We start from the raw sequence: 101821 nt of genomic DNA, 5'->3' as shown, positions 1-101821 counted from the left end.
AGAAGAAACCAAAAATTATATTTTTTAGTACATCGAATTCTCAGGAAAGTAGTCAAAAACAAGCTGAACTAGGTTTAAACCTCGTCAAGCCTTGAAAAACAAAGAAAAAATAACGTTCCGATTATTTTTATCGGACAACAATGATTACCAATATTAATTTTTTTAAAACTAACACCTTGTGACTTTTATTACAAACCAGATTTATTCCAAACCGTACTTTACGCCTTAAAAACTAGCAATAAACCTAACAAAATGCGAGCATATGAATTAGTGATGCTAATGAGACTGCTGTCACTATCTTTTTTTTGTACGGCTTCTTTTAAAAATTCTAACACTTGCAAAGTCCCAAATAATCTAGAGGAATTATCAATTGAAAAAAGCAACAGTGTAAAAAGAGTAATTTGATTTTCTCTGTACTGAAAAATAAAGATATACCTAAACCCTAAAGGCTTGGAAGTCCAAAGCAAATAGTTTATATAGTAAAAAAACACCATCCACTAATCGCTTCAAATCCTCACGACAAGTTAACAATTGTGTGCCAAAAGGTACAGGAAAATTAAATTGTTGTATACGCACTTTTCCGTTCCAGTTGAAATCCCTACTAATTCTTTAATAGAATATTAAAAGTAGTAATGAATGAAAGGCTATTGTTTTAAATCAAGCAAGAGGCTACTTTTAAAGCTTAATTTTCTTCAGGGATTAAGCCTTCTTGATTTTTTTTAATTTTTGTAGTATTGGTTTTCTTTGATTTTGCAAAATTAATGTAGTCTGGTGATAAGTTGGAATCTTGATCTTCGGAAGCAGGAGTTGTTACTTTATCAAATTTTAGATTCTTAAAAATCTTATTTACAAGTTCTTTGAAAGTATTAAAATCTACCTCATAAGAAACCCCTAAACCTTGCGTATAGCCAATCCCTTGACCAACATAATTAATATCATTTTCTTTATTAAAAAGTCTTAGATTTAACGTTCCATCTTGGTTAACTCGAAATAGAACTTCCACATCACCTACAATTGCAGACTCATTTATTCCTCCAAAAGGAACTCCCAGTTTACCATTAATAGTCACTCTTTCATTAATTTTAGATGAAATTGTGGCAACGAATCTTCCATCAGTTTCTTTTCCAATTCTTCGATCTGCACCAATAAAATTTAACCCAACCTTAAACTTTTCGTCATCGGATTGTATGATTCCGCCTAAAATACTTGAGGCAGTCTCAAATAAACTACCGGAAAAATCAGATTGGTTAACTCCCTCGGGGCTTAAGAAACCACCCGAGGATAGCAAATACAAAGCTTGTGTTTGTCTGACATCTTTATCGTTTAGTTTGTATTGAATCTCTGATTTCAATACATTACTCACTGTTGGAAATTCGATGTTAAAATCGGGTTCCGGACTGGTTAAATCTCCACGAACTCCTATGACAACTTGCACTGGAACTTTGGTATTGAAGGATGCATTATCCAATAAAACTGCTGGATTTGCTGATGTTTTATAAATGGCCTCCAGGTTTAACTGTGCTTTCATGGGATTACCTTCCCAAGTAATTGACCCTCCCTTTTTTACTTCGAATTTCTTATCAATAAGTCCTCCGTATTTAAAGTTATAGGTTCCCTCATAAGCCTGAAAATCTCCCCACATGTTAAATTTTCCTAATGTATTGATTTTAAATAATAACGACCCAAATCCTTTCCCTTTCATTCCGTGACCGGTATTGCGATCCAGAATCACTTCTACTTCTGCATCTGGGGTAATATCAAAGTCAAATTCAAGTTCGAGTCCGTTGTAGTTCCTGGTGTTATCAACAATGCCATTCTCTAAATTGTATTTTTCTTTAGCTGTTACAAAATGGATAAAGATATTATCACTTACACTCTCCGCATTATTAATAGGAATTTTTATAGCTGTGCCTTTCTCTGATTTAGCCTCAACTTTTATAAATAAAGAATTCGTAGGTCCTTTAATCGTAGCAGTACCGTCTATAAAGGCGGTTCCATAATAGGCAGCATCTTCACTATCTTTAGTATCCAAGGCTAATAATCGTTTGGAATTAATTGCCAAATCTAATTTCCAATCTGTAAAATTATTGTGCTCAATATTTCCATTTAAGCTACCTTTAGTTCCATATTTAGTATCGGTTAAGGTATTATTTCTAAATAAGAATCGCTCATCTGTTAAGTCTATAATTGTATTATTACCTAATCCATAATCTACATTCAAATAGGGAATGGTTATACCCGCATTATCTAAATAAAGGCGACCATTGATATTCGGTTTTTTGAGATTGCCTTCTATGCTAGAATTACCTGAAATGGACCCTCTAATATTAGACAATACTTCTCCACCAAGCGAATTTAATGTGGCAATATTAAATTTTTCGAATTTTAATTTTAAATCAAGGATTGTCTCTTTATTCACGATTTCAAAACTCCCATTGGCATTAAATGCTTCAATATTTTCATTTTCTAAATTCGAATTGATAGTAAACTTTTTCAGATTCTCATCTCCTTCTATATCAAAATTTAAAGTTCCTAGAGGGGTTTTATTAACATCTAAATTATCAATGACTATCGAAGCCGTAGGTTGATAAACATCGTTATTCTGTTTGAAATCAACTTCTCCATTAATATTTCCTTGCAAAACAAACTTATTATTCGTAGGTGTAATCTGATTTAAGTTAACATCTTTAAAACTCAATTTCAAGTCCTTTATGGTTGTATCCTTAAAAACCCCCGCTAAAGAAATCGACTGATCTTCATGGGATAGAATTATATTATCGATATTAAAATTTTTAAATGACTTATCAAAAACAATTTGATTATTTGGAGTTTCATTTTCATTTAAAAACCACAAATAGTCCTTGAATTTAATTTCTGATTTGCTAATGCCCACAACATTATTATTATCCTTATTTATCGTATGGTATAAATTCAGATTGTAATAGTCTTCTGCATTTGGACCTCCTTTAAATTCAGAACGAAAGAATAATGTATCTTTCATGGTAACATTTATTAAACTAAAATCACGTATTTTATAATATTTTGTTTTGATACTATCGAGCTCAATAAAGGCATTATAAAGAGGATTTTTGTTATCAACAGAAACTCTAATATTGTCAAACGTTGTATTTGATGCTTTAATTTGAGGAGAATCAAAGTTGAGTTTAAATTCCTGATTATCTGAATTAATATTTCCTTTGACAATGGTATTAGCTCCTATTGAAATGTCAGGATAAAATATTTCGATTATTTTATTATAGATGGAAAAATTAAATTTAAGGAACTGTCCTTTTTTAACCTTGCTTGGCTTAAAATTGGTATAAAGACTCCCTAATGAATTTCTTACTAAATTTTCCAGTTGATTAAATTCATATTTACCCACAATTTCTCCTTGCACAATATCTGGAGAATTTACAGTTATCGTCCTGATTCTATTTTGATCAAAAATAGAATTTATCGCAAAATCATCAAAATTATAGGTGTCTTTCGCATTTTGATAAGAGGTTTTGTTGATATAAACATTTCCTTGAAAATTCTCTATGTTATTTCCTGAAGCCTGAACCACAACGTCACCTTTGAATACAGAAACCGAGTCTTTTACTAATTTTAGTTTGTTCAAATCTGCATTTTCAACGATAATATGAAAATCATAACGACTGTCTTTTTTGCTTAAATCCAATAAACCATCAAATATCATTTTCAGATTTGGGTCATTAATTTCTATTTGACCTTTATAATTGGGACTTTCTAGCGTTCCATTAACAACGATATTAGTATAATTATACGTTTTATACTCTATTTGACTTATGTCTCCCTTTATGGCCGTATTCAAATATTCTTGTTTAAATCCTTTACCATCCACATCAATATTTAAGCTTACCCGACCAACTTCTTTTTGATCCAATAAAGTTCCAATGTCAAAATTTTCTAAAATTACATTTCCTAAATAGGAAGCCTTATCTATTACGTTGATATTTTGAATGGCTAATTTTGAAGTTATTTTCCCTAGTGCAGTGCTCATAGAAAAATCTGCTTGTACTGCGGTAGTGGAAACATTGGAGGATCCTGAAGCGGAAAATCTTCCTAGTTTTTTTAAGGAAGTCGGTAATTTATTCCCCAAAATATTAGGCAGAATTACAATCAAATCTTCGTAACTGGAGGTCAATTTATCAAATTTGGCATACATGGAGAATTTTTGTCCCTTTTTAGCAAAAAGATTATTAAAATTAATAGCTCCAATTATTTGGGTCTTTCGATCATCTACTAATTCCAGATCTTTAAATTTCAAATTGTTAAGTGTTCCTTTAATACTTGCTTTAACGTAAAAATGTTGGTTTTTACCAATTTCTTTATAAAAATAACGAATATCGTTCGATGCTATAGAAGCCGAATTCAATTTGATATCAAAAAGAACTTTATCTGTAAAATTAGAGAAATCTTCTATTTTATAATTCAATAAAACCGTTCCTACTAAGGTGGATTCTTTCGTTAATAAGTCTAACTTTTCGAGCTTTATATTTTTTTTCGAATAAGTAAATTTTGATTTTAAATTTTTAACATACAAACCTCTAAAATCTAGAAATGACATCTTATTAATATTGGTTGTAACATCAGGACCAAATATTTTAAAATCCGCTACAGAAGCATTCAGCTTTGTAAAATCCAACTCTTTTGGAATCTCCCGATTTTCATCAGTCAGCATAAAATGTCCAGAAAAGATTTGAAGTTTGTTCGCTTTAAGCAAAAATTTTCTGCTGGACGGCTTTCCAGTTTCAAATGCTTTAATGAATTTATCAAGGTTTGATTCTTTTTGATTTTTATACGTTTTTAAGTTAAAAATTAACCCATGTAAATCCAAACCATCAAAAATCAAATCACCATCCAATAATTTTTTTCCTTCCAAAATAGTAGTTTGTATTCTTTCGGAATAAATTAAAGTATCTTTACGATGATCGCGAATCAATACTTTTTTGAATTTTATTCCTCCAAAAACAGAAATTGCAACCCCATCAATAGCGATATTTGTCCCAAAATCTTTATTAATGCTGTTCGTGAAATAGTGCGCAATTCTAGTTTGAACAGCTGGCAAAGTGAGTGCGATAGCAAGAACTAGCAAAAGTAGGATTAGCCCAAGCAGGGAACGAAGTACTATTTTTATAACTTTTTTGATACCTATTTACAATTTAAATTTTTCACTACTGTATTTTGCCTTTAGAAACGGGGCCCTTTGATAAAAATTCTTTAATTTTGTACTTTAAAAAATTAATTTTTTATCATTGACCCGTCAAATGTAATTCAAAATTTGTGCCTTTTTATGCAAAATTCCGAGGTTTTTATTCTTGCCATCGAAAGTTCCTGCGACGATACTGCCGCTGCCGTTTTACACAACGATAAAGTACTGTCAAATGTTGTGGCCAATCAACTCATCCATACTCAATATGGTGGGGTAGTTCCTGAATTAGCCTCCCGTGCACATCAACAAAACATTGTTCCAGTAGTTGCTGCAGCACTTCGCAAAGCAAATATACAAAAAGAACAGTTATCAGCAATTGCTTTCACGCAAGGTCCTGGGCTAATGGGATCCCTTTTAGTAGGCAGCTCTTTTGCCAAATCAATGGCGTTAGCACTGCAAGTCCCGCTGATTGCAGTCAACCACATGCAAGCCCATGTTTTAGCTCATTTTATAGAGGAAGAAGGCTATCAAAAACCTGACTTTCCCTTTCTAGCCCTGACCATTAGCGGCGGACATACTCAAATTATTAAAGTAGATCACTTTTTTGACATGACTGTTATAGGCGAGACAACTGATGACGCCGTAGGTGAAGCGTTTGATAAAAGTGCCAAAATTTTAGGTCTGCCCTATCCCGGAGGTCCTTTAATTGATAAATATGCACAAGAAGGAAATCCAAAAGCTTTCGTTTTTACAAAACCTAAAGTTCCTGGATTAGACTTCAGTTTTTCCGGTTTAAAAACCGCTATTTTATATTTTATACAGAAAAAAAAAGCAGAAAATCCAAATTTTATCGAAGAAAACCGAGATGATATTTGCGCCTCTATTCAACATACGATTATTGAAATTTTGATGGACAAATTAAAATTGGCCGTGAAAGAAACAGGAATAACTCAAATCGCTATTGGCGGAGGAGTTTCTGCCAACTCAGGAATCCGAAAAACTTTAAAAGAAGCCGAGAACAAATACGGATGGAAAACCTTTATTCCCAAATTCGAATACACCACTGATAATGCTGCAATGATTGGAATTGTTGGTTATCAAAAATTTTTAACTCAAACATTTGAAACTTCAGCTGTGGTTTCTAAAGCAAGAATACAACTATAATTATGCAATTATTTTACAGTCCTACAATTACTGAAGCTACTGAAATTTTTTCTTTTGACAAAGAAGAAAGCAAACACATCATAAAAGTACTGCGCAAAAAAGATACTGACATACTGCATGTTACCAATGGTTTAGGATATTTATTTACAACCGAAATCACCTTAGCCTCAGACAGTAAATGCACGGTTAAAATTATTTCATTTGAAAAAGCTCCTCCATCAAAATTTAGATTGCATTTAGCGGTTGCTCCCACTAAAATGAACGATCGATTTGAATGGTTTTTAGAAAAAGCTACTGAAATTGGTATACATGAAATTACACCAATCATTTGCGATCATTCCGAACGAAAAGTTATCAATATCGAACGATTTGACAAAATCCTTTTGGCAGCAATGAAGCAATCCAATGAAGTGTATCTTCCAAAATTAAATAATGCCGTCACATTCAAGGAATTTATTAATCTTAAACAAGAAGGTTTAAAAATGATTGCTCACTGCGAGGAAACAAATAAAAAATCCCTAAAATCAGTTTTAAAACGCAATCAAGAGCTAACTATAATTATAGGTCCTGAAGGCGATTTTTCAGAAAAAGAAATCGCATTAGCGCTTACTAATGAGTTTATTCCTGTTTCTTTAGGCAATACAAGATTACGAACGGAAACCGCGGCCATCGTTGCCTGCCACAGCGTGGTCTTTATTAACGAAGAATAACGGCTTACACACTATGAAAAAAATATTTTATCTCTTGTTACTCTTATATATACCCTGTTTTTCACAAGAAATTGCTTTAGTGAAATATAGTGGCGGTGGTGATTGGTACGCCAACCCAACATCACTCCCCAACTTGATAAAATATTGTAATGCCAATATTAACACCCGCATAAAATTAAAGCCGGCCACTGTCGAACCTAGCAGCCCTGATTTATTTTCGTATCCTTATGTTCACATGACGGGTCATGGAAATGTTGTTTTTAGCGATGCAGATACGAGTAACCTAAAAAATTATTTGCTAGCGGGTGGATTTTTACATATTGACGATAATTACGGGATGGATCAATTTATTAAAAAAGAAATAAGAAAGATATTCCCAAACAACAACCTAGTAGAAATTCCTGCTAATCATATCATTTTTCAAAAACCATATTCATTTCCAAATGGATTGCCAAAAATACATGAGCATGATGGCAAACGACCACAAGCTTTTGGCATTTTTATCAAAGAAAAACTCGTTTTACTTTACACCTATGAATGTGACTTAGGAGATGGCTGGGAAGATCCTGAAGTAAATAATGATCCAAAAGATATTCGCGAAAAAGCTTTAAAAATGGGTGCCAATATTATTAGTTATCTCTTTACTACTTAGGCGTTTTTTTAACTTCACTATTCTTCATTTCGTTTGCAGCACTTACTTTTCTGATTTTAAAAGACAAACTCCTTGTAGCATAAATTTTGAGGATTGTATTGTAAAATAAATTTTATGAAAAAATACTATTGATCTAATTAAAATCAAAGAATCATTAGAAAAATCAAGTACCAAAATCCCATCAAACGCAAGCCCTATGGCTAAATTTGTTTAACAAAATGCGGATTTAACTAAATGCTCCTGTTTTAATTTGTTGTGAAAATTAGTGTTTTTTAAAATAATTTCACAAAAAAAAGTATAATTACTTCCATATAAAACTAAAAAATAGAAGTTTGTTTATATTAAAATCAAAATGAACTATCAGAAAATACTTTGAAACAAAAATATTTAATTTTATGGAAACCCGTAAAATGAAAGGATTAAAAATTATTTTTAAAATAAAGCAACCATTAATTTTTTTTATGAAAAAATTGTTATAAAATTGTGAAATAATTAACCAAATCTATTAATTTATAACAAATTTATTATGAAAAAAATTCTTTTATCTGCAGCGGCACTAGTACTGCTTTTCTCTTGTCAAAATGACACTACAGAAACAGCAACAGAAACCAGTGCTGTAGCAAAACGTGGTTGTGCGTCACAAGAAGTTCTTGCAGCACAAATGAAAGCAGATCCAACCTTAGCTTTGAGAATGAGCAAAATTGAAGCTTTTACTGAAAAAGCAATGTTATCTGGTCGTTTAGTAAATGGTAAAGTAGAAATTCCAGTTGTAGTAAACGTATTGTACAGAACAGCAGCCGAAAATATATCTTTAGATCAAATCCAATCTCAAATTGACGTTTTAAATGAAGATTTCAATGCAACAAATTCTGATTTCACTAGTACTCCTGCTTTATTCTCTGGAGTTGCTGCCAATGTTGGAATTACATTTGTACTACAAAACGTAGTAAGAAAATCAACAAGAACAACCTCATTTTCAACTAATGATGCGATGAAAAGCGCTAGCAAAGGAATTGCACCTACTACACCTAGTACAGTATTAAACATGTGGTCTTGTAATTTGGGAGGTGGTATTCTTGGTTATGCTCAATTCCCTGGAGGATCATCTGCAACTGATGGAGTTGTAATGGATAATAATGCATTTGGACGTACTGGTACAGTTTCAGGGGTTTATAACTTAGGAAGAACGGCTACGCACGAGGTGGGCCACTGGATGAATTTACGTCACATTTGGGGTGATGCAACTTGTGGAAGTGATCTAGTTTCTGATACTCCTACACACAACACGGCTAACTATGGTGTTCCAGCTTACCCTCACTACAGTACTTGTACAGGTACTCCGGTAGAGATGACAATGAACTATATGGATTACACTGACGATAGAGGAATGTATATGTTTACTAATGGTCAAAAATCAAGGATGGATGCAATTTTTGTTTCAGGTGGCGCAAGAGCGGGTTTCGGAATATAATTTTCTTTCCTACATTACAAAAAGAGGTGGCAGCAATAGTCACCTCTTTTTATTAATAAATAAGCTCCTTTCGTTTTTACATAATTACAAAGTATCTCAAATTATTTAAATCTTATTTAAGTGGCAGTTCAGCAGTTATTTATTCCTGAGCTGTTGTAATTACAATTTGCATCACAAAGTCACTATTGTAACAAATTTTCTAAATTTCTTTTTAAATAATTAACCAAATCTATTAATTTATATCAACCTTATTATGAAAAAAATTCTCTTATCTGCTGTAGCATTATTAATGCTTTTTTCTTGTCAAAATGACACAACAGAAATTACTCCATCAGCAGATGCTATTGCAAAACGTGGTTGCGCATCTCAAGAAGTCCTAGCAGCACAAATGAAGGCAGATCCTTCTTTAGCGTTAAGAATGAATGAAATTGAAGCATTCACACAAAAATCAATGTTGACTGGTCGTTTAGTAAATGGAAAAATTGAAATCCCGGTTGTAGTGAATGTTCTTTACAGAACCACTGCTGAAAATATTTCCTTAGCACAAATTCAATCCCAGATTGATGTTTTAAATAAAGATTTTAACGCAGCAAATTCGGATTTTAATCAAGTTCCTTCTTTATTTGCCGGTGTTAAAGCGAACGTAGAAATCTCTTTTGTACTAGAAGCTATTTATAGAAAAGCTACTACAAAAACTTCTTGGGGTACTAACGACGCTATGAAAATTGCTTCTCAAGGCGGAATTGCTCCAACAACTCCAACTACTAGGATGAACCTTTGGGCTTGTACTATTGGAGGTGGAATCTTAGGTTATGCTCAATTTCCTGGTGGGTCTTCTTCTACTGATGGTGTTGTAATTGATTCAAAATATTTAGGAAATACTGGCACAGCCGTTTACCCTTTTAACTTAGGAAGAACAGCAACTCATGAAGTAGGACACTGGATGAACTTACGCCATATTTGGGGTGATGCAACTTGTGGTAGTGATTTAGTATCTGATACACCTACTCACAATGCAGCAAATTCTGGAGTTCCAGCATATCCACATTACAGTACTTGTTCTGGTAACCCAGTTGAAATGACAATGAACTATATGGATTATACTGATGATAGAGGAATGTATATGTTCTCTAACGGTCAAAAATCAAGAATGGCTGCCGTTTTTGTTTCTGGTGGATCAAGAGCAAGTTTCAGATTGTAGTTTTTTAGTTTTTTAAGAATTCAAAACTCGCTACTTGTTAGCGAGTTTTTTTTTATATTTACCAACTAAAAATATAAAATGATTACATCAAAGACGATTTCCAACGGTATTTTGAGAGCGCTATTGACTTTAGCTTTCTGCGGTTTAATTTTATTATTTTTTTACCAAATTCAATCGGTCTTAATATATCTGGTAATATCGTTTATAATGACATTGATTGGAAATCCCATTTTAGACTTTTTTAAAAGACGGCTAAAATTCAATCATATCTTTGCTACAATACTAGTTTTATTCATTTTTATATTAATTATCTTCGGTTTTATAATGATGTTTGTTCCGTTGGTTTTATCACAGGGACAAAATCTTTCCTTACTAAATACAATAGAAATTGAAAAAGATATTGTTCAATTAATGGAGCAAATAAGTGTGTTCCTTGAAAGCCATCAGATTGATTCTGCACAACTTTTAAAGGAGGCTAACGTAACCTCTAAGGTAAACTTTAATTTTATCCCTAATTTTTTAAACACAATCCTGAATACCATTAGCAGCTTAGGAGTAGCATTAGGATCGATTCTATTCATAACCTTCTTCTTTCTAAAAGACCGGTTGATGTTTATTGTTGGTGCCAAAAAATTAATTCCAAATAGCCATGAGGACCAAATCTTACATTCTTTAGATAAAATAAACCACTTGTTGTCGCGCTATTTTATTGGCTTATTGCTTCAATTGTTCATCGTATTTATTTTATATATGATTGTCCTGTTTATTTTTGGAGTACCTAATACGCTTGTTATTGCTTTTCTCTGTGCTGTGTTAAACATTATTCCCTATATCGGACCTTTAATTGCTTCGGTGTTAGCCGCAATTTTGACAATGCTAAGTAATTTGGGCACTGATTTTCAATCTGAAATTTTACCAACAACAATATACGTTTTAATTGGTTTTTGGATGGTACAAATAATTGACAACAACTTTTCTCAACCTATCATTTTTTCTAAAAGTGTAAGCTCACACCCTTTGGAAATTTTCCTAGTAATTCTGATTGCAGGTTTCCTTTTTGGAATTCTTGGAATGGTGGTAGCAGTTCCTCTTTATACAATAATAAAGGTCATTGGTAAAGAATTCTTCCCTGAAAACAAAATAATCATGTTGTTGACTAAAGGTATTTAATTGTGGACACAGCACTATTAAATCCAGCAATACAAGCTTTTATAGATGATAATATTGGTGTAAACATATCAAAGTTAGCACTTCAAAAAAATCCATTTCCAGAGTCCAATTGGACTACTGTTTTGAGCCAAATAGAAGCAAAGACAAAAGCAAAAAACAAATTACCAACTTGGTTTGCAACCAAAAATATAATTTATCCAAGTAAAATTTCGATAGAACAAACATCATCTGAAACAACCGCTTCCTATAAAGCCTCAATTGTATCGGGAAAATCTCTAATTGATTTAACTGGAGGTTTTGGAGTTGACGATTATTATTTTGCAAAAAAGATAGAAAAAGTAGCCCATTGCGAAATAAATCCAGCATTATCTGCTATCGTTCAACATAATTTTAAACAATTAAATATTCCCAACATCATTTGCCATTCCGCAGACAGCATGGACACTTTAAAAGCTTTAAAAACTACCTGGGGTTGGATTTATATTGATCCGTCTAGAAGAAATGATTCAAAAGGAAAAGTATTTATGCTCAAAGATTGTTTGCCAAATGTTCCAGAAAATCTAGCTTTTTATTTTAAAAATTCGAATGCGATTTTAATAAAAACAGCACCTCTTCTAGATATTTCAGCTGGATTATCTGAATTGCAACATGTAAAAACAATCCATATTGTTGCTATTGAAAATGAGGTAAAAGAATTATTATGGGAATTACACAAAGATTATTGTGGCACTACAGAGATCAAGACTGCTAATATCGTTAAGGATGAAATTGAACTATTCGATTTTATTTTAAACAAAAATTCTAAAATTCCAAATTACAGTAGTCCACAAAAGTATTTATATGAACCCAATAGCGCCATCATGAAATCAGGTGGATTCGATGAAGTTGGAACATTTTACAATTTAAATAAAATACAAAAACACTCTCATCTTTACACTTCTGATAATTTCATTTCATTTCCAGGACGTACTTTTGAAATTCTACACGCAATACCATACCATAAATCGGAGATGAAAGTTTATTTAGAAAAGAAACAAGCTAATCTAACTACAAGAAATTTTCCAGATAGTGTCGAAACTATTCGGAAAAAATGGAAAATCAAAGATGGAGGAAAGAATTACTGTTTTTTCACAACTGATTCAAATAACCATAAAATAGTTTTAATTTGCACCAAAATAATATAAAATGAAACACTTGCTCCTTCTAGCCTTCTTTCTTTTCAGCTGCAGTCTATTTGCCCAAAAACCTTGTGATTACAGCGCTAACGTTATTGACTCCATTGGAACCTACAAATCAACCAAGGAATACATGATTAGTGAAAAAAAATTTGCTGGAAATTCTAGTTATATTTTTTGTTCGCTTGCGTTAACAGATGGCATGCCAACATTGAGCATACAACTACTACAAAAAAGCAAAGATTTTATCAAAGCAAATTGCTTTGATAAAAATTCTAAATTATTTTTACAATTAAATAATGGAAAAATAATTACATTAATGCATGTGGATCAAGAAAATTGCGGAACGCTATTACGCGATGATAAAGGTTTTGATAACAGAATTAATTCTGGCGTTTTCATGTTTATGAAAGGTAGTTTTGAAGAATTAAAAAAAGCTCCCGTTACCCTGATGCGTATTAAATATTTGACCGACACAGAAGACTATATCTTCAAAAAAGAGTTTATATCAGAATTGACAAATGAAGTGTACAATCCGGAAACCTACTTCATTAATTACCTACAATGTATAGAATAAGATTCTATTTGCAATCCCATTTAGCATTAGATACTTTATCATTCAAACCTGACTTCAAATTGTAATGCCACCATTCGGAATCAAAAGAATTGAATCCACTATTTGTCATAAGGGTCTTTAATAGTATTCTATTTTGTTTTACTGTTTCTGAAATATTCGTATAGTTATGACTTGCTTCGATTCCAAAAAAATCGAATGTGGTACCCATATCGAGCTCAGTTCCGCTACTATCTACCAAAGTAATATCTATCGCTCCTCCTCTATTATGAATAGAGCCCTTTGCAGGATTTGCTACATATTTTGGATTCGAAACTATAGCCCACATTTTCTTCTGAATATCTAAAGGGCGGTAACAATCAAAAATTTTGATTTTACATCCTTTTTCAATGAATTTTTTATTGGCTTCAATAAGAGCCTTCACCGTTTTTAACCTTAAAAAACATTCCGCACAATCGTACACTTTTGTCTTTAGAAAATTATCTTCTGTTGCGTACTTCATGTCATACACAAAATCACTATTGTACTCTTTCAAATTTACAAATGTGGTGTCATTGCTTGCTGAACTATTTAATTCTATTTTATCAGAGAAAATGGCTTGCGACTTACAAGAAGCGAAACAAAATAAGACACAAAAAGGGGCGAGAAGTTTGAAGTAAGAAAGCATGCAGTCTATTTTTTATAAAAATACCATAAATAAAGGAGTTTAAAAAATTATAAAAACAAAAAAACCAATACTAGTGAAAGTATCGGTTTAAAGTGAACCTTATGGTACAAAATTCGAACCTTTTACTTGAAGATTTGAAATTGTTAGCTGATTGTTTTGAAGAATAAAGTTACTAAAATTTTAATTCCTCACCGATTTTAAAAAATTGATTTCAATATATTTAAATCATATTTCCCAATATAAACCAACCATTCTAACTTTTGACTTTAATATATTTGTAATTCCTTTAAAGAACTGATTATGCAAATATCAAACCCAATAAATAACATCCAACTATTCAAATCTATTTTTGCAGGAAGAGAAGATGTGTTTGCGGTTCGCTGGGAAAAAGGTAACAAAAGTGGTTATATGCCAGCCTACTTTTATGATCCATATCGGTATCGAGCTCATAAAATGAATGGTGGAACTTTCCAAACCTATACAGATAAAGAATACCTACCATATACAGAAAGACAGATTGAAAAACACTTAAACGGCGAACAATATATTGTAATTTATCCTTTACTCAAAGACAACACTTCGTGGTTTATTGTTGCAGATTTTGATAAAGTCGATTGGATTGATGACTGTAAAAAGTTTATAAATGCTTGTAATCAAAAAAGAATTTCTGCCTATTTGGAACACTCTCGTTCAGGCAAAGGTGGGCACGTTTGGATATTCTTTGAACAACCTTATCCAGCAATAAAAAGCAGGAAGCTATTTATTTCAATTTTAGAGCAAACAGGCGTTTTTTCTTTGTTTGACAAAAGTTCTAGTTTTGACAGGATGTTTCCCAATCAAGATTTTCTTTCTGGAAAAGGATTTGGAAATTTGATAGCACTTCCGCTGCATAAGAAAACATTTGAACAAGGGAATAGTTGTTTTATCGATATAGAAAATCTAGAACCAATTCCAAATCAATGGGATTTCATAAAGAACATTCAAAAAATTTCGACAACAAAATTGGATGAATTATACCAAATTCATAATACACAACAAAATATTGCTGCTTCGATTGTACCAAAATTATACAATGAAAAGTTAACAATAAGATTGGCAAATGACGTAAAAATTAATCGCAATGCTATTTCAACTTCACTAATCAATTTTCTAAAAGAAGAATTGAATTTTCTAAATGTGGAATTTTTAGTCAAAAAGAAGATGTGCAAAAATATTTTTGAAACAGAACGATATTTCAAACTGGTTGAAGAAACGGAAAATGAAGTAATTATTCCAAGAGGTTTTATTGGAAAAATAATTCGCTTTTGTAGAGAAAATAAAATTGAATATGATTTCAAGGATGAAAGGAAAAAATTAAAAGAAGTTTCTTTTTTATTCAACGCACAAATCCTAGAACACCAGCAAATAGTGATTAAAACGATTGCAAAGAAAGATTTAGGAGTAATTGTAGCTCCTCCAGGTTTTGGAAAAACTATCGTTGGTCTAAAAATTATTGCAGAGAAAAAGCAATGTGCATTGATCATCACACATCGAAAACAAATTGCAGTCCAATGAATAGAAAGTTTTGAAACTTTTCTAGGAATTCCAAAAAATGAGATTGGAAAAATTGGTCAAGGAAAAACCAAAATCGGTAAGCAAATAACGGTTGCTATGATTCAAAGTTTGTCAAAAGAACTAGAAAAGTATGACACAGTAAAATTTTTAAATGCTTTTGGCACTATTATTTTGGATGAATGCCATCATATTCCTGCGGAAACATTCAGAAATACAATTTCAAAATTGCAAACCTTTTATTTATATGGATTGACGGCAACTCCATTCCGAAAATATAATGATAGCAAATTAATTTTTATTCATTTGGGTGAAGTTATTGTCGAGATAAAGTCAGATGAAATCAGCACTACTAAAAAACCTAAAATCATTATTAGAAACACAGAACTTGATGTTCCATTCAATTCAAAAACGGACAAATTTGAAACGGTATCAAAAATCCTGGTTCACGATTCTACTCGAAACAAAGCAATTCTTGAAGATGTCATCAATGAATTAAAATCGGATAAAAAAGCCATTATTATTACCGAACGAAAAGAACACATTGACTCGCTTTATCAATATTTAAAACAGTCTTATGAATTAATTACGTTGAGTGGAGAAGATTCTGAAAGTAGTAAAAATTCAAAATGGAAATTGCTTAAAGAAGGAAACTATCAAGTGCTAATTACTACTGGACAATTCTTTGGAGAAGGAACCGATTTACAAAATGCCAATTGTCTTTTTCTGGTTTATCCGTTTTCTTTTGAAGGAAAACTAATTCAATACATCGGTAGAGTGCAACGGTCGGAAATAACGCCAACTATTTATGATTATCGTGATAGTAAGATTGATTATTTGAACAAGATGTTTCTAAAAAGAAATGTCTATTACAGGAAAATTGACAAACAGGCGACTTTATTTGATGAACCTGAAGAAGAAATTATTGTTTCAAATAACACTTTCATTATTGATAAAAAAGTAAAGATTCAATTTGAAAAACTTGAATTTCGTTACGGAAGTATCTCTTTTAATTATGATGTTTCAGAAATGAAAATCGAGCTTGAATTTGATATTGAAAACTTTGAAATAAGACCAGAATTTGAAGTTTTGAAAGCTTATTTCTCCAAGACACTCAAAATTAAAAATATCTCAATTTCCATTTATGCTGAATTCGAAGACGGAAAACTAATTTCACAATTTGCATTCTCCAATGATCTAAAAAAGATAACCAGAGAATTGATTGAAAGCGTAAAGTTTAAGTTTATAATAAAGACTTTCTTGGGAAAACCAAATGGAATTGGCAAAGAAAATTTATTCGATATAAATCAATTACAAAATGAAAATAATGTCAAATTATATGATTCTGGAGATGAATTATTGATTGATTTTTTGCAGAATCAAAACTACAAACACCAAAAGCATTTACACTATTTAGCCGAACATCACGAGAGAACTATTCTTAAAATTAGATTTGTTTTGAATCCATTTTCATTTGTTTTTCTTTTAGCAGGAAAAACAGGATTTCATATCGTTTTAGAAACCTTAAACACAGAAGAAGCAACCTATATCTGGCATTTTGACAATGACAAACAATCAATTCCTGATAAATTAAAACAAATTGATAACTACCTAAATTCCATTAAAAATAATGGTAGACAAGCTTTTATAGAAAATCAACCAGATAATTTTAGCAGAATACTCCATGATTATTCAGTCAATAGAAAAGGTTTTATTATTTGGAAAGATCTGATTGAAGAAAGGCTTTTTTGATGAAAATCGGATTGTAAAAATTATCTTTTATATCAATTTAATGAGTTAAAAACTCATCATACAACTATAATACATAAATTAAATGTAAAATATGATTAACATTATAATTGTATTTTGTATCATTGTAGTGAGCTTTAAACTCATATATACACTATGAAACATAAAAATATTTCAACTCAATCTAACGAGATCCTTTCTTACTTTAATGGAAAGAATATAATTTGTTTTGAATATAAAGAAGCTTTAAAAGTTTTGCCTTTGTCGAAAGAAAACACGGTTAGTAAATTACTTAGCGATATGACAAAAAGAGGACTGCTAATGAGGCTAAAAGAAGGTGTTTATTATATCATACCTTATGAAGAAAATGCAGAAACTTTTATGCCCGATTGGCATTTGATGGCCAAATATTTAGTAAAAGATACAAAACATTATATTGGTTATTACTCGGCTTTACAAATTCATAATCTTATAACCCAACCATCACTAAAAGAACAAATCGTAGTATCAAAACAAATGAGGCCATCCGAAATTAAAGTTAAGAATATTACTTTCCAATTTATTTATCATAATGAAAATCATTTTTTTGGAGAGAAAAAAATGTGGATTGATAATTTCAATAAGGTCGTTTGTTCTGATTTAGAAAAAACTATTGTGGACTGTCTGTTCAAACCAGATTATGCAGGTGGAATTGTAGAAATAGCTAAAGCAATTCACGAAATTCGAAATAAGATTGATTTCAATAAATTATTAGAGTACGCTATAAAATTCAAATCCCAAGCGGTGATTAAACGATTAGGGTTTTTGCTGGAAATCTTGGAAATTGATAACGAAATTATTCAAGAACTATTAAATATAAAAACAACTTCCTATGTATTATTGGATACCGAATTACCCAAATCTGGCAAAATGATAAGCCGATGGAGTATTCAACAAAATTTAGAAACAGAAACAATTAAGTCAGCCATTTACACATGATTAAACCAGGAGAAATACAAAAAAAAGCACGCGAAGTTGAAGTTCGTGACCAACAAATCGAAAAGGATTATATATTGTCTTGGATATTAAAAGGTGTTTCGGAACACAAAAAACTTTCAAAAATCATTGTGTTCAAAGGCGGAACCGTACTCAAGAAAATCTATTTTGCTGATTATCGCTTTTCTGAAGATTTAGATTTTACGTTGCTAGACAACAATATCACAAATGAACAAATTTTCGAATGGTTCAAAGAAACTTTTGAGTATGTAAAAGAAGAAGCAAACATTCCATTAGAGATAATTGATGATAACGAGCATGAAGATGGCGGGATAAATTTCTATATCAGTTATGTGGGGCCACTTGGCGGATTTGGAAATAATAAGAAAGTGAAAGTTGATATTTCAAGAAGTGAAAAATTAGAATTTGAACCAGTTATAAAACAAGCAATAATTGAATATTCAGACGAAGAAGAATATAAACTATTGTGTTACCCTTTAGAAGAACTATTAGTAGAAAAATTACGCTGCGTAATGCAACGAATGCAACCAAGAGATTACTATGATATATGGTATTTACTCGAAGTACATGGTATGGATATTGATTTTTATACATCAGAATTCAAAAATAAATGTGAAAGTAAAGAACTTGATCCAGCAGATTTTTATAAAAAGTTGGAGCAAAAATTACCGCAATACAAAGCAAGATGGCAAAAATCCATGAGCGACCAAATAAAAGACCTTCCAGATTTTGACCAAATACAAAGAGGGATTCAGAGACAATTGAAGAAATGGGTGGTTTAATGATCATCTATCTATCCTAGTACCAAATTAAAACTATTCCCTTCTAAAATTATTTTAAATAGAGATGGAGATTTTGAAGGTATACTTTGTACTCCTTTAAAATCATTTTTAATATTAAGACGAATCTTAAATATTCGGATTTAGAAAATATTGACCTAAGAGTTTCACAGGCTGAAGAAAAATATTTAAAAATTATTAGTCAGTACCGATCAGATGATTCGACTATCTTACCAAAAATTGAATCTGAAATTGTCTATCTTCTTAAGAAAATAATTTTATTTGGAATTTAAATTTCATTCAAAACATGACAATCCAAAAAAAAGTTAGGCATAAGAAAATAAACTAAATAACTATTTTTCCTTACTCTTTACTGGTTCGAATTTTAGATGCAAAAATGCTTTTGAAATTATTTTTTTATAAAACACAGATTTATCCGCTCTCTTTTTACTATTTATAGCATCTTATTAAAAAACAAAACACTGTAAATCAGTTATTTAAAAATGGTTCGAATTCTGTTACCTACCCTAAAAGGACATTCGTACCAATTGAAGTAAAAAAGAAAAAAAACTATCTAATAAAAATCTGATTTACAACTAATTAAGTGACACAGACCGAAAAATTAATTGATCTACAGAAAAAAGATCCAAAAAATGTAGAAATGAGATAATAGCACTAAAATAAGGTAAATAACTAAAATTCAATAATAAAAAAACAAAAAAACCGATACTAGTGAAAGTATCGGTTTAAAGTGAAGGCAGAAGGATTCGAACCTTCGACCGCCTGCTTAGAAGGCAGGTGCTCTATCCAGCTGAGCTATGCCTCCATTGCTGCTGTAAAAAACTAGTCGGGGTGGCAGGATTCGAACCTGCGGCCTCCTGCTCCCAAAGCAGGCGCGATAACCGAGCTACGCTACACCCCGAAAAAAAAATTGTAAAGCGGAGGGACAGGGACTCGAACCCTGGCACCGATTGCTCGGTGACAGTTTAGCAAACTGCTCCATTACCACTCTGGCACCCCTCCAAGCTCAAGGAAACGTGTCCTGTTTTGCGGTTGCAAATTTAATACATCTTTAGACTTCTCACAACTATTTCAAGCCTTTTTTTTAAACTTTTTTGTCGTATTTTCAAAAACACTTCACAATCAAACAAATAGAAGCGAAATAAATATAAAAAAGATAATGTCCTTGTCAAAATATGAAATTGTTTAAAAAAGATTAAATTTGCTTCATAAACCAACATTATGAAAGTCATGAACAAAAGAGTTGTTATCGTTTCTGCCGTTAGAACACCTATCGGAAGTTTTATGGGGGGATTATCTACAGTCACTGCTCCTAGATTAGGCGCGATCGCTATTAAAGGCGCTTTGGACAAAATAAAATTAGATCCTAATTTAGTTGATGAAGTATTTATGGGCAACGTAGTTCAAGCTGGCGTAGGTCAAGCTCCTGCTCGTCAAGCCGCTATATTTGCAGGTTTACCAAATACCGTGGCCTGTACCACAATAAACAAAGTATGTGCTTCAGGAATGAAAGCAGTCATGTTAGGCGCACAAGCCATTCAATGCGGTGATGCAGAAATTGTAGTAGCGGGTGGAATGGAAAACATGAGTTTAATTCCACATTACATGCATTTGAGAAATGGAACAAAGTTTGGACCAGCTACCATGATTGACGGAATGCAAAGAGACGGATTGTCTGATGCCTATGACAACAATGCTATGGGTGTTTGTGCCGACTTATGTGCATCCGAATATAATTATACCCGAGAAGACCAAGACAAGGCCGCAATTCAATCGTACGAGCGTAGCGCTAAAGCATGGAAAGAAGGAAAATTTGATAATGAAGTTGTTCCCGTTCCCGTTCCTCAAAGAAAAGGAGATCCGATTATCGTTTCTACAGATGAAGAATTTACAAACGTAAAAATTGATAAAATACCTTCTTTAAATCCAGCATTTACAAAAGAAGGAACAGTGACAGCCGCTAATTCTTCCACAATTAACGATGGGGCTGCGGCATTAATACTGATGAGCGAAGAAAAAGCACTTGCATTAGGTTTGAAGCCTTTGGCTTACATCAAAGGATATGCAGACGCGGCTCAAGAACCGAAGTGGTTCACTACAAGCCCTTCAAAAGCAATTCCAAAAGCTTTAGCAAAAGCTGGAATAGCGATTGGCGATGTTGATTATTTTGAATTTAACGAAGCTTTTGCGGTAGTAGGTTTAGCTAACTCTAAAATTTTAGGATTAGACAGTAGCAAAGTAAATGTAAATGGAGGTGCTGTATCCCTAGGTCATCCTCTAGGTTGTTCTGGAGTGAGAATCATTGTCACATTGCTTAACGTTTTAGAACAAAATAATGGAAGTATCGGTGCTGCTGCAATTTGCAATGGTGGTGGTGGTGCATCAGCAGTTGTTATTGAAAGAATTTAATTAATTATGAGTTGTGAGTTATACGTACCTAAACGTATAACTCACAACTCTTACCTCATACCTTAACAAACATGTTTGGAATTTGTAATCTAGCGATGATACCACTTCGGTTTGAACCAAGTGATAAAAGCGAAATTGTTTCTCAAGTTTTATTTGGAGAACATTTCGAAATTTTAGAACAACTCAAACAGTGGTCTTTTATCAAAATGCAATATGATGGTTATGAAGGTTGGGTAGACTCTAAACAATATCAATTAATTGCTGAATCAAGTTATACTCAATTATCCACAGAAGCTATTATTCTAAATGCTGACTTAATAGAATACATAACTGCGCCAAACAATTTACTGATTCCAATTCCTCTCGGTTCTTCCGTATCGTTTATTAACAATCATGAAATCAATACGTCTAATTTTGAATTTGAGGGAACTAAAACTAGTGGAGAAAAGACCAAAGAGAACTTTATTAAATCTGCCTTTATGTATTTGAATGCTCCTTATCTTTGGGGAGGAAAAACTCCTTTTGGTATTGATTGTTCAGGATTTACTCAAATGGTTTATAAATTGAATGGATACAAATTACTTCGTGATGCTTCCCAACAATCAACTCAAGGAGAAGCTTTGAGTTTTATTGAAGAAAGTGAACCCGGAGACTTAGCTTTTTTTGATAACGAGGAAGGCAAAATTATTCACGTAGGAATTATAATGGATGATAATTACATCATTCACGCCAGTGGTAAAGTTCGCGTGGATCGATTGGATCATTTGGGAATTTTTAATGCCGAGACAAATAAACACACCCATAAATTACGAGTTATTAAAAAGATTATATAAAAAAACCTATCTAGAAATACTCTAGATAGGTTTTTTATGAATAATACAATATGAGATTTACTGAATCTTAGCTTTCAAGGCTTTGTATTCTGCTGTCATTTCAAGAGCACTATATACGCCTAAAAGTGTTCTGGACACATCTGAGTTTTTAGGATCTAATTCTACTGCTTTTTGAAGATAAGGAATAGCACTTTTGAACAAATCTTCTCTCTTCTTTTTCAAATCATCATATCGTTTCATATCCTTAGTAGAAGTGCCAAGTTTATTCATTTCATCAATAATGACTTTTTCATTTTCTAATTTCAAAGCAGATAAATTAATATAGGCGTTGATGTATTGAGGATTGATTTCAATAACTTTTTTGTAATACTTCTCCGCCTCAAGAACATTTTTAGCATTTGCACTTATCACTCCTAAGTTAAAAACTAAATCAGCGTCATTAGGATTTTTTTCTAAAACTTCAGCAATAAGCTTTTTGTACATTTCAAAATCTTTAGTTTCCAAGTAAAGATTAGCCTCTGTCAAAATCAAAGAAGTATCTTCTGGATTTGCTTTTCTTGCTTCAGAAATTGCTTTTTTAGCCTCGTCTGTTTTTCCTTTTTCAACTAAAATCAAAGCCATATTTTTATAAATTTCTCCTCTTTTAGAAGGAATAGCTTCAGTTCTTGGTTTTTCATGTGTTCCTAACTTCACCATTCTATCTCTTTCTGCAGCAGTAGCAAAAAAATCTTCTTGGCTGGTTAATTTATTCACTGCAAAGTAACTAGTCCCTAATCCAGAATAGTTTAAGTTTTTCAAGTTCTCGTATAACTCAAGCGCTTTGTCATATTCATTTGCATTTACATAAGTTGAAGCCGCATAATATAAATTGATTGTGTCTTTTTTATCTAACAGGTAAGCGTCATATAATTTTTTTGCACTGTCTGAATGCTTCTCAATTTTTGAATCTGCAATTGCACCATTTATCAATTTGAATTTAATATCCGTAATTGAAGCTACTGCTTGGGTTGAGTATTTTACTTTTCCAGAAATTTTCTCCACTCCAATTAAATCTTGATACGCTTTTGCAGCTAGCGAAAGATTGGTATTGGCATCAACATTCTTGTTGGCTAAATCCAATAAAGCATTTCCTTTTACAAAGAAAAACTGTGCCTTTTCAGCATCTGTTGCTGCAGCTATTAAGGGTTCTGCTTCCGTTAAAATGGTTGCTGCCTCTTGAGATTTACCGCCTTTCATCGCTTTTTCGGCTGCCTTAATTTGATCTTTTTGAGCAAAAGTAGCTACTGATATCAATAATGCTGATGCTAGTAATACATATTTACTTTTCATAATATTCTGTGTTAATTTAATACTTATTCTTACTTTTCTATTTTAATTTATGCTTCATCATCTGAATCATCCTCGTCACTATCGTAATCAAGTTCTTCTTCATTTTCAGAGTCGTCTTCGTCTTCATCCTCTTCAGAGCCGTCCTCTTCAAGAACTTCTAATACTGGCTTAACTCTTTCAATAGCTTCCGTTTCAACAACATTGCCTTCCTCATCTACAACCACTTCAGCCACATCATCCTTCATGACTTTTGTAACTGCTGCAATTGAATCATTTCCTTTAATGTTCATCAACTTCACTCCTTGCGTAGCACGACCCATAACTCTCAAATCTTCAACAGCCATTCTGATAGTCAATCCAGATTTGTTGATGATCATTAAATCATCTGCATCTGTAACTGAATTTATAGAAATTAGCTTTCCTGTTTTCTCCGTGATATTTAAGGTTTTAACTCCTTTACCACCACGATTCGTAATTCTATATTCATCAAGGCTAGAGCGTTTACCGTAACCGTTTTCAGCTACAACTAATATTTCACTGCTCATATCGTTCACAGTAACCATGCCAATAACTTCATCCGTATCATCCTTAAGTGTAATCCCACGAACTCCTGAAGCTGTTCTTCCCATTGGACGGGTTTTAGTTTCTTCAAAGCGAACTAATTTACCTGATTTTACAGCCAATATAATTTGGCTTTCACCATTCGTTAATTTGGCTTCCAATAATTCATCGCCCTCTTTAATAGTAATTGCAGCGACACCGTTTACTCTAGGTTTAGAATATTTCTCTAAAGATGTTTTCTTAACCTGACCTTTTTTGGTCACCATAATCAAATTATGACTATTGATATATTCTTTATCTTTTAAATCTTGAGTGCAAATAAAAGCTTTCACTTTGTCATCACTTTCAATGTTCACTAAGTTTTGAATTGCTCTACCTTTAGCGGTTTTACTTCCTTCAGGTATTTCATAAACACGCATCCAGAAACATTTTCCTTTTTGAGTAAAGAACATCATATACTGGTGATTTGTAGCAACAAACATGTGCTCTAAGAAATCTTGATCTCTTGTTCCAGCACTTTTTTGCCCTACTCCTCCTCTATTCTGAGTTTTATATTCTGTTAGGTTTGTACGTTTGATATATCCTGCATGAGATATAGTAATGACTACATTCTCATCAGCTATTAAATCTTCGATACTCACGTCTCCACCAGAATATTCAATTTGAGAGCGACGAGCGTCTCCATATTTATCTCTAATTTCAGTAAGTTCTTCTTTGATTAAAGCAATTCTCAAGTTTACATCTGCTAATAAAGCTTTCAAATGCTCAATTAACTTCATAATTTCATCGTATTCCGTTCTTAACTTATCTTGTTCTAGACCTGTCAATTGACGCAAACGCATTTCAACTATTGCACGAGATTGAATATCTGACAAATTGAATCTTTCGATTAATTTCTCTCTTGCCTCCTCCGTACTTTTCGATGCTTTTATTAAAGCAATTACTTCGTCAATATTATCAGACGCGATAATAAGACCTTCTAATATATGCGCTCTTGCTTCCGCCTTTTTCAATTCAAATTGCGTTCTGCGAGTCACCACATCATGACGGTGCTCGATAAAATAGTGAATCAAATCTTTCAGATTCAACATTTGCGGACGCCCTTTTACAATTGCAATATTATTTACACTGAAAGAAGACTGTAATTGTGTAAACTTGTAAAGTGTGTTTAAAACCACATTTGGCGTGGCATCTCGTTTTAAAATATAAACGATACGCATCCCATTTCTATCCGATTCATCGCGTATGTTGGCAATTCCTTCGATCTTTTTATCATTGACCAAATCAGCTGTACGCTTAATCATATCCGCTTTATTGACTTGATAAGGAATTTCGGTAACGATAATACATTCCCGACCTTCCACTTCTTCAAAACCAACTTTGGCACGCATTACAATTCTACCTCTACCTGTTTTGAAAGCCTCACGCACACCTTCATATCCGTATATAATTCCACCAGTAGGAAAATCCGGGGCTTTAATATGCGTCATCAACTCATCAATCTCGATATCATTATTATCCATGAAAGCTAATGTACCGTTGATAACTTCAGTTAAGTTATGAGGAGGCATATTCGTGGCCATACCAACTGCAATTCCCGTCGCCCCATTTATTAATAAGGTAGGAACACGTGTTGGCATCACCGTTGGCTCTTCAAGCGTATCATCGAAATTTAATTTAAAATCAACCGTTTCTTTGTCAATGTCAGCTAAAATCTCCTCAGAAATCTTACGCATTCTTGCTTCAGTATAACGCATTGCTGCAGGACTATCTCCATCTACAGATCCAAAATTACCTTGACCATCGATCAACAAATAACGCATACTCCATTCTTGAGCCATACGAACCATAGCATCATAAACAGAAGTATCACCATGTGGGTGATATTTACCCAAAACTTCCCCGACAATTCTTGCAGACTTTTTATGAGCTGATCTTGAGTTAACACCCAAATCATGCATTCCAAATAGTACTCTTCGATGTACTGGTTTCAAGCCATCTCTAACATCTGGAAGAGCTCTTGACACAATAACCGACATCGAATAATCGATGTAGGCTGTTTTCATTTCATCTTCAATGTTAATGGGAATTAACTTTTCTCCTTCAGACATAAGTTGTTATATTAAATAATTATATTAGTTTCAAAACGTGCCAATATACGCTTTTTTGAAATTTTTAAACCAATTTTAAAACACTTATTTCAATGATTTATCAACAAAATAAACTGCCCTTTTAGTTAATAATTTAAGGGAAATTTAACTCTTACATTAGTATAATTTTTGTCTCTTAGCTGACACGACTACTTATAGGAATGGTTTTTGTTTTTCTATCACTAATTCACTAAATTTACGATATCAAATATATATTATGGATGATAATTTTTCACCAAGAGTAAAAGACGTTATAACCTACAGTAAAGAAGAAGCTTTACGACTGGGTCACGATTTTATAGGCACAGAACACTTAATGCTAGGAATTTTAAGAGACGGAAACGGAAAAGCTATTCAAATATTGAATAATCTGGACGTTGATTTAGATCATTTACGTAGAAAAGTAGAGATCCTAAGCCCACCAAGTCCAGGCGTAGAGGTAAACGTTGAAAAGAAAAACCTGCACTTGACACGTCAAGCTGAACGAGCCTTGAAAACTACTTTTCTGGAAGCAAAGGTATTTCAAAGTAGCTCTATCAGCACCGCACACTTATTGTTGTGCATATTAAGAAACGAAAACGATCCAACAACCAAGCTATTGAATAAGCTCAAAATTGATTATGACATAGCTAAAGAACAATATTTAAACATGACTCCAAGCGAAGAAGAATTTATAGAAAAATTGCCACGAAATGAATCTTACAATGACGATTCAGGACAAGATGACAGTCTAAAAGAAGGTACTTTTAACAACCCAGCCAACAAATCCAACAAAAAATCTAAAACTCCGGTTTTGGATAATTTTGGCCGAGATTTAACAGAAATGGCCGAAGAAGGAAAACTAGATCCTGTAGTAGGACGCGAAAAAGAAATTGAACGTGTTTCTCAAATTTTGAGCCGTCGCAAAAAAAATAATCCTTTACTTATAGGGGAACCTGGAGTGGGAAAATCAGCCATTGCGGAAGGTTTAGCTTTGCGAATTATTCAGAAGAAAGTATCTCGTACTTTATTCAATAAACGTGTCGTTACGTTAGATCTCGCTAGTCTTGTAGCTGGAACTAAATACCGTGGACAATTTGAAGAACGAATGAAAGCAGTAATGAATGAACTGGAAAAGAATGACGATATCATTCTTTTTATAGATGAAATTCACACTATTGTTGGCGCTGGTGGTGCAACAGGATCTTTAGACGCATCCAATATGTTCAAACCTGCATTAGCTCGCGGAGAGATTCAATGTATTGGTGCAACAACATTAGATGAATACCGTCAATATATCGAAAAAGACGGCGCTTTAGAACGACGTTTTCAAAAGATAATTGTAGAACCTACATCTGTTACCGAAACGATTACTATTTTGCATAATATTAAAAACAAATACGAAGATCACCACAATGTTACTTATTCCGAAGAAGCAATAGAAGCGTGCGTAAAATTAACAGACAGGTACATGTCAGATCGTTTCTTACCAGACAAAGCTATTGATGCCTTGGATGAAGCGGGTTCTAGAGTGCACATTACCAATATTGAAGTTCCTAAACAAATTTTAGATCTGGAAAGTCAATTAGAAGAGGTAAGAGAATTGAAAAATGTTGTAGTCAAAAAACAAAAATACGAAGAGGCTGCCAAACTTCGAGATGATGAAAAACGCATTGAAAAAGACTTAGCAATTGCTCAAGAACAATGGGAAGAAGATGCCAAAAATAACCGAATTGAAGTTACCGAAGACAATGTTGCCGATGTAGTATCTATGATGAGTGGTATTCCCGTTAACCGCATTGCTCAAACAGAAAGCAACAAACTTGCCAAATTACCAGAACTTATTGAAGGAAAAGTAATTGGACAAAGAGAAGCTGTAATGAAAATTGCTCGCTCCATTCAAAGAAATCGTGCGGGATTAAAAGATCCGAATCGACCAATTGGTTCATTTATTTTCTTGGGACAAACCGGTGTTGGTAAAACGCAATTAGCCAAAGTACTCGCCAAAGAATTATTCGATTCTGAAGATGCGTTGATCCGTATTGACATGAGTGAATACATGGAAAAATTTGCAATCTCTCGTTTAGTTGGAGCGCCTCCGGGATACGTAGGATATGAGGAAGGTGGACAATTAACAGAGAAAGTTCGCAGAAAACCTTATTGTGTAGTACTATTGGATGAGATAGAAAAAGCGCATCCTGATGTGTTTAACATGTTACTACAAGTACTGGATGATGGTTATTTAACAGATAGTTTAGGCCGAAAAATTGATTTCAAAAATACTATAATTATTATGACTTCGAATGTTGGAGCCAGACAATTGAAAGATTTTGGTCAAGGTGTTGGTTTTGGAACTGCTGCAAAAGTAGCTCAGGCTGATGACAATTCAAAAAGTATCATTGAGAACGCATTGAAAAAAACTTTTGCACCCGAATTCCTAAATAGAATTGATGATGTAATCGTATTTAATGCTTTGGAAAAACATGATATTGATTTGATTATCGAAATTGAATTGAAAAAATTATATGCTCGCGTAGCCGAACTAGGATATCAATTAAATCTATCTGATAAAGCCAAAGCGTTTATCGCCGACAAAGGTTTCGATAGACAATTTGGTGCCAGACCATTAAAAAGAGCCATTCAAAAATATGTAGAAGACGCCCTTGCTGAAGAGATTATTACTTCAAAAATTGGTTCCGGAGATGAAATTTTTATGGATATTGAAGAAGGAGCACAAGAACTAACCGTACAAGTTCACAAAGCTGGCGAACCAACTAATCTATAACTTTAGTTAAAAACAATTCCTTTAAACCCGTTACGTTTATATAACCTAACGGGTTTATTATTTATGGTAAATACCCGTTTTTTGAAAACAAATATTTACATTTGGATTATATAAAATAGGTCAAATAAAATTAATTTATGTCAGATAATAAAGTTATTTTAGGGAGTGAAGAGTGGTGCTCTTTTCCAGAATTAGGAATTCCCACTATAAAAGCTCGTGTGGATTCAGGTGCAAAAACATCAGCATTACATGCTATAAACATTGCTCCGTTTATTAAAAATGAAAGTAATTGGGTAAAATTTGACATCAATCCCATACAAAATAATCTAAAAACAGTCATTCATTGTGAAGCACCATTAATTGACAAACGAATTGTAAAAAGTTCTAGTGGTTTTCGGGAGCAACGTTATGTTATACAGACTAATCTACAGATTGGAACCTCACAATGGCCTATCGAAATGACGCTGACCAATCGAGATTCCATGGGATTCAGAATGCTTCTAGGGCGGGAAGCCATGAGTGGAAGAGTTTTAGTTGATCCAGAACAAAAATACCTATTGGGTCAACCTACATCAGACAGCCTTAAAGAACTTTATAAAAACTCTGAAAAAGCAAGCTCTGGTTTGCGCATCGGACTTTTAGCCAGTAATCCTGAATTGTACAGCAACAAGCGTATTATGGAAGCTGGTGAAATGCGTGGACACGAAATGCACTTTCTGAATATTAAAGAATGCTATATGAAACTGGATGCAAAAACACCAGAAATTCATTACCGTGGCGGTAAAATATTAAATCAATTTGACGCCATTATTCCCAGAATCAGACCCAGTATAACATTTTATGGTTGCGCACTAACCCGACAATTTGAGGCTTTAAAGGTATATTGCTTGAATTCGTCGAACGCTATTACACAGTCACGAGATAAATTGTATTCATTACAATTATTGCTAAACCACGGAGTAGAAATCCCAACGACTGGTTTTGCTAATTCCCCTTTGGATACTGATGATTTGATAAAAATGGTAGGCGGTTCTCCTTTAATTGTAAAATTACTGGAGGGAACACAAGGTAAAGGAGTAGTTCTTGCCGAAACAAAAAAAGCTGCAGAAAGTGTTATTAACGCCTTCAAAAGTCTAAATGCTAATATATTAGTTCAGGAATTCATCAAGGAAGCGAACGGAAAAGACATTCGCTGTTTTGTAATAGATGGAAAAGTGGTAGCCGCCATTCAACGGGAAGCGATGCCGGGTGAGTTCAGAGCTAACATTCATTTAGGAGGAACTGCATCCGTAATAAAAGTAACCGCAGAAGAAAAACGGATTGCCATCAAAGCAACAAAAGCGATGGACTTGAAAGTAGCAGGTGTAGATATTATTCGTTCCGCAAAAGGACCATTATTATTAGAAGTAAATTCGTCACCAGGACTAGAAGGAATCGAAGGAGCGACAAACAAAGATATTGCTGGAGAAATGATCAAGGCTATTGAAAAAAATTTCAAGCAAAAAGTAGATCTTAAATAACAGAAAATTCCGCATGGTACTGCTTAAAAACTATTTAAGCATCAAAAGCAACTGGAACAAATACACAAAACCTAAAAAAAATGAACGAGTATCTTGCTATAATTCTTAGAAGTAGTACCGTTTATTTTTTTATGGTTATTGCATTGAGACTTTTTGGCAAGAAAGAATTATCACAGCTCAATACTGCCGACGTTATATTAATCTTGCTAATCAGCAACTCCGTCCAAAATGCAATGGTTGGAAACGATACTAGTTTATTAGGCGGTTTAGCCGCAGCTTCCATTCTATTTAGCATTAATTTTACTTTAAAAAAATTAATGTATAAATTCCCAAAATTCAGCGATTTCATGCAAGAAAAGCCAGAAATTCTAATACATGATGGCCATTTGGATTTTAAATCTTTAAGCAAATTAAACATTACTTCTGATGAATTAAAATAAGCCATGCGCGAACATGGAATCGAATATTTTAAAGATGTAAAGTTGGCTATGCTAGAAATTGATGGTAATATAAGTATCATTTCCGGAAATCAAGATCTGAAACAAACGTATCATAAGCGAAAACACATTCACAAAAGTTTAAGCTGAATAGTTAATAAACCAATACTGTAGAAACCTTCCTATTGAATTTAATTCTGCACTGTTAAAGTTGTAAATTAGTTCCATTACAAAGCGAAGGTAATTTTATAAAAAAAATTATTAAAAACTATTCTTGATATTAGAAAATAATCCTCCTAAGATTTAAGTTGTTCCAAAACTATTTTGTTAGTGTACTCAAGCAATCTTCTACTAAAGATAAAAGAATACTCTTTTTAATACAATTACGCTCAAAGTTTCCATCGTTAATTTAATAAACAATAAAAATCATGGATAAAGTAACGGCGCACATTGGTGCTGATCTCTACAAAACAGAAATAAATTCGGCTACGCATACGATGATCTCCGATGAACCTGAAAGTGCTGATGGAATGGATTTAGGCTTTGCGCCAAATGAATTGCTCGCTTCTTCTTTAGCTGCCTGCACATGCATCACTTTACGCATGTATGCCAATCGAAAAGGATGGAAATTAACTGATGTCAAAGTTGAAGTTACTCTTGATACTGACCCAATAGAAAACAAAACAAAAGTAATACGGGATATTCAACTGTTTGGCGATCTAGATAATGACCAAATTGCACGATTATTAAACATTGCTAATAAATGTCCGATACATAAAATTTTGAGTAATACCATAGCAATAAGCACCATCTTAAAATAGAAAGGACATAAATTAAATCTTTACCAAAATTAAAAAAACAATTTTAGCATAAAAAAACCATTCGGGAACTCCGAATGGTTTTTTTTATATTAATTTGACTCTATATTAGATAAAAATACTGAAAATATAATAGATGATAGCTGCTAAAATAGCTGATATAGGGATCGTTAAAACCCAAGCCCACAGCAAACTTACCGTCATACCCCAACGCACCGCAGAGACTCTTTTAGTAAGTCCCACTCCAATGATTGATCCTGTGATTGTATGTGTTGTACTTACAGGAACTTTAAAATGCTCTGTAAAATACAATGTCAATGCTCCAGCAGTTTCTGCTGCAACACCTTCAAAAGAAGTAACTTTAGTTATTTTAGAACCCATCGTTTTTACAATTTTCCAACCACCGCTTAAAGTTCCTGCTGCAATTGCAGAATAACAAGCTAATGGAATCCAAGCGGGCATTCTAAATGTACCTTCATCATTGGGCAAAACTACATCTAACCAAGCAGGTAATGATGCTTGCGCAACGCCACTAGTGTTGATATAAACAGCAACCGCTGCTGCAATAATACCCATCACTTTTTGTGAATCATTTCCACCATGTCCTAAACTAAACGCTGCAGAGGATAGTAATTGCATTTTTTTCAACCACGACGAAGCTTGATTTAAATTTAAACTACTAAATATCAAACAAAAAGAGCTTATTGCAAGTACTATAAATGCCACTAAAAACCATTTGATATTGTGTGCTTCAAAAGCGACACTCCAAAAATGGGAATCAAATCGAGGTTTTGCAATTTCGTCAAAGTAAATCATTTGACTTTCTACAAACCATATTGTCAAAATCATTAAAGAAGCGGTGAAAATTTTGGGATAAATACTTTTTTTAGAAGCATTCAACAACCAGATTGATATTAGATAAGATATTAAAGCCCCTATTAATGGTGCCAATATGATAAAAGCAACGATGATTAAAACCCCAGAAGGCATTCCTCCATCCTTACCTACTTTATACCAAGAAACAACTCCAAACCCAGCATGAGCAATTGCAGCTCCTGCAAAACCCCCAATTAAAGTATGAGAAGAACTCGATGGAATTCCTTGCCACCATGTAAATAAATTCCAAATAATTGCCGCAATAACACCGGCTAGGATAACCACCAAGTTGATATCCATGGTATTGGCTGTTTTCGCAACGGTATCAGCTACACCAAAGCCAAAAACCCAATAAGCTAAAAAGTTAAAAAAAGCTGCCCAAACTACCGCTTGAAAAGGGGTCAGTACTTTTGTGGCAACAACCGTTGCTATGGCATTGGCTGCATCATGAAAACCATTGATGTAATCAAAGATTAAAGCCAGCACAATAATAACTATCAGTAGAGTAAATTCCATAATTATAATTTCAGAATAAAACGGATTGAATTAAGAATGTTTTACAGAAATTGATTCTAAAACACTTGCTACACTTTTGCATTTATCGGCCGCAGTTTCTAAAACTGACAGTACTTCTTTATACTTAATAATGTTTTTGGCATCCGTTTCATTTTCGAACAAATCAAGCACTGCTTTATCATAAACATTATCTGATTTATTTTCTAACTTGTTGATTCTAACGCAGGCGTCCGTGATAATTTTAATTTTTTTCAGATCTCTTAATTCTCTAACCGCAACATCAATATTTTGACATGCCTCAAGATTGATTTCTGTTAGTTTTCTAATTGATTTTGTAATTTTATCTACTTGATACAACCTCATTCTACTTGCGGCTCCATGAAGATTATCCGCTACATTGTCAATTGATGTAATCAACGAATGGATATCTTCTCTGTCAAAAGGAGTAATAAAATTTCTACTTAATTCTAAACTGGTTTGACGCGTTATATCTTCGCCTTTTTGTTCTAAGGCATCAATTTTTTGAAAAAGAACTTCACGCTCTTTTAAAGGAAGGTTAACCGCTTCGTGTAAATTTGTAGCAATTTCTATTAGATTACTAGATGCTTCTTCAAAAAGTGGAAAAAACTTTTTGTCCTTAGGAACCAAAAATTGGAAAAAATTATTTATGTTCATTACGTTAAAATTTAGTTTGGCAAAATTACTTCATTATTAGCGGCTAATGTTAAGCTAACATTAACAAATCATTTTCCATTTGAAAAGTATTTAAAAATGAAACCGTCTTTTCGATATCGTAGTGTAAAATTCGGTCTTCTTTTATTAATGGAACTTCTTCGCGATAGGCATTTAAAAACATTTCAATAAAATCACTAGATTTTAATGGCCTTCTATATTCAAAAGCTTGAGAAGCATTCATTAATTCAATTGCTAAAATCCGCTCCACATTATCCAAAACTCGCAAAGCTTTTGTTGCTGCATTGGCACCCATACTTACATGATCCTCCTGTCCGTTACTAGAAACAATACTATCGATACTCGCTGGAGTAGCCAATTGCTTATTTTGACTTGCAATACTAGCTGCTGTGTATTGAGGAATCATTAAACCCGAATTTAATCCCGGGTTGTCGACCAAAAATGCGGGAAGATTTCTAGATCCTGATATCAGTTGATACGTTCTACGTTCCGATATACTACCCAATTCTGCCAAAGCGATTGCCATAAAATCTAAGGCTAGAGCCAAAGGTTGTCCATGAAAATTGCCGCCAGATATGATTTGATCGCTTTCAATAAAGATATTAGGATTATCCGTCACCGAATTGATTTCAGTTTTGAAAACTTTTTTTACATATTCAAAAGCATCTTTTGAAGCACCGTGAACTTGTGGCATGCATCTAAAAGAATACGGATCTTGAACGTGCATTTTTAACTGTTCGATAATTTCACTACCATCTAGAAAACCTTTTATACGATTTGCGGTTACGATTTGTCCTTTATGCGGTCTGATAAAGTGGATCAATTCATGAAAAGGTTCAATTCTTCCATTAAAAGCTTCTAGGGAAATGGTTCCTATCAAATCGGCCAAATATGAAAATTTACTTACTTTCATCAAAATATGCGCTCCATAAGCACTCATAAATTGAGTTCCGTTTAGCAAAGCCAATCCTTCTTTCGATTGTAGCACAATCGGTTCCCAATTAAAATGTTTCATAACGACGCTGGAATGCACCCTTTTCCCTTCATAATACACATCCCCTTCACCCAATAAAGGCAGTGACAAATGCGCTAAAGGAGCTAAATCTCCAGAGGCACCAAGCGAACCTTGCGTGTAAATAACAGGTAATATATCATTATTATAAAATTCAATTAACCGCTCGACGGTTTGCAATTGTATTCCAGAGTGACCATAACTTAATGATTGGATTTTAAGCAATAGCATCAGCTTTACAATCTGAGATGGTACCTCCTCACCCGTTCCACAAGCATGCGATTTCACTAAGTTTTCCTGGAGTTTGGATAGGTTTTCGTTAGATATTTTGACATTACAAAGTGATCCAAAACCCGTATTTATTCCATAAATAGGTTCCGAATGGGATGCCATTTTTTTGTCTAAATAGTCCCTACATTTTTGAATATTAATTTTTGCTTCATCAGACAGAGCCAAAGCTTTATAATGCGAAACAATTTCGTTTAATATTTCGAGGCTAAGTAATTCAGTACTAATATAATGTGTATTGTCCATTTTGATCCGGTTTAAATGGTAAAATTGACTAAATCTTTATAAATACACAACATATATTGATGATAATTTAAAAAGTATCGGTAAACAAAACCAAATACTAATTTTACACCTCTATATCTAACTAGTTCGTTAATTACTATTCCTATTTTATTGTATCATTACTAATATACTCCAGCACGTCCTAAATCTAATAGAATTTTAAGTATTTACAATCCCAATAAGGCGGAATTGAATACTTTATCGGCATCATATAATTTATTCAAACAAAGTTTAGGAGTTATAAAATCAGGGAATTTATACGAATAGCTCTGCTAGGAATGATTTTACACATCCAAAAATATAGTATCGCCAAATAGACCTTGGAATTTTCAATTATTCGCAAAAACACAATTAAAGACATCGATTTTTATAAAAAATTGTACTTTTGGAATAACAAAATGACAAATAACAGACCTACATATCACGCTTCGATAACAACTCAAATTCGGGTTGCAACTGCTGTTACGTTTACTACAACAACTACCCCATTGGGGTAAACAAACTACATATAATCCTATTGTTATATCTTTTTTTTCGGAAGAGAAAAAGGTATGGGGCGCATACTAAACAGTTGGATTTTTCAAGACATAACACACACAAATTCGTATCGTCGTAACTCAATAGTCAGTTAATTTTACAAATAACGGTACCTTTTTATATTAAAAAACAAATATAAACTTCGTATGAAAGTATTAAAATTTGGCGGAACTTCGGTTGCCAATGCACAAAACATAAAACTGGTTTTAGATATTATTAGCCACAAAGCAAAAGACGAAAAATTAATCGTGGTCGTTTCTGCCTTTAGCAAAGTGACTGATTTATTGCAGCTAGCTTCTAAAAAAGCTGCTGCTGGCGACGAAAGTTTTAAAGAGATTCTTACCGATATTGAGAAAAAACATTTAGATGCTTTAAAAGAACTTATCCCAGTACCAGAACAAAGTAGTCTTTTGAGTCACATCAAAAGGATTGTTAATCATCTTGAAACCTTACTGGATGGTTGCTTTCTTTTAGGTGAATTATCACCACGAACTTCAGATACGATTTTGAGTTTTGGAGAATTGCTTTCTTCCTATATTATAGCTGAAGCATTAAAACAAAATATAAAAAATAGCAGTTATAAGGACAGCCGAGAACTAATCAAAACGAACAATCATTTTGGGAAAGCAGACGTAAATTTTGAAGTATCAAATCACTTGATTGCTGATTTTTTTACTTCCAATGAAAATCAGGTAGTGGTGATGCCGGGATTTATTGCAGCCTCATTAGACGGAATCAATACTACATTAGGTCGCGGTGGATCTGATTACACAGCGGCAATTGTAGCCGGTGCATTGCATGCAACTGATTTAGAAATCTGGACGGATGTAAACGGCATGTTTACAGCAAATCCAAAGATTGTAAAACAAGCACAACCTATTGCCTTCATCTCCTATCAGGAAGCGATGGAATTGTCCCATTTTGGTGCCAAAGTTTTGTATCCGCCAACAATACAACCCGTTTTGACAAAGAATATTCCTATTCTAATTAAAAACACCTTTGAACCTCAAGCAGAAGGAACTTATATTTCAAGTCAAGAAATGGCTCAAACGAATCCTGTAAAAGGAATCAGCCATATTGATAATATTACTTTAATTACACTAGAAGGCTCTGGAATGATTGGAGTAACAGGCTCATCCAAACGACTTTTTGAAGTTTTATCGCATAAAAATATTAATGTAATTTTTATTACTCAAGCTTCATCAGAGCACTCAATTTGTATCGGAATTCAAAATTCGGATGCTGCTATTGCCCAAGAGGCGATCAACAAAGCCTTTGAAATAGAAATTTTTCAAAATAAAATAGAACCGTGTATTGTTGAAAAAAACCTTTGCATCATTGCATTGGTTGGAGAAAATATGAAAAATCATCAAGGGTTAAGCGGAAGAATGTTTAGCACTTTAGGTAAAAATAATGTCAATATTCGAGCGATTGCACAAGGAGCTTCCGAAAGAAATATTTCGGCTGTAATCAATGAAAGAGATGTGAAAAAAGCGCTAAATACGCTACACGAAAACTTTTTTGAAGAAAACACGAAACAATTGAACCTATTTGTAATGGGCGTTGGAAATGTAGGAGAGAAATTCATCGAGCAAATTCACCAGCAAAAGAAATTCCTCAAAGAAAGTCTGAAAATAAATATGCGCGTTATTGCATTGTCCAATTCCCGAAAAATGTATTTTGATGAAGATGGAATTTCTCTAAAGGAATGGCAATTTTTATTAGAAACCGGAGAACCTGCGGATAAAGAACAGTTTATTTCTAATGTAAAACAACTCAATTTACGCAACAGTATTTTTGTGGATATAACAGCAAATGAAAGCGTATCTAAAACCTACGAACAGTTCTTAAAAAGAAATATTGCCGTAGTAACCTGCAACAAAATTGCTTGTGCCTCCGAGTACGACAATTACAAAAAACTAAAGAAACTATCCAGACAATTCAATGCTCCTTTTCTTTTTGAAACGAATGTGGGAGCGGGATTACCAATTATTGATACCGTAAAAAATCTAGTTGCTTCGGGCGACAAAGTCAATAAAATTCAAGCTGTTCTATCAGGAAGTCTAAACTTTATCTTTAATAATTTCGACGAAAAAAACACTTTTCATGACGTCGTTAAAGAAGCTGGCGTACAGGGATTTACAGAGCCAGATCCTAAAATAGATTTGAGTGGAATTGATGTAGCCAGAAAGATATTAATCTTGATTCGAGAAAGTGGTTACAAAATGGAAATTGACGAAATAACAAACGAATCGTTTATGCCTGCAGAGTGCTTGGATACCACTTCAAATGAAGCATTTTTCGAATCTTTAGAAGCGCACGCTTCTCATTTTGAAGCTATCTACAAAGAAGCATTGAGCAAAGAATCCCGCTTGAAATATGTGGCTCAATTCGAAAATGGAAAAGCAAATGTTGGGTTGCGTTTTATTCCTAAAGATCATCCATTTTATAATTTGGAAGGAAAAGATAATATAGTATTATTTTTTACAGACCGATACGTAGATCAACCATTATTGATAAAAGGTGCCGGAGCCGGAGCTGCTGTAACAGCTTCTGGAATATTTGCTGATGTAATTAGAATTGGAAACATATAAAAATAGTTTAAAGTTTTCTTTGTTTAAGGTTTCAAGTTCAAAAACTAGCAACAACTTTAAACTTTAAACCTGAAACAAAACAACATGAACGAAATAAAAATATTTTGCCCCGCCACGATTGCTAATCTTTCCTGTGGATTTGATGTTCTTGGATTGTGTTTAGAAACTGCTGGCGATGAAATGATTATTCGGAAATCAACTGCAAAAGGGATTCGCATCACTAAAATTGTGGGTGCCGATTTGCCTTTGGAAACCGAAAAAAATGTGGCTGGAGTATCTGCTTTGGCAATGTTAGAAACTGTAGAAACCGAATTTGGATTCGAAATCGAAATCTACAAACACATCAAAGCCGGAAGTGGAATTGGAAGTAGTGCTGCAAGTTCAGCGGGAGCTGTTTTTGGAATTAACGAATTACTGGGAAGACCATTCACGAGAAAAGAATTGGTTTTATTCGCGATGCAAGGCGAAAAATTAGCCAGTGGAAACGCTCATGCCGATAACGTTGCTCCTGCCCTTTTGGGTGGATTTACGTTGGTGAGAAGCTCAAATCCGTTAGATATTATCAAAATAGAAAGCCCTTCGGAATTGTATGCTACAGTGGTTCATCCTCAAATTGAGTTGAAAACATCAGATGCACGTTCGGTGCTGAAGCAAACCGTTTCCTTGAAAAGTGCGATTACGCAATGGGGGAATGTAGGTGGACTAATAGCCGGTTTATACACACAAGATTACGATTTAATAGGTCGCTCGCTTCATGATGAAATCGTAGAACCGTTGCGCAGTGTATTGATTCCAGGTTTCGATTTAATCAAGCAAACTGCTCTAGAAAACGGAGCTTTAGGTTCTGGAATTTCGGGTTCAGGTCCTTCTATTTTTGCTTTAAGCAAAGGAAAAGAAACCGCAGACAAAATTGCAAAAGCCATGAGCGCTGTTTATGATGAAATGAATTTACCGTATGAAATTCACGTTTCAAAAGTGAATGACGAAGGGATGAAAATAATAGCCACCTAAACTCCGAAAGGGGAATACAAGGAATAAATTATTGATTTAAAAATTACAACAACACATTCTGAATCCAGTTTCGTCTCCCTTACCCTTGGTGAGGGTTGGGGTGGGGTTCCACAATTACTAAACAAATGAAATATTACAGTTTAAACCATAACGCACCCAAAGTTTCTTTTAAAGAAGCCGTAATACAAGGATTAGCAACTGATAAAGGGTTGTATTTTCCTAAAACAATTACTCCTTTACCACAGGATTTTTTCGACAACATCGAGAACTTAAGCAACGAAGAAATTGCTTTTCATGCGATTCAACAATTTGTGGGCGATGAAATACCTACAGCCATTCTCAAAGAAATTATTGACGAAACCTTGTGTTTTGATTTCCCTTTGGTAGAAGTTGAAAAAGGAATCTATTCGCTTGAATTATTTCATGGACCAACAATGGCTTTCAAAGACGTAGGTGCGAGATTCATGTCTCGTTGTTTGGCCTACTTTAACAAAGACAAAAAAGACAGTAAAAATACCGTTCTCGTGGCGACATCAGGAGATACAGGAGGAGCTGTTGCCAGTGGCTTTTTAGGCGTTGCAGGCGTCGAGGTGGTAATTTTATATCCTTCAGGAAAAGTAAGCGACATTCAGGAAAAACAGTTAACAACTTTAGGCCAAAATATAAAAGCGTTAGAAGTCGATGGCGTTTTTGATGATTGTCAGGATATGGTCAAAAAAGCGTTCTTGGACGAAAGTCTGAAACACAAAAACCTGACTTCGGCAAATTCGATTAATATCGCGCGTTGGTTGCCACAAATGTTTTATTTTTTCTTTGCTTACAAAGCATTAAAAAAACAAAACAAGGAATTGGTTTTTTCTTGTCCAAGTGGTAATTTTGGGAATATTTGCGCAGGGATTATTGCTAAAAAATTGGGCTTACCAATTGTACATTTTGTGGCTTCGACTAATGTAAATGATACTGTTCCACGGTTTTTAGAAAACGGTATTTACGATCCGAAACCTTCTATAGCTACGATTTCTAACGCGATGGACGTAGGAAATCCAAGTAACTTTATTCGCATTCAAGAAATGTATCAAAATGATTTAGAGCAATTTAAAAATGATTTTTCATCTTATACGTTTACTGATGAAGAAACCAAAATAGCAATGAAAGCTATTTTCGAAATCGATAGTTATATAGCTGAACCGCACGGAGCCGTGGGCTATTTAGGGCTAAAGAAGGAAATGAAAAACTACCCCAATGCGATTGGAATTTTTTTAGAAACTGCTCATCCAATTAAATTTTTTGATGTGGTTGAACCTATTTTAAAGGTAAAACTACCCATTCCTGCACAAATTGAAAGTGTGATGCATAAAGAAAAAGTCAGCACAAAAGTTAGCACGTATGAGGATTTGAAAGCATTTTTAGAATCATAATGCAATCTTGATTCCTTCTTATGAAACCAGCTATACATTTCACTCTGCTGATCTCTTTTAAAATAATAAATTGATTTAAGAATTAATGCTACTGCTCGTAATCCAGTAGTAAATTTATTTCTATTTACTTATCCCTTAAATTTATTTTAAAAACTTATTTTGGCCTATTAAATTTTTAGGCTAGGAATCTGCTGACAAACAAGAAATGTTATTTAGACCCGACAGTAGCGGCATCCTTTTGTGCCGAATTTTCGGCACAAAAGATATAGCGAATTGCGGGACAACTGGTCTTGAAAAACCGAAAAAATGGTACTCCTGATGCAACTGCTGAATGGTTGCCTATTTCTTTACTGTTTTTCTTTCAAAACAATGATGGTACAACTGCCGAAAATTAATTGAGATAAAACGATTTCAACAAATAACTTCAGCGCCCATTTTACCTAAAAATGAACGTGCTAAACCGCTATAAATTAAAAATTTAGAACAGATCCAAAATACTAAATTTACAAGAAAAATAAATTAAATAGACCTATTGATAATGCCATTAATTTTATCTAATTTTGCAATCAAATTGAGCATCTAAATTTAGGTTTCAACCTGGTAATAAAAAGCTTAGTTTTCATAAAGCAAAATTGGCAGCTATTCAATACTGGTTTGCTCTTGTTAGAAACAAAAATCTTCGGATTTATGCATTACCTCAAGCATCACTACCGCACAAATTAGTTACCCTATATTAACAAATTTTTAAAAAACACGAAGAAGTTTATGACAGATCAAAACATGAATGAAGTTAGTTTTGAAATTGAGGTATTAGATAAGCATAAAGAATATAGGAACCAGTATCAATCCAATGATTTTTACTGGGGAGTAGGCATCGAAAATGAATGTTATTTAGAATTTGATAATCAACGTATCGTTGACAAAAATTTCTTATTAACAAATGGCATACGTGAAAAATACAGCGTCAACCATTTTAAAAATTATAAAGAAAACGTATTCGAAAATTCGCTACTTAAAATACTAACAGACAAAGAGTATGCAATCCCTGTGTTAATGAACTCCCATTCGTTTACAAAAACAGATGTAAACAATCAACATAAAGTTTTAGATCCCATAGACAATGAACCGAACCCAGAATACCTTGGGGAAAGTATTTTTGAAATATTACAAAAACACAATACCTATTTTATAGACGAACATCAAAAAAAATTTATTTTTGATGGTGACACTATTGAATTTGTGACGCAGGATTTTTATAAAAAAGATATCGATACTGTCATTGCTGAACTAGCAAACATAAAGCAAGAATTTACAGTAAACTTGCAACAACTATTGCTGAAAGAAAATATATTTTCGCAATTTGGCAACATAAAAATCTGCTCGGAAAATCATCCTTTTGCCATATTTGTTTCCAATAATGAAAATTATTCTGTTTTCAATAACATGACCTATCATTTTAATTTAACGATTCCAACAGAATTAAATAAGGAAGGTGAAATTAAAGACAAAGTAGATTTCATCAAAAAACACCAGCGCACGATTCGGTTATTCCAATGGTTGAGTCCATTGTTTATGATCAAATTTGGATCCTCTGACTTTTTATCCCATAATGACAGTAGCGTTAACTTAACCAAGGCATCACAACGATGCGCTATGTCTAGGTACATAGGGATTGGAACATATGACACTAATGTTATGAAAACGGGGAAAATAGTCCAAATGGATTTCAATGCGCATCCAATGCACGATAATCCGTTGTGGTGGGTGAATCGCTATTCTGAAATATCAGATTATGAGAAAATCGATAAAATTGGACTTGATGTAAATTTTCACAAACACAAAAATCACGGTATTGAGTTTCGAATATTTGATTATTTTAATGAAAAACACCTAAAGGAAGTTTTAAATTTTCTGATTTTCATTATGGATCATGCCATATTAAACGAAATCGAAAATCCAATTTGCGATTTAGAATGGAATAACTTTGTCTATGAATCTATTGTTCATGGAAAAGAAACGGCAGTCCCAGCAAACCTTATTTCCCTTTTAGAAAACATCTTGTCTATAACAATAGAATCGAATGACCCTATCGCAATCTATAGTCAAATATATGCTAGTTTACATGATAGATATTATGAAAATGGTTTTTGTAGTTCCTTGCTAATCACTAAAATTGCCGTAGCAGTATAAAGTTTATTAGGAATTAAATATGACAGAAAAGACTTCGATACCACTAGCGTACAGAAGTCTTTTTTATTTAAAATGCATTTACTATTTAATCATGATAGTAAAAGATAGCAGATGAGTATCCTTTTTCAGGATCTTTGCTATCCCACCAATCCTTTCTAATTTCTGAAAAATAATTGTAATTATCCATTCCCGCTTGTGATTGCAACGGATAAATGACTTTGCCATCTAACCGAAATGCCTTTTCATTTTCAGTTTCTGGAACGACCACTACAACGTGCCCTGACTTATGTAATATGAATCGTTTAGCACAAATGACACCTACACCTCCATTAGCATTGACTTTCTTTTGTAGCGCATCAACATCACTGACGCTTTCCCAGCCAAAGGCGCTAGCCGATTGCAAAAACCAATCATAAATATAATTAGAATAAAAAGGCCTCACTGTTTCTCCAAAAACTAAGGGTACTTCGTTTCCATTTTCAAGTGCTTCTATTGCTTTATCTGTCCATCTAAGTCTAGGGATGTACACTTTGGCAAAAAAGCAATAATCAAAGGTGTAGATATTACAGTAGGTATCAGAATCATCTTTTTCATATCTAAAACTTTTTGAAACATTAAGCGTGTCTATTATATTTCGAATGGAAGATAGCTTGGACGCAACACTAGTTAAATCTCTGAAAGGAATAGCTGGATCACCAAGCGGCTTGTAGGTTTCTAATTTATTGTCCAGACTTCCTTTAGAACCTGGTTCAAAATTAGGCACTTCGATATCTGCAATTTCATCAGTCGTCTCATCTACATGTTCAATATCTTGCGAAAACACAAAACCTTCTTTATCAGTATTCAAAAGCTTTACTTTCCACCAATCTGAGGTCGTTTTCTCAATTAATTTAACAGTATGTCTAAAAGGGATTTTTGTTAAAATTTTAGAATTATCATTCGCCGACGGAAAATCCCTGAGATTTAAAGACGAAGTTGCTACTCTATATTTCATATTAATCTAATTTATTATCTAAAAATAATTAAATCGCAAAATACTAAAAACAACCAAGAAAGCATCAATAGAAACTACTATTTTACCATATTTTTAATAATAAATCCAATTGTAAAAATTATTGGCATATTTACCTCAGCCTTACACACGATTTTAATTTTTTATTCCAAGCCAAAATTAGTACTTTTTGGCACTTCTTTCTTTCCCCTATATTTCCAACAAACCCCTCTATTTAGTTCCTATCAGCATGAAACTATTATTCTGTAAACGCGCCTGCTTTGTCAAAATGAACATTGTTATCGCTCCTAATAATTTTTAGTTTACCATGCACCCCTTTCTTCTTTCCTGTTTTACTAATTTATTGACTGCTTACTACTTCTCACTTTTAAGAAAAAAATGGTAGTCCCAAATTAAAATAAAAGTGAAATCGTTGCTAATTAACTTCTTATTTTTAAAAGGAGACACGTCACTTGTTTTTATTGCCAGTTAACTTTTTAAACTGTCTATTGTAGTATTAGAAATCACGGATTTATCCTGCAACAAAACGTCTTCCTCAGTTGCATATTCATCATTTGCTTTTATCAGAAGCCACGAATTCTCTTTTTTAGCTTTCCATTTCACTAATAAGAATTCCCCTTTGAGTTTTTTGCCCTTTATGATAAATCGGAGGTGGCCTTTTTGCAAATTGGCATTTAAATTCCCATAATTTTCATCGTCAACTAGAATAAAAGTTCCATTATCCCAAACTATAACGTTTCCCGCACCGTAATTACCTTCGGGAATAATTCCTTCAAAATTACGATAAGCATAAGGATGATCTTCCACCTGGATAGCTAGTCTTTTATGGGCAGGATTCATAGATGGCCCTTTGGGTATCGCCCAACTTTTTAAAACTCCTTCACTTTCTAACCTAAAATCGTAATGCAAGTGAGATGCAGCATGTTTTTGAACAACAAAAATCATTTCCGCAACTGATTTATTTATTTTACCTTCTGGCTCAGCGGTGGATACAAAATTGCGCTTTTGATTGTATTCATTTAAGGTCATTGCACTAGGATGCTAGTTTGTTTAAAAATACAAGATTAAATCTTATCCCCTGTATTCTCCTCTAAATCATTATGATTGTCGCCCCCAATACTGTAATGGTTATTTTCTTCATCCTCACTCCCTATTTTCTCTTGATCATCATCTAATTCTGAACCGGGTATGTCCAAGTCGGCTCCAGACTTATCATCTTCAAAATCTTTTTCATTAAAATCCGTGACATTATTAATTTCAACAGGTATCTTCTTTTTAGAAATATCCTCTGGATTAATATCGCTTTCCTTGTGAAACTTATTGTAAATATCTTCACTTGGTGGATACAAAAGGGAATCTGGCACTTTGTTTTTATCTATTTTTTCTGACTTAGCTGCATTTGACTCTGATTTATCATTTTGATTTTCCATTAGACTTTTTATTTAATTAATGAATACTAAGTTACTCATTTTTGTACAAAAGTGTATTTAATTTAACTCTAAAAGTAGCAATTCCTACCAAAAACAAGAGACAAAACCCTCCCTAGATTTACTAAATTAACATTAATTCCAAAAAAACAATGGGCGACCGAATTAGTTGCCTTTTCGTGTATCATTTCAAAAAAAAGAACAAGGCTTCATAATTTTGAAAAATTTGCTTTAATCTTCATTTAATGACTAATATCATATATTAAACGGTAATAATACGCGACCTTTGAGCATACCAGTTATTGATTTACAGCTAATTACACATACTGTCGATTAATTGCCCGATAAGTTTTAATAGTGAACAAATTAAAAATTTAAAGCCTTACGAAAAATATAAAAATGATTTAATACTATAACCTTTAATGAAAAATGAAAATGAAACAGACTAAAACAATGAAAGCACTTGTATATGATGGACCAGGTAAGATTGAGTTGAAAGAGGTGCCATTTCCTAAAATTGAAAAAAGCACTGATGCAATGGTAAAAATACTTAAAACTACTATTTGCGGTACAGACTTAGGTATATTACACGGAAAAACTCCATCGGTGAAACCGGGAACTACATTAGGTCATGAGGGAGTCGGTATAATTGAAGAAATTGGTGCTTCGGTCCGGAATTTTAAAAAAGGAGACCATGTCATAATATCCTGTATCACATCAGATGGCAGTTGCGAATACTGTAAAAAACAAATGTACGCTCATTGTGAGGACGGCGGTTGGATTTTAGGGCACCTTATAAATGGTACACAGGCAGAATACGTTCGGATTCCACATGCTGATAACAGCCTCTATCTGATACCAGACGGATCTGATGAAGAAGCGCTGGTAATGCTAAGTGACATTTTACCTACAGGACATGAAATTGGTGTGATTAATGGCGGAGTAAAACCAGGAGACACCATTGCCATTATAGGAGCCGGTCCTATAGGAATGTCAGCCTTACTCACAGCTCAGTTCTACTCACCGGCAAAAATTTATATGATCGACATCGATGAAAATCGTTTGGAAATGGCGAAAAAATTTGGAGCTACAGATACCATTAATTCTACTAAAGAAGATGTTACAAAAAGAATTCAATCAGAAACAAAAGATGGTGTAGATGTAGCTATTGAAGCCGTTGGAGCGCCAGCTACCTTTGAAATATGCCAAAAAATTGTTCGTCCCGGTGGACACATTGCCAATATAGGAGTGCATGGAAAGCCAGTAGAACTGCAAATTCAGGATCTCTGGATTCAAAACAGCACGATAACAATGGGATTAGTAAACACCAATACTACTCCAATGCTTTTAAAAACAGTTTCCTCAGGTAAATTAGAACCTTCTAAACTGATAACTCATCATTTTAAATTGAAAGAGGTCCTAGAAGCGTATGAAGTATTTGGTAATGCAGGGAAAGAAAAAGCGATGAAAGTAATTATTGAGCCGTAAAAACGAGTAAGAATTTAAAATATTTTTTTCTCACTATCATTTTCTGATGGCTAGCAATTAAAATATTTTTTCAATACCAGATCAACTAAATGAAAAGTAATGCAATCGAGAGGGATTCTCCGTACTCCTTCTCCTTTGCGTAACTTTTGATTTATAATTACAAAATAATTAAACCATTAAACCCTCAAAACTTAATGCTAATTTAACACCAAAAATAATCGTTACTACCTAATTAATCGTAATATTGCAATATAAATATAAAACGATGGGTATAACTAAAACACAACATTTTACAGAGGAGCAAAACGAACTGGCTGTACTTGCCAAAGCATTAGGTCATCCTGCTCGTATTGCCATAATTGAACATCTTATAAAAGTTGACAGTTGCATCTGTGGAGACCTTGTAAACGAATTGCCATTAGCACAACCTACTGTGTCGCAACATTTGAAGGAACTAAAAAATGCCGGGTTAATCAAAGGAAATTTCGAAGGAGCTTCAATTTGTTATTGCCTGAACGAAGAAGGATTTGAGAAAATAAAAAGTTTTATTACCCTTATCAATACCTATTTAGAAAACAGGAAAGACCAATGTTGCTAATTTTTAAATTATAAAAAAATGAAACTATCAGAAATTAAAAAAGAGTTGAACGTGTTAGAAAACGTTGCTTTTATGTTACCAAACGGAACCTATGTTCCAGAACATTTTCACGTAACGGAAGTAGGCTTAATTACCAGAAACTTCATTGATTGCGGTGGAAAAGTTCGAAAAGAGAACGTTGTGAATTTCCAGTTGTGGGATGCCAATGATTTTGATCACCGACTTAAACCAAAAAAATTATTGGATATTATTGAATTATCTGAAAAGATTTTAGGAATTGAAGATCATGAAGTTGAAGTGGAATTTCAAGGAGAAACAATTGGTAAATACGACTTGGATTTCAACGGAACGGACTTTACTTTAATCAACAAGCAAACCGCTTGTTTAGCCGAAGACCAATGTGGCATTCCTGCTGATAAACAAAAAGGTAAATTGTCTGCAATCCCAACTCAAACCAATAGCTGTACTCCAGGTGGAGGTTGTTGCTAATTATTAAAACTATAAAATGAGTCCAATTAAAACCATTCTCTTCTCGGAAATTGAAGAAGTAATCCGTTATTTTGATTACGAAAATATATCTTCAGAACGCAAAATTATTTTGCAACCTCTTGTTGATTTTATCCAAAATAAAGTTTCCAAAGAGCAAGAAATAAGGCTAAACTTTATTTGTACGCACAATTCCAGAAGAAGTCATTTGTCCCAAATTTGGGCGCAAACTGCCGCGGGGTATTTCAATATTAAAAATGTTTTTTGTTATTCCGGTGGTACAGAATCTACTGCATTATTCCCTATGGTTGCCACAACATTAAAGCAATCAGGATTTCAAATTAATACTATTTCTGAAGGAAATAACCCAATTTACACCATAAAATTTGGAAAGAATGAACCTCCAATTATTGGTTTTTCTAAAACTTATGATGATGATTTTAATCCAAAAAGTGAATTTGCAGCATTATTAACCTGCTCTCAAGCGGATGGCGGATGCCCTTTTATTGCCGGTGCAGAAAAAAGGATTCCCATTACATTTGAAGACCCTAAAGTTTTTGATAACACTTCACAACAAGCCGAAAAATATCAGGAGCGCAGTTTACAAATTGCAACTGAAATGTGCTATGTATTCTCCCAAATAAAATTATAAATATGTCAGCAACTACTTGCGCTCCCGCAGCAGAAAGAAAAAAATTAAGTTTCCTAGATCGATTTTTAACGCTTTGGATATTCCTCGCAATGGCACTTGGAGTTGCAATAGGTAATTTCATCCCTTCCAGCGGTAATTTCATCAACTCTTTTTCAAGTGGAACTACTAATATACCGCTCGCTATTGGTCTAATCTTGATGATGTATCCACCATTAGCGAAAGTGAATTATAGTAAGATGGGAGAAGTATTCCAAAACACGAAGGTGTTAGGCGCATCACTATTCCTGAATTGGGTGGTAGGCCCGATCCTAATGTTTTCCTTAGCCCTACTTTTCCTAAATGGGTATCCTGAATACATGATTGGAGTCATCTTGATCGGATTAGCCCGATGCATTGCAATGGTAGTTGTTTGGAATGATCTTGCTGATGGCAATAGAGAATATGCAGCTGGATTAATTGCTTTGAATAGTATTTTTCAAGTATTGCTCTACAGTGTGTATGCGTATGTTTTCATAACCGTTATGCCTCCATATTTTGGATATACCGGTTTTGATGTAACGATCAGTATTGGCCAAATTGCCGAAAGTGTAGGGATTTATTTGGGAATTCCTTTTGCTCTGGGAATAATTAGTCGTTATGGCCTCATCAGACTTAAAGGAGAAACCTGGTTTCAAACTAAGTACATCCCTTTTATTTCTCCTATTACTTTATTGGCGTTGTTATTTACCATCATATTAATGTTTAGCCTGAAGGGAGAGCTAATTGTTCAAATCCCTATGGATGTTGTTCGTATAGCGATTCCCTTAGTCATTTATTTCACCTTGATGTTTGTGATCAGTTTTTTCCTTGGAAAATATTTTGGTGCTGATTATTCTAAATCTACCGCAATTGCTTTTACGGCAACCGGAAATAATTTTGAATTGGCTATTGCAGTTGCAATCGGTGTTTTTGGAATCAACAGCGGACAAGCATTTGCCGGCGTTATTGGGCCATTAGTTGAAGTTCCTGCACTAATTGCATTAGTGAATGTCGCTTTTTGGTTTAGAAAAAAATATTATACAAAAACAGCATTAGTTTCAAAAACTGAAAATCCCTAATTGTATGAACAGTTTATAGTACTTAAAGTGTGTCCCAGATTCTCCTATTGGACGATGTAAATAGTGAAGCATCTCTGACATGAAAAAACCAAAATAACATACAATTTAAACAGATTCAAACAAAATGAACAAAATTCTAGATGTCATAGTCGTTGGCGGCGGACAAAGTGGATTAGCTTGCGGTTACTATCTCCGGCGCAATAAAGTGAACTTCCTTCTCTTGGACAAAGAGGAAAAATGTGGTGGCGCTTGGCTTCATGCTTGGGATAGCTTAACACTTTTTTCTCCTGCTGAACACAGTTCCTTACCGGGATGGCTCATGCCAAAATCTAAAAATTTGTTTCCTCTAAAACAAGAAGTGATTGATTACTTATGCCAATATGAAAAACGTTATGACTTGCCAATAGAAAGATCCGTAACTGTAGAAAGCGTTCTTTTAGAAAATAAAATTTTCAAAATACAAACCAATAAAGGAATGTATTTTTCCAAAGTCGTTATTGCCGCAACAGGCACATGGAACAATCCTTTTATACCAGAAATTGCAGGAATAGATACCTTCAAAGGAACTCAAATCCATTCGGCACAGTACAAAAATTCAGAATCCTTTAAAAATTTAAAAGTACTTGTTGTGGGCGAAGGCAATTCAGGCGCACAAATTATAGCCGAAGTTTCTAAAGTTACCAATGTTAAGTGGTCTACTAGTAAACCACCTCAATATTTACCAGACGAAGTAGATGGTTTTTATCTTTTTAACGTAGCAACTGCCAAATACAATGCGGAAAAAGAAGGAAAACCATTTAATGCAGCGAATTATGATTTGGGAACTATTGTGATGGTACCGCCGCTTAAAGAAGCTCGATCTAGAGGTGTTCTCCTCTCTAGTGGTGGTATTAAAAGTATTTATGAAGAGGGCGTGATTTGGATTGACGGAACCAAAGAAGATTTTGATGCCATAATCTGGTGTACAGGTTTTGGTTATGCCACTTCTTTTCTAAAAAATAGTGTTTCAGCAGATAATCGAGGCATTGTAAAAACAGAACATAGCAAAGCAACAGAAATTGATGGCTTATGGTTAGCGGGTTATGGAAGCTGGACTGGTTATGCCTCGGCAACACTTATTGGAATAAATAGAAATGCCAAACAATCTTGTAGCGAAATTTTAGCCTATTTGCACAAACAATAATTTAATTTCTCTAATAAACACTGCATTAGCGGCGCTTTAAATTAAATTATTGCCTTTTAAAAATTTCTACGGCGTCAGTTTTAAATTTATTTTTTAACCACGCAGTCAATTTCTTTTTGTCGATGGTGTCTAAATCATTTTTACTTTCATAAAGCACCACAGTAATCACTTTTCTATCTTTTTTATTCTCATTAAAAACATGATTTGCTATTGCAATATTGGCAATTTCAGGAAACAAAATTCTAGTTTCACCTAAAATTGCATTGTTATCAAATTTCAAAGAAACAATTTGACTTTGCAACTTGGCAATAATCAAATCTTTTTCGCTCATGGTTTTATTGTTAAAAGTAATTTCATTTAGTATATCCTGTTTCAAGTCAGTTGTGTCTTGAATAATATTTAAAACGGTATTATTTAACTCGTAGGTTTTTAGTTTTACGTTAAGTTCTTTTATTTCATCCTTATCGAGTCTTCTTCTTAAAAAAGCAATATCTATTTTTTTTGGATTTGACGTAAATTGTGTTTTTTTATACAACACTGTGTATCCTTTATCCAAAAACTCTAATTTTAAAAATAATTCTACTTTTTGCTTGTATTTTTTTTCTTGAAAAAGTTGATAGGCAAAAAAGATACTCGGTACAATCAAGGCTAAAGTCAACAATGAAATCATGTATTTTACTCTCTTTTCCATCTTTACATCCGTTTGTTTAACAATTGGATATTTTAAATATTTGACGATTATAAAGGTTGCTATACAGATAAAAACACAATTAATAGTGTACAAATACATAGCTCCAAAAAAGAATTTAAAATTCCCTAATGCCAATCCATAACCTGCGGTACACAACGGTGGCATTAAGGCTGTTGCAATAGCCACTCCGGGAATAGGGTTCCCTTTTTCTACTCTTGTGATGGCTATTACTCCAACTAATCCTCCAAAAAAAGCGATGAAAATATCGTAAATATTAGGTGATGTTCTGGCTAAAAGTTCCGACTGCGTATCTTTGAAAGGGCTTAAATAAAAGTAAATAGTGGAAACCACCAAACTCACCACCGTAGCGATAAGCAAGTTTTTAAGTGATCTTTTAAGCAAATTAAAATCATAAATTCCCAAACCAAAACCAGCGCCAACGATTGGTCCCATCAAAGGCGAAATAAGCATTGCACCAATAATAACTGCAGTTGAATTTACATTCAAACCTACTGAAGCAACTACAATGGCACAAGCTAAAATCCATAGATTCGAGCCTCTAAAAGAGATGTTTGATTTTACATTATCCAACACTTTCTTCTTGTTCTCTTCGCCGCTATGTAAGTCAATAAAATTTACTACTTTATTCATTTCCCTCGTTTATTTCTTAATTGAATAGCATCTCCAGCGGCACCATTTTACCTTTGCTGTTAACCGCCAAAGTAGCAAGATAACCCTTTTTAAACTAATTGAAAACTTTCACTTTTAATCTTCTAATTGGTCACACAATTTAGCTGCTTCATTCATAGATTTGAAATAAGTAAACCCATTCCATCTTAAAATTAGAAAAAACATTCAAGTGAACCAAACTCAATTTAAATAGGACAAAAAATAGTAACAAGGAAAAGCCATCCTTACAGCATTCACAAATTTAATTTGATAAAGGTCTATTATTACGATATCTGTTTTTTTATGTTAAAAAAATTAAATTATTGCTAATTAAACGATAAACAAACATTTTTAACACCTATAATTCACCTTATTTAACATTTTATTTAGACATTTGATCCAACTAATCTTAAATAATCCGAAAATGAGAATTAAATTTAAACATTTTTTGAGCGTCTTATTTGTACTTTTTGTGCAATTAATATTTGCTCAAGAAAGTACCCTAACTGGTAAAGTTACCGATATGGGCGGTCTTCCAATTCCTGGAGCTAACATTATTGTTAAAGGAACAACCATTAGCGCACAAACAAATTTTGATGGTGAATTTACCATAAATGCGCATAGAGGACAAATTTTAGTAGTGAGCTTTGTAGGGATGAAAACAGTAGAAGTTGCTGCAGCTACCTCAATGCTGATAAAGCTCAATGACGCTTCAAATCAACTAGAAACAGTTGTTGTAGTTGGGTATGGAACCCAAAGCAAAAAGAAATTGACGGATAATATTGCTCGTGTAACAGCAAAAGACATCCAACAAATTCCAGTATCCAATGTTCAAAATGCCTTAGTTGGTAAATTAGCAGGGGTTCAAATTACACAAACTAATGGTAAAGTAGATGGAGGAATAAACATTCGGGTACGAGGTGCAGCTAGTATTAGTGCAGGTACACAACCACTGTATGTTTTGGATGGCATCCCTTTGGTAACTACTAATGAATCTAGTAATGGAGCACCAACCAATCCATTACTTACATTAAGCCCAAACGAAATCGAATCTATTGATGTCCTTAAAGATGCATCATCAGCAGCCATTTACGGCGCTAGAGGAGCAAATGGCGTGGTTTTGATTACCACAAAAAGAGGTAAAGAAGGTAAAGGAACATTCTCCATAAACCTTTCGCAAGGGGTTAGCCAAGCTACTAATAAAAGAAAATGGCTGAATGCAGATCAGTACATTGAATTGTTTACTGAGGCATCTATCAATGGACTTGGTGATGCTGCTGAGGCTGAAGATACTTTTGAGTTTTTAGCTCAAGGAACAGACTGGAGAAACCGAGAAGTAGATACAGACTGGCAGGATACTGCTTTTCAAGATGGATATAATACCGATGCTGATTTTTCAGTATCTGGAGGAGATGCTAAGACAAGGTATTTCTTTTCTGGTGCTTACAACAATACCACGGGTATTATCAATAGTAACGCATTAGAAAGAATAACAGCGAGAAGCAATGTTTCTCATAAAATTTCCGACCGTTTTACAGCTGGTATGAATTTAAGTTTTTCAAGATCCCAAATTGACCGAGTGCAGGATGACAACTCCTTTACAACTCCTTTGCAAGCTGTGGCACAATCACCGTTGTCGCCAGCTCGCTTAGCAGACGGAACTGCTAATCCAAATACATTATATGCTAATTATTTGTTAGCTATTGATAATTCCTTTTGGAAAACACTCATGCGAAGAGTTACTGGAAAAGTATATGGAGAATTTAAAATCCTTCCTTCTTTAAAAGCCAATTCTGATTTTTCTTATGACTTGTTATCACAAACCGAAGATGCTTGGTCAGGAAGAAATGCTCCTTTTATGGCAACTGATGGAGAAGTTTTTGCAACTTCTGTAAATAATGAAACTTATATCTACAGTAACTATTTGACCTTTGATAAAACCTTTGGCGAAAAGCATGATGTTAATGTAGTAGCTGGTATGGAATTTAATAAATTCAATCGAAGATTTCAAAGTGTTACTAGTATTTACTTTCCAAATGACTCCTTTCAAACCGTTGATGGTGGTGCAGAAGTAAATGCAGGATCTGGAAACGAAACGGATTATACCTTCGTTTCTCAATTCGGTAGACTTACGTACTCCTTTGCTGATAAGTATATTTTCAAAGCCAGTATCCGTCGTGATGGTTCTTCCCGTTTTGGTAAAAATGAGAGATTTGGTACCTTTCCCGCATTTTCAGCTGGTTGGATTCTTTCAGAAGAGAGTTTCTTAAAAGATAATACTACGCTGACTTTCTTAAAACTTAAAGGAAGCTGGGGAAAATTAGGAAATGCTGAATTGGGTAATTTTGCTTCTCGCCAATTGTTTGGATCAAATCCTTACAACCTGAAATCAGGACTTTCATTCGCTCAAGCTGGAAATGATAATCTTACTTGGGAAAAATCAACTCAAATTGATTTCGGTGTTGAATTTGCTTTATTGAATAAAATCAGTATCGAAGCGGATTATTACAAGAAAAATACTGATGGATTATTGTTTAGTGTACCGTTATCAATCAGTTCTGGAGCAACTTCAATCAACCAAAACATTGGTGAAGTACAAAGTAGTGGAGTGGAATTCACATTAAACACAAAGAACATTGACTCTGATAACCTTAAATGGAATACAAGTTTCAACATTACAACTAATGAATCCGAAGTAATATCTATGCCTAATAACAATAAGGATATCGTAGGAACCTTCACTATTAACCGCGTAGGAGAAAATATTTCATCTTTTTATCTAGTAGAATATGCTGGAGTAGATCCTGCTAATGGAGATGCTTTATTTGTTAAAAACACGATTAATACTGATGGCTCTTTAGACAAATCAACCACCAATGATTACGCTGTAGCGAAAAGAGTTATATCAGGAAATCCATTCCCTACTTTAATGGCTGGTTTAACCAATACGATCAACTATAAAGGGATTGATTTTTCTTTTACATTCCAAGGTGAATGGGGTGCTAGTATCTATAATTCTGCTGGTATTTACCAGTCTGTAGCTGCAGATTATTTTGACAATCAAACAATTGATCAATTGGATCGCTGGCAAAATCCCGGAGACATCACTAATGTTCCCCAAGCCCGATTGTATGGTAGTAATGGAACTGGAGCGTCTACACGATTTTTAGATAAATCTGATTTTGTTCGTTTAAGAAACTTAACATTAGGCTACTCTTTATCTGGTAATGCTATAAAAGAACTTGGAATGACAAGCGTACGACTTTATGCAACAGGTGTTAACTTACTTACTTTTACAAACTATTCTGGTTATGATCCTGAAGCAAGAAGAGATGATACGGGTATTGGAGAAGAATTTTATTCTACACCACCTGCGAGAACAATTGCATTGGGAGTGAACATTAATTTTTAAAAATAAAAAAATGAAATCAAATAAATTAATCTTAATTATTCTTTTCGCTACTTTTTTTGCAAGTTGTGATAGTGAATTAGAAATTGATCCAAGACAAAATGAGGATGCAACAGTAACATTAAGTACTGAATCCGGCATTATGAATATCTTAACAGGTGCCTATGCTACAGCTGCAGATGGTGATGTTTATGGCGGTCGAATTTTGACTTCAGCAGATTTATTAGCGCAGACTGGAATCACTGCAACAACCGACTTTAGATGGAGAGGAACTTTTGCAGAATGCAGACAAATGTATTCCAAAACGATGTTAGTTAACAATGGTTTTGTTCAGCAAATTTATACTAGAAATTACCAAATTATTAATGCTGCCAATACCGTTATCGAGAACATAGATAAAGTACAGGATCCTGCTAAACGAGCAACCATGGTAGCTGAAGCAACTTTTTTGAAATCGTTAGCTTATTTTGATCTGGTTCGTTTTTACGCAAAACCTTATGAAGCAGGCCAAGCCAATAGTCAATTAGGTGTTGTCATCAGACCAAACGCCATCTATGATTTTACTACTGATTTAGCAAAAGAAAGAAGCACTGTAAGTGAAGTTTACGCGCTAATTATTACAGGCTTAAACCTTGCTTATACTGATCTGCCGGAAGACAATAGTTTTTATGCTGATAAATATGCTGCCAAAGCTTTATTGGCCAGAGTGTATTTACAACAAGGAAATTATCCTGCTGCTAGAGATGCTGCTCATGAGGTAATTGAAAATAGTGGTCGCACGCTATCCACTAAATATGCCAATGCTTTCAATCATGATGTCAATCAAAGTGAGGATATTTTTGCAATCCAAATCACAAAACAAACGGGAGAAAATGAAGTAACTAATTTATATGCATCTGAAAATAATGGAGGCCGTGGTGGTGATATCGAAATTAGATCTACCTAACTTGGCTAAATTTACAGATATTAATGACGAAAGACGCAATTTCAATTACATCAATCCGGACAACGGAAGACGATTGACTTCTAAATATACAAATCAGTTTGGTGATGTACAATTAATGCGTCTTGCTGAGATGTACTTGATTAGAGCTGAAGCAAATTTCATAGAAGGTACGCTCCTTGGTAACACGCCATTGGCGGATATAAATTTACTTAGAACACGTGCAAACGCTGCAAATTTATTAACAGTGAACTTAGCTTCCATATTAAGAGAACGCGAGTTGGAATTAGCAATGGAAGGATTTGCAATTCATGATTTAAAAAGAACAAAACGTCATATTGATGTATTTGCCGATGGTTCTAAATTAATTCCTTACAATGACAATACTTTAGTATTTCCAATTCCTCTAAGAGAAATGGATACCAATAGTAAAATCACCCAAAATCCTGGTTACGGAAGTTAATAGAGTTTAGCCCTATTTGGATTAAACCACAATTCGCCTGGCCTATTTTCCAGAAATCATAAAAAATTAAAAGCCCGAAATCAATTAAGATTTCGGGCTTTTATGTTTAATAGCTCTTAAAATTATTCTATTGGCACACTAAGTTCTGATGTAATAGCCTCTAATACTTCAAAAGCAGTTTCAGCCATTTTATTACCTTTAGTATCCAATAGCGGATTTATTTCTACAAATTCGATACAAACTACCTTTTTGGTTTGAATAATTTGATTAATTATAGCAATGATTTCGAACTGATCGAATCCTTTAGGAACTGGCGTTCCTGTTCCGTATGAAATCATATCGCAATCCATAGAATCCACATCAAAAGAAATATATAAAACTTCACAATGAGCGACTTTAGTCAATGCCTCCGTAACACATTTTTGTAATCCTCTAAACCTTACTTCGTCGACCTTATAATTTTTAATGTTCAGTTTTTCAATTTGCTTATCCTCTTCCTCCTCGGTATCACGAACACCAAAATAAATTAGATTTTCAGCCAAAACTTTAGGCCCCTTGTATCCTATATTTTTCATATCCTCCCAATGCTGCTGCGTTTCTGGAGCTACATCATTATTCTGGCAACTCAAATTATCATCAGCAAGAGCCGCAGACAAGGGCATTCCATGAATATTTCCTGATGGCGAAGTGTAAGGCGAATGCAAATCAGCATGAGCATCAATCCAGAACACACCTATATTTTGCTCTGGAAACGCTGCTTTAATTCCGCTTAAAGTTCCTAATGCCGAGGAATGATCTCCTGATAAAACTATTGGAAAATAATTCCCTTCTAAGTTTTTCTTTACTGCATTAGAAACTCTGGTGCATTGCTCCACAACATGCTCAATTCGTTTAGCAGAGGAGCTTCTATTTTTGTCGTATATGGATTCGTTGTGTGTCTTTACGTCTTCAAACTCAAATTGATTAAAATAATCACTATCCTGATTGATTGCTGCAATTTCGATAGCATCAATCCCTAAATCGGATCCTCGTGTACCAGCACCTATATCCGATCTATTCTTTATTAATTTTATCGTTTTTCCCATGATTTATAAATTATCTAAAATCGTTTAAGGCTTTTTCGATAATAGCCAAACATTCCTGTATCTGCGATTCAGTAATGACTAACGGTGGGGCAAATCGAATTTTATTTCCGTGAGTTGGTTTAGCCAATAGACCATAATCTCTAAATTTAATACAAATATCCCAAGCTAAATCAGATTCCTCACCACTATTAATCACAATAGCATTTAATAATCCTTTGCCACGAACCAAGGTGATTATAGGATTCCTTGAAGCAATCTCTTTAAGCCCAGTTCTTAAAACTTCTCCTAAATGAGCAGCATTTTGCGCCAGATTCTCCTCTTTCACTACTTCAAGCGCAGCAATAGCGACAGCGGCAGCAACTGGATTTCCTCCAAAGGTGGAACCGTGTTGCCCTGGTTTAATTACATTCATGATGTGATTATTAGCTAAAACTGCTGAAACCGGATACACACCACCTGAAATTGCTTTTCCTAAAATAAGAATATCTGGTTTTACCTCTGGTCTTGCTTCACAACCATTTTTACAATCACAATTCCCACAAGTTGCTAATAACCTTCCAGTACGAGCAATTCCGGTTTGTACTTCATCTGCAATAAATAAAACGTTATGTTGCTCACAAAGCGCTTTTGCTTTAGCTAAGTATCCTTCAGTAGGAACATAAACACCCGCTTCTCCTTGAATAGGCTCTACTAAAAACCCCGCAATATTTTTGGAAGATTGCAGTACGTTCTCTAAAGCCTCAACATCATCATAAGGTATTTTGATAAATCCAGCAGTAAAAGGACCAAAGTTTTTACGGGCACTTTCATCATTTGAAAAGGAAATAATGGTTGTTGTCCTTCCATGAAAATTATTTTCACATACAATGATTTGCGCTTGATTTTCAGGAATTCCTTTTACCTCATACGCCCATTTTCTGCATAATTTTAATGCCGTTTCCACTGCTTCTGCACCAGTGTTCATGGGCAATACTTTATCAAAATTAAAGTACTTAGTTACATATTCTTCAAAGGGTCCTAATTGATCGTTATGAAAAGCACGGGAAGTCAAAGTTAGTGTTTGTGCTTGTTTTACCATAGCACCTACAATTTTAGGATGACAATGCCCTTGATTTACAGCAGAGTATGCCGATAAAAAATCATAATATTTTTTCCCGTCCACATCCCAGACATGAACTCCTTCACCTCGTTCTAAAACTACTGGTAAAGGATGGTAATTATGAGCTCCATATTGATTCTCTTTTGCTATCAACGATTCCGATTTTGAAGAAAGGTTTTGTTCTGTATGTGTCATGATGTTTTTATTTTAAGATAGTAATGCACAAAACTACTACTTTTTTTTAATTTAGCAATAAAAATAAATGTTTTGACTTTTAAAAAGATGTTATTTGAAAATATTTCTTTAATTTACATTAAAATAAGTCATTATTTTAAATAAGCAATTCGATTTACAACTATTTTCGAAATAAATAAAAATAAGTACATTTATACCTCTACAAAACCTTCATCATTAATAGTAACAATAACATGGATATATTAGACGAATTCGATATCAAAATCATCAAAGAACTAGAAAAAGATGGAAGAATGGCCTATTCAGCCATTGCGACTCATTTAAAAATATCAAACACCATGGTGCACCAACGCATCAATCGATTAACAGAACAAGGAATTATTACTGGTATAAAACCAGTAATAAATGAAAAAAAAGTGGGCTATGATTGGGGTTCGTTTACTGGAATCACGTTAAATAAGGATCAAGATTCAAATCGAATTATTGAGGAATTGAAAAAGATTCCAGAAATAACAGAATGTTATTATATTACTGGCTCTTTTACGCTTTATGTGAAAATCATCGCTAAAGATCACGAGCACATGCGCAGTGTCCTTTATGAAAAAATAGACACTATTCCTGGCATTGCCAAAACCGATTCTATAATTGAATTGGGTTGCGCATTTAAAAGAAATGTATCGTTATAGCTAAGAATCTATTTAACTTTCGACTAAACCAATAAAATACAGATGAAAAAACATTTACATTCTGTTCTCGCGCTTAAAGTTCGAAGTAGCTTTTTTGCTTTTTTGTGTTGCTTCACAATTCAGGCTCAAAATACAAAAGGGAAACTATTCATCATTGGAGGCGGACATCGATCAGATGCGCATATGACGCAATTAATCAGTATTTCTGAGTTGAAGAAAAAAGATTATGTGGTTGTTTTGCCCATGTCAAGCGAAGAACCGGATAGTGCCTACATTTATTTTAAGGAACAATTCCAAAAACTGACCTCAAATCCAATTATTATGCTGAATTTTGATACCACATCTACGACTAATAAAGCACTCAATGATTCTTTGCAAAACGCAAAACTAATTTTCATTAGTGGAGGAGATCAAACTCGTTTTATGGATGTAATCAAAAATACGCCAACATATACCGCCATTCACCGAGCTTATGAAAATGGAAGTACAATAGCGGGAACCAGCGCTGGAGCTGCGGTTATGTGCGAGCACATGATTACAGGCAACCAAAAATTAGAAACTAAATACTCCGCAACTTTTGATAACATCAGATACGATAATCTAGAAACTTCCTTAGGTTTAGGTCTGATCAAAAATGTAATTATCGACCAGCATTTCATAAAAAGGAGCCGGTACAATCGCTTACTTTCTGCTTTAGTTGAATTCCCAGATCACATAGGAATTGGTATTGATGAAAGCACTGCGTTAATTGTACGTAATAAAGAAATCGAAATTGCTGGTGAAAGCGAAGTAATTGTGGTCAAAAAACCAAAAGGAATAACAAAGTCCAAAAAGTCCAATTTGGTCAGTATCAAAAGCCTAGAAATGGCTGTTTATAATCAAGGTCAAAAATTTAAAATCCAATAAAATGAAATATTTCAAGAATCATTTACCGCTGTTTGTTTTAGTTTTTTGTTTTAGTTTTCCAATATTTTCACAAAACGCAACAACTAAAGAAGTAGCGCGACTTAAAAATCGGTCTCAACAAGTGACCATTATTAGAGATAATTGGGGAATTGCTCATGTATATGGTAAAACTGATGCTGATGCTGTATTTGGTATGTTATATGCACAATGTGAAGATGATTTCAAACGTGTCGAAATGAATTACATCGAAAAATTAGGACGCCTTTCCGAAATTAAAGGACAAGCTGTTTTGTACAATGATTTAGAAATTAAACTTTTAATCGATACCGAAGCAGCCAAAGCCGATTATATAAAAGCCGCTCCATGGCTTAAAAAACTATTAGACAGTTATGCTGATGGCATTAACTTTTACCTCTATAATCATCCTGAAGTAAAGCCCGCTTTATTGACTCATTTCGAACCTTGGTTTCCATTACTTTGGACTGACGGCAGCATTGGTGCCATTAGTACCGCTGATCTAACCACTGGAGAATTAAAAGCATTTTATTCTGGAAATACAGATAAAGTCGCTTATATCGAACGTGAAAAAGACGTACAAACTGGCTCAAACGGATTTGCAATAGCGCCTTCAAAAACAGCTTCGGGAAATGCCATTTTATACATTAATCCGCATACTACTTTTTATTTCAGACCAGAAATCCAGATGAGCAGCGAAGAAGGATTAAACGCTTATGGGGCTGTAACTTGGGGACAATTCTTTATTTACCAAGGATTTAATGAAAGTTGTGGCTGGATGCACACCTCATCAAATGTAGATGTAGCCGATATGTACGCAGAAAAGATTACAACTAAAAACAACAAACTGTTTTACGAATACGATAAAAAATTGTTACCCATAATCGAAAAATGGATCACTATCAAATATCTAGAAAACGGAAAACTAATTCCAAAAACATTCAAAACTTATGCTACCAATAACGGTCCAATTATGTCCAAAAGAGATGGGAAATGGATTAGCTTAAAATCAAATAACCGCTCCATGAAAAGTCTAGAACAAAGTTGGGTGCGTACCAAAGCAAAAAGTTTTGAAGACTATAAAAAGGCAATGGATTTAAAAGCCAATACATCTAACAACACCGTTTATGCTGACAAAGAGGGAAACATTGCCTACTGGCATGGCAATTTTATTCCCATTCGCGATAAAAATTTAAACTGGTCAAAAGTGATGGACGGCACTACAACAGCAACACAATGGAAGGGACTGCATGACGTTTCAGAAACCGTTCATTCTTATAATCCTATAAACGGCTGGTTACAAAACTGCAACTCTACCCCTTACACCGTAGCTGGAGACAATAGTCCAAAAAAAGAAAATTACCTTCCTTATATGGCGCCTGACGGAGAAAGCTTTAGAGGATTAAATGCGGTGCGATTATTAAGCAAAGGAACTAAGTATACATTAGATAAAGTAATTGCTGACGGATACGATACTAAACTAACGGCGTTCGAAGTTCTAATCCCCTCGTTAATCTCCAGTTTTAAAAAAAATATTAGTACAGAAGATGCACTATATAATGAATTAATTGAACCGATCAGCCAGTTACAAAATTGGGATTATTATGCCAAAGAAAATTCTGTTGCAACCACATTAGCCATCGAATGGGGTTATAAATTGGATAAGATTGTTCAAAAAGTATACATTAACGAAGGTGAAATGGACCAAGTAGAAAACACCCGTACTTTTGCAAAAAATGCACTTCCTGAACAATTGATTCCTCAACTAAAAATGGTTGTCGACGAATTGAAAATAAAATTTGGAACTTGGCAGATTCCTTGGGGAGAAATGAATCGGTTCCAAAGAAGTTCAGGAGAAATTAATCTGATTTATAATGATGCTTTAGAAAGCCTGCCCATTGCTTATGGCCCAGCAATTTGGGGGAGCTTACCTGCTTATAAAAGCTCCTACCAAGACACCAAAAAACGCTATGGATTTAACGGGAATAGTTTTGTATGTGCGGTAGAATTTGGACCAAAAATAAAAGCCAAATCATTACTAGCAGGCGGAAATAGCGGTGATCTAAAATCAAAACATTTTTACGACCAAGCAGATCGGTATCGAAAAGGACAATTCAAAGAAGTATTGTTTTATAAGGAAGAGGTACAAAAAAATGCCGAGCGAAGCTATCATCCTGGCGAATAAACATTTTGTTCTTCACTATAAGAATTCAAAATACAGTTATAAGATAAAAAAATTAAAGTCTTACTTTCATAACTGCTTAATTAAGAAATTTGTATCTATAAAAATAACAATTATGAAAAATACTCTTTTTATCTTTTTAGGATTATTATTGTTCTCCAATGGTGCGTTTGCCCAGCTTAAAGCAGTAAAATATACGGATGGAAATCAAAAATTAAATGGATTGTCAGTTGCTCCAAAGAAAGGAAACAAAACCAAACCAGGTATTCTAATTCTTCCCGCTTGGAAAGGGATTGATACTCATGCAAAAGAATCCGCAGCAAAGCTTTCTAAAATGGGATATTATGCCTTTGTCGCTGATATTTATGGTGAAGGAAATTATCCAACAACTACACAAGAAGCAGGAAAACAAGCAGGTTTTTACAAAAACAATGTCGCTGATTATCAAAGACGCATTCAACTCGCTTTAGACCAATTAGTAAAAGCAGGAGCTAATCCTAATAACATTGTTGTAATAGGATATTGCTTTGGAGGAACAGGCGTGCTTGAAGCAGCGAGAGCTGGAATAAAAATCCAAGGAGTAGTTTCTTTTCATGGCGGTTTAGGACGTGATGCTTCCCGCATTAACAATCCAATAACTGCAAAGGTTTTAGTTTTACATGGTGCCGATGACACCTACGTTCCAGCTACAGAAGTAGCTGCTTTTCAACAAGAAATGCGTGATACAAAAGCAGATTGGGAAATGATTTATTATGCTAATTCTGTTCATGCCTTCACAGATCCAGAAGCAGGAAACGATAATTCTAAAGGAGCTGCCTATAATGAACAAGCCGCTAAACGATCTTGGGAACGTATGAATTCCTTCTTAAAAGAAGTTTTGAAATAATTTTTCCAATATAATTTTTCAAAAGCAGTATAAGTTCGGTTTTTTTGTTAGTTTTATATATTAAAATGTAGCAAGAATTCTATAATTTATACTGTTTTTTTTATGTCTAAAAGTAAAATCCGAAACGACAAAACCTGCCTTAATTGCAGATATGTGGTAGAAAATAAATTCTGTCCTAATTGTGGAGAAGAAAATACCGATACCAGAAAGACGTTTCACCACCTCTTTATACATTTTTTTGAGGATTTAACACATTATGAAAATGCTTTTTGGCGCACTATAAAAAATCTTTTATTCAAACCTGCTGCATTAACTAAAGAATACCTTTCCGGAAAGCGACTCTCCTATTTAGCGCCAGTTCGACTTTATATTTTTATAAGTTTTATCACTTTTCTTTTGATTGCCATTTTCCCCGGCAAAATCAATTCTTCAGAAAAAACCATCGAAAAGAAATCCACCATTACCACCAAAAACAAATCGTTTCAGAATATTATAACCAAAAATGATTCGGTAAAAAAGAACCAAACTGATTCAATTGAGGAAGAAGACGGAGTTCAAGATTTTGGATTCAACTCCGCGGAACAATTGGACTCTGTCCAAACATTTCAAGATTTTGGAGACGACTCCTTGGAACAATTGGACTGTATCCAAAAAAATGCTCCAGAATCAAAAAAGCTGTCCGATTTTAGTTATTGGATGATTAAAAAATTCCAAATCGTTAAAGACAACAACACACAAAGCGAAATCATTGAAAAGTTTATAAGCTCCTTTACCCACAATTTACCCAAAGTGCTGTTTGTATTCATGCCTCTTTTTGCTTTTTTCCTTTGGCTATTCCATAATAAAAAACGTTGGTATTATTTTGATCATGGAATTTTCACATTACATTATTTCTCCTTTTTATTATTGATTTTTCTGCTTTTGTTCCTCATTAACAAAGCGTTGTCACCATTTACAGAATCCAGTTTTATAACTTTTATACAGATTGTGGTTAATTTTATCGGAATTGGATGGATGATTTATTATTTTTATCCCGCACATCATCGTTTTTATGGTGAAACCCGCATGATATCTTTTATAAAAAGTAGCTTGTTATTTTTTATAAACTTTATTCTGGTCCTAATTATATTATCAATTTTTGCTCTTTACACCTTTATCAATTTACATTAAAAAAATGAAAAAAATCTCTTTATTAAGTCTGTCCGTTATCTTAACCTTAAGCTGTGCCTCTCAAAAAAGTAGTTTCGCTCAGGTGGAACCAACAAAATACATGAATACAATTACTGCTGAAGAATTAAAAACACATCTTTATATCGTGGCTTCCGATGAAATGGAAGGCCGTGAAACTGGATCTGCAGGACAGAAAAAAGCAGGTGTGTACCTCATCGATCAATACAAGAAAAACGACATCAGCTTCCCAACTGGCGCTTCAGACTTTTACCAAAAAATCCCTGCTGCTTTTCTAAATGCAAAACGCAACGAAAATTTACCCGATTCAGAAAATGTTTGGGCCTACATTGAAGGATCTGAAAAACCGAATGAAGTGCTTGTAATTTCAGCGCACTACGATCACGTGGGAGCAAAAAATGGAGAAATTTATAATGGTGCTGATGATGATGGATCAGGAACTGTTGCTTTACTTGAAATTGCGCAAGCATTCCAAATTGCTAAAAAAGCAGGGCATGGTCCTAAACGATCCATACTTTTTCTTCATGTTACCGGCGAAGAACACGGCTTGCATGGTTCCAGATATTACTCTGAAAATCCATTATTTCCCCTAGCTAGCACAATAACCGACATCAATATAGATATGATAGGCCGACGCGATGAAGCACATGCAGCCAGCAACAATTATGTTTATGTTATTGGAGCAAACCGATTGTCATCCGATTTAGATAACATTTGTACCATTGCAAACGCAAAATATACCCAATTGAATTTAGATTACAAATACAACGATCCTAAAGATCCAAACCATTTCTATGAGCGATCTGATCACTATAATTTTGCTAAAAACGGAGTTCCTTCTGTTTTTCTTTTCAATGGCGTTCATGCGGACTATCATAAACCAACGGACAGTCCCGACAAAATTGAATATGATGCACTAGCAAAAAGAGCAAAGTTTGCTTTTGTTATCGCCTGGGAGCTTGCAAATCGCAGCGAAAGACCAATTGTAGATAAAAAATAGACTACATATTTGGGCACATCCACGCTTTCACTAACGTTACAGCTTGGTCGGGCTATCCGTTGCAATCTTTTTTATCTCGTCAAAAAAACGAGATAAAAAAGGATTTCCCCTACTATCCCTTGTGCAAATCCCATAAAAAAAGAGCTTTGAAATAAATTGAAAAGCTCTTTTTTTGCTCTTTGTTTATTAAACCCTTTCGTCAAATTCAATTTTGTCTGCACTATCGATTTTAAATAGAGATTCCTCCGCTGGCAGAGAAAAGTAAAAAGAAGATCCTATTCCCTCCACACTTTCAACCCATATTTCACCATCATTTTTTTCTAGAAATCCTTTCACCAATAACAAGCCTATTCCAGCACCTTTGTTATCTTTTCTTGCTTTTGAAAGTGTACTCATTTGAGGCGTAAAAAGTTTATCTAAAACCTCTTTAGACATTCCAATTCCGGAATCCTTTATCTGAATTATTACTTTTTCTGTTTCAATTTTCGCCAAAACGGTAATTTCCCCTCCAGGTAAAGAATGCTTGATGGCATTAGAAATTATATTTTGAAAAACAGAAAGTACCATTTTTCCATCTGCAAAAACACTAGTATCTGCTTCGATTATATTGCAAAGAGTGATAGAATTCAAAGAGGCTGTTTCACGTAAGGAATCAAAAACCTTTTGTACATAAGTAAAAGGGGTAATCTTTGTTGGAGAAAACACTTCAGATGCATATTTTATTCTAGCCCATTCTACTAAATTATCTAGCATATTTAACTCATCTACCGCTGTTTTATGAAGTAAATCAAGCATTTCTTTTGCTTTCTTGGATTCTAATCGGTCAAAATTTGTTTTCAAATATTCTGCCGTTCCTATAATACCAGATAATGGACTTCTTAAGTCGTGGGATACAATTGCAAGTACATTTTCTTTGTGTGCATTTAAATCTTCCAGTTCTTTAACATATTTCTTGATGGCATCTTCTGATTTTTTTCGTTCCGTCAGATCGCGCAGAATTTTAACAAATCCCAATCTTTCGCCGTCCACACCGATGAGCGGAAAAACCAAACCGTAAGCATAAAACACTTCTTTAGACTTACAAATATGCCATCTATTGTCTGTAGCTCTACCCTCTAATAGCGCAGCTTGAATTTCGGTTTGCGGAATACCATTTTTTATATCTTCTTCCGTGAAAATTATATCAAAACTTTTTCCTATAATTTCATCCGATTCATAACCGAAAATTTTTGCAGCTCCAGAACTCCAGCTATTTATTATAAATTCATTATCGAGAGTGAAAATCGAATAATCTTGTAAACTATCAATTATTTGGCTATAAAACTCAGCTGTTGGAATGTATTTATTTTTAAGGATTTTAGCATTTATTTTCTCGTTTTCCATTAAATTATTTAAATAATATTTTAAATTTTGAAAGCTTATAATCAATTGATTTGACTATCTAAGGCGTTCAAAGATAGACAAAAGAAAATACGATTGATTTAATCCAAAGAATTTAAAACCTAAAGGCCCAATAAGCACTAAAAAAGCTATTTTCTTGACTCGATATATAAGAAAATTCTAAATAACCTTATCGACTTCAATGTGATTTTTTACTTTTTTTTACGATTCAAGCTAATAAAATAGTAACTGCAATCTCGCAAAACCTTTCGTAGCAAAAGGTGATTAATTTATTGATTTTTTTAGTTTAAAATACCTTCATTAGTAAAATATTAATTCTTCTAAAGTGTTTCCATTCGAATAAATTACAGACTGATTCAAATGCTTATTAGGATTTGTATTAAAACTACAACTATTTCTTAAGTTAAAGCCTTTCCAGTTGAAAATCTAGCTCCAATCCTTGAGTTAATTCTTTCTTGATATTAATGCCATTATATTTCAAACCAAACCTAGAAGTAAAATATAATTTACTGTTATATAACGCATTACAATAATTCTATAAATTTTAGAACGAATTGTATAAGTTTTCAATAAAGCTTTATGCCTAAATTTGAACTCATTAAAACACCAATCATCACAGTGCTACTTTAAGTGCTTTACTAACAGTATTGAGTAAAGAGTAAGCAGAGAATATTTTTTTCATACTCAAAATTAGATTCCACCTTCGCAACATAGAAAAAAAGCTAGGATACCAATCAGAAAAGAGAATCGCATAAAAAAAGCAATAATTATAAAAATTACTTCCACCTGAATCAATATCAAGTTCTATAATACGCATGGGTTACCAAATTTGATTACTAACTTTTAAATGTTTAATTATGAAAAATGAAGTGAAAATTAATGAAGTAAGTTCCGCTACCCTCAAAGGTCGACGGGAATTTCTTAAAATCAGCGGACTGGTCGTTGCCAGCACAGGACTGATTATGATGGGATGTAACGATGATGACAATCCCGCTGCTGATGATAAATTTCCAGGTGTTCGAAATGGAAAATTTGATTTAGGCGGCAACGATTTAGGTGTACTGAGTTATGCTTACGCATTAGAGCAGTTAGAAGCCGACTTTTATACGAAAGTAGTTAATGCAAGCAACTTCACAACAACTTTTAATGCAAGCGAACGACAAGTTCTAACTGATTTGTATTATCATGAAGTAATTCACAGAGAATTTTTCAAAACTGCATTAACCGGTGCCCTTCCTAATCCAAGCGTTCAATTACTTCCAAATTTGGCGTTTAGTTATGGTAGTTTAAATTTCAATAGCCGAAATGAAGTTTTAGCCACTGCAAAAGCTTTAGAAGACACTGGAGTTGCGGCTTACAATGGTGCTGGTAAATTGTTAACAAATCCTGATTATTTGCTATTGGCTGGAAAAATTGTTTCGGTCGAAGCACGTCATGCTTCTGCGATTAGAAGTTTAATTAATCCCAATTCCGCTGATTTTGCTGGTGATGATGTAATAAACACGACTAGCGGACTTGATGTCGTAAAAAATCCTTCTGAAGTGCTACCTATTGCCGGTGGATTTATAACAACTTCTTTTACTGCACAATTTTTACCCTAATTAAACTTAAATCTTATCATTATGAACATATTAAAATTTTTAGAACCGTTTACCAATGAGAATTTAATGAATGGTAAAGGTTCAAGAAGAGACAGTTTCAATTTATTTGGACATTTAGGTAAAAATGCTGCATTAGCAGCTGTGCCGTTTGGTCTTGCTGGGTTAACTTCCTCTAATGCATTTGCTGCTGATATTAGTCCTACACCTGCAACTCCAATTGGAGCCCTGCAACTGGCGCTAACTCTGGAATATTTAGAAAAAGAATTCTATATTATGGGTTTAGCCTCAGGAGTAATTCCAACAGGTGGCCGAGAAGAAAAAGTATTTATGCAAATTTCTGCACATGAAACTGATCACGTTACCTTCCTGATTGCAGGTTTAGGAGGATCTGGAAGTGCTAATTTTGTTGCCAAACCCACTTTTGATTTTACTGTTGGTGGTGCTTTTGATCCTTTTAATGCAACTGGAATTGGAAAAACTGCAGCATACGCTCAATTTCTGGCTTTGGCACAAGCTTTTGAAGATACGGGAGTTCGTGCCTATAAAGGACAAGCTGCTAATTTAATATCTACCCCTGATTTATTAACAGCAGCATTGCAAATTCATTCAGTGGAAGCCCGCCATGCCTCGGAAGTAAGAAGATTACGGGGTTTAAAAGGATGGATTACTGGAAACGAAAGAGGAGCTGGAATGCCTGCGGCAACTCAAGCAGTTTATGACGGTGAACAAGTTACCACTCAGGTAGGTTACAATACAGCCACACTTTTTGGAGCAGCTGCCGGATCTGAAGCTTATGATGAGCCCTTAACTACAGCTGAAACTGTTACTATCGCGAATCTATTTATCGTGTAATTATTAGTTGAAATTTCAAATAAACTCAGTGTTTTATAAAATTGAAATTCAACACGTTATTCCACAAAAAAAGCCTCTCATTTCTGAGAGGCTTTTACCTTTTTGGGTGGGAGACGGGGCTCGAACCCGCGACCCTCGGTACCACAAACCGATGCTCTAACCAACTGAGCTACAACCACCATACTGCTTAGCGGTGGCAAATATACAACATAAGTTTACTTTTGCAAATAATTTTTTTAAAAATTTACATCTATTTTAGATCAAATCTCCTAAGCTATTGACTGCCAAATATCTTTCTACCGTAAAACCTTCTGCATGTTCTACTCCAGAAAGCCGTCCCAAATCTCTAGAACGGTAATTTAGGCTTTCCAAGAAGTTTTTACTCGTAATTGGGGACTCAGGCTCGTTCGAATTGGCATCATAAAACTGAGAACTGTAAGCCAAGATCGCTGCAATCTTTCTATCTGTAAAACCCGTAATGTCAACCACAAAATCAGGCTCTATATTTTTCCATTGAATGTAATGATATACAATTTTAGGTCGCCAGGCAGTCTGCTTCTCTCCCGCTTCTGTGGTTTCTATTTTTATCAATCCAGCTAAAAAACAAGCATCTGAAACCAACTTGCTTCCCTTTGCATGATCGATGTGACGGTCATCAATCGCATTGCATAAAACTATTTCTGGTTGGTATTTACGAATCATTTTTATGATTTCCATTTGATGGTTTTCATCATTGACAAAAAATCCATCTCGCATTTCTAAATTTTCACGGACAGAAACGCCCAAAATAGCAGCAGCTGCACTAGCTTCCTGATCTCTTATTGCAGCAGATCCGCGAGTTCCTAATTCGCCACGAGTCAAATCAATTATTCCCACCGTTTTTCCTAACGAGATTTCTTTTAAAATGGTTCCTGCACAACCCAATTCCACATCATCAGGATGCGCACCAAAAGCCAGTATATCTAATTTCATTTTATTTGTTTTTTTTTAATATCGAAACTTACTAATTATCTAAACCAAATCTTCTACAGCACTTGTTTCATTGTAGCAGATTTATTAACGCTTTCCTTCCATTCATTTTCTGGAATACTATCTTTTGTAATGCCGCAGCCCACATACAACTGCGCTTGAGTGATTGCGCGTTTCGAATCGTCTTTGATTTGCATGCATCGCAAATTCACATACAGATCGGATTTTATCTCTCCAGTATTGAATCCTTCCTTGTTTAATTCACCTAAAAAACCGGTATAATATTCTCGGTCATAGCCTTCATTTTCCAAAATAAAATTTTTTGCGACTTCTTTTGGTAATCCACAAACGGCAGGCGTCGGGTGCAAAACGGAAACAACTTCTTTTAAGCTTGAATGCTCGTTAATTACACCTTCAATGTCTGTTTTAATATGTGCTAAAGTTCCAGCTTGTACAGTGTACGGACTAGAAAAAGCTACTTCTGAAGTCAAATCCTTTAAATTATTCAAAATGAAATCAGTTACAAATTGCTGTTCATCTATTTCCTTTTTTTTCCAAACTACTTCTTTTGAAGGCTGCATTTTTTGAGTACCTGCTAATGACATTGTATAAAAAGTATCTGAATTGGCCTTTAGTAATCGCTCCGGTGAAGCGCCCATCCATAAACCTATTTTGGGATGAAACCAGCAATAGCAAAAAGCAGTGGGATAAGTTTGAATTAATTTTTCGAAATTTGAAACTAAATCAAAATTTGACACACTAACAATTTCTTTCCGAGACACTACTACTTTTTTCAAAGTACCTTTTGCAATAGCGTTAATTCCCTTTTGTACAAGCCCTTCAAAATGTTCTTTGGCTTTAATATCTTCTGAATCTTTGAAATCCAGAGCATTATTTTCATCAGAAGAAGTCACTAATGTTTCCCATTTTACGGATTGATTTCTGGGAATCAATATCATTTGGCTTCCTTGAAAAGGAGCGAAAACAAATCCGGTCTCTTCAAAATTCTCGGCAAAATATAAGTGATCGTTATTTTGAAAAAAACCAATTAATTTGATATTATTTGGTTTCCGATACAATACAAAAGGTAAATTTTGAGCTTTTTGCTGTTTTACTTTTATAAAAAAATCAATCATTTCTAATGTTTTAATATATAAATTCTATTGAAAAAAAGGGTTTTATCATCTGGCAGATTTTTGTTAAAACCATTTTAGTGCTTTTCCTTGCCTTTCTTTTTGGCTTTAGTCACAAGTAAAATGCAACTATTTATCTACGCTTTTTCTTTTTGGCAAAATCATATTTGTCAATTTACAAAGCGATATTAAGGTATTCTTTTCATCCGTAATTCGTATTTCCCAAAGATGAATGCTTCGTCCTTTATGCACGATTCGTGCGGTTGCCGTTACAATACCGTCTCGTTTAGCTTTCAAATGATTGGCTGAAATTTCAATTCCGCGCACCTCGCTTAGTTCGGAATTTACATAAATCATAGAAGCGGCACTACCTACACTTTCTGCTAAAGCCACTGACGCTCCACCATGCAATAATCCCATTGGCTGATGTACAGAAGGATTAACGGGCATTGTAGCTACTAAAAAATCTTCTCCTGCGTCCGTGTATTCAATATTTAACGTCTGCATTAAGGTGTTTTTAGAAACGTGATTGCAATATTGAAGTATTTTTTCTTTGTCGAATGTCATATTTTTGCTTTAAAAATGTAAAATTAAATAAAAGATAAGTCACAAAACAGTAATTACAATTGTTATTCTGATTTCGAAAATAGATTTTTCCTATTTTTACAAAAAATACAACCAGATGCGAACCAAAATAGTCTTGCTTTTTATTGGAATAGTACTTTCTATTTGTTCCTGTCGATCTGATTTTGAGACCGTAGCCAGCACTGGAGATTTAATGTTTTCCAAGGATACGATTTATCTCGACACTGTTTTCTCAAACATTGGTTCCAGTACGTACCGACTCAAAGTATACAACAAAAGTAAAAATGACATTACCATTCCAAGTATTAAATTAGGAAAAGGATTAAGTTCTAAATACCGAATGACCGTTGATGGAATGCAGGGAACAGAAGGTAAAATTTTCAACAATGTGGACCTTTTAGCCAAAGACAGTTTGTATATTTTTATAGAAACTACTGCTAATACTGCTGATGCTAACCCAAGCGATTTTTTATATACCGATCAAATTCAGTTTGACAGCGGCGAAAACCTACAAAATATAGAACTGGTTACGCTGATTCAAGACGCTGTTTTCCTGTATCCAAAGCGTTTTGCTGATGGAACCACTGAAACACTGCCCATTGGAAATGAAAAAATAGATGGTTTTTATCTGGATGAAAATGATCCCATAAACGGAAATGAATTGCAATTTACCAATGACAAACCGTATGTGATTTATGGCTATGCAGCGATTCCTTCAAACAAAACGGCCACTTTTGAAGCTGGAACTAGAGTGCATTTTCATGCTAATTCTGGACTTATTGTAGCCAATAAAGCTTCGATACAAGTCAATGGAGCACTTTCTACAACGGACAAGCTCGAAAACGAAGTTGTTTTTGAAGGCGATCGTTTAGAAACTAATTTTTCAAACGTACCAGGACAATGGGGAACGATTTGGCTTACTGACGGCAGCACCAATAACACAATAAAAAACCTCACAATAAAAAATGCTACCATAGGCTTGTTGATTCAAAATAATGATGGCACCACAGCATCAATCAAAAATGCACAAATTTACAACTCAGCAAACTACGGAATTTTGGCGCAGACCGCAAAAATCAATGCCGAAAACGTAGTCATTAACAATGCTGGGCAAGCGAGTTTAGCTTGTACGTATGGAGGAAATTATAAATTCTCCCATTGCACTTTCAACAATAACTGGAATAGTTCGCAACAAGTGACCGTTTTTATTAGCAACAATATTACGGGAGCAATTCCTGAAGCGCGAGATTTGACTGCTGCTACTTTTAATAATTGTATCATTTATGGCTCCTATTCCAATGAGATGATTTTGAATAAAAAAAGTGAAGCTACTTTTGAATACCAGTTCAACCATTGTCTCATCAAATTTGACAACGTGTCCAATCCATTTACCACCAATCCCAATTATCAATTTACTGCGGACACAGCACATTATAATGGTATAATTTTGAATAAGGACCCTAAATTTTTGAGTGTTCCACAGCATAAATTGAACATTGATGCAACTTCTTCCGCTTTCGCAAAAGGGAATTCGGTTTATTTAATTCCCTTAGATATTTTAGGAACTACTAGAACGCTACCCCCTGATTTAGGTGCGTATCAAAGCAAAGCCTTTCCCAAATAGAAAACAGTAATTATTAACTGCATATAAAAAAACACTTCATTTAATTAAACATCTAGTAACATTAAACTGTGATATAAATAGTAGTTTTGACCAAATTCCGATTACAACATAAAAATTCATTTTAAAACCAAATTAAACCAAGAATCAAACTATGAAACAAATCTACTCTTTACTCTTATTATTTATTTTTACAGCCGGTTTTGCACAAGCGCCAGATGGCTACTATGCAAATGCAACAGGAACTGGTTATACGTTGAAAACTCAATTGTACAATATTATAAAAGACCATACAGTACAAACGTACGCAGGATTATATATCACCTATGAAACGTCAGATATTGATAATTTCTTTGAAAAAGATGGTTCAGTTTTAGACATGTATTCCGAGAATCCAGCGGGAACAGATCCATACACGTACAGCATTGCAACTGCGCAGCGATGCGGATCTAGTGGTTACGCTAAAGAAGGCGATTGTTACAATCGAGAACACATTATTCCACAATCTATATTTAGCGAAGCATCACCAATGGTTTCGGATGCGCATTTTATTACTCCTACTGACGGAGAAGTGAACGGAATCCGATCCAATTATCCCCATTCTGTAGTAACAACTGCAACTCAAACTACTCTTAACGGAAGTAAACTTGGAGCCAGCACAACTGCTGGTTACTCAGGTCTTGTTTTTGAACCAATTGATGAATTCAAAGGGGATATTGCCAGAATGTATTTCTATTTTGCAACTCGTTATGAAAATACGGTTGCCGGATACAATTACCCAATGTTCAATAATTCAACTAGCAAGGTATTTACCATGGCATTTCTAAATCAATTGTTAGCTTGGCACAATCAAGATCCAGTAAGTGCCAGAGAGATTGCACGTAACAACGCTATTTTTGCGCGTCAAAACAACAGAAATCCTTATATTGACAATCCAAGTTATGTAACAGCTGTTTGGACTACAGAACCTACAGATACAGAAGCTCCTACTGCTGCTACAAATTTAGCAGTGACTGACATTACTTCAAATTCAGCAAGATTAACTTGGTCTGCAGCCTCAGACAATATAGCTGTTAAAGGGTATGATATATATGTAAACGACACTTTTAAATCCACTGAAACTGGATTAACTGCAACTGTTTCTGGGTTATTAGCTTCTACTAGCTACAACTTTTATATCATTACGAGAGACGATGAGAGAAACTCCTCTGCAGCAAGTGCAACAGTAACAGGAACAACTACTGCTACCCCAGCAGGTGGATCTGGAGCTAAAGAGCTATTCTTTTCAGAATATGTTGAAGGAAGCAGTTTTAACAAAGCATTAGAAATCGCCAATTTTACTGGAGCTGCAGTTGACTTGACAGGGTACTCCATTAGAAAACAATCTAATGGTGCTGGAGCATGGAGCGCTGGATTAAGTTTGACTGGAACGTTAAACTCAGGTGCTGTATTCGTTTTAGTTGATCCACAAATAGCTGTTAGTTGTTATACATCCTCTAATGCAAACTTATCATCTGCTCAAGAAGCTTTTAACGGTAATGACCCAATGGGCTTGTTTAAAAATGGGATCCTAATCGATATTATTGGAACATTTAGCGGAGGAGCATCAAATTTTGCTATTGATGAAACGCTAAGAAGAAAACCAAGTATTGCTGCACCAAATACAACTTTCAATAAAGCAGCAGAATGGGATCTTTATGCCAAAGATACTTGTAATGGGATTGGAAGTCATTCCTTAGCTACTTTATCCAACGATGATTTTGACGCTAGTGCTTTTACAATCTATCCAAACCCATCAAACGGTAACTTCAAAATAAATTTCGGAAATCCAAATGAAAACTACAATGTTCAAGTGTTTTCAGTATTAGGTCAAAAAGTTTTTGAAAAAGATTTTAGTAACAGCTCTGCTGTTACCGTAAACAATCTACAAAAAGGGGTATACGTAATTAAGATCACAAGCAACACGCAATCTAGTACTAAAAATCTAATTGTAAATTAATTAAACAAATAATATGGGGGAAGCGGCATTTATTGCCGCTTTTTTTATGCCCAAAATAGCCAATTTTAAGTCCTTCAGCTCTTGCCAAAAATAGGCTTGAAAAACTAATCCGACTTTAGACCGTAATTTAAATTGCCATTTTCCAAAAAACATTAATAAAATATATTTTATTTCAACGCTGCCATTTATGTTAATAAAATCATAATAAAATTCACAATTCCTTAACATAAAACACTATAAAAGTTATAAATTTGCGCAACTTCAGTAAAATAAAAATTAAAAATTAAGCTTTATTGCCTGAAAGTAACCCCAAACTAACCAAATAAAATTACCCTATGAAAAAAATCTACTCGACATTATTACTTCTCGTTGTAACAGCGGCGATAGCTCAAATACCAAGCGGCTATTACGCCACTTCGACAGGAACTGGCTACACCCTAAAAACACAATTATACAACATTATCAAAGGACATACTGACCCAGGATATGCAGGATTGTATACCACGTATCAAACATCAGATAGGGATTATTACTATGAAAATGACGGTACAATTTTAGATATGTATTCTGAAAAGCCAACAGGAACAGATCCTTACTCGTATGGTGCAGGAACAACACAAAGATGCGGTACTTATAGCGTAGAAGGCGATTGTTACAATAGAGAACATATTATTCCGCAATCTACTTTCAATTCCGCTGCACCAATGGTTTCTGATGCACATTTCATAACACCAACCGATGGAAAAGTAAACGGACAGCGTTCCAATTACCCTCATGGACCAGTGACTTCTCCTACTTGGACCTCCTTAAACGGAAGCAAGCTTGGCGCAAGTACGATCTCTGGATATACGGGCCCTATTTTTGAACCTATTAACGATTTTAAAGGAGATATTGCACGGATGTACTTTTATTTTGCAACCCGTTATGAAAATACTGTTGCAGGATACTCTTATGCTATGTTTAATAACTCAAGTAACCAAGTATTTACTACAGCATTTTTAAATTTACTTATTTCTTGGCACAATCAAGATCCAGTTAGCGCGAGAGAAATAGCACGCAACAATGCTATATATGCAATCCAAAAAAATAGGAATCCATATATTGATCATCCTGAATACGTTCAAGCAGTATGGAATCCAACAGCTGATACACAAGCTCCAACTGCTCCAGCGAACCTAGTATCCACTACAAAAACAACGAACTCCATTTCATTAAGTTGGTCGGGATCAACGGACAACACTGCTGTAACTGGCTATAATGTTTATATGAACAGCGCTTTAAAAGCAACTGTAACTGGACTTTCCACTACTATTACAGGATTAACTGCTTCAACAACTTACGATTTCACTGTAAAGGCTAAAGATGCTGCCGGAAATATTTCTGTTTCAAGTAACACTCTGAACGTTACAACAACTGCAAGCGGTTCTACTGCAACCGATTTATTATTTTCAGAATATATTGAAGGTTCCTCAAACAATAAAGCATTAGAAATTTCAAATGCAACTGGCGCAGCAATCAACTTATCGATTTATAGCATCAAAAAACAAACCAATGGTTCCGGTTCATGGAGCACTAGACTATCTTTATCAGGAACGTTGAATACCGGAAATAAATTCACTATTGTAAATAGTTTAATGGCCTCCAGTTGTTATCCTACAAGTTCAGCTAATCTTTCTACATCAGCAACTGAGATCGCTTTTAATGGAAATGACCCTATCGGTTTATTCAAAAATGGCGTATTAATTGACATCATTGGAACTTTTAACGGTGGAACGGCAAATTTTTCAGTAGATGAAACTATCAGAAGAAAAGCAACCGTTACCGCTCCTACGACTACTTTCAATAAAACAACCCAATGGGATTCTTACGCTTCAGATACGTGTAACAATTTAGGAAGTCGTAAGATTGAAAAAACACCAAAAACCAGTGAGGCTTTAGATATAAATGATATTGCTATCTATCCAAATCCATCCAATGGAACTTTCTCTGTCAATAATTCGAATAAAATGTATTCTATTGAAATTTATTCTATCATTGGTCAGAAAATTTACAGCGAAGAAAATAGCAATAAATCAGAAATTACGTTGCCAAATAGTGTAAAAGGAACGTACTTGGTCCGAGTGACTATCGACTCAAATTCAGTCATAAAGAAATTAATAATCAACTAATTAGGAAAGCGGCAAATTGCCGCTTTTTTTTTGCTCCAAATTTAATCTTAATTGACTAAATTTGCACCGCAATACAACAAACTACATAACAATGATCCATTTCTTTGAAAACCAAAGCAAGACTGTTTATGCCGTACATACGCAAAACGCATTGAGCAAAGTCGAAATGTCGGCTCAAGACATTTCAAAACTTAACTGGCTTTTTGCCGATTCAAATAAAATAGAAAAATCCGTACTGACGGATTTTTTTGTTGGTCCTCGCGCCACAATGATAACGCCTTGGAGTACCAATGCCGTAGAAATCACTCAAAATATGGGGATTTCCGGAATTATCAGAATCGAAGAATTTCACAAAGCTACTGCTGACTTTTTTGATTTTGATCCAATGCTTTCGCAAAAATACAGCGAACTAAATCAAGATATTTTCACTATCAACGTACTTCCGGAAGCTATTTTGGACATTGATGATATTGCTGCTTACAACAAACAAGAAGGATTGTCTTTAAGTCCTGAAGAAGTAGAATATTTAGACAATTTAGCGATTAAATTAGGACGAAAACTAACAGATTCTGAGATTTTTGGTTTCTCGCAAGCCAATTCAGAACACTGTCGTCACAAGATTTTCAACGGAAAATTTATCATTGACGGGGAAGAAAAAGAATCTTCATTATTCAAATTAATCAAGAAAACATCTCAGGAAAACCCGAACGATATTGTTTCGGCTTATAAAGATAACGTTGCTTTTGTAAAAGGGCCACGAGTACAACAGTTTGCACCTAAAAGTGCTGATAAACCTGATTTTTATGAAGTAAAAGAATTTGATTCAGTTATTTCATTAAAAGCAGAAACACATAATTTCCCAACAACAGTAGAGCCTTTCAACGGAGCTGCAACGGGTTCTGGTGGAGAAATTCGGGACCGTTTAGCAGGTGGACAAGGTTCTTTGCCAATGGCAGGAACGGCAGTTTACATGACTTCATACTCTCGCTTAGCCGAAAATAGACCGTGGGAAAACGGTATGACCGAAAGAAAATGGTTGTATCAAACGCCAATGGATATTTTGATCAAAGCGTCAAATGGAGCTTCTGATTTTGGGAATAAATTTGGACAACCATTGATTACAGGTTCTATTCTGACTTTCGAACACGAAGAAGACGCACGCAAACTAGGTTTCGACAAAGTGATTATGCAAGCTGGTGGAATTGGGTACGGAAAATTAGACCAAGCGATTAAGAAAAAACCACAAACAGGGGACAAAATTGTGATCCTTGGTGGTGAAAATTATAGAATTGGAATGGGTGGAGCTGCAGTTTCTTCAGCAGATACAGGAGCTTTCAGTTCAGGAATTGAATTGAATGCGATTCAACGTTCGAACCCAGAAATGCAAAAACGTGCTGCCAATGCCATTCGTGGTTTAGTAGAAAGTGACATCAATCCAATTGTTTCGATTCACGATCACGGAGCTGGTGGACATTTGAACTGCCTTTCAGAATTGGTGGAAGAAACGGGCGGATTAATTGATTTAGATAAATTGCCTGTGGGAGATCCTACCCTTTCGGCAAAAGAAATAATTGGTAACGAATCTCAAGAAAGAATGGGATTGGTTATCGCCAAAGAAAACATCGATTTATTGCAAAAAATTGCAGACCGTGAGCGTTCCCCAATGTATCAAGTAGGAGACGTAACCGGAGATCACCGTTTTACTTTTCAATCGAAATCAACTGGTGCTAAACCAATGGATTTTGCTTTGGAAGACTTTTTTGGAAGTTCTCCAAAAGTGGTCATGACAGACAAAACTATCGAAAGAAACTACAGCGATTTAAGTTACGACCAGAAAAACATTTCAACCTACTTAGAACAAGTACTTCAACTGGAAGCTGTAGCTTGTAAAGACTGGTTGACCAATAAAGTAGACCGTTGTGTGGGTGGTAAAGTGGCCAAACAACAATGTGCTGGACCCTTGCAATTGCCATTGAACAATTGTGGTGTAATGGCCTTGGATTACCAAGGAATAGAAGGAATTGCAACTTCAATTGGGCACTCTCCTATTGCTTCATTAATTGATCCGGTGGCAGGAACCAGAACTGCTATTGCTGAATCTTTATCAAACATTGTTTGGGCACCACTAAAAGACGGATTAAAGGGAATTTCACTTTCAGCAAACTGGATGTGGGCGTGTAAAAACGAAGGAGAAGACGCTCGTTTATACGCTGCAGTGGAAGCCTGTTCTGATTTCGCAATCGAATTGGGAATCAATATTCCAACCGGAAAAGATTCACTATCCATGAAACAAAAATATCCAAATGACGAAGTAATCGCACCGGGAACGGTAATCATTTCAGCAGGTGGAAATTGTACGGATATTAGAAAAGTAGTAGAGCCTGTTTTACAGAAAGAGGGCGGTTCTATTTATTACATTAATTTGTCACAAGATGATTTCAAATTAGGCGGTTCTTCGTTTGCGCAAACGTTAAATACTATTGGAAAAGAAGTGCCAACGATTAAGGATGCTGCATTTTTCAAAAGAGCGTTCAATACGATTCAAGAATTAATTTTAGAAAACAATATCCTTGCAGGACATGACATTGGAAGTGGCGGTTTGATCACGACTTTATTAGAAATGTGTTTTGCAGATGTGAATTTGGGAGCAAAAATAGATTTCTCTGCATTCGAAGAAAAAGATTTGGTTAAAATCCTATTTTCTGAAAATATTGGAATTGTCATTCAAGCGAAATCAGATACTGAATTGGAATCCAAATTAAAAGAAAATAATGTTTCTTTCTATAAAATAGGAATCTCCTCCCCAGCCCTCCCAGAAGGAGAGGGAGCCAAACTGGAAGTAATCAGTTCTTCTCATGAAATTTTGACTTTCGACATCGCTAAATACAGAGATATTTGGTTCAAAACTTCGTTTTTATTAGACCAAAAACAATCGAAGAACGGAACGGCTCAAGCGCGTTTTGACAATTACAAAAACCAAGCGTTACACTATACTTTCCCTGCACATTTTACAGGAAAAAAACCAGTTATCGACGCTTCTCTAGCAAGACCCAAAGCAGCTATTATTCGTGAAAAAGGAAGTAACTCGGAGCGTGAAATGGCCAATGCGATGCACTTAGCCGGTTTTGATGTCAAAGATGTTCACATGACAGATTTGATTTCAGGTCGTGAAAATTTGGAAGACATTCAGTTCATTGGAGCTGTTGGTGGATTTTCTAATTCAGATGTTTTAGGTTCTGCCAAAGGTTGGGCCGGAGCATTTTTATACAATGAAAAAGCCAAAACAGCTTTAGATAATTTCTTCAAAAGAGAAGACACATTATCTGTTGGAATCTGTAATGGTTGTCAATTGTTCATGGAATTAGAAGTGATTAATCCAGAGCATGAAGTACACGGAAAAATGCTGCACAACGAAAGTCATAAACACGAAAGTATTTTTACATCAGTGACAGTACAGGAAAACAATTCGGTGATGCTTTCTTCATTAGCAGGAAGTACATTAGGAGTTTGGGTTTCGCACGGAGAAGGAAAATTCAACTTGCCAATGGGCGAAGAAAATTATAATATTGTTTCTAAATATGCCTATGAAGGCTATCCTGCTAATCCAAACGGGTCCGATTATAACACAGCGATGTTGTGTGATAAAACAGGCCGCCATTTAGTGATGATGCCACATATTGAGCGTTCTACATTTCAATGGAACTGGGCACATTATCCAAAAGATAGAAACGATGAAGTTTCGCCTTGGCATGAAGCCTTTGTCAATGCCAGAAAATGGATGGAAAAAAAATAATTTTTATTAAAATACCAAAAGCGCGCTCTTTCGAGAGCGCTTTTTTTGTGGGATACTATTTAAATATTTAATGCGAGATAAACAATCTTACCTTGAAAAACAGGAAACGCATAAGAGGACAAGAAGCTATTTTTAAAAAGCTCTGTTGTATTTTGCAACACTAGGCGTTCAGTATAGCACTAGTTTTTCGGGAAATTTGAAAAAAAGTCCTACGGAGTCCTATAATTCAAAATGGACAACCATAAAACTGTGTCAAATCAAACCGTCAATGTATCAACAATCGCGGAAACAGGTCGGATTGCAATCGTGTTTTCAATGGTAGGCCCAGCCACCCAAACTGTTTTGTAAGTCACTTCGGTAGCTGCTTTGGTAACGGCATTTGATCCTAAAAGATAGCGAATCATTTTTACCCATTTTTTCAGACTTTTATTCTTGCTCAAAGTCCTTTCAATCCAAGATTGCTTCGTTCCTACTTTTTGAACGTAAGGTGTATTGATCACTGTGCAAGGCGTACCAGATATTTTCTCCGTTAGAACAATATCTTTAGCACCATAATCGACGCAAGCTTGTTTATACTCTTCAGAAACGCCTGATTCGATTGAGGCTATAAATGGACTACCCACAGATACGCCAACTGCACCATAATGTAACATTGTATCTAAATCCGCTTTAGTACTCACGCCACCTGCAGAAATAACGGGCAATGTTGTGTTCACATCCAACTCTTTTATTAAATCTTCTGGCGAATGATCCCCTCTGTGTCCTCCAGCCAAATTATTGACTGCAATCAGAGCATCGGCACCTAAACTTTCAACTTTTTTGGCAAAAGCCAAATCGGTAACGTCACAAAAAACTTTTATTCCTACTTTATGGGCGGCATTAATAGTTTCTTCGGGTGATCCTAAAGAAGTGATTATAAAATCTACTTTCTCGGCGCATAAAACAGCTAATTGGTCTTTGTATTTTATATTTGATTTATTGACAATCAAATTATATCCAAAACTTCCTCCGGGAACTTTAGCAGCTCTAAGCTCCAGAATTGAAGCGCGTAATTCCTCTAAGGTTCTGTAGTTTAGGGCCGGTATACAACCCGCCACACCTACTTTCATTCCTTCAATTACCATTTTAGTATTCGAAACTAAAAACATTGGGGCCATTATAAGCGGTCTATGAATGTTTAAAAGAGAGGTTAACGTGGGCTTTATCATTACTTTAAGTTTTAATTGAAACAAATATAAGTAAACATACTATGCATGCCTACTATTTACAGTTATATCATTCCAATGACGAACATACTAATTCACAAATATGAAACAGGTTTTGTTTTAAAAAAAGATTCGAAGCTATTTTATACTAGTAAAAACACTTAATAATTCTCATACCAATTGAATTTTTCTTTAACTATATTGTCCTTTTCTTTATGCATATAATCCAAGAGCGCAGCAGCAACTGGACCATGTTTTTTTCCTTTCAGCCATATTAAACTCCAAGTTGTTTTAATTGGCAACCCTTTAAAAGGAATCATTTGCAGTTCCTGACTGGATAACTCATTTTTGATTCCAATTAAAGGCATAATAGAACATCCTAATCCTGCGATCACCGCTTGCTTGACTGCTTCATTAGAAGTAAGTTCCATTTTTTTTTGAATAACAACAGCATTTCGCTCGATAAAACGTTCCATTGTTTGGCGCGTACCAGACCCTTTTTCCCTGTAAATTAGCGGAATTTCTTTGAATATCTCATTTAGATCTGTAGCATCTTTAAAGTCTGTTTTAGAGTCACTGACCAAATATAATTTATTTTGAAGCAAATCTAATTTTTCAATATTTAAGGTTGTAGGTAAAACAGACACCAAGGCAAAATCTACTTCGTTTTTTTCCAAACTACTAATTACTCCACTTTTATTGGTTACGTCCATTTGCAATTCGATGCCGGAATGTTCTTTAATAAAATCTGCTAGGAAGAACGGCATGATATATTTACCTGTCGAAACAATAGAAATTTTTAATCGTCCAGTTAATTGCCCCTTGTACGCCATCGTTTTAAAATTAATGGCCTCGACTTGATTTATTATTTTTTCTGCTACCTCAGCAATTTCGTTTCCAAAATCGGTAACATACAATCTTCTGCCTACCACCTCGGTTAAGGGAATGTCAAATTGATCTTGAAAATTTTTGAGTTGAATAGATACCGCAGGTTGTGTTAAGTGCAACTCTTCGGACGCTTTTGTGACACTCTGCGTTTTGACAACCTTTAAAAATATCTGAAGCTGATGTAAAGTATAATTCATAAATTTATTTAATGATTACTATTGCAAATATAAATAAAAATTTATGAATAAAAACACTCAAATTTGCTGTTATATAAGTAGCACCTCTTTTAGTAAACAAAAAAGAGTTTAAGTACGAGTATTTGTGAAATGAAAAACAAGAAAATTATAAAACAGGAATTGCCGCATACAGTCGTGCGCTGGAATTTGCTCTATACCATTTACTTTTCTAATATTTTGAATTAGTAACTAAATAATAGGATTTTAAAGATGCATATAGGTGCTTATGAAATTCGCTTAACTTTTTGATAAATTAGAAGTTAAGCGAAGTAATTCCACTTCAAAAAGCAGAACAACCTTAAAATTACAAATAATAAAATAAAAAATATTAGTACAGCTAATTCCACCGAAAAAATGAAACTAACAAAACCAACTTTTAAAATAATCCTATGGACTGCTGTTTTAATTTCAGCTTTAGTAATCACCATACTAATAGACGACTTACTTTCTACACAATTTTCATATTCGAAAAATATTATTGCCCTGTAATTTTATGATCAATTCTATCCTTTAACAACAAATAAATCCCACAATAAAACATGAAACTAACACGATCTTTTTTGACGCTAATGCTCTGGACTGTGATTTTGATTATAGCTACACTGAGCACCATTCAGCTTGACGATTTAATATTAAGCGAATTATCTTACGCAGTAATTTTAATTGCACTATTAAATCTTATCCGTTTACCATCATATAACACTATCAAACCAATTTTTACAAATGGAAAAAATACAAAAAATTCAATTGACTAAAGGGCCATTCACTAACCAAGAAGCCAAAGAAGTTTTATTCAATCTGATAAACACAAAAATTAATTTTCATAATCTTAAAAACTTTAGTTCTGATATACGATCAGGTAAAGCTGACCAAGTGGGTTTAAAAAGAGTACTAGAACTAACGGAAGCCAAAACAACTATAGATCAGATTATAAGTTACGCTAATAAAGAAAATCTAAAAATAAAAATAGATACTGATATCATGATTACAATTGAATAACAAATGTTCACACAAAGAAAGTTACTCATTGCTACTATGCATGAGAAAGAAAAAGTAATAGCTCCCCTTTTTGAAAAAGAACTAGGCGTCCACTGTTTTGTTATTCCAGACTTTGATTCGGATGTGCTTGGAACATTCTCTGGCGAAATAGAACGCAAGGACGATCCAATTACAACACTTAAAAATAAATGTTTAATGGCCTTGGCTCTCACAGATTGCGACATGGTAATCGCTAGCGAAGGTTCCTTTGGACCTCATCCCTCCCTTTTTTTTGCTCACGCCAATGATGAAATAGTGCTATTCCTTGATAAAAAAAACAAGTTAGAAATTATTGCCCGAGAACTGAGTCTAGAGACAAACTTTAATGGTGCTGAGATTAAAAATGAGTTACAATTAAGGGAATTTGCTGAAAAAGTAAATTTTCCTTCTCATGGTTTAATTGTAAAAAAAACAAAGGAAGATTGTACTGAAGTTGAAAAAGGAATTACAGATTGGGATACCCTCAACATCATTTTTCAAAAATTCATACAGCAATTTGGCATGACATACGTTGAAACGGACATGCGGGCAATGTATAACCCAACCCGAATGAAAGTGATTGAGAAGGCTATCAAAAAACTCCTTGCAAAAATACAATCCTGTTGCCCAACATGCTTTACACCAGGATTTGGAATTACCGATGCGAAACCAGGTTTACCCTGCAATTTATGCCACGGTCCTACTCGATCAACTTTAAGCTACATTTACACCTGTCAGAAATGCTCTTTTACTAAAGAAGATAAATTTCCAAATAAAAAATTAACTGAAGATCCCATGTATTGTGATTTTTGCAACCCTTAACAAATTATGATTAGTAATGCTATTGAACTCGCTGTAGAACTTTTAAAAAAGGAGGATATCATTGGTTTTCCTACAGAAACGGTTTACGGTTTAGCAGGAAATATTTATAGTGAGAAAGCAATTGAAACTATTTACCGCACGAAGCAAAGACCGTCGTTTAATCCTTTGATCGTACACATTAAACAAATAGAGGATTTAAATAAAGTAGCCATAGAAATACCTGAATCTGCTAAAATTTTGGCCAAACTATTTTGGCCTGGACCATTAACCCTTTTACTAAAAAAGCATGCTTCGGTCCCAGATCGCATAACTGCTGGAAAACCAACAGTTGCCGTTAGAATCCCAAATCATCCTGTTGCATTATCCCTTTTGCACCAACTCGATTTTCCTTTAGCAGCACCTAGCGCAAACCCATTTAGTTCTATTAGTCCAACTTCAGCGGAACATGTTGAGAACTATTTTGGAGACAAACTGCCGATGGTTTTAGATGGCGGTGTATGTAAAGCAGGAATAGAGTCAACAATTGTTGGCTTTCATGACGATGAAATAATTATTTATCGTTTGGGAGCCATCTCAAAAGAAGAAATTGAAAAAATTGTAGGACCAGTATCTCTTTTAAACAAAAACGAAAACGCTCCTGAAGCACCTGGTATGTTGTCAAGACATTATGCTCCTAAATCGACTTTATTTTTAACAACCAATGTTGTAGAGCAGGTTAAGTTGTTTCCAAATAAAAAAATTGGATTATTACTTTTTAAACAACCAGAAAAAGAGCAAGATGTTGCATGCCAAATTATTCTTTCTCCTTCCGGCAATTTACAAGAAGCAACTTCAAAATTATATGCTTCACTGCATGAATTAGACAGCATGCAAATCGACATTATCCTTGCTGAACGATTCCCTGATAATGACCTAGGAAGAACAATTAATGATCGATTGGAAAGAGCTTCCAAAAACAAATAACAATGAGGATTTTAATCAAAAATGCGACCGTAGTCAATGAAGGTCTAATGAAAATTACTGATGTTTTGATTGTTGGAGAACGTATCGAAACCATTTCAAATAACATTACAGATAATGAAGCACATATCATAGAAGCAGAAGGGTTATATCTTTTGCCTGGTATCATTGATGATCAAGTTCATTTTAGAGAACCGGGGCTTACCAACAAAGCAACGATTTACTCAGAATCTAAAGCAGCAGCAGCGGGAGGCATTACGTCTTATATGGAAATGCCAAACACGATACCAAATACCTTAACCCAACAATTACTGGAAGATAAATACTCCATTGCTTCTCAGACTTCCTTAGTCAACTATTCCTTTTTTATGGGAATTAATAAAGATAATTTAGAAGAAGCCCTGAAAACGAACACTGAAAATGTCTGCGGTATTACTGATGATGGACTTTATTTTAATAATGATGAAGGCATTTTGGCAAATTATCCCGATTTTTTAGAAAAACTCTTTTCGAGATCAGAGACACTTATTGCCCTGCATAGTGAAGATGACGCGATCATCAAAAGAAATACAGAATGGTACCGGAAACAATATGGTGCAGATATTCCTTTTGATTGTCATCCCAAAATAAGAAGCGAGGAAGCGTGTGTGACCGCTACAAAACGAGTATTGCAAATTGCCCGAGAACACAACAATAGGCTGCACTTCTTTCATATTTCTACTTTGGCAGAAGCCAATTTATTTGACAATGTAACTCCAATAAATGAAAAGCGAATCACAGCGGAGGCCTGCGTTCATCACCTTTGGTTTTCAGATCAAGATTATCAAAAATTAGGTTCTAGAATAAAATGGAATCCCGCTATAAAAACAGAACAAGATAAAAATGGTCTTTTACAATCGCTATTAGAAAACAGGTTAGACATCATTGCAACCGATCATGCACCTCATACTCTCAAAGAAAAGTCAGGCACCTATATTGAGGCTATGTCTGGAGGACCATTAGTGCAACACGCTTTGCCTGTAATGCTTGAATTGTTTCACCAAGGAAAGATTAGCTTGGAAAAAATTGTAGAAAAAATGTGCCACAATGTTGCTCTTATTTACAAAATCAAAGAAAGAGGATACATTCGCGAAGGCTATTTTGCTGATTTAGTTCTAGTAGACATCAATAAACCTTGGACAGTAACTCCAAATAATATTCTTTACAAATGCAAGTGGTCGCCTTTTGAAAATCAAGTATTTAAAAGTAAAATTATACAAACAATAGTCAACGGAACAATTGTATTTAATGACGGAGCCTTTAATGAATCGAAAACTGGAATGAGATTAAAGTTTTCTAAAATCCGATAGCGTTTTAAATATCTAAGTAGCATTAAACCCATAAAAATTAAAAGTAGTAACAAAATCCAACGAATCAAAAAATATGAACCTTAATTTATTAATTGAAAATCTAACAAATCCAGCATTACTCTTTTTTGTACTCGGAATCATAGCAGTATATTTAAAAAGTGATTTGGAAATACCACCCAATTCCTCTAAATTTATTTCTCTTTACCTACTTTTCTCCATAGGATTTAAAGGGGGTCAAGAATTGTCACATGAAGTATTCACGAGCGAAATTGTTTGGTCCATGCTATTTGGAATTTTTATCTCCTCTACAATTCCATTATATACTTTTTTCATTCTTAAACGAAAATTGAGTGTTTTTGATTCTGGCGCTATTGCTGCAGCTTATGGCTCCGTTAGTGCAGTTACTTTTGTCACGGCAGTTTCGTTTTTGGAGTCCCAGCAGCTAACGCTTCATGGTCACATGGTTGCCATTATGGCTTTAATGGAATCCCCTGCTATTATTATAGGGCTCGTTTTAATATCTTTTTTTAATAAAGATAAAACAACCACGATCGAAAAAAGTACCGTCATCAAACATTCTTTAACAAACGGAAGTGTGTTGCTTATCCTCGGTAGTTTGGTAATTGGTTTCTTAGCTAGCGAAAAACAAGCCCAAGGAATTGAACCCTTTACTAATGATCTATTTAAAGGATTTCTGGCTATATTTCTATTAGATATGGGAATAACAAGTGGTCGAAAACTCAAATCATTCTTTTCCTTTGGATGGTTCCCCTTCCTTTTTGCGATTCTGATTCCTTTATTCAATGGCTGCCTATTTGCCGTACTAAGTTCGTTGGTGACAACGGACATAACCAATCGCTTTATTTTTGCAGTACTAGCCGCAAGTGCCTCGTATATTGCTGTTCCCGCCGCAATGAAAATTACTGTTCCTAAAGCAAACCCAGGACTCTTTTTACCTATGGCGCTGGCGGTAACTTTTCCAATAAATATCACGATCGGATTGCCTTTGTATTTTCTTATTGTCCAAAATTTTTAAACCATTTATAGTATTATTCCTGTTCAAGTTATGATGGTTTTACTAATTTTAGAATACGAAACGTTTTTACATTTAAAATCAACTCATTACGCCTGAAATTAAGAAAACGATTTCGTGGATTTTCAATAATCCATGAAAGTTTTACGATATAAATTCTGATTTACTAATTTTATTCTTATTTTTTTTTTAATTTGCATCCAAATCCAATATTTTTATAATGACAAATATCACTCGCCTCTTTGATTTCCCTTATTATCAGCAAGAAAAGTACAATTCTATTCCAGATGCTTTAGTAAGCAAGCAGAATGGTGAATGGATAAAAACATCTACACAAGAATATATTGCCAAAGCCAATGCTGTTTCGCGAGCACTATTAAGAATGGGAGTGCAAAAGGGTGATAAAATTGCAATCATCTCCTCTAATAATAGAACGGAATGGAATATTATGGATATTGGCGTTTTGCAAATAGGAGCCCAAAACGTTCCTATTTACCCAACAATTTCTGAAGAAGATTATGAGTATATCCTTAATCATTCCGAATCTGTTTATTGCTTCGTGTCGGATGCAGAAGTACTTCGAAAAGTAAATTTGATTAAGGACAAAGTGCCTTCTCTTAAAGATGTCTACTCATTCAATGAAATTGAAGGGTGTAAAAACTGGAATGATTTATTGATTCTAGGCGTTGATACAGGAAATCAAGATACCGTTGAAGAGCGAAAAAATAATGTAAAAACCGAAGATTTAGCAACCATTATCTATACCTCTGGAACAACAGGTAGGCCCAAAGGAGTCATGCTTTCTCATAAAAATATTGTATCAAATGTTTTGAATAGTGCGATTAGAATCCCATTTGAAGCGGGGAGAAGTCGTGCTTTGAGTTTCCTTCCTATTTGTCATATTTTTGAGAGAATGATTTTGTACTTATACCAATATTATGGCGTTTCAGTATACTTTGGAGAATCAATTGACAAGATTAGCGATAATTTAAAAGAAGTAAAACCAACAGTTATCACGGCAGTTCCTAGGCTTTTGGAAAAAGTGTACGATAAAATTTATGCTAAAGGAAGTGAATTAACTGGCATCAAGAAGAAACTCTTCTTTTGGGCGATTGACTTAGGTTTAATCTATGAGCCGTATGGTAAAAATGGGATGTGGTATGAGTTCCAACTCAAAATTGCACGAAAACTGATTTTTAGTAAATGGAAAGAAGGCTTGGGTGGAAACCTTGATTTAATGGTTTCTGGAAGCGCAGCGCTGCAACCCAGATTAGCACGTATTTTTGCTGCGGCTGAAATCCCAGTTATGGAAGGATATGGTTTGACCGAAACTTCTCCCGTAATCTCCGTTAACGATCTAAGAAATCATGGTTTTAGAGTAGGAACAGTTGGGAAAGTTATTGATAATGTAGAAGTCTTAATAGCGGAAGATGGTGAAATTCTTTGTAAAGGTCCAAACGTTATGATGGGCTATTTTAAAGACGAAAAATTAACTAATGAAGTCATTACAGATGGTTATTTTCACACGGGAGACATTGGAATATTTGACCAAGATGGTTTTTTAAAAATCACGGATCGCAAAAAAGAAATGTTCAAAACTTCTGGAGGAAAATACATTGCGCCACAACTAATTGAAAATACAATGAAGCAATCTCGTTTTATTGAACAAATCATGGTGATTGGTGATGGACAAAAAATGCCCGCTGCATTTATTCAACCTAGTTTTGATTTTATCAAAGAATGGGCTGTTATTCACGGAATCAATATTGGAAAAAGCAATGAAGAAATAATTGTAAACGAAAAAGTAATTGAGCGCATCCAACTTGAAGTGGATAAGTTGAATGAAAAGTTTGGGAATTGGGAAAAAATAAAACGTTTTGAACTGACCCCAGATTTATGGTCTATAGAAGGCGGACAATTGACTCCAACACTAAAATTGAAACGAAAAATTGTAATGGAGAAATACATCGATTTATTTCACAAAATCTACAACTAGTAAACATAAAATCGTTCAGTTATGAAACTAAAAGTCCTGATTTTCGCCGCAATAAGTATGCTGTTGCTTTCTAATTGTGAGCAAAAGCCAAAGGAGGATTCTATCAAAGCAAATTATTTAGATTTCTCCAAACGGGACGACCAACTCACAGGTGGAATTAAAATGATCCCGATAAAAACACCAAAAGGGACTTTTAAGGTTTGGACGAAAACTGTGGGCAATAATCCAAAAATAAAAGTGCTGCTTTTACACGGCGGTCCTGGATTGACTCATGAATTGTACGAAGCTTTTGACGGCTATTTCCCCAACGAAAGTATTGAATACATTTACTACGACCAACTGGGTTCGTATTACAGCGATCAACCCAACGACAACAGTTTGTGGACTAACGAACGTTTTGTAGAGGAAGTGGAGCAAGTACGCATCGCATTAGGATTAGACAGTTCTAATTTTTACCTGATGGGACAATCTTGGGGCGGCATTCTAGCTATGGAATACGCGTTGAAATACCAAAAAAACTTAAAAGGCTTGATTATTTCCAACATGATGGCAAGTGCTCCAGAATATAATGCGTACGCCAAAAATGTTCTAGCTCCACAAATGGATCCTAAAATCCTAAAACAATTACAGGATATGGAGAAAAACAATGATTTTGATAATCCAAAATACAGCGAATTACTCTTTGAATACTATTACACCGAACATGTTTTGAGAATGCCACAAGCGCAATGGCCTGAATCCATAACCCGATGTTTCAAGCACATTAATCCTAACGTATACGTGTACATGCAAGGCCATAGTGAATTTGGTATCACTGGAAATGCGACTCTTAAAAATTGGGATATCAAAGACAAACTAAAAACGCTTACCGTTCCTACCTTGAGTATTGGTTCTAAATACGACACCATGGATCCAGAGCATATGAAATGGATTGCCAATGAAGTCCAAAACGGACGTTTCTTGTTTTGCCCTAACGGAAGCCATCTTTCGCAATACGATGACCCAAAAACCTATTTTCCAGGCGTGATTAAATTCTTGAAAGATGTGGATAGTGGAGACTTTAGGAAATCTTAAGAACAATACATATTACAAAAAACCACGAATTTGCGTTCATGGTTTTTTAATTTTAGGTGGAAAATGATAAAAACACAAGGCAATAAACCTGCTATCTTCAACCAAATATAAAATAATTACCAATAAATAATTATTGGTAAAATTGTTCTGTGATGTAGAACACAGTGTCGATAAAATACAAATTATTTTGAAAAGTCAATATGTTCTCGTCGTGTAAATCTTCAAGAATGATTCCTAAATCCGGATTAAAGTAATCGTTATTTCTTGTGTTTTCAAACCCATTTTCATCCAAAAAACTTTTTACATTTTCTAGTACTGTATTTTGATCTGATTTTATAAAAGGTTGCTCGACTACAGCATACAAAACTTCTTCCGATTCATAAAACCCTACTAATTGATACGCTGTGTCTGGAAAGAAATAATTATTTAACAGCAGATTATTGAAGTAATCCTCTCATGATAAATAACAAATAGAATCATTGAGTTTAAAAACCTGAAACTCATTGTGAAGATAAACCTTTTGCTCTGCACCGCTGGAAACAAAAGCAGTAATATCAATCTCGGTGTTCCAAAAATTATTTTGGTCGCAAAATTGCCTTATATTCTTTGCTTCTTCAGTTTTGATTTGCTTGCTCTCTTTAGCCTCGCTACTTGAGCTCTTGCCTCTTCTAAGGTAACGGGCGATTGCTTGGATAGCATCTCCATGCCTAACTTGGCTCTTTCCTGAAATGATATTTTGTAGTTCATGTTTCATGAAATTTTATATGGCAAAGATAACGAATTTTTATTACTACTGTTCAATGCGCTTATTGTACAAAATAAACCTGGTTTCTCAACTAGATATGTTTTGAAATTTCAAGAATTGGATATTTTTGTCCTAACGGAAGCCACCTTTCGCAACACGATGACCTAAAAACTATTTCCCGGGCGTGATCAAGTTCTTGAAAGATGTGGATAACGGGGAGTTTAGGAAGTTATAAAAGACTATTGTAAATTGAAAACCATGAATATCCTTCATGGTTTTCTTGTGTAAATAGCTGGATAACAGTTATAAAAGTCATTCCGACAAAGAGCTGTACAACAAAGACTTTCCTTTTTAAAATAATAAAAACCAATTAGCGGCTGTAATTATTTTTATTCCAAAATAGTAAATGCTACTAAAAGACAATTACATCATACTTGATCTTCATAATGCAGTGCATTATCGAAATATGAACCCATAATTTATTTTGGCAACAAATGACTCTCTCTCCAAATTTCAGCGCTCGAGTCAACAAAACTATTGGTCCCCGACATAGCTGCTTTATAAATCAAACCCATAATCTATAGTGTTATACTACACTAGCTTTAATTTCCTCACAAATCAAATTGCGTAAGGGATGGAAGTGGCATCCTTTTATGAATTCCTGATCCCGAAGCTTCGGGATTGGGAATTCATAAAAGATACAACGGATAGCCCGACCCGCAGGGATACGCCCAAAAAATATTAATTACTCTTAAAAACGAGCATAATCTCCTGTATTTCAGCGGGAATTTTTTATATTTAATACTTTTTAACAAAAAAATAATTGAATATATTATGCGTGCATAGTATTTTTTATTATATTTGAAAACGATATAGTTACTTATGAAAGATAAAACAATAGATTATATTCTACGTGCCACATGGCAAGCCGTTTCTAGAATGTACAACGAGGAAGCTTCTAAATATGGGGCAACCATGGCTACCGGGTTTGCTTTATTAAGCATGGATAAGGAAAAAGGAACCCCTTCTACTTCATTGGGTCCAAAAATGGGAATGGAAGCTACTAGCCTCACTAGAACCCTGAAATCTATGGAGGAAAAAGGCCTAATCATCAGAAAAAAAAATCCTGAAGATGGCCGTGGTGTATTGATTTACTTGACCGAATTTGGTAAAGAAAAAAGAGAATTATCAAAAAATACCGTATTAAAATTCAATGATGCCGTCAAACAATCTATTCCAGAAGAAAAACTAATGCATTTTATAGAGGTGGCTGACATCATAAATGAATTAATTCTAGACAAAAATATTTTTAATCGCACAACCGTCAGCGAACTGACGGATCAATCTGAAAAGATAGAAAATGAAATCTCTAAGATTGTCAGTAATTCTTAAAAATCAGGCTGTCTTTTTCTAACAAAAAAACAAATATAAACTAAGTATGAAACGCACAATTAAAAAAGTTGCAGTGATAGGATCCGGAATTATGGGTTCAGGAATTGCGTGCCATTTTGCCAACATTGGAGTTGAAGTTTTACTATTGGACATTGTTCCAAGAGAACTTACGGAAGCAGAAGCTAAAAAAGGACTGACTTTGGAAAGCAAAATAGTAAGAAACCGATTAGTGAATGAGCATTTAGCCAATTCTCTAAAATCGAAGCCCTCTCCTATTTACAGTCAGCAATTTGCAAGCAGAATCACAACTGGAAATACTACTGACGACATGGCGAAAATCGCTACTGTGGATTGGATTATTGAGGTTGTTGTGGAACGTTTGGACATCAAGAAAATGGTTTTTGAACAAATTGAGAAATTTAGAAAACCGGGAACTTTAGTAACTTCAAATACGTCTGGAATTCCAATTCACTTTATGAGCGAAGGAAGAAGTGAGGATTTCCAAAAGCATTTTTGTGGGACACACTTTTTTAACCCTGCGCGCTATTTAAAATTATTCGAAATCATTCCTGGCCCACAAACTGCAACTGAAGTTTTGGATTTCCTTACAGATTATGGTTCACGATTTTTAGGAAAAACTTCGGTTGTTGCCAAAGATACTCCGGCATTTATTGGAAACCGAATCGGGATTTACGGGATTCAAAGTTTGTTCCATTTAGTAAAAGAAATGGAATTAACGATTGAAGAAGTCGATAAATTAACTGGTCCAGTTATTGGTCGTCCAAAATCGGCTACTTTCAGAACGGTTGACGTAGTTGGATTGGATACTTTGGTACACGTTGCCAACGGAATCTACGAAAACTGCCCGAATGACGAACAACACGATTTGTTTAAATTACCAGATTTCGTCAATAAAATGATGGAAAACAAATGGTTGGGTAGCAAAACAGGCCAAGGTTTTTACAAAAAAGTAGACAAGGATATTCTCTCTTTAGATTTAGATACTTTAGAATACCGTCCAGCTAAAAAAGCGTCTTTTGCCACTTTAGAACTAACAAAAACGATAGATAAACCAATTGATCGTTTCAAGGTTTTGGTAAAAGGAAAAGACAAAGCGGGAGAATTTTACAGAAAAAGTTTTTCTGGAATGTTTGCTTATGTTTCCAATAGAATTCCTGAAATCTCAGATGAATTATATAAAATTGACGATGCAATGAAAGCCGGTTTTGGATGGGAAAACGGCCCTTTCGAAATTTGGGATGCCATTGGTGTTGAAAAAGGAATCGAAATCATGAAAGCAGAAGGTCTTGAACCAGCAGCTTGGGTAACTGAGATGCTAGCTTCTGGAAGTTCTAGTTTTTATTCTATAAAAGAAGGAGCTACATTTTTTTATAATATCCCTTCGAAGTCACAAAACAAAGTGCCAGGTCAGGATTCCTTTATAATCCTGAATAACATTCGCGAAAGCAAAAAAGTGTGGAGTAATAGCGGAGCGATTATACAAGATTTAGGAGACGGAATCTTGAATTTAGAGTTCCAATCCAAAATGAATACGATTGGTGGCGATGTTTTGGCCGCAATCAACAAAGCAATCGATCTATCTGAAAAGGAATATCAAGGTCTTGTTATTGGAAACCAAGCAGCAAATTTCTCTGTTGGAGCTAACATTGGTATGATCTTTATGATGGCCGTGGAGCAAGAATATGACGAATTGAACATGGCTATCAAAATGTTCCAAGACACAATGATGCGAGTGCGTTACTCTGGAATTCCAGTAGTGGTTGCGCCTCACGGAATGACTTTTGGTGGTGGTTGCGAAATGAGTTTACATGCTGATAAAGTTGTTGCTGCAGCGGAAACCTATATGGGATTAGTGGAATTTGGTGTTGGAGTAATTCCAGGTGGTGGAGGTTCGAAAGAACTAGCATTGCGTGCTTCTGATTTATTTCACAAAAATGATGTGGAGCTGAATGTATTGCAAGAGTATTTCTTGACTATTGCTATGGCAAAAGTATCTACATCTGGTTACGAAGCATTTGACACTGGATTGTTACAACACGGTAAAGATATTATTGTAGTGAACAAAGACCGTCAGATTGCTGAAGCTAAGAAACATGCGTTGATTATGGCTGAAGCAGGTTACACACAACCTATTCACAGAACGGACGTTAAGGTATTAGGAAAACAAGCATTGGGAATGTTCTTAGTAGGAACGGACCAAATGGAAGCTGGAAAATACATATCTGAACACGATAAGAAAATCGCCAATAAACTGGCTTATGTCATGGCTGGTGGTGATTTATCTGAGGCAACATTGGTAAGTGAACAATATCTATTGGATCTGGAACGTGAAGCTTTCTTGTCACTTTGTACAGAAAGAAAAACACTAGAAAGAATCCAGTTTATGTTAACCAAAGGGAAACCTTTACGTAATTAATTATTTTAAATTATAAATGTTGAATTTTAAATGTCTCGAAATATTTATCTCAACCTATAATTTAAAATTTATAATTCAAAATTCAAAATAAAATTATGAAAACAGCCTATATAGTAAAAGCATACAGAACAGCCGTGGGGAAAGCCCCAAAAGGGGTATTCAGATTTAAAAGACCTGATGAGTTAGCAGCAGAAACCATCGAATTTATGATGAATGAATTGCCAGATTTTGACAAAACTCGTATTGATGATGTTATGGTAGGAAATGCCATGCCGGAAGCAGAACAAGGATTGAACATAGGACGTTTAATCTCTTTGATGGGATTAAAAATTGAAGACGTTCCTGGTGTAACCGTAAACAGATACTGTGCTTCTGGATTAGAAACAATTGGTATGGCAACAGCTAAAATACAATCAGGAATGGCACATTGTATTATTGCAGGTGGTGCTGAAAGTATGAGTTTCATTCCAATGGGAGGGTACAAACCAACTCCGGATTATGCTGTTGCAAAAGCAGGAAACGAGGACTACTACTGGGGAATGGGTTTAACAGCCGAAGCAGTTGCACAACAATATAATGTTTCCAGAGAAGACCAAGATGAGTTTGCTTACAACTCTCATATGAAAGCATTGAAAGCGCAAGTTGATGGTAAATTTGACAAACAAATTGTTCCTATCACGGTAGAACAAACGTTTATCAATGAAAATGGTAAAAAAGAAACGAAGTCATACGTGGTAAACAAAGATGAAGGACCAAGAGCAGGAACTTCCAAAGAAGCGTTGGCAGGTTTAAGACCTGTTTTTGAAGCTGGTGGAAGCGTAACAGCTGGTAACTCTTCACAAATGAGTGATGGTGCTGCTTTTGTACTTGTAATGAGCGAAGAAATGGTAAAAGAATTGAATCTTGAACCTATCGCAAGATTAGTAAACTTTGCTTCTGCAGGAGTTGAACCGAGAATAATGGGAATAGGTCCTGTAAAAGCAATACCAAAAGCGTTGAAACAAGCGGGATTATCTCTAAATGATATCGGTTTAATTGAATTAAACGAAGCTTTTGCCTCACAGTCACTTGCGGTTATCCGTGAATTAGGATTAAATCCAGATATCGTGAACGTTAATGGTGGTGCAATCGCCATGGGACACCCACTAGGATGTACTGGAGCTAAATTGTCAGTTCAATTATTCGACGAAATGAAACGTCGTGGTGACAAATACGGTATTGTTAGCATGTGTGTAGGAACCGGTCAAGGAAGTGCTGGGGTTTATGAACTCCTTTAATTTATTTTAAATGATGAATTCTAAATTTTAAGTGAGATGAAAGAAAATATAATCGCTACAAAAACATTTGATTTTGCACTGAGTATAGTAAATCTTTTCATCTCCTTAAAAAAGGAAAATGAATTCATTATTTCTAAACAAATAGTAAGGTCAGCAACAAGCATTGGCGCAAATGTCGAGGAAGCTATTGCTGCCCAATCTAGAAAAGATTTTGTTCACAAAATGGCAATTGCCTCTAAAGAAGCGAGAGAAACCAAATATTGGTTGCGTTTATTGGACAAATCTAATCTAACAACAATTTCGATGACCAATTATTTAATTGAAATTGAGCATCTAATAAACATAATAACAAAAATTATTAAAACTTCTCAGGAAGCGAATACAAAATAATTTAAAATTTATAATTCAAAATTTAAAATAACAAAGTCATGAGCGACGTAACTAGAGGAGGACAATTCCTTGTAAAAGAAACAAAGTGTGAAGATATCTTCACTCCTGAAGACTTCAATGAAGAACAATTAATGATGCGTGACTCTGTAAAAGAGTTCGTAGACAAAGAATTATGGCCTAATAAAGACCGTTTTGAGAAGAAAGATTACGCTTTAACTGAGGAAACAATGCGTAAGGCTGGAGACTTAGGTTTTTTAAGCGTAGCTGTACCTGAAGCTTACGGCGGAATGGGAATGGGATTTGTAAACACAGTTTTAGTGTGTGATTATATCTCCGGAGCAACAGGGTCATTCTCGACTGCTTTTGGAGCACATACTGGAATTGGTACAATGCCAATTACTTTATACGGTAGTGAAGAGCAAAAACAAAAATACGTACCTAAATTAGCTTCAGGTGAGTGGTTTGGTGCTTACTGTTTAACTGAGCCAGGAGCTGGATCAGATGCTAACTCAGGGAAAACAAAAGCTGTTTTATCTGAAGACGGCAAAACATATTCTATTACAGGTCAAAAAATGTGGATCTCGAATGCAGGTTTCTGTAGCGTTTTCATCGTTTTTGCTCGTATTGGAGACGATAAAAATATCACTGGATTCATTGTAGAAAATACTGCTGATAACGGTATTTCAATGGGTGAAGAAGAACATAAATTAGGAATTCGTGCTTCTTCCACACGTCAAGTTTTCTTTAATGAAACAAAAATTCCTGCTGAGAACATGTTATCTGAACGAGGAAACGGATTCAAAATTGCAATGAATGCTTTAAATGTTGGACGTATCAAACTAGCTGCTGCTTGTTTGGATGCACAACGCAGAGTAATTACAAATGCTACTTCTTACGCAAACGAAAGAATGCAATTTAACACTGCTATTTCACAATTTGGAGCGATCCGTTCTAAATTAGCAGATATGGCAACTAGCTGTTATGCTGGTGAAAGTGCTACTTATAGAGCTGCAAAAGATATTGAAAACAGAATTACAGCTCGTGAAGCTGAAGGATCTACACATCAAGATGCTGAATTAAAAGGGGTTGAAGAATATGCAATTGAATGTTCTATCCTTAAAGTTGCCGTATCTGAAGATGTTCAAAATTGTGCCGATGAAGGTATCCAAATCTATGGTGGAATGGGATTCTCTGAAGATACTCCTATGGAAAGTGCTTGGAGAGATGCTCGTATTGCTCGTATCTATGAAGGTACAAATGAAATCAACAGAATGCTATCTGTAGGAATGTTGATTAAAAAAGCAATGAAAGGCCATGTTGATTTATTAGGTCCTGCTACTAAAGTTGGTGAGGAATTAATGGGTATTCCTTCTTTCGAAACTCCAGATTACTCTGAGTTATTTGCAGAAGAAAAAGAAATGGTTGGAAAATTGAAGAAAGCTTTTTTAATGGTTGCTGGTAGTGCAGTTCAAAAATTCGGAACTGACTTAGACTCTCACCAACAAATTTTAATGGCTGCTTCAGATATGTTGATCGAAATTTACATGGCTGAAAGTACAATCCTTAGAACTGAGAAATTAGTTAAAAGAGAAGGTGAAGCCAAAGTGCAAGAGCAAATTGCAATGGCAAAATTATACTTGTATCAAGCAGTGGACATTGTCACACAAAAAGGAAAAGAAAGTGTAATCTCTTTTGCTGAAGGTGATGAACAACGCATGATGCTAATGGGCTTAAGACGTTTCACTAAATATGCCAATATGCCAAATATTGTTGGATTAAGAGAAACAATCACATCAAAATTAGTAGCTGAAAACGCATATTGCTTCTAATTTAAAGATCGTTTTTAGATTTTTTATTTGTCTAGAAAACCGCAACTGTTATAAACAGTGCGGTTTTTTTATTGCTCTACTGTCCCGTCCTGAAATAGCGATACACAAAAAGTATCCTAATGGAAAAACATGAAGAAACACGCTATGTGAAGCGGACTCAAAAAGATTATTCAATGTCTTTTAAATTACAAATTGTTCAAGAAATTGAACGAGGACAACTTACAGTTACAGAATCCACAAAGACTTATGGCATTCAAAATAGATCAACTGTTGTTAAATGGCTTAGAAAATTCGGTAACTTTGATTGGGAAAACCAAACACCATTTACTATGTCAAAGTCGCCAGAACAAAAGATAATGGAACTTGAAGCCAAAGTAAAACTTCTAGAGAAACAG

The 101821-nt window shown here is 34.5% G+C and carries 73 protein-coding genes, 4 tRNA genes and 3 pseudogenes; 56 read left to right on the top strand and 24 right to left on the bottom strand.

The annotated features are described in order from the left end of the window. Positions 1-682: 682 nt before the first annotated feature. Complete coding sequence (locus BLS90_RS11495; protein ID WP_091257831.1) at positions 683-5116, bottom strand: translocation/assembly module TamB domain-containing protein; 4434 nt, start codon at positions 5114-5116, stop codon at positions 683-685. A 198-nt stretch (positions 5117-5314) separates the two neighbouring features. Between BLS90_RS11495 and tsaD the strand changes: the two genes are divergently transcribed. The 8 genes from tsaD to BLS90_RS11455 all read left to right on the top strand — a co-directional run bounded on the left by tsaD (position 5315) and on the right by BLS90_RS11455 (position 13293). Beyond that, on the top strand, positions 5315-6337 hold the full coding sequence (gene tsaD, locus BLS90_RS11490) for a tRNA (adenosine(37)-N6)-threonylcarbamoyltransferase complex transferase subunit TsaD (RefSeq protein WP_091257829.1): 1023 nt from the start codon (positions 5315-5317) through the stop codon (positions 6335-6337). A gap of 2 nt (positions 6338-6339) precedes the next feature. Beyond that, positions 6340-7047 (top strand): 16S rRNA (uracil(1498)-N(3))-methyltransferase, encoded by a 708-nt coding sequence (locus BLS90_RS11485; RefSeq protein ID WP_091257827.1) that lies wholly within the window; start codon positions 6340-6342, stop codon positions 7045-7047. A 13-nt stretch (positions 7048-7060) separates the two neighbouring features. Continuing rightward, a complete protein-coding gene (locus BLS90_RS11480) occupies positions 7061-7699 on the top strand; it encodes a DUF4159 domain-containing protein (protein WP_091257825.1) in 639 nt (212 codons plus the stop codon). A gap of 526 nt (positions 7700-8225) precedes the next feature. Beyond that, positions 8226-9170, top strand: a complete 945-nt coding sequence (locus tag BLS90_RS11475) for a zinc metalloprotease (RefSeq protein WP_091257823.1) — start codon at positions 8226-8228, stop codon at positions 9168-9170. A 253-nt stretch (positions 9171-9423) separates the two neighbouring features. Next, entirely contained in the window at positions 9424-10371 is a 948-nt protein-coding gene (locus BLS90_RS11470; protein WP_091257821.1) for a zinc metalloprotease, read from the top strand. Between the two features lie 78 nt (positions 10372-10449). Then, positions 10450-11541 carry an AI-2E family transporter gene (locus BLS90_RS11465; RefSeq protein WP_091257819.1) on the top strand — a complete coding sequence of 364 codons (1092 nt, stop codon included), beginning with the start codon at positions 10450-10452 and terminating at the stop codon, positions 11539-11541. A gap of 2 nt (positions 11542-11543) precedes the next feature. Then, a complete protein-coding gene (locus BLS90_RS11460; protein ID WP_091257817.1) occupies positions 11544-12725 on the top strand; it encodes a THUMP-like domain-containing protein in 1182 nt (393 codons plus the stop codon). 1 nt (position 12726) lies between these two features. After that, entirely contained in the window at positions 12727-13293 is a 567-nt protein-coding gene (locus BLS90_RS11455) for a hypothetical protein (RefSeq protein ID WP_091257815.1), read from the top strand. Positions 13294-13297: 4 nt separating this feature from the next. Here BLS90_RS11455 and BLS90_RS11450 read toward each other — a convergent pair whose 3' ends face one another. Continuing rightward, positions 13298-13957 carry a M15 family metallopeptidase gene (locus BLS90_RS11450; RefSeq protein ID WP_091257813.1) on the bottom strand — a complete coding sequence of 220 codons (660 nt, stop codon included), beginning with the start codon at positions 13955-13957 and terminating at the stop codon, positions 13298-13300. Between the two features lie 300 nt (positions 13958-14257). Between BLS90_RS11450 and BLS90_RS17120 the strand changes: the two genes are divergently transcribed. The 4 genes from BLS90_RS17120 (at position 14258) to BLS90_RS11435 (ending at position 19035) form a co-directional block, all read left to right on the top strand. Beyond that, complete coding sequence (locus tag BLS90_RS17120; RefSeq protein WP_245705096.1) at positions 14258-15511, top strand: TOTE conflict system archaeo-eukaryotic primase domain-containing protein; 1254 nt, start codon at positions 14258-14260, stop codon at positions 15509-15511. After that, entirely contained in the window at positions 15512-17260 is a 1749-nt protein-coding gene (locus tag BLS90_RS11445) for a DEAD/DEAH box helicase (protein WP_262488575.1), read from the top strand. A gap of 153 nt (positions 17261-17413) precedes the next feature. After that, the gene (locus tag BLS90_RS11440) at positions 17414-18235 is read left to right on the top strand and encodes a type IV toxin-antitoxin system AbiEi family antitoxin domain-containing protein (RefSeq protein WP_091257811.1); all 822 of its coding nucleotides are present in this window, start codon (positions 17414-17416) and stop codon (positions 18233-18235) included. Then, positions 18232-19035: a nucleotidyl transferase AbiEii/AbiGii toxin family protein gene (locus BLS90_RS11435; protein WP_091257809.1), complete on the top strand. Its 804-nt coding sequence runs from the start codon at positions 18232-18234 to the stop codon at positions 19033-19035. Before BLS90_RS11440 ends, BLS90_RS11435 begins: the two co-directional genes overlap by 4 nt. A gap of 749 nt (positions 19036-19784) precedes the next feature. On the opposite strand, the gene BLS90_RS11425 is transcribed toward BLS90_RS11435, so the two are convergent. The 3 genes from BLS90_RS11425 to BLS90_RS11415 all read right to left on the bottom strand — a co-directional run bounded on the left by BLS90_RS11425 (position 19785) and on the right by BLS90_RS11415 (position 20055). Next, a tRNA-Arg gene (locus tag BLS90_RS11425) sits at positions 19785-19858 on the bottom strand. Positions 19859-19879: 21 nt separating this feature from the next. Then, positions 19880-19954 (bottom strand) — tRNA-Pro (locus BLS90_RS11420). A gap of 17 nt (positions 19955-19971) precedes the next feature. Next, a tRNA-Ser gene (locus BLS90_RS11415) sits at positions 19972-20055 on the bottom strand. A gap of 228 nt (positions 20056-20283) precedes the next feature. Here BLS90_RS11415 and BLS90_RS11410 point away from each other — a divergent pair. Together BLS90_RS11410 and BLS90_RS11405 are read left to right on the top strand one after the other, a co-directional pair. Further along, positions 20284-21462, top strand: coding sequence for an acetyl-CoA C-acyltransferase (locus BLS90_RS11410; protein ID WP_091257839.1), 1179 nt, complete (start codon positions 20284-20286; stop codon positions 21460-21462). 71 nt (positions 21463-21533) lie between these two features. Continuing rightward, the gene (locus tag BLS90_RS11405; RefSeq protein ID WP_091257805.1) at positions 21534-22295 is read left to right on the top strand and encodes a C40 family peptidase; all 762 of its coding nucleotides are present in this window, start codon (positions 21534-21536) and stop codon (positions 22293-22295) included. A gap of 57 nt (positions 22296-22352) precedes the next feature. Here BLS90_RS11405 and BLS90_RS11400 read toward each other — a convergent pair whose 3' ends face one another. Continuing rightward, positions 22353-23624, bottom strand: coding sequence for a tetratricopeptide repeat protein (locus BLS90_RS11400; protein WP_091257803.1), 1272 nt, complete (start codon positions 23622-23624; stop codon positions 22353-22355). Positions 23625-23671: 47 nt separating this feature from the next. After that, positions 23672-26296 (bottom strand): DNA gyrase subunit A, encoded by a 2625-nt coding sequence (gene gyrA / locus BLS90_RS11395; RefSeq protein WP_091257801.1) that lies wholly within the window; start codon positions 26294-26296, stop codon positions 23672-23674. 256 nt (positions 26297-26552) lie between these two features. On the opposite strand from gyrA, the gene BLS90_RS11390 reads away from it, so the two are divergent. The 4 genes and pseudogenes from BLS90_RS11390 (at position 26553) to BLS90_RS11375 (ending at position 31877) form a co-directional block, all read left to right on the top strand. After that, a complete protein-coding gene (locus BLS90_RS11390) occupies positions 26553-29099 on the top strand; it encodes an ATP-dependent Clp protease ATP-binding subunit (RefSeq protein WP_091257799.1) in 2547 nt (848 codons plus the stop codon). Positions 29100-29236: 137 nt separating this feature from the next. Then, a complete protein-coding gene (gene rimK / locus BLS90_RS11385) occupies positions 29237-30619 on the top strand; it encodes a 30S ribosomal protein S6--L-glutamate ligase (protein ID WP_073353444.1) in 1383 nt (460 codons plus the stop codon). A gap of 80 nt (positions 30620-30699) precedes the next feature. Next, a pseudogene (locus BLS90_RS11380) lies at positions 30700-31206 on the top strand (DUF421 domain-containing protein). A 278-nt stretch (positions 31207-31484) separates the two neighbouring features. Beyond that, positions 31485-31877: an OsmC family protein gene (locus BLS90_RS11375; RefSeq protein ID WP_091257797.1), complete on the top strand. Its 393-nt coding sequence runs from the start codon at positions 31485-31487 to the stop codon at positions 31875-31877. 105 nt (positions 31878-31982) lie between these two features. Here BLS90_RS11375 and BLS90_RS11370 read toward each other — a convergent pair whose 3' ends face one another. The 3 genes from BLS90_RS11370 to hutH are packed head-to-tail and all read right to left on the bottom strand — an operon-like array spanning position 31983 to position 35505. Further along, the gene (locus BLS90_RS11370) at positions 31983-33266 is read right to left on the bottom strand and encodes an inorganic phosphate transporter (RefSeq protein ID WP_091257795.1); all 1284 of its coding nucleotides are present in this window, start codon (positions 33264-33266) and stop codon (positions 31983-31985) included. Positions 33267-33296: 30 nt separating this feature from the next. After that, positions 33297-33941 (bottom strand): DUF47 domain-containing protein, encoded by a 645-nt coding sequence (locus BLS90_RS11365; protein WP_091257793.1) that lies wholly within the window; start codon positions 33939-33941, stop codon positions 33297-33299. A 49-nt stretch (positions 33942-33990) separates the two neighbouring features. Beyond that, the gene (gene hutH / locus BLS90_RS11360; RefSeq protein WP_091257792.1) at positions 33991-35505 is read right to left on the bottom strand and encodes a histidine ammonia-lyase; all 1515 of its coding nucleotides are present in this window, start codon (positions 35503-35505) and stop codon (positions 33991-33993) included. Between the two features lie 722 nt (positions 35506-36227). Between hutH and thrA the strand changes: the two genes are divergently transcribed. From thrA to BLS90_RS11340, 4 genes are all read left to right on the top strand, one after another. Beyond that, the gene (thrA, locus tag BLS90_RS11355; protein WP_091257790.1) at positions 36228-38675 is read left to right on the top strand and encodes a bifunctional aspartate kinase/homoserine dehydrogenase I; all 2448 of its coding nucleotides are present in this window, start codon (positions 36228-36230) and stop codon (positions 38673-38675) included. An 84-nt stretch (positions 38676-38759) separates the two neighbouring features. Continuing rightward, positions 38760-39686 carry a homoserine kinase gene (locus BLS90_RS11350; protein WP_091257788.1) on the top strand — a complete coding sequence of 309 codons (927 nt, stop codon included), beginning with the start codon at positions 38760-38762 and terminating at the stop codon, positions 39684-39686. 125 nt (positions 39687-39811) lie between these two features. Beyond that, positions 39812-41104, top strand: coding sequence for a threonine synthase (gene thrC, locus BLS90_RS11345; RefSeq protein ID WP_091257787.1), 1293 nt, complete (start codon positions 39812-39814; stop codon positions 41102-41104). 765 nt (positions 41105-41869) lie between these two features. After that, positions 41870-43294, top strand: a complete 1425-nt coding sequence (locus BLS90_RS11340; RefSeq protein WP_091257785.1) for a hypothetical protein — start codon at positions 41870-41872, stop codon at positions 43292-43294. Between the two features lie 85 nt (positions 43295-43379). On the opposite strand, the gene BLS90_RS11335 is transcribed toward BLS90_RS11340, so the two are convergent. The 3 genes from BLS90_RS11335 to BLS90_RS11325 form a co-directional block, all read right to left on the bottom strand. Next, the gene (locus BLS90_RS11335) at positions 43380-44288 is read right to left on the bottom strand and encodes an SH3 domain-containing protein (protein WP_091257783.1); all 909 of its coding nucleotides are present in this window, start codon (positions 44286-44288) and stop codon (positions 43380-43382) included. 486 nt (positions 44289-44774) lie between these two features. After that, on the bottom strand, positions 44775-45335 hold the full coding sequence (locus tag BLS90_RS11330; protein WP_091257782.1) for a DNA polymerase ligase N-terminal domain-containing protein: 561 nt from the start codon (positions 45333-45335) through the stop codon (positions 44775-44777). A gap of 35 nt (positions 45336-45370) precedes the next feature. Further along, positions 45371-45736, bottom strand: coding sequence for a hypothetical protein (locus BLS90_RS11325; protein WP_091257780.1), 366 nt, complete (start codon positions 45734-45736; stop codon positions 45371-45373). Positions 45737-46186: 450 nt separating this feature from the next. On the opposite strand from BLS90_RS11325, the gene BLS90_RS11320 reads away from it, so the two are divergent. The 6 genes from BLS90_RS11320 (at position 46187) to BLS90_RS11295 (ending at position 51237) form a co-directional block, all read left to right on the top strand. Further along, positions 46187-47221, top strand: a complete 1035-nt coding sequence (locus tag BLS90_RS11320) for a zinc-dependent alcohol dehydrogenase family protein (RefSeq protein ID WP_091257837.1) — start codon at positions 46187-46189, stop codon at positions 47219-47221. A gap of 265 nt (positions 47222-47486) precedes the next feature. Continuing rightward, the gene (locus tag BLS90_RS11315; RefSeq protein ID WP_091257778.1) at positions 47487-47819 is read left to right on the top strand and encodes an ArsR/SmtB family transcription factor; all 333 of its coding nucleotides are present in this window, start codon (positions 47487-47489) and stop codon (positions 47817-47819) included. Positions 47820-47837: 18 nt separating this feature from the next. After that, positions 47838-48308, top strand: coding sequence for a DUF6428 family protein (locus BLS90_RS11310; protein WP_091257776.1), 471 nt, complete (start codon positions 47838-47840; stop codon positions 48306-48308). A 16-nt stretch (positions 48309-48324) separates the two neighbouring features. Further along, complete coding sequence (locus tag BLS90_RS11305) at positions 48325-48957, top strand: arsenate-mycothiol transferase ArsC (RefSeq protein ID WP_175455472.1); 633 nt, start codon at positions 48325-48327, stop codon at positions 48955-48957. Positions 48958-48959: 2 nt separating this feature from the next. After that, the gene (gene arsB, locus BLS90_RS11300; protein ID WP_091257773.1) at positions 48960-50054 is read left to right on the top strand and encodes an ACR3 family arsenite efflux transporter; all 1095 of its coding nucleotides are present in this window, start codon (positions 48960-48962) and stop codon (positions 50052-50054) included. Between the two features lie 124 nt (positions 50055-50178). Then, a complete protein-coding gene (locus tag BLS90_RS11295) occupies positions 50179-51237 on the top strand; it encodes an ArsO family NAD(P)H-dependent flavin-containing monooxygenase (RefSeq protein ID WP_091257771.1) in 1059 nt (352 codons plus the stop codon). Positions 51238-51283: 46 nt separating this feature from the next. Here BLS90_RS11295 and BLS90_RS11290 read toward each other — a convergent pair whose 3' ends face one another. After that, complete coding sequence (locus tag BLS90_RS11290) at positions 51284-52579, bottom strand: TIGR00341 family protein (protein WP_091257769.1); 1296 nt, start codon at positions 52577-52579, stop codon at positions 51284-51286. 442 nt (positions 52580-53021) lie between these two features. Between BLS90_RS11290 and BLS90_RS11285 the strand changes: the two genes are divergently transcribed. From BLS90_RS11285 to BLS90_RS17115, 3 genes are read left to right on the top strand one after another with little or no spacing between them, the layout of a single operon-like run. Beyond that, positions 53022-56009 carry a SusC/RagA family TonB-linked outer membrane protein gene (locus BLS90_RS11285; protein ID WP_091257767.1) on the top strand — a complete coding sequence of 996 codons (2988 nt, stop codon included), beginning with the start codon at positions 53022-53024 and terminating at the stop codon, positions 56007-56009. Positions 56010-56019: 10 nt separating this feature from the next. Beyond that, positions 56020-56952 (top strand): RagB/SusD family nutrient uptake outer membrane protein, encoded by a 933-nt coding sequence (locus BLS90_RS11280; protein ID WP_245705095.1) that lies wholly within the window; start codon positions 56020-56022, stop codon positions 56950-56952. A gap of 1 nt (position 56953) precedes the next feature. Further along, complete coding sequence (locus BLS90_RS17115; RefSeq protein ID WP_245705094.1) at positions 56954-57412, top strand: RagB/SusD family nutrient uptake outer membrane protein; 459 nt, start codon at positions 56954-56956, stop codon at positions 57410-57412. Between the two features lie 122 nt (positions 57413-57534). Here the strand turns inward: BLS90_RS17115 and BLS90_RS11275 are convergent, their stop codons facing one another. Together BLS90_RS11275 and rocD are read right to left on the bottom strand one after the other, a co-directional pair. Next, on the bottom strand, positions 57535-58497 hold the full coding sequence (locus BLS90_RS11275; protein ID WP_091257765.1) for an arginase: 963 nt from the start codon (positions 58495-58497) through the stop codon (positions 57535-57537). A gap of 10 nt (positions 58498-58507) precedes the next feature. Next, positions 58508-59791, bottom strand: a complete 1284-nt coding sequence (gene rocD, locus BLS90_RS11270) for an ornithine--oxo-acid transaminase (protein ID WP_091257763.1) — start codon at positions 59789-59791, stop codon at positions 58508-58510. A gap of 233 nt (positions 59792-60024) precedes the next feature. Here rocD and BLS90_RS11265 point away from each other — a divergent pair, with 233 nt between their 5' ends. The 6 genes from BLS90_RS11265 to BLS90_RS11240 all read left to right on the top strand — a co-directional run bounded on the left by BLS90_RS11265 (position 60025) and on the right by BLS90_RS11240 (position 66654). After that, positions 60025-60477, top strand: coding sequence for an Lrp/AsnC family transcriptional regulator (locus tag BLS90_RS11265; RefSeq protein WP_091257761.1), 453 nt, complete (start codon positions 60025-60027; stop codon positions 60475-60477). 42 nt (positions 60478-60519) lie between these two features. Further along, positions 60520-61383: a cyanophycinase gene (locus BLS90_RS11260; RefSeq protein WP_091257759.1), complete on the top strand. Its 864-nt coding sequence runs from the start codon at positions 60520-60522 to the stop codon at positions 61381-61383. A 1-nt stretch (position 61384) separates the two neighbouring features. Continuing rightward, complete coding sequence (locus BLS90_RS11255; protein ID WP_091257757.1) at positions 61385-63583, top strand: penicillin acylase family protein; 2199 nt, start codon at positions 61385-61387, stop codon at positions 63581-63583. Positions 63584-63695: 112 nt separating this feature from the next. Further along, positions 63696-64466, top strand: a complete 771-nt coding sequence (locus BLS90_RS11250) for a dienelactone hydrolase family protein (protein ID WP_091257755.1) — start codon at positions 63696-63698, stop codon at positions 64464-64466. A 102-nt stretch (positions 64467-64568) separates the two neighbouring features. After that, positions 64569-65636, top strand: a complete 1068-nt coding sequence (locus BLS90_RS11245; RefSeq protein ID WP_091257753.1) for a DUF3667 domain-containing protein — start codon at positions 64569-64571, stop codon at positions 65634-65636. Positions 65637-65640: 4 nt separating this feature from the next. Then, positions 65641-66654, top strand: a complete 1014-nt coding sequence (locus BLS90_RS11240; protein ID WP_091257751.1) for a M28 family metallopeptidase — start codon at positions 65641-65643, stop codon at positions 66652-66654. A gap of 186 nt (positions 66655-66840) precedes the next feature. On the opposite strand, the gene BLS90_RS11235 is transcribed toward BLS90_RS11240, so the two are convergent. Next, positions 66841-68037 (bottom strand): PAS domain-containing sensor histidine kinase, encoded by a 1197-nt coding sequence (locus BLS90_RS11235; protein WP_091257749.1) that lies wholly within the window; start codon positions 68035-68037, stop codon positions 66841-66843. A gap of 875 nt (positions 68038-68912) precedes the next feature. Between BLS90_RS11235 and BLS90_RS11230 the strand changes: the two genes are divergently transcribed. Together BLS90_RS11230 and BLS90_RS11225 are read left to right on the top strand one after the other, a co-directional pair. Beyond that, positions 68913-69656 (top strand): ferritin-like domain-containing protein, encoded by a 744-nt coding sequence (locus BLS90_RS11230; protein ID WP_091257748.1) that lies wholly within the window; start codon positions 68913-68915, stop codon positions 69654-69656. A gap of 21 nt (positions 69657-69677) precedes the next feature. After that, a complete protein-coding gene (locus tag BLS90_RS11225; RefSeq protein ID WP_091257746.1) occupies positions 69678-70508 on the top strand; it encodes a ferritin-like domain-containing protein in 831 nt (276 codons plus the stop codon). 104 nt (positions 70509-70612) lie between these two features. On the opposite strand, the gene BLS90_RS11220 is transcribed toward BLS90_RS11225, so the two are convergent. From BLS90_RS11220 to BLS90_RS11205, 4 genes are all read right to left on the bottom strand, one after another. Continuing rightward, positions 70613-70688: transfer RNA gene (locus tag BLS90_RS11220), tRNA-His, on the bottom strand. 75 nt (positions 70689-70763) lie between these two features. Beyond that, positions 70764-71480 (bottom strand): bacillithiol biosynthesis deacetylase BshB1, encoded by a 717-nt coding sequence (gene bshB1, locus BLS90_RS11215; protein WP_091257743.1) that lies wholly within the window; start codon positions 71478-71480, stop codon positions 70764-70766. A gap of 53 nt (positions 71481-71533) precedes the next feature. Continuing rightward, the gene (locus BLS90_RS11210; protein ID WP_091257741.1) at positions 71534-72613 is read right to left on the bottom strand and encodes an isochorismate synthase; all 1080 of its coding nucleotides are present in this window, start codon (positions 72611-72613) and stop codon (positions 71534-71536) included. Positions 72614-72739: 126 nt separating this feature from the next. After that, positions 72740-73177: a PaaI family thioesterase gene (locus BLS90_RS11205; protein ID WP_091257739.1), complete on the bottom strand. Its 438-nt coding sequence runs from the start codon at positions 73175-73177 to the stop codon at positions 72740-72742. A 115-nt stretch (positions 73178-73292) separates the two neighbouring features. Between BLS90_RS11205 and BLS90_RS11200 the strand changes: the two genes are divergently transcribed. The 4 genes from BLS90_RS11200 to purL all read left to right on the top strand — a co-directional run bounded on the left by BLS90_RS11200 (position 73293) and on the right by purL (position 82776). Continuing rightward, complete coding sequence (locus BLS90_RS11200; RefSeq protein WP_091257737.1) at positions 73293-74819, top strand: right-handed parallel beta-helix repeat-containing protein; 1527 nt, start codon at positions 73293-73295, stop codon at positions 74817-74819. Positions 74820-74970: 151 nt separating this feature from the next. Further along, complete coding sequence (locus BLS90_RS11195; protein WP_091257735.1) at positions 74971-76815, top strand: endonuclease; 1845 nt, start codon at positions 74971-74973, stop codon at positions 76813-76815. 335 nt (positions 76816-77150) lie between these two features. After that, entirely contained in the window at positions 77151-78983 is a 1833-nt protein-coding gene (locus tag BLS90_RS11185) for an endonuclease (RefSeq protein ID WP_091257730.1), read from the top strand. Positions 78984-79074: 91 nt separating this feature from the next. Beyond that, positions 79075-82776 carry a phosphoribosylformylglycinamidine synthase gene (gene purL / locus BLS90_RS11180; protein ID WP_091257728.1) on the top strand — a complete coding sequence of 1234 codons (3702 nt, stop codon included), beginning with the start codon at positions 79075-79077 and terminating at the stop codon, positions 82774-82776. Positions 82777-83033: 257 nt separating this feature from the next. On the opposite strand, the gene BLS90_RS11175 is transcribed toward purL, so the two are convergent. Continuing rightward, positions 83034-83984, bottom strand: a complete 951-nt coding sequence (locus BLS90_RS11175; protein WP_091257725.1) for an NAD(P)H-dependent flavin oxidoreductase — start codon at positions 83982-83984, stop codon at positions 83034-83036. Positions 83985-84142: 158 nt separating this feature from the next. Beyond that, positions 84143-85066: a LysR family transcriptional regulator gene (locus tag BLS90_RS11170; protein WP_091257723.1), complete on the bottom strand. Its 924-nt coding sequence runs from the start codon at positions 85064-85066 to the stop codon at positions 84143-84145. A gap of 762 nt (positions 85067-85828) precedes the next feature. Between BLS90_RS11170 and BLS90_RS11160 the strand changes: the two genes are divergently transcribed. The 7 genes from BLS90_RS11160 (at position 85829) to BLS90_RS11130 (ending at position 93356) form a co-directional block, all read left to right on the top strand. Further along, positions 85829-86104, top strand: coding sequence for a hypothetical protein (locus tag BLS90_RS11160; RefSeq protein WP_091257720.1), 276 nt, complete (start codon positions 85829-85831; stop codon positions 86102-86104). Between the two features lie 3 nt (positions 86105-86107). Beyond that, positions 86108-86944 carry a DUF6671 family protein gene (locus BLS90_RS11155; RefSeq protein ID WP_091257718.1) on the top strand — a complete coding sequence of 279 codons (837 nt, stop codon included), beginning with the start codon at positions 86108-86110 and terminating at the stop codon, positions 86942-86944. A 6-nt stretch (positions 86945-86950) separates the two neighbouring features. Beyond that, on the top strand, positions 86951-87907 hold the full coding sequence (locus BLS90_RS11150; RefSeq protein WP_091257716.1) for an L-threonylcarbamoyladenylate synthase: 957 nt from the start codon (positions 86951-86953) through the stop codon (positions 87905-87907). A gap of 2 nt (positions 87908-87909) precedes the next feature. After that, positions 87910-89253: a dihydroorotase gene (locus tag BLS90_RS11145; RefSeq protein ID WP_091257714.1), complete on the top strand. Its 1344-nt coding sequence runs from the start codon at positions 87910-87912 to the stop codon at positions 89251-89253. 73 nt (positions 89254-89326) lie between these two features. Beyond that, the gene (locus tag BLS90_RS11140; protein WP_091257712.1) at positions 89327-90289 is read left to right on the top strand and encodes a sodium-dependent bicarbonate transport family permease; all 963 of its coding nucleotides are present in this window, start codon (positions 89327-89329) and stop codon (positions 90287-90289) included. A 217-nt stretch (positions 90290-90506) separates the two neighbouring features. Then, positions 90507-92282, top strand: coding sequence for an AMP-dependent synthetase/ligase (locus tag BLS90_RS11135; RefSeq protein WP_091257711.1), 1776 nt, complete (start codon positions 90507-90509; stop codon positions 92280-92282). Between the two features lie 21 nt (positions 92283-92303). After that, positions 92304-93356: a proline iminopeptidase-family hydrolase gene (locus BLS90_RS11130; protein ID WP_091257709.1), complete on the top strand. Its 1053-nt coding sequence runs from the start codon at positions 92304-92306 to the stop codon at positions 93354-93356. 130 nt (positions 93357-93486) lie between these two features. Here the strand turns inward: BLS90_RS11130 and BLS90_RS11125 are convergent. After that, positions 93487-94110: pseudogene (locus BLS90_RS11125) on the bottom strand (putative polyvalent protein kinase domain-containing protein). An 873-nt stretch (positions 94111-94983) separates the two neighbouring features. On the opposite strand from BLS90_RS11125, the gene BLS90_RS11120 reads away from it, so the two are divergent. The 6 genes and pseudogenes from BLS90_RS11120 to BLS90_RS11095 all read left to right on the top strand — a co-directional run. Beyond that, entirely contained in the window at positions 94984-95493 is a 510-nt protein-coding gene (locus tag BLS90_RS11120; RefSeq protein ID WP_091257707.1) for a MarR family winged helix-turn-helix transcriptional regulator, read from the top strand. A gap of 46 nt (positions 95494-95539) precedes the next feature. Continuing rightward, positions 95540-97930 (top strand): 3-hydroxyacyl-CoA dehydrogenase/enoyl-CoA hydratase family protein, encoded by a 2391-nt coding sequence (locus tag BLS90_RS11115; protein ID WP_091257705.1) that lies wholly within the window; start codon positions 95540-95542, stop codon positions 97928-97930. 95 nt (positions 97931-98025) lie between these two features. Then, on the top strand, positions 98026-99207 hold the full coding sequence (locus BLS90_RS11110) for an acetyl-CoA C-acyltransferase (protein WP_091257703.1): 1182 nt from the start codon (positions 98026-98028) through the stop codon (positions 99205-99207). A gap of 36 nt (positions 99208-99243) precedes the next feature. After that, positions 99244-99597: a four helix bundle protein gene (locus BLS90_RS11105; RefSeq protein ID WP_091257698.1), complete on the top strand. Its 354-nt coding sequence runs from the start codon at positions 99244-99246 to the stop codon at positions 99595-99597. A gap of 38 nt (positions 99598-99635) precedes the next feature. Then, positions 99636-101426, top strand: coding sequence for an acyl-CoA dehydrogenase family protein (locus BLS90_RS11100; RefSeq protein WP_091257696.1), 1791 nt, complete (start codon positions 99636-99638; stop codon positions 101424-101426). 119 nt (positions 101427-101545) lie between these two features. Continuing rightward, a pseudogene (locus BLS90_RS11095) lies at positions 101546-101821 on the top strand (helix-turn-helix domain-containing protein); the annotation flags it as partial.

This window comes from Flavobacterium omnivorum (genome assembly GCF_900099915.1).
In the GTDB taxonomy this organism is placed as follows: Bacteria; Bacteroidota; Bacteroidia; order Flavobacteriales; family Flavobacteriaceae; genus Flavobacterium; species Flavobacterium omnivorum.
Note: the sequence above shows the minus strand (reverse complement) of the source record. Positions and strands in the feature narration are given on the sequence as shown.

Excerpts from the sequence above, each read along its gene's own strand:
- tsaD (WP_091257829.1), top strand. The coding sequence starts at position 5,315 with ATGCAAAATTCCGAGGTTTTTATTCTTGCCATCGAAAGTTCCTGCGAC.
- BLS90_RS11485 (WP_091257827.1), top strand. The coding sequence starts at position 6,340 with ATGCAATTATTTTACAGTCCTACAATTACTGAAGCTACTGAAATTTTT.
- BLS90_RS11480 (WP_091257825.1), top strand. The coding sequence starts at position 7,061 with ATGAAAAAAATATTTTATCTCTTGTTACTCTTATATATACCCTGTTTT.
- BLS90_RS11475 (WP_091257823.1), top strand. The coding sequence starts at position 8,226 with ATGAAAAAAATTCTTTTATCTGCAGCGGCACTAGTACTGCTTTTCTCT.
- BLS90_RS11470 (WP_091257821.1), top strand. The coding sequence starts at position 9,424 with ATGAAAAAAATTCTCTTATCTGCTGTAGCATTATTAATGCTTTTTTCT.
- BLS90_RS11465 (WP_091257819.1), top strand. The coding sequence starts at position 10,450 with ATGATTACATCAAAGACGATTTCCAACGGTATTTTGAGAGCGCTATTG.
- BLS90_RS11455 (WP_091257815.1), top strand. The coding sequence starts at position 12,727 with ATGAAACACTTGCTCCTTCTAGCCTTCTTTCTTTTCAGCTGCAGTCTA.
- BLS90_RS11450 (WP_091257813.1), bottom strand. The coding sequence starts at position 13,957 with ATGCTTTCTTACTTCAAACTTCTCGCCCCTTTTTGTGTCTTATTTTGT.
- BLS90_RS17120 (WP_245705096.1), top strand. The coding sequence starts at position 14,258 with ATGCAAATATCAAACCCAATAAATAACATCCAACTATTCAAATCTATT.
- BLS90_RS11440 (WP_091257811.1), top strand. The coding sequence starts at position 17,414 with ATGAAACATAAAAATATTTCAACTCAATCTAACGAGATCCTTTCTTAC.
- BLS90_RS11435 (WP_091257809.1), top strand. The coding sequence starts at position 18,232 with ATGATTAAACCAGGAGAAATACAAAAAAAAGCACGCGAAGTTGAAGTT.
- BLS90_RS11410 (WP_091257839.1), top strand. The coding sequence starts at position 20,284 with ATGAACAAAAGAGTTGTTATCGTTTCTGCCGTTAGAACACCTATCGGA.
- BLS90_RS11405 (WP_091257805.1), top strand. The coding sequence starts at position 21,534 with ATGTTTGGAATTTGTAATCTAGCGATGATACCACTTCGGTTTGAACCA.
- BLS90_RS11400 (WP_091257803.1), bottom strand. The coding sequence starts at position 23,624 with ATGAAAAGTAAATATGTATTACTAGCATCAGCATTATTGATATCAGTA.
- gyrA (WP_091257801.1), bottom strand. The coding sequence starts at position 26,296 with ATGTCTGAAGGAGAAAAGTTAATTCCCATTAACATTGAAGATGAAATG.
- BLS90_RS11390 (WP_091257799.1), top strand. The coding sequence starts at position 26,553 with ATGGATGATAATTTTTCACCAAGAGTAAAAGACGTTATAACCTACAGT.
- rimK (WP_073353444.1), top strand. The coding sequence starts at position 29,237 with ATGTCAGATAATAAAGTTATTTTAGGGAGTGAAGAGTGGTGCTCTTTT.
- BLS90_RS11375 (WP_091257797.1), top strand. The coding sequence starts at position 31,485 with ATGGATAAAGTAACGGCGCACATTGGTGCTGATCTCTACAAAACAGAA.
- BLS90_RS11370 (WP_091257795.1), bottom strand. The coding sequence starts at position 33,266 with ATGGAATTTACTCTACTGATAGTTATTATTGTGCTGGCTTTAATCTTT.
- BLS90_RS11365 (WP_091257793.1), bottom strand. The coding sequence starts at position 33,941 with ATGAACATAAATAATTTTTTCCAATTTTTGGTTCCTAAGGACAAAAAG.
- hutH (WP_091257792.1), bottom strand. The coding sequence starts at position 35,505 with ATGGACAATACACATTATATTAGTACTGAATTACTTAGCCTCGAAATA.
- thrA (WP_091257790.1), top strand. The coding sequence starts at position 36,228 with ATGAAAGTATTAAAATTTGGCGGAACTTCGGTTGCCAATGCACAAAAC.
- BLS90_RS11350 (WP_091257788.1), top strand. The coding sequence starts at position 38,760 with ATGAACGAAATAAAAATATTTTGCCCCGCCACGATTGCTAATCTTTCC.
- thrC (WP_091257787.1), top strand. The coding sequence starts at position 39,812 with ATGAAATATTACAGTTTAAACCATAACGCACCCAAAGTTTCTTTTAAA.
- BLS90_RS11340 (WP_091257785.1), top strand. The coding sequence starts at position 41,870 with ATGACAGATCAAAACATGAATGAAGTTAGTTTTGAAATTGAGGTATTA.
- BLS90_RS11335 (WP_091257783.1), bottom strand. The coding sequence starts at position 44,288 with ATGAAATATAGAGTAGCAACTTCGTCTTTAAATCTCAGGGATTTTCCG.
- BLS90_RS11330 (WP_091257782.1), bottom strand. The coding sequence starts at position 45,335 with ATGACCTTAAATGAATACAATCAAAAGCGCAATTTTGTATCCACCGCT.
- BLS90_RS11325 (WP_091257780.1), bottom strand. The coding sequence starts at position 45,736 with ATGGAAAATCAAAATGATAAATCAGAGTCAAATGCAGCTAAGTCAGAA.
- BLS90_RS11320 (WP_091257837.1), top strand. The coding sequence starts at position 46,187 with ATGAAAGCACTTGTATATGATGGACCAGGTAAGATTGAGTTGAAAGAG.
- BLS90_RS11315 (WP_091257778.1), top strand. The coding sequence starts at position 47,487 with ATGGGTATAACTAAAACACAACATTTTACAGAGGAGCAAAACGAACTG.
- BLS90_RS11310 (WP_091257776.1), top strand. The coding sequence starts at position 47,838 with ATGAAACTATCAGAAATTAAAAAAGAGTTGAACGTGTTAGAAAACGTT.
- BLS90_RS11305 (WP_175455472.1), top strand. The coding sequence starts at position 48,325 with ATGAGTCCAATTAAAACCATTCTCTTCTCGGAAATTGAAGAAGTAATC.
- arsB (WP_091257773.1), top strand. The coding sequence starts at position 48,960 with ATGTCAGCAACTACTTGCGCTCCCGCAGCAGAAAGAAAAAAATTAAGT.
- BLS90_RS11295 (WP_091257771.1), top strand. The coding sequence starts at position 50,179 with ATGAACAAAATTCTAGATGTCATAGTCGTTGGCGGCGGACAAAGTGGA.
- BLS90_RS11290 (WP_091257769.1), bottom strand. The coding sequence starts at position 52,579 with ATGAATAAAGTAGTAAATTTTATTGACTTACATAGCGGCGAAGAGAAC.
- BLS90_RS11285 (WP_091257767.1), top strand. The coding sequence starts at position 53,022 with ATGAGAATTAAATTTAAACATTTTTTGAGCGTCTTATTTGTACTTTTT.
- BLS90_RS11280 (WP_245705095.1), top strand. The coding sequence starts at position 56,020 with ATGAAATCAAATAAATTAATCTTAATTATTCTTTTCGCTACTTTTTTT.
- BLS90_RS11275 (WP_091257765.1), bottom strand. The coding sequence starts at position 58,497 with ATGGGAAAAACGATAAAATTAATAAAGAATAGATCGGATATAGGTGCT.
- rocD (WP_091257763.1), bottom strand. The coding sequence starts at position 59,791 with ATGACACATACAGAACAAAACCTTTCTTCAAAATCGGAATCGTTGATA.
- BLS90_RS11265 (WP_091257761.1), top strand. The coding sequence starts at position 60,025 with ATGGATATATTAGACGAATTCGATATCAAAATCATCAAAGAACTAGAA.
- BLS90_RS11260 (WP_091257759.1), top strand. The coding sequence starts at position 60,520 with ATGAAAAAACATTTACATTCTGTTCTCGCGCTTAAAGTTCGAAGTAGC.
- BLS90_RS11255 (WP_091257757.1), top strand. The coding sequence starts at position 61,385 with ATGAAATATTTCAAGAATCATTTACCGCTGTTTGTTTTAGTTTTTTGT.
- BLS90_RS11250 (WP_091257755.1), top strand. The coding sequence starts at position 63,696 with ATGAAAAATACTCTTTTTATCTTTTTAGGATTATTATTGTTCTCCAAT.
- BLS90_RS11245 (WP_091257753.1), top strand. The coding sequence starts at position 64,569 with ATGTCTAAAAGTAAAATCCGAAACGACAAAACCTGCCTTAATTGCAGA.
- BLS90_RS11240 (WP_091257751.1), top strand. The coding sequence starts at position 65,641 with ATGAAAAAAATCTCTTTATTAAGTCTGTCCGTTATCTTAACCTTAAGC.
- BLS90_RS11235 (WP_091257749.1), bottom strand. The coding sequence starts at position 68,037 with ATGGAAAACGAGAAAATAAATGCTAAAATCCTTAAAAATAAATACATT.
- BLS90_RS11230 (WP_091257748.1), top strand. The coding sequence starts at position 68,913 with ATGAAAAATGAAGTGAAAATTAATGAAGTAAGTTCCGCTACCCTCAAA.
- BLS90_RS11225 (WP_091257746.1), top strand. The coding sequence starts at position 69,678 with ATGAACATATTAAAATTTTTAGAACCGTTTACCAATGAGAATTTAATG.
- bshB1 (WP_091257743.1), bottom strand. The coding sequence starts at position 71,480 with ATGAAATTAGATATACTGGCTTTTGGTGCGCATCCTGATGATGTGGAA.
- BLS90_RS11210 (WP_091257741.1), bottom strand. The coding sequence starts at position 72,613 with ATGATTGATTTTTTTATAAAAGTAAAACAGCAAAAAGCTCAAAATTTA.
- BLS90_RS11205 (WP_091257739.1), bottom strand. The coding sequence starts at position 73,177 with ATGACATTCGACAAAGAAAAAATACTTCAATATTGCAATCACGTTTCT.
- BLS90_RS11200 (WP_091257737.1), top strand. The coding sequence starts at position 73,293 with ATGCGAACCAAAATAGTCTTGCTTTTTATTGGAATAGTACTTTCTATT.
- BLS90_RS11195 (WP_091257735.1), top strand. The coding sequence starts at position 74,971 with ATGAAACAAATCTACTCTTTACTCTTATTATTTATTTTTACAGCCGGT.
- BLS90_RS11185 (WP_091257730.1), top strand. The coding sequence starts at position 77,151 with ATGAAAAAAATCTACTCGACATTATTACTTCTCGTTGTAACAGCGGCG.
- purL (WP_091257728.1), top strand. The coding sequence starts at position 79,075 with ATGATCCATTTCTTTGAAAACCAAAGCAAGACTGTTTATGCCGTACAT.
- BLS90_RS11175 (WP_091257725.1), bottom strand. The coding sequence starts at position 83,984 with ATGATAAAGCCCACGTTAACCTCTCTTTTAAACATTCATAGACCGCTT.
- BLS90_RS11170 (WP_091257723.1), bottom strand. The coding sequence starts at position 85,066 with ATGAATTATACTTTACATCAGCTTCAGATATTTTTAAAGGTTGTCAAA.
- BLS90_RS11160 (WP_091257720.1), top strand. The coding sequence starts at position 85,829 with ATGGAAAAAATACAAAAAATTCAATTGACTAAAGGGCCATTCACTAAC.
- BLS90_RS11155 (WP_091257718.1), top strand. The coding sequence starts at position 86,108 with ATGTTCACACAAAGAAAGTTACTCATTGCTACTATGCATGAGAAAGAA.
- BLS90_RS11150 (WP_091257716.1), top strand. The coding sequence starts at position 86,951 with ATGATTAGTAATGCTATTGAACTCGCTGTAGAACTTTTAAAAAAGGAG.
- BLS90_RS11145 (WP_091257714.1), top strand. The coding sequence starts at position 87,910 with ATGAGGATTTTAATCAAAAATGCGACCGTAGTCAATGAAGGTCTAATG.
- BLS90_RS11140 (WP_091257712.1), top strand. The coding sequence starts at position 89,327 with ATGAACCTTAATTTATTAATTGAAAATCTAACAAATCCAGCATTACTC.
- BLS90_RS11135 (WP_091257711.1), top strand. The coding sequence starts at position 90,507 with ATGACAAATATCACTCGCCTCTTTGATTTCCCTTATTATCAGCAAGAA.
- BLS90_RS11130 (WP_091257709.1), top strand. The coding sequence starts at position 92,304 with ATGAAACTAAAAGTCCTGATTTTCGCCGCAATAAGTATGCTGTTGCTT.
- BLS90_RS11120 (WP_091257707.1), top strand. The coding sequence starts at position 94,984 with ATGAAAGATAAAACAATAGATTATATTCTACGTGCCACATGGCAAGCC.
- BLS90_RS11115 (WP_091257705.1), top strand. The coding sequence starts at position 95,540 with ATGAAACGCACAATTAAAAAAGTTGCAGTGATAGGATCCGGAATTATG.
- BLS90_RS11110 (WP_091257703.1), top strand. The coding sequence starts at position 98,026 with ATGAAAACAGCCTATATAGTAAAAGCATACAGAACAGCCGTGGGGAAA.
- BLS90_RS11105 (WP_091257698.1), top strand. The coding sequence starts at position 99,244 with ATGAAAGAAAATATAATCGCTACAAAAACATTTGATTTTGCACTGAGT.
- BLS90_RS11100 (WP_091257696.1), top strand. The coding sequence starts at position 99,636 with ATGAGCGACGTAACTAGAGGAGGACAATTCCTTGTAAAAGAAACAAAG.